At 69.6% G+C, this 115,343-nt stretch carries 101 protein-coding genes, 1 tRNA gene and 2 pseudogenes (1 of these 104 only partly in view); 47 read left to right on the forward strand and 57 right to left on the reverse strand.

Annotation, left to right across the window (positions count from 1 at the left end; all coding sequences use genetic code 11):
- The 7 genes and pseudogenes from U3653_RS19705 to mftA form a co-directional block, all read right to left on the reverse strand.
- A protein-coding gene (locus U3653_RS19705; RefSeq protein WP_323124138.1) for a non-ribosomal peptide synthase/polyketide synthase crosses the window boundary here: on the reverse strand, window positions 1-2,948 show its beginning. Its footprint begins 14,836 nt before the window's first position; the window shows 2,948 of its 17,784 coding nt (coding positions 1-2,948); it begins with the start codon at window positions 2,946-2,948; its stop codon lies beyond the left edge, outside the window.
- A 387-nt stretch (window positions 2,949-3,335) separates the two neighbouring features.
- Complete coding sequence (locus U3653_RS19710) at window positions 3,336-4,706, reverse strand: GAF domain-containing protein (RefSeq protein ID WP_195078284.1); 1,371 nt, start codon at window positions 4,704-4,706, stop codon at window positions 3,336-3,338.
- A gap of 126 nt (window positions 4,707-4,832) precedes the next feature.
- A complete protein-coding gene (gene mftG / locus U3653_RS19715; protein ID WP_195078283.1) occupies window positions 4,833-6,284 on the reverse strand; it encodes a mycofactocin dehydrogenase MftG in 1,452 nt (483 codons plus the stop codon).
- A 100-nt stretch (window positions 6,285-6,384) separates the two neighbouring features.
- The gene (gene mftF, locus U3653_RS19720; RefSeq protein ID WP_195078282.1) at window positions 6,385-7,785 is read right to left on the reverse strand and encodes a mycofactocin biosynthesis glycosyltransferase MftF; all 1,401 of its coding nucleotides are present in this window, start codon (window positions 7,783-7,785) and stop codon (window positions 6,385-6,387) included.
- Window positions 7,786-8,016: 231 nt separating this feature from the next.
- A complete protein-coding gene (mftC, locus tag U3653_RS19725) occupies window positions 8,017-9,327 on the reverse strand; it encodes a mycofactocin radical SAM maturase (protein ID WP_435406577.1) in 1,311 nt (436 codons plus the stop codon).
- 51 nt (window positions 9,328-9,378) lie between these two features.
- Window positions 9,379-9,573 (reverse strand): annotated as a pseudogene (gene mftB, locus U3653_RS33330) (mycofactocin biosynthesis chaperone MftB); the annotation flags it as partial.
- A gap of 16 nt (window positions 9,574-9,589) precedes the next feature.
- Window positions 9,590-9,685 carry a mycofactocin precursor MftA gene (mftA, locus tag U3653_RS19730; protein ID WP_157111451.1) on the reverse strand — a complete coding sequence of 32 codons (96 nt, stop codon included), beginning with the start codon at window positions 9,683-9,685 and terminating at the stop codon, window positions 9,590-9,592.
- A gap of 400 nt (window positions 9,686-10,085) precedes the next feature.
- On the opposite strand from mftA, the gene mftR2 reads away from it, so the two are divergent.
- The gene (gene mftR2 / locus U3653_RS19735) at window positions 10,086-10,724 is read left to right on the forward strand and encodes a mycofactocin system transcriptional regulator MftR2 (protein ID WP_195078280.1); all 639 of its coding nucleotides are present in this window, start codon (window positions 10,086-10,088) and stop codon (window positions 10,722-10,724) included.
- 61 nt (window positions 10,725-10,785) lie between these two features.
- Window positions 10,786-11,841 carry a 2Fe-2S iron-sulfur cluster-binding protein gene (locus tag U3653_RS19740; RefSeq protein ID WP_195078279.1) on the forward strand — a complete coding sequence of 352 codons (1,056 nt, stop codon included), beginning with the start codon at window positions 10,786-10,788 and terminating at the stop codon, window positions 11,839-11,841.
- A 71-nt stretch (window positions 11,842-11,912) separates the two neighbouring features.
- Here the strand turns inward: U3653_RS19740 and U3653_RS19745 are convergent, their stop codons facing one another.
- From U3653_RS19745 to U3653_RS19760, 4 genes are all read right to left on the reverse strand, one after another.
- Window positions 11,913-12,650 (reverse strand): DNA alkylation repair protein, encoded by a 738-nt coding sequence (locus U3653_RS19745; RefSeq protein WP_195078278.1) that lies wholly within the window; start codon window positions 12,648-12,650, stop codon window positions 11,913-11,915.
- Window positions 12,651-12,757: 107 nt separating this feature from the next.
- Window positions 12,758-13,519 carry a glutamate racemase gene (locus tag U3653_RS19750; RefSeq protein ID WP_195078277.1) on the reverse strand — a complete coding sequence of 254 codons (762 nt, stop codon included), beginning with the start codon at window positions 13,517-13,519 and terminating at the stop codon, window positions 12,758-12,760.
- A 303-nt stretch (window positions 13,520-13,822) separates the two neighbouring features.
- Window positions 13,823-15,376 carry an FAD-dependent monooxygenase gene (locus tag U3653_RS19755; RefSeq protein WP_195078276.1) on the reverse strand — a complete coding sequence of 518 codons (1,554 nt, stop codon included), beginning with the start codon at window positions 15,374-15,376 and terminating at the stop codon, window positions 13,823-13,825.
- A 251-nt stretch (window positions 15,377-15,627) separates the two neighbouring features.
- A complete protein-coding gene (locus tag U3653_RS19760) occupies window positions 15,628-16,203 on the reverse strand; it encodes a dihydrofolate reductase family protein (RefSeq protein ID WP_195078275.1) in 576 nt (191 codons plus the stop codon).
- A 71-nt stretch (window positions 16,204-16,274) separates the two neighbouring features.
- Here U3653_RS19760 and U3653_RS19765 point away from each other — a divergent pair, with 71 nt between their 5' ends.
- Window positions 16,275-16,853 carry a TetR/AcrR family transcriptional regulator gene (locus U3653_RS19765; RefSeq protein ID WP_357104056.1) on the forward strand — a complete coding sequence of 193 codons (579 nt, stop codon included), beginning with the start codon at window positions 16,275-16,277 and terminating at the stop codon, window positions 16,851-16,853.
- A gap of 86 nt (window positions 16,854-16,939) precedes the next feature.
- On the opposite strand, the gene U3653_RS19770 is transcribed toward U3653_RS19765, so the two are convergent.
- A complete protein-coding gene (locus tag U3653_RS19770; protein ID WP_195078274.1) occupies window positions 16,940-18,136 on the reverse strand; it encodes an NAD(P)/FAD-dependent oxidoreductase in 1,197 nt (398 codons plus the stop codon).
- Window positions 18,137-18,352: 216 nt separating this feature from the next.
- Between U3653_RS19770 and U3653_RS19775 the strand changes: the two genes are divergently transcribed.
- From U3653_RS19775 to U3653_RS19785, 3 genes are all read left to right on the forward strand, one after another.
- Entirely contained in the window at window positions 18,353-18,709 is a 357-nt protein-coding gene (locus U3653_RS19775; RefSeq protein WP_195044329.1) for an SPW repeat domain-containing protein, read from the forward strand.
- The gene (locus tag U3653_RS19780; protein WP_195078273.1) at window positions 18,709-19,338 is read left to right on the forward strand and encodes a TetR/AcrR family transcriptional regulator; all 630 of its coding nucleotides are present in this window, start codon (window positions 18,709-18,711) and stop codon (window positions 19,336-19,338) included. Before U3653_RS19775 ends, U3653_RS19780 begins: the two co-directional genes overlap by 1 nt.
- Window positions 19,339-19,427: 89 nt before the next feature.
- Window positions 19,428-20,384, forward strand: coding sequence for a type IV toxin-antitoxin system AbiEi family antitoxin domain-containing protein (locus tag U3653_RS19785; RefSeq protein ID WP_195078272.1), 957 nt, complete (start codon window positions 19,428-19,430; stop codon window positions 20,382-20,384).
- 77 nt (window positions 20,385-20,461) lie between these two features.
- On the opposite strand, the gene U3653_RS19790 is transcribed toward U3653_RS19785, so the two are convergent.
- Entirely contained in the window at window positions 20,462-21,283 is an 822-nt protein-coding gene (locus tag U3653_RS19790; protein ID WP_323124137.1) for an alpha/beta fold hydrolase, read from the reverse strand.
- A gap of 133 nt (window positions 21,284-21,416) precedes the next feature.
- Between U3653_RS19790 and U3653_RS19795 the strand changes: the two genes are divergently transcribed.
- The 3 genes from U3653_RS19795 to U3653_RS19805 all read left to right on the forward strand — a co-directional run bounded on the left by U3653_RS19795 (window position 21,417) and on the right by U3653_RS19805 (window position 24,582).
- Window positions 21,417-22,685: an epoxide hydrolase family protein gene (locus tag U3653_RS19795; protein WP_195078271.1), complete on the forward strand. Its 1,269-nt coding sequence runs from the start codon at window positions 21,417-21,419 to the stop codon at window positions 22,683-22,685.
- Window positions 22,686-22,756: 71 nt separating this feature from the next.
- Window positions 22,757-23,767 (forward strand): adenylate/guanylate cyclase domain-containing protein, encoded by a 1,011-nt coding sequence (locus U3653_RS19800; RefSeq protein WP_195078270.1) that lies wholly within the window; start codon window positions 22,757-22,759, stop codon window positions 23,765-23,767.
- 47 nt (window positions 23,768-23,814) lie between these two features.
- Window positions 23,815-24,582 (forward strand): RluA family pseudouridine synthase, encoded by a 768-nt coding sequence (locus tag U3653_RS19805; RefSeq protein WP_195078269.1) that lies wholly within the window; start codon window positions 23,815-23,817, stop codon window positions 24,580-24,582.
- A gap of 373 nt (window positions 24,583-24,955) precedes the next feature.
- On the opposite strand, the gene U3653_RS19810 is transcribed toward U3653_RS19805, so the two are convergent.
- Complete coding sequence (locus tag U3653_RS19810) at window positions 24,956-25,558, reverse strand: TIGR03086 family metal-binding protein (RefSeq protein ID WP_195078268.1); 603 nt, start codon at window positions 25,556-25,558, stop codon at window positions 24,956-24,958.
- Between the two features lie 52 nt (window positions 25,559-25,610).
- Here U3653_RS19810 and U3653_RS19815 point away from each other — a divergent pair, with 52 nt between their 5' ends.
- The 3 genes from U3653_RS19815 (at window position 25,611) to U3653_RS19825 (ending at window position 27,738) form a co-directional block, all read left to right on the forward strand.
- Window positions 25,611-26,045, forward strand: a complete 435-nt coding sequence (locus U3653_RS19815) for a MarR family winged helix-turn-helix transcriptional regulator (protein ID WP_195078267.1) — start codon at window positions 25,611-25,613, stop codon at window positions 26,043-26,045.
- A 163-nt stretch (window positions 26,046-26,208) separates the two neighbouring features.
- Complete coding sequence (locus U3653_RS19820; RefSeq protein ID WP_323124136.1) at window positions 26,209-26,994, forward strand: metallophosphoesterase; 786 nt, start codon at window positions 26,209-26,211, stop codon at window positions 26,992-26,994.
- Window positions 26,995-27,060: 66 nt separating this feature from the next.
- Entirely contained in the window at window positions 27,061-27,738 is a 678-nt protein-coding gene (locus tag U3653_RS19825) for a phosphodiesterase (RefSeq protein WP_195078266.1), read from the forward strand.
- Here U3653_RS19825 and U3653_RS19830 read toward each other — a convergent pair.
- Window positions 27,735-28,796 carry an AraC family transcriptional regulator gene (locus tag U3653_RS19830; protein ID WP_323124135.1) on the reverse strand — a complete coding sequence of 354 codons (1,062 nt, stop codon included), beginning with the start codon at window positions 28,794-28,796 and terminating at the stop codon, window positions 27,735-27,737. The genes U3653_RS19825 and U3653_RS19830 overlap by 4 nt on opposite strands.
- Before the next feature lie 85 nt (window positions 28,797-28,881).
- On the opposite strand from U3653_RS19830, the gene U3653_RS19835 reads away from it, so the two are divergent.
- From U3653_RS19835 to U3653_RS19850, 4 genes are all read left to right on the forward strand, one after another.
- Window positions 28,882-30,348, forward strand: coding sequence for a flavin-containing monooxygenase (locus U3653_RS19835; protein WP_195078265.1), 1,467 nt, complete (start codon window positions 28,882-28,884; stop codon window positions 30,346-30,348).
- 64 nt (window positions 30,349-30,412) lie between these two features.
- Complete coding sequence (locus U3653_RS19840; protein WP_323124134.1) at window positions 30,413-32,539, forward strand: ABC transporter ATP-binding protein; 2,127 nt, start codon at window positions 30,413-30,415, stop codon at window positions 32,537-32,539.
- Window positions 32,539-33,279 (forward strand): energy-coupling factor transporter transmembrane component T family protein, encoded by a 741-nt coding sequence (locus U3653_RS19845; protein WP_195078264.1) that lies wholly within the window; start codon window positions 32,539-32,541, stop codon window positions 33,277-33,279. The genes U3653_RS19840 and U3653_RS19845 overlap by 1 nt, the downstream gene beginning before the upstream one ends.
- A gap of 659 nt (window positions 33,280-33,938) precedes the next feature.
- Window positions 33,939-34,592 carry a DUF8020 domain-containing protein gene (locus U3653_RS19850; protein ID WP_195078263.1) on the forward strand — a complete coding sequence of 218 codons (654 nt, stop codon included), beginning with the start codon at window positions 33,939-33,941 and terminating at the stop codon, window positions 34,590-34,592.
- A 126-nt stretch (window positions 34,593-34,718) separates the two neighbouring features.
- Here U3653_RS19850 and U3653_RS19855 read toward each other — a convergent pair whose 3' ends face one another.
- The gene (locus U3653_RS19855) at window positions 34,719-35,987 is read right to left on the reverse strand and encodes a lipase family protein (protein ID WP_195078262.1); all 1,269 of its coding nucleotides are present in this window, start codon (window positions 35,985-35,987) and stop codon (window positions 34,719-34,721) included.
- Window positions 35,988-36,236: 249 nt separating this feature from the next.
- On the opposite strand from U3653_RS19855, the gene U3653_RS19860 reads away from it, so the two are divergent.
- A complete protein-coding gene (locus tag U3653_RS19860; RefSeq protein WP_195078261.1) occupies window positions 36,237-36,881 on the forward strand; it encodes a cysteine hydrolase family protein in 645 nt (214 codons plus the stop codon).
- A 43-nt stretch (window positions 36,882-36,924) separates the two neighbouring features.
- Here the strand turns inward: U3653_RS19860 and U3653_RS19865 are convergent, their stop codons facing one another.
- Genes U3653_RS19865 through U3653_RS19885 form a run of 5 tightly spaced genes read right to left on the reverse strand, consistent with a single transcriptional unit; the run spans window position 36,925 to window position 41,608 of the window.
- A complete protein-coding gene (locus tag U3653_RS19865) occupies window positions 36,925-37,101 on the reverse strand; it encodes an antitoxin (RefSeq protein ID WP_244891740.1) in 177 nt (58 codons plus the stop codon).
- A gap of 44 nt (window positions 37,102-37,145) precedes the next feature.
- The gene (locus tag U3653_RS19870; protein WP_195078260.1) at window positions 37,146-39,446 is read right to left on the reverse strand and encodes an ATP-dependent DNA ligase; all 2,301 of its coding nucleotides are present in this window, start codon (window positions 39,444-39,446) and stop codon (window positions 37,146-37,148) included.
- A 47-nt stretch (window positions 39,447-39,493) separates the two neighbouring features.
- A complete protein-coding gene (locus U3653_RS19875) occupies window positions 39,494-39,700 on the reverse strand; it encodes an antitoxin (RefSeq protein ID WP_067795782.1) in 207 nt (68 codons plus the stop codon).
- 37 nt (window positions 39,701-39,737) lie between these two features.
- A complete protein-coding gene (locus U3653_RS19880) occupies window positions 39,738-40,880 on the reverse strand; it encodes an MBL fold metallo-hydrolase (protein WP_195078259.1) in 1,143 nt (380 codons plus the stop codon).
- Window positions 40,880-41,608 carry an enoyl-CoA hydratase gene (locus U3653_RS19885; protein WP_195078258.1) on the reverse strand — a complete coding sequence of 243 codons (729 nt, stop codon included), beginning with the start codon at window positions 41,606-41,608 and terminating at the stop codon, window positions 40,880-40,882. Before U3653_RS19885 ends, U3653_RS19880 begins: the two co-directional genes overlap by 1 nt.
- An 89-nt stretch (window positions 41,609-41,697) precedes the next feature.
- Between U3653_RS19885 and U3653_RS19890 the strand changes: the two genes are divergently transcribed.
- On the forward strand, window positions 41,698-42,801 hold the full coding sequence (locus tag U3653_RS19890; RefSeq protein WP_195078257.1) for an NAD(P)-binding domain-containing protein: 1,104 nt from the start codon (window positions 41,698-41,700) through the stop codon (window positions 42,799-42,801).
- Between the two features lie 20 nt (window positions 42,802-42,821).
- On the opposite strand, the gene U3653_RS19895 is transcribed toward U3653_RS19890, so the two are convergent.
- The 6 genes from U3653_RS19895 to U3653_RS19920 form a co-directional block, all read right to left on the reverse strand.
- A complete protein-coding gene (locus U3653_RS19895; protein ID WP_195078256.1) occupies window positions 42,822-43,679 on the reverse strand; it encodes an aldo/keto reductase in 858 nt (285 codons plus the stop codon).
- A 115-nt stretch (window positions 43,680-43,794) separates the two neighbouring features.
- A complete protein-coding gene (locus tag U3653_RS19900; RefSeq protein ID WP_195078255.1) occupies window positions 43,795-45,387 on the reverse strand; it encodes a carboxyl transferase domain-containing protein in 1,593 nt (530 codons plus the stop codon).
- Window positions 45,388-45,438: 51 nt separating this feature from the next.
- The gene (locus U3653_RS19905; RefSeq protein WP_174186021.1) at window positions 45,439-46,041 is read right to left on the reverse strand and encodes a GTP-binding protein; all 603 of its coding nucleotides are present in this window, start codon (window positions 46,039-46,041) and stop codon (window positions 45,439-45,441) included.
- Complete coding sequence (locus U3653_RS19910; protein WP_039795171.1) at window positions 46,022-46,396, reverse strand: DUF742 domain-containing protein; 375 nt, start codon at window positions 46,394-46,396, stop codon at window positions 46,022-46,024. The genes U3653_RS19905 and U3653_RS19910 overlap by 20 nt, the downstream gene beginning before the upstream one ends.
- Before the next feature lie 7 nt (window positions 46,397-46,403).
- Window positions 46,404-46,817, reverse strand: a complete 414-nt coding sequence (locus U3653_RS19915; RefSeq protein WP_011207200.1) for a roadblock/LC7 domain-containing protein — start codon at window positions 46,815-46,817, stop codon at window positions 46,404-46,406.
- Window positions 46,814-50,695 (reverse strand): sensor histidine kinase, encoded by a 3,882-nt coding sequence (locus U3653_RS19920; RefSeq protein ID WP_195078254.1) that lies wholly within the window; start codon window positions 50,693-50,695, stop codon window positions 46,814-46,816. Before U3653_RS19920 ends, U3653_RS19915 begins: the two co-directional genes overlap by 4 nt.
- A 320-nt stretch (window positions 50,696-51,015) precedes the next feature.
- On the opposite strand from U3653_RS19920, the gene U3653_RS19925 reads away from it, so the two are divergent.
- The 5 genes from U3653_RS19925 to U3653_RS19945 all read left to right on the forward strand — a co-directional run bounded on the left by U3653_RS19925 (window position 51,016) and on the right by U3653_RS19945 (window position 57,015).
- Complete coding sequence (locus U3653_RS19925) at window positions 51,016-53,076, forward strand: AMP-binding protein (protein WP_195078253.1); 2,061 nt, start codon at window positions 51,016-51,018, stop codon at window positions 53,074-53,076.
- A 117-nt stretch (window positions 53,077-53,193) separates the two neighbouring features.
- A complete protein-coding gene (locus U3653_RS19930) occupies window positions 53,194-53,580 on the forward strand; it encodes a hemophore-related protein (protein ID WP_195078252.1) in 387 nt (128 codons plus the stop codon).
- Between the two features lie 121 nt (window positions 53,581-53,701).
- Window positions 53,702-54,415, forward strand: a complete 714-nt coding sequence (locus U3653_RS19935; RefSeq protein ID WP_195078251.1) for a response regulator transcription factor — start codon at window positions 53,702-53,704, stop codon at window positions 54,413-54,415.
- Window positions 54,412-55,788 carry a sensor histidine kinase gene (locus tag U3653_RS19940; protein WP_195078250.1) on the forward strand — a complete coding sequence of 459 codons (1,377 nt, stop codon included), beginning with the start codon at window positions 54,412-54,414 and terminating at the stop codon, window positions 55,786-55,788. Before U3653_RS19935 ends, U3653_RS19940 begins: the two co-directional genes overlap by 4 nt.
- 57 nt (window positions 55,789-55,845) lie before the next feature.
- Entirely contained in the window at window positions 55,846-57,015 is a 1,170-nt protein-coding gene (locus U3653_RS19945) for a YhgE/Pip domain-containing protein (RefSeq protein ID WP_195078249.1), read from the forward strand.
- A 322-nt stretch (window positions 57,016-57,337) separates the two neighbouring features.
- On the opposite strand, the gene U3653_RS19950 is transcribed toward U3653_RS19945, so the two are convergent.
- From U3653_RS19950 to pdxH, 4 genes are all read right to left on the reverse strand, one after another.
- Window positions 57,338-57,697 carry an FKBP-type peptidyl-prolyl cis-trans isomerase gene (locus tag U3653_RS19950; protein ID WP_039795159.1) on the reverse strand — a complete coding sequence of 120 codons (360 nt, stop codon included), beginning with the start codon at window positions 57,695-57,697 and terminating at the stop codon, window positions 57,338-57,340.
- Window positions 57,698-57,734: 37 nt separating this feature from the next.
- Entirely contained in the window at window positions 57,735-59,048 is a 1,314-nt protein-coding gene (locus tag U3653_RS19955) for a citrate synthase (protein WP_083880375.1), read from the reverse strand.
- Between the two features lie 191 nt (window positions 59,049-59,239).
- Complete coding sequence (locus U3653_RS19960; RefSeq protein WP_195078248.1) at window positions 59,240-60,520, reverse strand: MFS transporter; 1,281 nt, start codon at window positions 60,518-60,520, stop codon at window positions 59,240-59,242.
- A gap of 68 nt (window positions 60,521-60,588) precedes the next feature.
- A complete protein-coding gene (gene pdxH / locus U3653_RS19965; RefSeq protein WP_195078247.1) occupies window positions 60,589-61,281 on the reverse strand; it encodes a pyridoxamine 5'-phosphate oxidase in 693 nt (230 codons plus the stop codon).
- Window positions 61,282-61,401: 120 nt separating this feature from the next.
- Here pdxH and U3653_RS19970 point away from each other — a divergent pair, with 120 nt between their 5' ends.
- On the forward strand, window positions 61,402-62,550 hold the full coding sequence (locus U3653_RS19970) for a citrate synthase 2 (RefSeq protein WP_195078246.1): 1,149 nt from the start codon (window positions 61,402-61,404) through the stop codon (window positions 62,548-62,550).
- A gap of 108 nt (window positions 62,551-62,658) precedes the next feature.
- On the forward strand, window positions 62,659-63,531 hold the full coding sequence (locus tag U3653_RS19975) for a polysaccharide deacetylase family protein (RefSeq protein WP_323124133.1): 873 nt from the start codon (window positions 62,659-62,661) through the stop codon (window positions 63,529-63,531).
- Between the two features lie 25 nt (window positions 63,532-63,556).
- On the opposite strand, the gene U3653_RS19980 is transcribed toward U3653_RS19975, so the two are convergent.
- Window positions 63,557-64,195: a hypothetical protein gene (locus tag U3653_RS19980; protein ID WP_195078245.1), complete on the reverse strand. Its 639-nt coding sequence runs from the start codon at window positions 64,193-64,195 to the stop codon at window positions 63,557-63,559.
- Between the two features lie 64 nt (window positions 64,196-64,259).
- Between U3653_RS19980 and serC the strand changes: the two genes are divergently transcribed.
- From serC to U3653_RS19995, 3 genes are all read left to right on the forward strand, one after another.
- The gene (gene serC, locus U3653_RS19985; RefSeq protein WP_195078244.1) at window positions 64,260-65,384 is read left to right on the forward strand and encodes a phosphoserine transaminase; all 1,125 of its coding nucleotides are present in this window, start codon (window positions 64,260-64,262) and stop codon (window positions 65,382-65,384) included.
- Between the two features lie 210 nt (window positions 65,385-65,594).
- Complete coding sequence (sepH, locus tag U3653_RS19990) at window positions 65,595-66,641, forward strand: septation protein SepH (protein ID WP_195078243.1); 1,047 nt, start codon at window positions 65,595-65,597, stop codon at window positions 66,639-66,641.
- A gap of 274 nt (window positions 66,642-66,915) precedes the next feature.
- Window positions 66,916-67,659 carry a DUF6928 family protein gene (locus tag U3653_RS19995; protein WP_195078242.1) on the forward strand — a complete coding sequence of 248 codons (744 nt, stop codon included), beginning with the start codon at window positions 66,916-66,918 and terminating at the stop codon, window positions 67,657-67,659.
- Between the two features lie 168 nt (window positions 67,660-67,827).
- On the opposite strand, the gene U3653_RS20000 is transcribed toward U3653_RS19995, so the two are convergent.
- Entirely contained in the window at window positions 67,828-68,127 is a 300-nt protein-coding gene (locus U3653_RS20000) for a DUF2537 domain-containing protein (protein WP_195078241.1), read from the reverse strand.
- Window positions 68,124-68,927, reverse strand: a complete 804-nt coding sequence (locus tag U3653_RS20005) for a TrmH family RNA methyltransferase (RefSeq protein ID WP_195078240.1) — start codon at window positions 68,925-68,927, stop codon at window positions 68,124-68,126. Before U3653_RS20005 ends, U3653_RS20000 begins: the two co-directional genes overlap by 4 nt.
- Before the next feature lie 110 nt (window positions 68,928-69,037).
- Here U3653_RS20005 and U3653_RS20010 point away from each other — a divergent pair, with 110 nt between their 5' ends.
- The 3 genes from U3653_RS20010 to U3653_RS20020 all read left to right on the forward strand — a co-directional run bounded on the left by U3653_RS20010 (window position 69,038) and on the right by U3653_RS20020 (window position 71,109).
- Entirely contained in the window at window positions 69,038-70,240 is a 1,203-nt protein-coding gene (locus U3653_RS20010) for a GNAT family N-acetyltransferase (protein ID WP_195078239.1), read from the forward strand.
- 39 nt (window positions 70,241-70,279) lie between these two features.
- Complete coding sequence (locus U3653_RS20015; RefSeq protein WP_195078238.1) at window positions 70,280-70,681, forward strand: YccF domain-containing protein; 402 nt, start codon at window positions 70,280-70,282, stop codon at window positions 70,679-70,681.
- Between the two features lie 200 nt (window positions 70,682-70,881).
- Window positions 70,882-71,109 (forward strand): hypothetical protein, encoded by a 228-nt coding sequence (locus U3653_RS20020; RefSeq protein WP_195078237.1) that lies wholly within the window; start codon window positions 70,882-70,884, stop codon window positions 71,107-71,109.
- A 37-nt stretch (window positions 71,110-71,146) separates the two neighbouring features.
- Here U3653_RS20020 and U3653_RS20025 read toward each other — a convergent pair whose 3' ends face one another.
- Window positions 71,147-71,584, reverse strand: coding sequence for a MarR family winged helix-turn-helix transcriptional regulator (locus U3653_RS20025; protein WP_043686798.1), 438 nt, complete (start codon window positions 71,582-71,584; stop codon window positions 71,147-71,149).
- Window positions 71,585-71,700: 116 nt separating this feature from the next.
- Between U3653_RS20025 and U3653_RS20030 the strand changes: the two genes are divergently transcribed.
- Entirely contained in the window at window positions 71,701-71,940 is a 240-nt protein-coding gene (locus U3653_RS20030) for a DUF2530 domain-containing protein (protein ID WP_195078236.1), read from the forward strand.
- Window positions 71,941-71,946: 6 nt separating this feature from the next.
- Here U3653_RS20030 and U3653_RS20035 read toward each other — a convergent pair whose 3' ends face one another.
- Entirely contained in the window at window positions 71,947-74,001 is a 2,055-nt protein-coding gene (locus U3653_RS20035; protein ID WP_195078235.1) for a neutral/alkaline ceramidase, read from the reverse strand.
- Between the two features lie 126 nt (window positions 74,002-74,127).
- Here U3653_RS20035 and U3653_RS20040 point away from each other — a divergent pair, with 126 nt between their 5' ends.
- Window positions 74,128-74,745, forward strand: a complete 618-nt coding sequence (locus tag U3653_RS20040; protein WP_228827672.1) for a TetR/AcrR family transcriptional regulator — start codon at window positions 74,128-74,130, stop codon at window positions 74,743-74,745.
- Between the two features lie 8 nt (window positions 74,746-74,753).
- On the opposite strand, the gene U3653_RS20045 is transcribed toward U3653_RS20040, so the two are convergent.
- Both U3653_RS20045 and U3653_RS20050 read right to left on the reverse strand, forming a co-directional pair.
- Window positions 74,754-77,669: a sacsin N-terminal ATP-binding-like domain-containing protein gene (locus U3653_RS20045; protein WP_195078234.1), complete on the reverse strand. Its 2,916-nt coding sequence runs from the start codon at window positions 77,667-77,669 to the stop codon at window positions 74,754-74,756.
- Between the two features lie 950 nt (window positions 77,670-78,619).
- A pseudogene (locus U3653_RS20050) lies at window positions 78,620-79,354 on the reverse strand (DUF3027 domain-containing protein); the annotation flags it as partial.
- Window positions 79,355-79,371: 17 nt separating this feature from the next.
- Between U3653_RS20050 and U3653_RS20055 the strand changes: the two are divergent.
- The 3 genes from U3653_RS20055 (at window position 79,372) to U3653_RS20065 (ending at window position 82,620) form a co-directional block, all read left to right on the forward strand.
- Window positions 79,372-80,145, forward strand: a complete 774-nt coding sequence (locus U3653_RS20055) for a glutaminyl-peptide cyclotransferase (RefSeq protein ID WP_195078233.1) — start codon at window positions 79,372-79,374, stop codon at window positions 80,143-80,145.
- 91 nt (window positions 80,146-80,236) lie between these two features.
- Window positions 80,237-82,042 carry an MFS transporter gene (locus U3653_RS20060; protein ID WP_195078232.1) on the forward strand — a complete coding sequence of 602 codons (1,806 nt, stop codon included), beginning with the start codon at window positions 80,237-80,239 and terminating at the stop codon, window positions 82,040-82,042.
- Window positions 82,039-82,620 carry a DUF2771 domain-containing protein gene (locus U3653_RS20065; protein WP_195078231.1) on the forward strand — a complete coding sequence of 194 codons (582 nt, stop codon included), beginning with the start codon at window positions 82,039-82,041 and terminating at the stop codon, window positions 82,618-82,620. The genes U3653_RS20060 and U3653_RS20065 overlap by 4 nt, the downstream gene beginning before the upstream one ends.
- Before the next feature lie 165 nt (window positions 82,621-82,785).
- On the opposite strand, the gene U3653_RS20070 is transcribed toward U3653_RS20065, so the two are convergent.
- Window positions 82,786-83,205: a cold-shock protein gene (locus U3653_RS20070; protein ID WP_063023190.1), complete on the reverse strand. Its 420-nt coding sequence runs from the start codon at window positions 83,203-83,205 to the stop codon at window positions 82,786-82,788.
- 188 nt (window positions 83,206-83,393) lie between these two features.
- On the opposite strand from U3653_RS20070, the gene U3653_RS20075 reads away from it, so the two are divergent.
- Window positions 83,394-83,636: a hypothetical protein gene (locus U3653_RS20075; RefSeq protein ID WP_323124132.1), complete on the forward strand. Its 243-nt coding sequence runs from the start codon at window positions 83,394-83,396 to the stop codon at window positions 83,634-83,636.
- A gap of 410 nt (window positions 83,637-84,046) precedes the next feature.
- Window positions 84,047-84,673: a resuscitation-promoting factor Rpf1 domain-containing protein gene (locus U3653_RS20080; RefSeq protein ID WP_195078230.1), complete on the forward strand. Its 627-nt coding sequence runs from the start codon at window positions 84,047-84,049 to the stop codon at window positions 84,671-84,673.
- 83 nt (window positions 84,674-84,756) lie between these two features.
- On the opposite strand, the gene U3653_RS20085 is transcribed toward U3653_RS20080, so the two are convergent.
- On the reverse strand, window positions 84,757-84,945 hold the full coding sequence (locus U3653_RS20085; protein WP_039795086.1) for a hypothetical protein: 189 nt from the start codon (window positions 84,943-84,945) through the stop codon (window positions 84,757-84,759).
- Between the two features lie 95 nt (window positions 84,946-85,040).
- Here U3653_RS20085 and U3653_RS20090 point away from each other — a divergent pair, with 95 nt between their 5' ends.
- On the forward strand, window positions 85,041-87,335 hold the full coding sequence (locus U3653_RS20090) for a helicase-associated domain-containing protein (RefSeq protein ID WP_195078229.1): 2,295 nt from the start codon (window positions 85,041-85,043) through the stop codon (window positions 87,333-87,335).
- On the opposite strand, the gene U3653_RS20095 is transcribed toward U3653_RS20090, so the two are convergent.
- Window positions 87,336-87,866, reverse strand: a complete 531-nt coding sequence (locus tag U3653_RS20095; RefSeq protein WP_195078228.1) for an LppU/SCO3897 family protein — start codon at window positions 87,864-87,866, stop codon at window positions 87,336-87,338. It abuts the gene before it with no gap.
- 294 nt (window positions 87,867-88,160) lie between these two features.
- On the opposite strand from U3653_RS20095, the gene U3653_RS20100 reads away from it, so the two are divergent.
- Window positions 88,161-88,991, forward strand: a complete 831-nt coding sequence (locus tag U3653_RS20100; RefSeq protein WP_195078227.1) for a hypothetical protein — start codon at window positions 88,161-88,163, stop codon at window positions 88,989-88,991.
- A gap of 4 nt (window positions 88,992-88,995) precedes the next feature.
- Here U3653_RS20100 and U3653_RS20105 read toward each other — a convergent pair whose 3' ends face one another.
- From U3653_RS20105 to U3653_RS20125, 5 genes are all read right to left on the reverse strand, one after another.
- The gene (locus U3653_RS20105; RefSeq protein WP_323124131.1) at window positions 88,996-90,417 is read right to left on the reverse strand and encodes a M1 family metallopeptidase; all 1,422 of its coding nucleotides are present in this window, start codon (window positions 90,415-90,417) and stop codon (window positions 88,996-88,998) included.
- A gap of 60 nt (window positions 90,418-90,477) precedes the next feature.
- On the reverse strand, window positions 90,478-91,116 hold the full coding sequence (locus tag U3653_RS20110; RefSeq protein ID WP_195078226.1) for a LysE family translocator: 639 nt from the start codon (window positions 91,114-91,116) through the stop codon (window positions 90,478-90,480).
- 52 nt (window positions 91,117-91,168) lie between these two features.
- On the reverse strand, window positions 91,169-91,837 hold the full coding sequence (locus U3653_RS20115) for a DUF3239 domain-containing protein (protein WP_195078225.1): 669 nt from the start codon (window positions 91,835-91,837) through the stop codon (window positions 91,169-91,171).
- A 41-nt stretch (window positions 91,838-91,878) separates the two neighbouring features.
- A complete protein-coding gene (locus tag U3653_RS20120; protein WP_195078224.1) occupies window positions 91,879-93,537 on the reverse strand; it encodes a DNA repair helicase XPB in 1,659 nt (552 codons plus the stop codon).
- Window positions 93,538-93,688: 151 nt separating this feature from the next.
- On the reverse strand, window positions 93,689-95,758 hold the full coding sequence (locus U3653_RS20125) for an acyltransferase family protein (protein ID WP_323124164.1): 2,070 nt from the start codon (window positions 95,756-95,758) through the stop codon (window positions 93,689-93,691).
- A gap of 363 nt (window positions 95,759-96,121) precedes the next feature.
- Here U3653_RS20125 and U3653_RS20130 point away from each other — a divergent pair, with 363 nt between their 5' ends.
- The 4 genes from U3653_RS20130 (at window position 96,122) to U3653_RS20145 (ending at window position 98,906) form a co-directional block, all read left to right on the forward strand.
- Window positions 96,122-96,421 carry a hypothetical protein gene (locus U3653_RS20130; protein ID WP_195078222.1) on the forward strand — a complete coding sequence of 100 codons (300 nt, stop codon included), beginning with the start codon at window positions 96,122-96,124 and terminating at the stop codon, window positions 96,419-96,421.
- Between the two features lie 38 nt (window positions 96,422-96,459).
- Complete coding sequence (locus tag U3653_RS20135; RefSeq protein ID WP_195078221.1) at window positions 96,460-97,629, forward strand: DUF6973 domain-containing protein; 1,170 nt, start codon at window positions 96,460-96,462, stop codon at window positions 97,627-97,629.
- A gap of 45 nt (window positions 97,630-97,674) precedes the next feature.
- A complete protein-coding gene (locus U3653_RS20140) occupies window positions 97,675-98,169 on the forward strand; it encodes a hypothetical protein (RefSeq protein WP_195078220.1) in 495 nt (164 codons plus the stop codon).
- A gap of 92 nt (window positions 98,170-98,261) precedes the next feature.
- Complete coding sequence (locus U3653_RS20145) at window positions 98,262-98,906, forward strand: LysE family translocator (protein WP_195078219.1); 645 nt, start codon at window positions 98,262-98,264, stop codon at window positions 98,904-98,906.
- Window positions 98,907-98,918: 12 nt separating this feature from the next.
- Here the strand turns inward: U3653_RS20145 and U3653_RS20150 are convergent, their stop codons facing one another.
- The 6 genes from U3653_RS20150 to U3653_RS20175 all read right to left on the reverse strand — a co-directional run bounded on the left by U3653_RS20150 (window position 98,919) and on the right by U3653_RS20175 (window position 105,357).
- Entirely contained in the window at window positions 98,919-99,479 is a 561-nt protein-coding gene (locus tag U3653_RS20150; RefSeq protein WP_195078218.1) for a dihydrofolate reductase family protein, read from the reverse strand.
- A gap of 49 nt (window positions 99,480-99,528) precedes the next feature.
- Window positions 99,529-100,695 carry a pyridoxal phosphate-dependent aminotransferase gene (locus U3653_RS20155; RefSeq protein WP_195078217.1) on the reverse strand — a complete coding sequence of 389 codons (1,167 nt, stop codon included), beginning with the start codon at window positions 100,693-100,695 and terminating at the stop codon, window positions 99,529-99,531.
- Window positions 100,696-100,766: 71 nt separating this feature from the next.
- Window positions 100,767-101,678 (reverse strand): sigma-70 family RNA polymerase sigma factor, encoded by a 912-nt coding sequence (locus U3653_RS20160; protein ID WP_195078216.1) that lies wholly within the window; start codon window positions 101,676-101,678, stop codon window positions 100,767-100,769.
- 569 nt (window positions 101,679-102,247) lie between these two features.
- Complete coding sequence (locus tag U3653_RS20165; protein WP_195078215.1) at window positions 102,248-103,339, reverse strand: 3-deoxy-7-phosphoheptulonate synthase; 1,092 nt, start codon at window positions 103,337-103,339, stop codon at window positions 102,248-102,250.
- 553 nt (window positions 103,340-103,892) lie between these two features.
- Complete coding sequence (locus U3653_RS20170) at window positions 103,893-104,363, reverse strand: carboxymuconolactone decarboxylase family protein (protein ID WP_195078214.1); 471 nt, start codon at window positions 104,361-104,363, stop codon at window positions 103,893-103,895.
- Between the two features lie 115 nt (window positions 104,364-104,478).
- Window positions 104,479-105,357 carry an oxidoreductase gene (locus tag U3653_RS20175; protein WP_195078213.1) on the reverse strand — a complete coding sequence of 293 codons (879 nt, stop codon included), beginning with the start codon at window positions 105,355-105,357 and terminating at the stop codon, window positions 104,479-104,481.
- A gap of 121 nt (window positions 105,358-105,478) precedes the next feature.
- Here U3653_RS20175 and U3653_RS20180 point away from each other — a divergent pair, with 121 nt between their 5' ends.
- Window positions 105,479-107,095 (forward strand): (2,3-dihydroxybenzoyl)adenylate synthase, encoded by a 1,617-nt coding sequence (locus U3653_RS20180; protein ID WP_195078212.1) that lies wholly within the window; start codon window positions 105,479-105,481, stop codon window positions 107,093-107,095.
- A gap of 48 nt (window positions 107,096-107,143) precedes the next feature.
- Here U3653_RS20180 and nbtS read toward each other — a convergent pair whose 3' ends face one another.
- Entirely contained in the window at window positions 107,144-108,454 is a 1,311-nt protein-coding gene (nbtS, locus tag U3653_RS20185) for a nocobactin biosynthesis salicylate synthase NbtS (protein WP_195078211.1), read from the reverse strand.
- A 265-nt stretch (window positions 108,455-108,719) separates the two neighbouring features.
- Between nbtS and U3653_RS20190 the strand changes: the two genes are divergently transcribed.
- On the forward strand, window positions 108,720-111,188 hold the full coding sequence (locus tag U3653_RS20190; RefSeq protein ID WP_195078210.1) for a glycerol-3-phosphate 1-O-acyltransferase: 2,469 nt from the start codon (window positions 108,720-108,722) through the stop codon (window positions 111,186-111,188).
- Entirely contained in the window at window positions 111,185-112,597 is a 1,413-nt protein-coding gene (locus tag U3653_RS20195; RefSeq protein ID WP_195078209.1) for an HAD-IB family hydrolase, read from the forward strand. Before U3653_RS20190 ends, U3653_RS20195 begins: the two co-directional genes overlap by 4 nt.
- A gap of 64 nt (window positions 112,598-112,661) precedes the next feature.
- On the opposite strand, the gene U3653_RS20200 is transcribed toward U3653_RS20195, so the two are convergent.
- From U3653_RS20200 to U3653_RS20215, 4 genes are all read right to left on the reverse strand, one after another.
- Window positions 112,662-113,381, reverse strand: a complete 720-nt coding sequence (locus U3653_RS20200) for a polyprenol monophosphomannose synthase (RefSeq protein ID WP_323124130.1) — start codon at window positions 113,379-113,381, stop codon at window positions 112,662-112,664.
- 212 nt (window positions 113,382-113,593) lie between these two features.
- Window positions 113,594-113,776, reverse strand: a complete 183-nt coding sequence (locus U3653_RS20205) for a hypothetical protein (protein WP_195078208.1) — start codon at window positions 113,774-113,776, stop codon at window positions 113,594-113,596.
- 74 nt (window positions 113,777-113,850) lie between these two features.
- Window positions 113,851-114,531, reverse strand: a complete 681-nt coding sequence (locus U3653_RS20210) for a GAP family protein (RefSeq protein ID WP_195078207.1) — start codon at window positions 114,529-114,531, stop codon at window positions 113,851-113,853.
- A gap of 686 nt (window positions 114,532-115,217) precedes the next feature.
- Window positions 115,218-115,291: transfer RNA gene (locus U3653_RS20215), tRNA-Phe, on the reverse strand.
- Window positions 115,292-115,343: the final 52 nt, after the last annotated feature.

Here is a 115,343-nt window from a genome sequence, read left to right on the forward strand (position 1 = left end):
AGCTTCCCGGAAGCGTTCACCGGCAAGGTGTCCAGCAGCACGTAGGCGGCGGGCGCCATATATCCGGGCAGCGCTTCGGCCGCCGCCGCGCGCAGCCGTTCGGTCCGCACGGCTCCCGGCCGCGCCGCGACGACGTAGGCCACCAGTTGCGCGCCGACACCCGCGTCGTCGCGCGCCACGACCACCGCGCGATCGACCCCGTCCACCCTGGCGAGCACGGCCTCGATCTCGCCGGGCTCGACGCGCAGGCCGCGCAGCTTCACCTGGAAGTCCGTGCGTCCGAGGTATTCCAGCTCCCCCTGCGGGGTCCACCGCACCAGGTCACCGGTGCGATACATCCGGTCACCGGCCCGCGCGGGCCCGGCCGGGCCGCCGAACGGGTCGGCCACGAACCGCGCCGCGGTGAGCTCCGGCCGCGCCACGTAGCCCCGGGCGAGCTGTACCCCCGACAGATACAGCTCACCCGGCGCCCCGACCGGCACCGGCCGAAGCCGCGAGTCGAGCACATAGAGCCTGGTGTTGAACACCGGCGCACCGATCGGCACCGAGAGGGTATCGGTGTCGGTGACTTCGTGAAAGGTGACGTCGACCGCCGCTTCCGTCGGACCGTACAGATTGTGCAGGCGAACGCCGGTGAGTTCGCGCATCCGCTGGGCCAGCGCCGCGGGCAGGGCCTCCCCGGAGGCGAACACCGTGCGCAGCGGCGTGCGGAACGCGGCGGGCTGATCGGCGAGGAACGCCGCGAGCATGGAGGGTACGAAATGCGCTGTGGTGATGCCATATTCGTCGATGACGCGGCGCAGATAAGCGGGATCGCGGTGCCCGTCCGGCTGGGCGAGCACCAGCGTCGCGCCGATCTGCAACGGCCAGAAGAATTCCCACACCGAGACGTCGAACGTGGCCGGAGTCTTCTGCAGCACAACGTCTCGCGCCGATAGTCGGTAGGTCTGCTGCATCCACACCAACCGGTTGACGATCGCGCGGTGGGTGATGGCGACGCCCTTGGGCAGACCGGTCGATCCGGAGGTGAAGATCACATACGCCGGGTGCTCCGGCCGCAGGGCCGCGACTCGTTCCCGGTCCCATATCGGCCCCGTCCCGGCCGTCTCGTCGGCCTGGTCCACCCGCACCACCGGCAGGCCGGACAGCTCCGGCGGCAGGTCGTCCCCGGTGATCAGCGCGCACGCCGGACGGGCGGTCGCCAGGATGTGCGCCGTGCGCTCCGGCGGGTGGTCCGGGTCGAGCGGCAGGTAGGCGCCACCCGCGGCGAGCACCGCGTACATCGCGATCACCAGTTCCGGCGAGCGCGGCAGGTGCAGCGCAACCAGCGTTTCCGGCCCGACGCCCAGCGCGATCAGCCTGCGGGCGAGCCCGTTGGCGCGCGCGGCGAGCTCGCGGTAGGTGAGGTCGGGCGCACCGGCGGCCCGCAGCGCCACCGCGCTCGGCGTGCGGGCCGCCTGCGCCTCGAACATCGACACCAGCGTCGCCACGGGAGCGAAGCCGGGCCCGCGACCCGGCAGCCGCGCTTCCACGTCGAATCCCGTCTCGTTCCAGATCCGGGTGCTGACCTCGAGTTCCAGCTCGGTCGCGACCTCGACCGCGGCGAGCGCGGTGTCCGGCTCGGTGGCCACCAGGCGCTCCAGGTAGCGGAGGAACCTGGCGTGCTGCCGTGCGACGTCGTCGGCGGTGTACAGGTGCGGATTGGCCTCGAAGTCCACGTGCACGCGGTCCAGGTCGCCGTAGTAGACGTTGAGGCTCAGGTCCTCGACCGGGCCGGTGGACAGCACGTGGTATCGCCCGGCCGTGGCGCCGAGGGTCAGGTCGCTGCGGAACAGCATGATGTTGGCCAGCGGCCCGAAGAGCCCGCGCCGCGCCGGACTCGCGGCGCGCTCGGCATCCCGCTGGATGTCCTCGTGGCGGTAGCGCTGGTGGCGCAGCGCCCCGGCGACCTCGACGCGGGTGGCGCGCAGCAACGCGCCCCAGCTGCCGTCGACCGGCAACCGCAGCGGCACGATGTTCGACAGCATGCCCGCCGAGCGCCGCAGCGCCGCGGTGGTCCGCGCGGTCACCGGCAGGCTCAGCACCGCCTCGTCCCGGTCGGTGAGTCGTCCCAGATAGGCGGCGAACGCCGCGAGCAGCACCACCGCGAGCGTCGAATCCTGGCTCGCGGCAAGGGCGTTCATCCGCTCGACGAGCTCGGGCGCGAGCCCTCGCCCCGCGGTGAGGTTGGTCGCGCGGCGGTGCGCGCGGCGACCGGCGAGGCTGGTCGCTCCGTCCAGCCCGGCCACCCGCCCGGCCCAGTGCGCGCGATCGGCCTCGAACCGGGGGCTGCTGCGGTAGGCGAGTTCGGACTGGGTCAGGGAGGCGAGGGTGCCGGGCCGCACGGGTTCGGGTTCGATGCCGAGCACCCGCGCGGTGTACCGCTCGGCCACCCGCTTGGTGTTGGTGAGCGCGCCGTAACCGTCCAGCACGATGTGATGGGCCCGCAGATACCAGAAGTACCGCTGCTCGGCGACCCGCAGCACCGCGCCCGCGAACAGCCGGTCGGCGCGCAGGTCGACCGGCGCGCTCGCGTCCGCGCGCATCCAGGCGTGCGCCGCGGCCACCGGGTCGGTCTCCTCCCGCAAATCGATCAGCGGGATGTCGACCGAGAGGCCGAAGTCGACGCACTGGTGCGGCACCCCGCCGGATTCCCCGATCCGCACCAGCACCGACTGGTACTCGCGGGCCGCTTCGACCGAGACCTCTTGCAGCAGACCGGCATCCAGCTCACCGCGCACGTCCACGTACTGCGCGACGTTGACCGGCACGTCCGGCTCGAGCAGCTGCGCGTACCAGACACCGAGCTGCGCGGGCGCCAAGGCGAACGGCTCGGCGGCCCCGGACGGCTTCGGCCCGACGGAACGCGGCGGCAACGCGCTGGCCCCACCCAACTCCGTATCGTGCACCAGAGCCTCCTACTCGGCGGAAAAGCGGCTGTCCGAACGCTTTCGAGCAGCACGAACAAGCCGCTGCGCCCGGCTGCCCAGCCCGGACGCATGGCGTCGGCCACCACGTGGATTCGATGAGAGCGCGAGCGGTGCTCGGGCACGCTCGCGCGGAAAGCCGCCAATCCTCCAACGTCATCGCCGTGGAGCGAGCGCCACGGCTATGTCAGCTACGTCACACGGTCCTGATCCGTGCAGTGCGAACATTAGGCGCTTCGTTAATAAAAAGGAACAATTTGCACTAAAAACTTCTGGACGGTCGTCCAGCGCGGCTACCAGGGCCGGAAGTCCAGGCAAAGCGCGATGCGCGATCGCGGACGACCGCGGCGACACCGATGGCTGTGCAGATTATGAGCCGAAACGTTGCATTCGCGTTGCATCGGCGCCGAGACGGCGGTCCAGCACCCGGATCTTGGCCTCGATCTGCGCGTACAGCGGCGAGTCGCGATCGACCGTGGCGCGGTAGGCGGCCCATGCCGCGGCGTCGTCGCGACCCTCAGGGCACGCGGTCCACCGGCGCAGCACCGCGGCGTCGCCCGAAGCCAGTACCGCGGTGCGCAATCTGACCCGCAATTCGTCGCGAATGTCGATGATGCCCGGCGCGGTCGAGCGCGGCAGCACCGGCCCGGCATGGAGACGTAATGCGGAATCGACATCACCGGAGTCGAGCGCGGCGCGCAACGCCTCCACATCGGTTGCGACCGGAACACGCAAACGGTAAGGGCGCGAATCGAACACGGCCGGTCCGACCACCGCACGCAACCGGGACACGGCCGCGCGGATGGTGCCGTTGTCCAGATCGGTGTCGTCGAGCAGCAGCGCGAGATGATCGGCGCCGAGCCCCTCCGGATGTTCGGCCAGCAGCAGCAGGATCTCGGCATGCCGCTGCGACAGGGGCACCCGGTCCTCCGCGACGCTCAGTTGCGGCTGCCCGAGACCGAGCACGTCGAGCGCGAGCCGGCCGGCCGGGTGCGGCTGCGCCGGGTCGCGCCTGCCGCCACCGTCCGCGCGACGCTCGCCGGAGCGCATCGCGGTGAGCAGCAGGTCCATCTCCGCGGCCGTCGCGGTGGCTTTGACCAAGGCGAGGATCTCCGGTTTCGCCACGCGGACACCGCCTGCGATCATCAGCACCCCCACCAGCCTGCCGTCCGGATCGTGCACCGGCGCCGCGGCTCCGGTGATCTGATGCATCCGGTGCAGGAAGTGCTCCGGGCCGTGGATCCACGCGGCGCGCCCGGTGCGCACCACCAGGCCGACCGCGTTCGTCCCGATGCGGCGTTCGCTCAGGTCGTCACCGGCGCGCAGGCCGATCTCCGCGGCGGCCGCGACCTGCTCGGCGCCGCCGTGCACGGACAGCACCCGGCCGAACTGATCGGCCACCACGACGATCAGACCCGTTCTGGCCGTGTCTTGTACGAGCAGTTTGTCGATCAGCGGCATGAGCGCGGCCATCGGATGCGCCTGGAAATAGCGCTGCAGGTCGGCGCCGCGCAGACCGCGGCCGTCGACCGCGTCCATCGGGTCGATTCCACCGCGCAGGCTGCGCAGCCAGGACTCCAGCACGGCGGGACGCAGCAGACCGGCGAGGCGGGCAAGTTGATCGCCACCCGCGCCGAGATATCCGTGCGCCTTCGCGGCGTAGACTTCGAGCGCACCGAGTTGGGCGCCCGGCTCGACGCCCGGCCGTGGGGGTCGCCCACCTGCGATGTTGCTGACCATTTGCCTTTCTTTCCCGCCCCAAACTGTACCGGCGCATTCGAAGCGGCAACGACCGATGTTGGGCTTTGTCCGCCAGGTCACACCCGGTGCGCATCCCCGAACATTGTGACCGAACCGTCTTTCACTTCATGCCGACAGGTGTGCGGCCGCTTTTTCCGCGATCATCATGGTCGTAGCCTGCGGACCACGACCGAGTGGCACCGGGACCACGGACAGATCCACCACGGACAACCCGGTAACTCCGTGCACCCGGCACCGCTCGTCCACCACGGCCGCCGCATCGTTTTCCCGGCCCATTCGACAGGTGCCGGACAAATGTTGCGAGGTGGCGAGATTCGCGCGTAACCAGCCGTCCAGATCCGCCGGTCGCGGAATCGGATCGACCGGCCGCGCGTTCATTCGTCGCAGCAGCCCGCCGGCGGTCGCCACCGCGTCGCGTAATCGGGCGCGGTCCGCTTCGGCGCTCAAGTAGCGATAGTCGATCAGCGGGGCGGCGGCGGGGTCGGCCGACCGCAAGCGCAGCACCCCGGAGGATCGCGGACGCATCAGGGTGACGCCGAGCCGGTGCACCCCGGGCGTGAACGACACGGCGTACGGCCGGATTTCGACATCGTCGACTTCGAGCACCGTCTCCAGCGGGACGGTCGGCGGTTGGGCCACGTTCAGCAGGTAGGAGATGCCCACTTCCGGATGGTCGCTGAGCCAGGCGCCGACCGGAGCGGCGTGCACGACCGGGATGCCGAGGGAGCGCGACTGTTCCGGGTCGCCGATGCCGGAGCGCAGCAGCAGCGTGGCCGACTCGATCGCGCCCGCGCACAGCACGATGCGGTCGGCCCACTCGACGCCGCTCTCGCCGTCGCGGACGTACTCCACGCCGACCGCCCTGGTTCCGTCGAAGCGGACGCGCGTGACCAGCGTTCCCCCGGCGACGCTCAGGTTCGGGCGGGCCAGCGCGGGCAGCAGATAGCCGATCGAAGGACCGATCCGCCTCCCCTCATCGCAATTGCACGGCACCGCGCCTACTCCCTCACCGCTGCCGGGCGCATTGAGGTCGGGTATCTCGGCGAATCCGGCCGCGCGGCAGGCCTGCTCGAACGCCGCGCTCACCGGCGCTGGAGCCGAGCCGCGCACCACGGGGATCGGGCCGCGATCGCCGTGCCAGGGCTGCGCGCCGAAGTCGAGGTCGCGTTCGATCCGGCAATAGAACGGAAGCACGGCGTCGAACGACCAGGCGTCCGAGCCGCCGAGCGCCCGGCTCCATGCTTCGAAATCCGCCACCGTGGCGCGGACGAAGTACCCGCCGTTGACCGCCCCCGAGCCGCCGATCACCTTGCCGCGCACGATGGTTGCCGGCACCGGCGGGTCGTCGGCGAGGACCACCTCGTACCGCCACAGCCATTCCGCCTCCGGACCGATCGGCAGCGCCGCGGCGGCGAGCAGTTCGGCGGGCATCGCGTCGCGGCTGGTCCACAATCGCCCCGCCTCGAGCAGCCGCACCGTGTGCGCCGGATCGGCGCTCAACCGCTCCGCCAGGACACACCCGGCGGTACCGCCCCCGACGATGAGCGTGTCGGCCATTCGGACTCCCGTCTCAGTATCTCGTCGCGGTCCGCGTCGCCGGGAAGCGGCGCGGCGAGGGTGCGGGCAAGATCCAGGTCATCGCGGGCGATCGGGTCGATCAGTGGGATGGTGTGGTCGGTTTCAGCGCTTCCACGCTGCGCGCGCGGAACGCACCCAGCCACAGGCCGGTGCCGTAGGCGATGTCATCGAGGCGCTTGTAGACCGCGTAGCGCACCGGGTCCAGCCCGCCCGAGTCGCGGTGGGTGAACCAGTCGGCCAGGCCGTCGGCGACGGCCATGGTGATGGCGATGCGCCGCACGCGCCCGGAGAAGACCATCGCCAGCAGCGTGATCGGCCAGTAGTGCCTGCACATCGCCGAGGCCAGCCGCCACAGTCCGGCGAAGAAGCCCCGCGCCAGGTAGATCGCGGCGATCCGGGTCGGGTTGTCCAACCCGGCGAAGACGCGGCGCAACCGGGCCAGCGCGGTGATCAGCGTGACGATGCCGCCGACCAGGCCCCACTTGGTGAGCGTGGCGAACAGGAACGCGGCCAGCACCGTCCAGGACGGCACCGACAGCGGCGAGACCGTTCCCGCGTGCCGCTCGCCCAGCGGCGCCGCGCCGGTGCCGTAGAACAGCTTGCGGCCGAACCACGCGCGGAAGGACACCCGGTGGTCGTGGGCCACGTGCGCCGCGGGCTCGTAGCGCAGCCGCCAGCCCGCGCGCTCCAGCCGCCAGCACAGGTCGACGTCCTCGGCGACGTGCATCGACTCGTCGAAGCCGCCCTGCTCCAGCAGCGCCCTGCGCCGGGCCAGCAGCGCCGCGCTCGGCACGTAGGACACCAGCCCGCGCGAGTGCACCGCCGCCTCCCGCCTGCCCAGGTCCAGCGAGGAGCGGGTGTGCTCGTAACGCGCCAGCGCGTTGGACTCCGGGTCCAGCGCGACGATCCGCGGGGCGACCAGCGCCACCCCCGGGTCGCTGAAGTGGCCGAGCATCACTTCCAGCCACCCACTGCGCGGCACCACGTCGGAATCGAGGAACGCGACGAAGTCGGTGGTCGCCGCCCGTAAGCCGGCATTGCGCGCGGCCGCGGGGCCCTGTTTGCGGTCGTGCCGCAGCACGGTCACCCGGCAGCGGGTGCCGCGGTTACGCGGTATCCGGACCGGCTGGTCGGACCCGTCGTCGACCACGATGACGTTGTGCCCGCGCAACGCCGACAGCAGCCGTGCCAGCCCTTCGGCGTTGTTGTGCAGCGGCACGATGACGGTGACGTCCTCCGGCGAAGGCAGCAGCCGGGGGCGGGGGTTGGCCACTCCGGAGTCGAGCAGCCGTCTGGCTACGACGGCGGACTTGGGACCGGTCACCTCGAGGTACCCGTCGCCGATCATCTCGGCGGCCTCCGGGGCAAGTCGCAGCAACCTGGCCGGCGAACCGCCGATCAGAACCCGCCCGCCGGAGTATGCGCGTACCCGAGGATCGATCCGCACCCCGAATCCGTCGGGCAGGCGATCATGGCGCATTCCTGGCATGCTAGGCGGACTTTCGCGAGCAGACATCAACAGTCCGGAAAAAACGGCGGAATTTCGGGCGAAACCGGCCCGCCACCGGAACGGCCGCGCGCCGCACCCGATGCCGAGGGTTCGCCCGCGCCCACTTCCCAGCATCCGGCAACGTGACGGCTATCGCCCGGCCCACAACCGGACGATAGCCAATCCCCGTACTGGAGCATACTTTCAGCAAATTTCACGGCCTCAGGCCAGCGGGCTCTCGTCGCAGGCCCGGGCGGGGCGGCGTTCCGGCGTGAATCCGGCCGGGCGCGTCGCACTGAGCGTCAACGGGACCGGCCCGCTCCTGCGCCCACCCGCGCGCGGCGTGACCCGGCGGGAATGGTCGACCGACGAACGCGGGATCATCCGCGCCGTGTCGGCCAACGCCGCCTCGCCGTAGCCCTGGACGCACTCCGGATCCGGCCCGTCGGCGGGCAGCCCGGTGAAGAACTTCGCCGCCATGCAACCGCCCCGGCAGGCGTCGTAATGACTGCACGACGCGCACGCGCCGCCGCCGCTGGGCTCGCGCAGTTCCCCGAACAGTTCCGAGGATCGCCACACGGCCTCGAAACCGCCGTCGCTCACCACGTTTCCGGCGCGGAACCGGTCGTGAATGGCGAACGGGCACGCATAGACGTCACCCACCGGGTCGACCAGGCAGACCACCCGGCCCGCGCCGCACATGTTCAGGCCGGGCAGCGCCTGACCGAACGCCGACAGGTGGAAGAACGAGTCGCCGGTGAGCACGCCATCGCCATTGCGCAGCAACCAGTCGTAGAGGACGCGCTGCTGGTCGGGCGTCGGGTGCAGCTCGTCCCACACGTCCGCGCCCCGGCCCGACGGCCGCAACCTGGTCAGACGCAAGGTGGCGCCGTACCTTTCGGCGATGGCGCGGAACTGGTCGAGCTGAGCGATGTTGTGCCTGGTCGCCACCACCGACAGCTTCGCGTCCCTGAACCCCGCCGCGGCGAGGTTCTCCAGCGCGCGAATGGCCATGGCGTAGGAGCCGGGGCCGCGCACGGCGTCGTTGACCTCGGCGTCGGCGCCGTCCAGCGACACCTGCACGTCGACGTAGTCGCTGGCCGCGAGCCGGGCCGCGACCTCGGGAGTGATCCTGACCCCGTTGGTGGAGAACTTCACGCCCACGTGATGCGCGGTCGCGTAGTCGACCAGTTCCCAGAAGTCCGGGCGCACCGTGGGCTCGCCGCCGCCGATGTTCACGTAGAACACCTGCATGCGCTCGAACTCATCGATCAGCGCCTTGCACTGCTCGGTACTCAGCTCGCGCGGGTCACGGCGCCCCGAGGACGACAGGCAGTGCACGCAGGACAGGTTGCAGGCGTAGGTGAGTTCCCAGGTCAGGCAGATCGGCGCGGCGAGACCGGACTCGAAGCGGTCCACCAGGCGGACCGCCGCGTCCGACGGCGGGACCACCCCCGCCGTCGACGGCGGCGCCGTGGCCGCGCTCGCGACGGAGGATGCCGTCGGTGCGCCGGCCGGCGCACCGACGATCATGTCGGATTCGGCGAGCTGTGTCAGCGCTTTGGCGTAAGCCGCCGCGCTCGCGTCCGCCACGCCCGCCGCGCGCAGGGCCGCGCGGGCCGACGCGTGCTCCGGCAGCGACCGGACGATCTCGACGATCCGCGGACTCTTCAGGAAGGAGAGCTTGCGCGTGCCGAAGTGGTAGAGCAGCGCGCCGAACGGCTCCGGACGCAGTGCCACTCTCGGATGCAGCTGCCAGCGGGTATCGAGATCGAGCATCGTCGTCGACCGCCCGTCAGTAGACGCCGCACATGCCGTCGATGGACACCTCTTCGATGAGGCTCTCCTCGACCAGCGGGGCCTCTTCGGCCGATCGCGCGGCGGCCTCCATCGGTCCGGTGTTGTCGGTGTCTGCGTGTCCGGTGGACCCGTATTCCGGCATGGCTACCTCCGCGAGGACGATCCGTGTGCGAACTGCACGGCGCAGTCCGTGCTCACACAATAACGTCATGAACTGACAAAAGAACAGGTTTCAGTCATAGTTCCGGCGAGCGGGGAGGCACCGGCCGCCGCGCGCCGGGCGAGAGGCCGCCGCGTCCGGGAGCCGAGCGGAACAGGCGGCGACGAGGCCGGCGCACGGCGCTCTAGACTGCGGGTGGCAAGCAGCTGAACAGAACGTGACGGGCGGCACGCCCGCAGCGGTAGAGGTGGCATGGGAGTCGGACGAATGCAGGCGAACGGGGGCGGCGGCACACGGTCGTGCGCGCGACGGGCTCGGAGGCGGAAGCGCCTTGCGTAACCACGGAGGGCCCGCGAGCACCACGAACGGCACACTGTCGGAGTCCGAGATCGTCGAGGCCGCGCTGCGGGTGGTACGCGAGGACGGCGTGGAGAAACTATCGATGCGGCGACTGTCGCGCGAACTCGGCGTCTCCCCCATGGCGCCCTACTACTACGTCGCCGACAAGCGCGAGCTGCTCGACCTGGTCGCCAGCGCGGCACTCACCGGAGTGCGCACGCCACCAGCGGAATCCGGCTCCTGGCAGCACCGGTTGCGCGATCTGGTCGACCAGATCGACGAGAAGCTGCGCAAGTATCCCGGCCTCGGTGACATCCTGATCGAGCAGATGCTGGGCAAACAGCTGGACCTGATCGCCGCGATCATGGACATCCTCGACGAAGCGGGGTTCGGCGATCGCAACATCCTCGCCGCCTACGCCACCATCCACACCTACCTGTTCGGCCGCAGCCGGGTGAACCCCCGCGACCGCTCCGCACCGGCCGACGTCACGCTGCCACCGGTGGTCGAGCGGGCCACCCGGTACATCGGCGACCTGCGCGGACGCTACTCCTACGACTTCGGCATGGAGGTGCTGATCGCCGGTCTGGAGGCCCAGCTTGTCCGCCAGGCGGCCACCGACGTACGATGAAACTGAAACACGTTCTAGTTTTGGCGTCGCGGGATGCCCGTGCCAGGTTCGAGAGGACGACATGACCACTGTCGAGGTTCCCCACGGCTCGCGCTCGGTCGTGCTGCGGGTGTCCGCGGTCATCGCCGAGACGGCCGACACCCGCTCACTGGTCTTCGACGTTCCCGACGAGCTGGCCGAGAAGTTCCGCTACCAGCCGGGACAGTTCCTGACCCTGCGCATTCCCAGCGACCGGACCGGCTCGGTGGCGCGCTGCTACTCCCTGGCCAGCTCGCCCTACACCGACGACCGCCCGAAGGTGACCGTCAAGCGGACCGACGGCGGCTACGGGTCCAACTGGGTGTGCGACAACGTGAAAGAGGGCGACCGGATCGAGGTGCTGCCGCCCTCGGGCGTCTTCACCCCGGCCGACCTCGACGACGACCTGCTGTTGTTCGGCGCGGGCAGCGGCATCACGCCGGTCATGTCCATCCTCAAGTCGGCGCTGGCCCGCGGCACCGGCCGCATCGTGCTGGTCTACGCCAACCGCGACCACGAGTCCGTGATCTTCGCAGGCGAGCTGCGCGATCTGGCGGAAAAGCACCCGCAGCGGCTCACCGTGATCCACTGGCTCGAGTACCTGCAGGGCCTGCCGACGGCCGACGCGCTGGCCACCCTGGTCGCCCCGTACCGCGGCTACGACGCGTTCATGTGCGGGCCGAAGCCGTTCATGGACCGGGTGCACGACGCGCTCGCGCAACTGGGCGTGCCGCGCAGCCGCACGCACGCCGAGGTGTTCAACTCGCTGGCCGGCGACCCGTTCGCCGACCAGGCGCCGGTCGAGATCTCCGCGGAGGAGGCGGCCGACGCGGCGACCGTCGAGGTCGAACTCGACGGCGAAGTGCACGAATTGACCTGGCCCCGCAAGCAGACACTGGTGGACATCATGCTGGCCAAGGGACTGGACGTGCCCTATTCCTGCCAGGAAGGCGAATGCGGTTCGTGCGCGTGCACGGTACTCGAGGGCAAGGTCGAAATGGACAACGCCGAAATCCTCGACCCGGAGGATATCGAGAACGGCTATATCCTCGGCTGCCAGGCGCATCCGGTGACCGACCACCTGAAGATCCAGTTCTGAGCGCGCCGGTAGTTCGAACGCACTATCGCGTTCTGCCGCGATAGCGGGATTTGCCGATCCATTGCGGCGGCCTATCGCGCGCGGTATTCCGCGCGGAGTTCCTGCGGCAGATGCTCGGTCGCATAGCTCAACGCGGTGCGTCCCATGGCGGCGGCGTGCCGGTCGAGGAATCCGGTCAGCAGGTCGCGGTCGACGCGCTTGCCGACTTCGCGCAGCATCCAGCCCAGCGCCTTCTGGATCAGATCGTGCCGGTCGCCGAGCAGCAGTTCGCCCAGCGCGAAGGTGGTCGAGGCGTCACCGGCCTTGATGAAGGCGAAGGTGGACAGCAGTGCCACCCTCCGCTCCCACAGCGACTGTGATTCCGCCAGCTCGAACAGCAGATCACGCGGTTTGTCCAGCAGCCACGGGCCGACGATGTGCTCCGCCGACACGTCCACGAGATCCCAGTTGTTCACCCGGCCCCGGCGCACGGCCGCCAGATACAGCCGCACCATGGCGGCGCGCGCGGCGTCGTCGAAGGAGCGCGGCCTGGACGCCGCGGCGAATCGCGCGTTCAAGATGACCAGCGCGGCGAACCGATCCTCGTGCACGTCGCTGTCGAGCAGCCGATCGATCTCCTCGAGCGGAAGCGCAGCGAAACGCTTGGCGACCCGGCGGCTCGCCGGAACCCGGACCCCGAGGAACACCTCGCCCTCGCCGTACTCACCTGGCCCGGTCTTGAAGAATCGCCGCAGGTTCGCCGCGTCGGCCGGGTCGGCCAGTTCCCGCAGCGCCGCGCGCACGTCGGCCGCGGTCACCGAGTCGGTCATCGAGCCATGCTCCTGTTCCCTCCCTCCGCGCCGCGCCTTCGGCGAAGTCCGCACCGCACGCGGTGGCGCCGGTCGTCAGCACGGCGGACGCGGTGCCGAACAGTGGTTCACCCTTGCGCACCCAGCACGCGGCCGGACTCGAAAGCGGCCGCGCTGGCGGGCAGCGCACCGGGGCGTCCGCTGTTCAGCACCCGGATCTCGCCGTTGCCGGTGCTCGGGCGGCCCAGCGCATCGATGCGCCGGATGGTCTGCGCCGCAACGGCTTGGGCGCTGTCGAACAGCCGGACGCCGGTGGGCAGCGCGGCCACGATCGAGTCGGTCACCAGGGGATAGTGCGTGCAGCCGAGCACCACCCCTTCCACGCCGGGCGGAGTGCGCTGCGCCGCGCCCGCGATCGCCTCGTCGGCGGCGGCCAGATCGCCCCGGTCGATCGCATCGGCCAACCCGTGACACGCCACCCCCACCACGTCGGCGTCACCGCCGAATTTCGCGATCAGATCGGCTTGGTACCGGCTCGCCGTGGTGGCCGCGGTGGCCCACACCGCCACCGACCGGCACACGGCCGCCGCGGGCTTGATCGCGGGCACGGTGCCGATCACCGGCACGTCCGGTCCGACGTCCGCCCGCACATGCTCCAGCGCCGTCACGCTGGCGGTGTTGCACGGAAGGACGATCACCTCCGCGCCCGACCGGAGGGACGTCCGCGCGGCGTTCACCACCCGCTCGACCACCCATTCCTCCGGCTTCGGCCCCCATGGTGCGCCATCCGGGTCCAACTGCAGCAGCAGATCCACATCGGGCCGCAACTTGCGCAACCAAGCGGCAGTGGGCAGCAACCCCAGACCCGAGTCGATGAGCGCGACTATCACCGCACCACCGTATTACAGCCCTGCGACAGCCCCGCATGCCGAGCACGGCCCCGGCGACAGCCGCCTCGGCGCGGGGAAACCGGCCGAACCGCCGCACTCGTTCGATGAGGGAGTACGACAGCAGGGCCGCCGACTGACGCCGAACGGGGGGCGGCAGGAGCGTCAGCCGCCGGTCAGGATCGCCGCTGCCGCGGGTGTGCGGAACCAGGCCGCCTCTGGCGCGAGAAACCGGCCGAATCGCCGTACCCGCTCGGTAACGGAGTACGACAGCAGGGCCGCCGACTGACGCCGAACAGGAGGGCGTCAGCCGTCAGCCGGGATCGCGCCTGACGCAGGTGCGCCGAACCAGAACGACAGCGCCGCGCGCAGACCGCGCTCGGCGGTGTCGGCGGGCTCGTCGACGCTCGCGGCCCAGGCGATGTGGCCGTCCGGGCGGATCAGCAGGGCGTCGGCCGTGCGGTTCTCCACTTTCGCGGTGCGGATGTCCACGCGGTGCCGCCGGTCCCGGGCGGCATCGCGCAGGTCCGCGCGGTCGGCGAGATCGAGCAGGACGGGCCGTGCGGCATGCAGGAGTTCGGCGACACTGGTCGTGCCGTCGTCGGTGCGCAGGGTGAGGTCGGGCGCGAAGGCGCCGGTCAAGGGATGGTTGTCGGAGTTGGGCAGCGGGTAGCGGATATCGGCGCCCGCGATGAGGGCTCCCATCCGCCGCAGCGGCTGTTCGTCGGTGAGCAGTTCCTGGAAGACCTCCCGCAGCGCTTCGGCGGCCGGGTCGTGCCCACGCCGCAGCGCGACCTGCGCCTGGGTGTGCAGCATGGTGCGCGCTCCGGCGAAACGACGTTCCTCGTCATAGGTGTCCAGCAGGCCGCCGGGCGCCCAACCCTGGACCTCGGCGGCCAGCTTCCAGGCCAGGTTGACCGCGTCGAGCATTCCGGCGTTGAGTGCCACACCCGTGGCGGGGAACAGATGGGCCGCGTCACCGGCGAGCAGGATCCGGCCGGCGCGATAGCGGTCGGCCTGGCGGGCCTTGAAGGTGAAGCGCGACAGCCGGAGCGTGTCGGCCACCGGCAGATCCGCGCCGAGCACGCGACGGATGCTGTCCCGCAGCTCGGCCACGGTCATCGGCACGTCGTCGTCGTATTCGACGGCCTCGTCCTCGATCGTGTAGACCGACAGCACCTCCGACGCGGGCGATGCACCCATCCCGAACAGACCGCGGTCCGTCCGCGTGAAGCCCGCGCGGATGGCGCCGAATCCGGGAACCTCGAGGCCGCCGTCGTCGAGCCGCGTCACCAGATCCGGCACGGTGATCTGGGCCAGTCGGTTCACTTCCGGATAGACGGTGCCGGGAAACGGAATCCCGGCCAGGTCGCGAACCCGGCTGCGCGCGCCGTCGCAGCCGACCAGATAGCGGGCGGTGACCCGGTACGGCCCGTCCGGACCGCCGACCTCCGCGGTGACCGCGTCGGCGTCCTGCCGCAGGTCCAGCACCTGATGTCCGCGCCGGATGTCGACGCCGAGCTCGCGTGCGCGTTCGCCGAGCAGTCGCTCCAGCCGCTGTTGCGGCAGCGGCAAGGCGTGCAGCGGGGAGGCGGGAAGCTGGGTGAGGTCCACGTGCACACCGCCGAAGGGGAACCGCGGAGCGGGGATCGGATCGGTGCAGGCCGCCTCGAACCGATCCAGCAAGCCCCGGTAGCGCAACAGCTCCAGGATCTGCCCGCCGAGACCACCGGCCTTCGGGGTGTCGCGCGGCCGCGACTGCCGCTCCAGCACCAGCGGCCGCACTCCGGCCAGGCGCAGCTCGGCGGCCAGCATCAGGCCGGTCGGGCCTGCGCCCACAATGATCACGTCGGTATGCATGTCAACTCCCATTCCGGCCGAGCCGCGGCCAACGATCCTTCGGGCACCCAGGTCGTCACTCGGACTACCGCGCCCCGTACCTGCCGTGCCGGGGCCACCCGCTCTTGGCGTTGGTCACCGCTCGCGGATGCGCCGGGCGAGGCGCGAAGCGCTGCTGGTTGTTCTGGGCCGGGAAGGTGCTGCGTTGCTTTCGCATATGGGTGCCGCCTTTCGAAAAGCTGGTGAAGCAGATGCCGGACGATCCGGCGGGATCAGGCGCGGTCGAACCAGGTGACCTGCGCGCCGTTGCTGAACTCTCGGCGCTGGGTGACCGTGAATTGCGTCGGCTGGAAATCGCCGGTGAACGCCCGGACGCCGGCACCAGCGATCACCGGGTAGCTCTTGATGATCAGCCCATCGACCTCGCCGAGGAGCTGACCGGCCAGCTTGCCGCCGCCGCAGAGCCAGATGTCCAGGCCCGGTTCCTTCTTCAGTTGCCGGACCAGTTCGACCGGATCGGTGTCGACGATCTCCACCTGCGGGTTGTCCACCGGTGCGAGGGTGCTGGAGAAGACGTACTGCTTCAGATGGTTGTACGGGCTGGTGGCGCCGATCGCGAGGCCCGGTTCGTAGGTCCCGCGGCCCATGACCAGGGTGTCGAAGACCTTGTTCGGCGTGTCGATGGGCAAGCCGACGGATTCGCGGAGGGGCGTCGGCACCGTCTCCGGATACCGCTCGTTGATCCACGCCATCATGTCGTCGCACACCGGATAGAAGTCGAATTCGCCCTGCGGCCCCGCGATGTAGCCGTCGAGGGAGACGCCAACGTAGTAGACAAGCTTTCGCAACTTAACCGCCTAGCGTGTAGTACTCTGAACGAAGTGATTTGACCGTAGTACTACACATGGAGTGGTGTCAAGTGGTGCGCACGAATCCGGAACGCAGACAAGCTCTGCTGGATGCATCGATCGAGGTCCTGGCCCGCGAAGGGGCACGAGGACTGACCTTCCGCGCGGTTGATCAGGAGGCGGGCGTGCCCGCCGGAACCGCGTCCAATTACTTCCCCAACCGGGACGCGCTGCTCGTCCAGGTCGGCAACCGCTACTACGAGCGGCTGATCCCCAGCGACGAAACCATGGCGAGATCACGCGGACCGCAGACACGCGAGAGCATGATCGAACTCATGACCGAGGTCGTCGACCGGGTCTTCCACTTCCGGACCGGCTATCTCGCGATCCTCGAACTGCGGCTGGAGGCCACCCGGCGCCCCGAATTGCAGGCACTGCTCACCGAGCGGGTGCGCGCGGATCTGGACTTCAATATCGCCAACTATCAGGGGTCGCAACTGCCCGGCGACGAGGACGCCGTGGTACTGCTCTATCTCGCCCTGAACTGGCTCATCCTGGAAAGACTCACTCTACCGGGAATTTTCGACGAGCAGCGGGCCGCCGAACTGGTGCGCACGATCGTGGAGCGCGCGATACCGGCTACCCCTTAGATCGCAGGCCATCGACCCCGGTCAACAGCTCGGCGCGGTTCGACGCTCGCCGCCTCCGCCCGTCCGGTGTCCCCACCGGCGCGGGCTCAGCTGGGTGCGAGCAACTCGGTGACCGGAGCCCCGGCCGCGATCTTGGCGCGGGCCTTCATCACCTGGGCCGTCATTCCCGCGCCGACGACGCCGGTGAGTTTGCCGCCCCGGGAGTAGTAGGCGAGGAATTTGCGGCCGTCGTCGGAGGCGATGCGCACCTCGTCGGACGGGCCTGGGGTGCCGAGCGCCTGGATCTTGACGTCGTACTGGTCGCTCCAGAAGTACGGGACGCGCGCCGCCGTCGGCGGTTGCGCGCCCAGTAGCGCGCACGCGACCAATTTGGCCTGTTCACCGGCGTTGGTCCAGTGTTCGACGCGCTTGCGCGATCCGGTCTCGTGCAACCAGGCCGCCACGTCGCCGACCGCCCACACGCCGGCGGCGGAGGTCCGGCCCACCTCGTCGGCGAGCACACCGCCACCGGCCGACGGGTCGGCCAAGTCGATCCCGGAATCGCTCAGCCATTCGGTCACCGGCCGCGAGCCGACTCCGATCACGACGAGGTCGGCGGCGACCTCGGTACCGTCGGACAGCCGCGCGCCGCGCACCCGCCCCGCGTCGTCGCCGAGCAGGGTGTCCACGCCGATGCCGCAGCGCAGATCCACCCCTTCCGCGCGGTGCATCCGCGCCACCAGTTCACCCACCGCTTCGCCGAGTACCGAGGCAAGCGGCGTCGCCTGCGGTTCGACCAGCACGACATCCACTCCCGCAGCCCGGAAACTCGCGGCGAGTTCACAACCGATGAAACCCGCGCCGACGACGAGCGCCGTCCTGGCGCCGCTCAGATCGGCGCGCAGAGCGACGGCGTCGGAATGACCGCGCAGCACGTGCACGCCGCGCAAGTCGGGCAGCCCGGGCAGGCGGCGCGGGCGCAGACCGGTGGCGATGATCAGCTGGTCGTAGTCGAGCGTCGTGCCGTCGGCGAGGCGAACGCGGCGCGTCCCGGTGTCGACCCCGACCGCTTCGGTGTTCAGGCGCAGATCGATCTGCTTCTCGGTGTAGAACTCGCTCGGGCGCAGGGTGGTGTCGTCGGTCTCGCCGCGCACGAACTGCTTCGACAGCGGCGGCCGGTCGTATGGCAACCGCGACTCGTCACCGACCAGCACGAGTTCACCGGCATAACCCGCACGGCGCAATTCCTCCGCGGTGCGCAGGCCGGCGAGGCCTGCTCCGACGATCACGATCGGCGCGGTCATGCGGCCATCCCTTCGCTGGAACCCGGCCGCCGATTCCGCGGAATCGGCGGGGCGACGAAGCTCACCCTAACTGGTGCTTGGTTCATTCCCCTGTGAGGACCATCACGTCGAACGACCGGCCAACTGTCGCGCAACCGTGTCCGTTTCGATGTTGATCGGGCGGTCAATCAGGACTAGACCGAGGTCAGGACATACGCACAGCCTGAGGAGGTACACATGTTCACCGAGAGCCGCGCGCAGGATCTCTTGGCCGTCGTGCTCGGAGCCTTCGCCGCACTGTCCCCGCTGTGGGTGGACCACAACGACAACGCCATGTGGTCGCTGATCGTGCTCGGCGTGCTCATCGCCTTGACCGGTCTGGCCCAGATGTCCCGCCCCGAGATGGCGGCGGCGGACTACGTGATGGGCCTGTGCGGCGTACTGCTGTTCCTCTCGCCGTGGGTCATGGACTTCACCGAGTACCGCAGCGCATCCTGGACCGCATGGGTGGTCGGAGTCGTGACGGCGGTGGTCGCGGTGGCGGCGCTGCCGACGGTGTCGGGGCGGCTGCACGACATGGCGCCCCATCACTGATGCAGCGGCCGGGCGCCCGGCGCGCCGAGCGGCGCCGCAGCGCGAAAGCCGACGGCGACGCCCGGCAGCTGATCCTCGACGCCGCGGAGGAACTCTTCGCGGCACAGGGATACGACGCCACCGCGACGGCGGCCATCGCCGCCGCGGCGGGCGTCCCCAAAGGACTCGTCTTCTATTACTTTCCGACCAAGGACTCGATCCTGTCGGCCTTGATGTCCGAGCGGGTGCCCGCGCAGCCGATCGATGACATCGGCACCGTGGTGGCCCCGGGCGATCCGGCGACGAGCCTGGTCAATCTCGACGCCGCGCTGAACCTGCGCGATCACCGCTCGTCGGTGCTGCGGGTGATCCTGTGGCGGGAGGCCGACACCCATCCCGACGTGCGGCGGCAACTGCGGCGCCTGCGCGACCAGATGCTGGAGGTGACCGCCAAGGTGCTGCAGGCCAGCGCCCCCGGCCCGGTCCGGCCGGGAACCCTGCGCGCGTGCGCCGCGGCCTGGGTCTCGGCGATGTTCGCGATCGCCAGCACCGATCGGCTGCACGCGCTCGACGGCGTGCCGCTGCCCACCGCCGACGAAGTGCTGAACGTGGCTCGCGTGGTCGCGGCGGGCATGACCCAGCTGGGCTGACCCTCCGGAGTTGTCCACAGCACGAGTGTTGTGCACATCCGCCGCCGCGCCGGGCGGCGCGGGGTCGCCGGTCGATCACGATTGCCGGTATGGAAGCACCGCAACTGATCTCGCGTCAGCAGGCGCTGGCATCCGGTCTGTCCGACAAGACGCTGCACCGGCTGTGCAGCACCGGGAAATGGCAGCGGCTGCGCGCCGGGCACTACCTGAACTCGCCGGGCTCCGGTCTCGGCGCCACCGGCAGGCATCTGCTGATGACACTGGCCACCGCGGAGTCGACGTCGGACTCCGCCGTCACCAGCCACTGTTCGGCGGCGGTGCTGCACGGGATGACGACCTGGGGCATTCCGCTCGACCGGGTCCATCTGACCAGGAGCCGGATCAACGGCGGCAGGCTGAGCCGCCGGGTGGTGGTCCATTCGGCGCGGATGGAACCCGACGAGATCACCCTGGTCGACGACATCCGCGTGACCACCCCGGCGCGGACGGTCCTGGACATCGCCCGCTCGGAGGGGCTCGACCAATCGGTCGTCCTAGGGGATTCCGCACTGCGCCAGGGCCTGACCACCACGGCGGAACTGCGCGAACACCTGCGCAGGGCCCGGCGCAGGCCCGGATGCCGCCGCGCCGCCCTCGCCCTGGACTTCCTGGACGGCCGCAGCGGGAGCGTCGGGGCGTCGTTGAGCCGGATCCTGCTGCACCGGGAGGGTCTTCCTGCTCCCGAGGTGCGAGCTCGCGTCTTCTCCGATGAGGAGGTCTGCGTCGGCCGCGTCGATTTCCTGTTTGCCGATCTCGGCGTGATCGGCGAGTTCGACGGAAGCGATCACCGCACGGCCGCACCGCGCGGCCCGCTGCCCGCCGCTCGTGCGGTCACCGCGGAGCGGGTCCGTACGGATCGGCTGCGCGCCCTCGGCTGGGCGGTCGTGCGCTGGAGCTGGAGCGATCTGTCCGCCCCCGCCCAGTTGACCGATCGTCTCCACGCGGCGATCCGCACGGCGGCCGGCACTCGTCGTCGCGGCTACTGGACTCCCACACCGAAACCATGACCCGGCCGGACGCGATCCACCTCCCGCGCGCCGGCGCCTGCTCGGGTCTCGGTGGCCGCAGGCGCACCGATGGCGCGTCAGGCGGGGCGGTCGAGGAACTCGGTGACGTCGATGGCGAAGCGCGGGTGCCGGAGCGCGCTCACGTGGCCTGCGCCCGGGTAGATGACGAGGTGGGAATCGGGGATGCCGTCGGCGGTGCGGCGGAAGGTGTCGAGGCTGTAGGCGGCGTCTCGTCCGCCGCCGATGACGAGAGTGGGCGCGTGGATCTCGCCGAGACGGTCGGTGAGATCGAACCCGTCCTCGGCGCGGAGAAACGCGTACGTGTCGGCGGGGTCGCGCGGGCGGCCCAACGGGTCGAGCAACCACATGAGCGCCGCCGCGAAACGAGCGGCGACGGGCGAGGAGACGCTGCTCGACGCGAGATGGTGCGCGGCCCGGCGGCCGTGCCGGACCGCTTCGGCGTAGCGCATCTGCCCTTCTTTGGCGACCGGATCCAAGCGGCAGCCCGACGACGCGACGACCAGGCGGCGAACGACATCGGGATGGTCGGCGGCGAGTTGCAGCGCCACCGAGCCGCCCGAGGAGATGCCGAGCACGTCCACCGGCTCGCCGAACTCGCGGCGCAGTGCGTCCGCGTGCTCGGCCGCGATCCGCGCCATCGTGGTGCCCTCGGCCATGCCGGGCGCGCGGCTGACCGCGTAGACGCGGAAGTTCCGCGCCAACGGCCGCAGCACTTTCACTTCGGAGGCGAGCATCCGACCACGCGGATTCGCGTGGTCGGGACTGAACCACCGCAGGAAGACCAGCGGCGGGCCCGCGCCGAGGGCGAAGTAGGGCATGCCGTGCTCGAGCACGCCCTCGGCGATCTCGGGCCGCCCGGCCCGCCCGCTCTTGCCCACAACGCCCCTCCACTCAGCCGTCCATCCGCCCACCCGACGCTAGCGGAGCGTGCCGCCGGCGGCGATGACCTCTGTCGTCATGCCGTGGAAGCGCTCGACGGCCCGCGCGTAGCGCGCGGAGCATACTGGCCCGGTGAGCCAGCAGACCTCTTCGCGCGCAGCCGGACCACGGCCGTTCCCGCTCGATCCCACGCCCATCCATGTGTCCGACGACGTGCTCGAGGACCTGCGCAGACGCCTGGAGTTGACGCGTTGGCCGGTCGACGCGGGCAACGAGGACTGGTCCTACGGTGTGTCGCGCGGCTATCTGCAGGAGCTGGTCGAGTACTGGCGCACCGGTTACGACTGGCGCGCGGCCGAAGCCGCGCTCAACGCCTACGAGCACTACTTCGTCGACATCGATGGTGTGCCGGTGCATTTCCTGCGGAAGCCGGGTGCAGGCCCCGACCCGACGCCGCTGATCCTCACCCACGGCTGGCCTTGGACCTTCTGGCACTGGGCCAAGGTGATCGATCCGCTGGCCGACCCGGCGGCGTTCGGCGGCGACCCGGCCGACGCCTTCGACGTCATCGTCCCGTCTTTCCCCGGATTCGGTTTCTCCGCGCCACTGCCGAACAACCCGGACATGAACTACTGGAAGGTCGCCGACCTCTGGCACGTCCTGATGACCGAGACGCTCGGCCATGCGAAGTACGCCGCGGCGGGCTGCGACGTGGGCGCGCTGGTCACCGGGCAGCTCGGGCACAAGTACGCCGAGGAGCTGTACGGCATCCACATCGGCTCCGGTCAGAAGCTCACCCTTTTCAACGGCGACCGCGCGTGGGACATCACCGGCGGCATGCCCATCCCGGAGGGCCTGCCCGCCGCCGTGCGCGACCGGATCCTGGAACTGGAACGGCGTTTCGCCGTGCATTTGACCGCGCACATGCTCGAACCGAGCACCCTCGCCTACGGGTTGTCCGACTCACCGGCCGGGCTGCTGGCCTGGCTGCTGCAGCGCTGGGTGAAATGGAGCGACAACGGCGGCGACATCGAGTCGGTCTTCGGCAAGGACGACCTGCTCACTCACGCGATGATCTTCTGGGTCACCAATTCCATCGGCACGTCCATCCGCACCTACGCCAACAACAATCGCTATCCCTGGACGCCGTCGCACGACCGGCAGCCGCCCGTCGAGGCGCCGACCGGCATCACGTTCGTCGCCTACGAGAACCCGCCCGGCGTCGACACCGACCGCCGTGTACAGGCGTTCGTCGACAGCGACCGCGGCGCTTGGTACAACCACGTCAACCTCACCGTCCACGAACGCGGCGGTCACTTCATCCCGTGGGAGATCCCCGCCGCGTGGGTCGACGATCTGCGCCGCACCTTCCGCGGACGCACCCCGGCGACCGCCGGGTGAAAGTCCCGGCCCGTATGTGAACTCCCCCAATGGAAGCCGCCGCGCCGGATTCGGCCCGTAAGGTACCGATCATGGTGCCCACCGAGAGGTCCGAATTGGTGCGAGCGGCCGTCGAGTCCTATCTGCTCGACGGAGCGCGCCGGTACAACCGCACCGAGGTCGCCGAGCGGTCGGGGGCGACGACGGCGCTGACCCGGCGGTTGTGGATGGCGCTCGGTTTCCCGTCGAGCATCGGCGACGACGCGGTGGACTACGCCGACGCCGATGTGACGGCGGTGCGCAACTTCGAACAGCTGAACGTGCTGTCCTCGGCCGACGCCAAACAGCAGGCGGCGACCGCGCGCACGCTCGGCCAAGGAATGGCGCGCCTGGCGGAGTGGCAGGTCGATCTGGTGCTCGCGGAGATCGAAGAGCGCATCGCCCGCGCCGAGCCGGGGGCCGACCCCGCGGAGACCGCGCGCGTCGCCGCCGAGGGCGCCATCGCCACGCTGGAGCAGCTGAACACCTATGCGTGGCGGCGGCATCTGGCCGCGTCGCTGTCGCGGTCGCTCGACCCGGGGACGAGCGCGGGCGAGTCGGTGCGCGAACTGGCCGTCGGTTTCGCCGACATGGTCGGTTACACCAGGCTGACCAGGCATCTGCATCCCGACGAACTGTCCATGCTGCTGGAGGCGTTCGAGTCCACCACGACGGCCGCCATCACCGAGAACGGCGGATGGGTGATCAAGAACGTCGGTGACGAGGTCATGTTCGCGACGGAGAGCGCCGCCGAGGCCGCCCGGATCGCGCTGGCCATCCAGGAGTCCACCATGATGGTCGGAGGCACCCCGGAGCTGCGCGTCGCTCTCGCTTACGGCCCGGTGCTGCAACGATTCGGAGATCTGTACGGCTCGGTGGTGAACATCGCCTCCCGGCTCACCGGCGTCGCCCGGCCGGGCACCGTCCTGATCGATGATCACGCCGCCGCCGAACTCGACAGCGACCCGGCGTTCTCGATCAAGCACCTGCGCAGCGTCCGGGTGCGCGGCTTCAATCGCCTGCGTCCGCACCTGCTGCGCCGCAACGGCCGCAACGGCAGGTAGCCCGACCGCCTGCCACCGGCCGCCGCCGTCGGCCCTAGGCTCGTCCGGTGGACAAGGACTGGTCACAGCTACGCGCGCGTTGCCTCGTCGAGGAGGACGCGGCGATTCTGGCCCTGCACAAACCCGCCGGTATCTCGGTCATGGGCGAGCGCCACGACACCGATCTCGTCGAGCTGGCGGCGGCCACCGGAGAAACGCTCTATCCGGTGCACCGGATCGATAAGGTGACCTCCGGCTTGATCCTCTTCGCGAAGGAGCTGCGCGCGCACGGCGAACTGACCAGGCAGTTCAACAAGCAGACCGCCGACAAGGCGTATCTTGCCGTCGTCGCGGCCACCGGACTGCCCGACACCGGCGTGTTCGATCTGCCGCTCAGCGTGGGACGGAAGAACCGGGTGCGCATCGCGGCGCCGCGCGAAAGCATTCGCCAGGAGGCGAGCCGCTGGTTCGTCGACGACGCCGACCTGCTGCCCGCGAAGAACTACCCCTCGCTCACCCGGTTCGCGACGGTGCTGCGGGGCCCTTCGCACACCGTTCTCGCGCTGCGCCCGGTGACCGGCCGTCGCCACCAGATTCGCGTCCACTTGGCCTGGACCGGCCATCCGATAGTCGGCGATCCCCTGTTCGACCGCTCCGGCGCGCACCCGCGAACCTACTTGCACTCCTGGCGTCTCGGCCTCACCGCTTCTTGGCGCACCCCGCCGGAACTGGCTTTGGCCGCCGAACCCGACGCGGCCTTCTGGGAGCCGCTGCACGAGTCCGCCGACCCAGCGGCCCTCGACCGCGCGGCCGGCCTGTTGCGGACGCTCGACTAGCGGCACCGCGTTACCCGATCGGCTTGGCGGCGACCATCGCGAAGAACCGCCGAGACTTCGGCCGCACTCGAAGGGCCATGCCGTACGCACAGCAAGCGTCTGAGCAGCGCGATCGCCTAAAGCGGCAGTTGCCTCGAGGCCGCCGCCCAACTGGACGCCGCGCGAACCGGTCCGGGCCGAGCATCGTCCCCGGTACGAACTGGCTATCCACGGCTCTTGTCGCGCCGTGCGGCGTTCGCACCTGCGGAGCCGAGACGTCGGGTGAAGGAATCCCCGCTACGTCGCGCTCACTGACCCGAGGGACGCGGCTCCAGGTTCGTCCCCAGTCATCCCCAGGCGCCCATGTGCACGGAGCAGCAACGGTCCGAGCGGATCAGTTCGGCCAGTTCGGCGAACGGCCGAGCAGCAGAAGAATGCGGTCGAGGGTCGGCGCCTGCTCCGGAAGCGACAGTGCCGGGGCGAAGGCCGCGCCGGGTGCGGATCGTTCCGGACCGTTGGGGACGGCGAGGGCGATGGTCAGCGCGGCTTCGGCCACGTCGGGATCCGGGGTGACGGTCGCGCCGATCGATCGCGCGACGTCCCAGGCGTGCACGACGCTGTCGACGAGGTGGAAGCCGAGCACGCGCACGGCCGGGATGCCCTGGCCGGGCAGGACCTCCGGCAGCACGAGCGAGCGCTCGAACACCTCGTCGGCGGCGAAGGCGGAGAGCACGTCGTCGGCCGATACGCGATAGTCGGCGACCGGATCGGCGGACGCGCGCACGGTCCAGTCCTCGAGATCCTCGCTCCCCCGCGCGGCGGCGGCGAAGCCGTGGTTCTGCGCGATCATGTGTTCCAGCAGGTCACGAAGACGCCAACCCGCGCAGGGTGTTTCGGCGTCCAGCTGGTCGGGACGAACTCCGGCGACCGCGTCCACGCTCAACCACACCGAACGGGCGTGCTGGTCGCGCAATTCTTTCAAGTCATCAGTAAGCATAAGCGTATCGTATGCACAAGCTTACTATTTTGCCAAGCAGTATCGTCGACCCATGCCGAACGCCCGTCCCGATCTCGCCGCGATGATCGTGCCGCTCGGGCGGGCGCTCATGGCCCTCGAACTGCCCATCCTGGAGCGGCACGACCTGTCCATGTGGGGGTACTCCGTACTCCTCGGCCTCGGCGCGGAACCCGTCTACACCCAGGCGGCGCTGGCCAAAGCGATCGGCGCCGACAAGACCCGCATCATCGGCGTGCTCGACGAGCTACAGCGCCGCGGCCTGATCACGCGCGAAGCCGACCCCGCGGACCGGCGGGTCAACCTGCTGTCGCTCACTCCGGCGGGACGCACCCTGCGCGACCGAGTCCAGCGCGAGATCCAGGCCGGCGAGAACCGGCTGCTCGAGCGGCTTCCCGCGCCGGACCGCGACGCGTTCCTGCGCGCTCTGCGCAGCCTGTCCGACGCGGTGTCCGGACAGCAGAGATAGCAAGAACACAATGTGACTCCGCCCACAACCCGACGGGCAACCGCCGCACGGTGGCGAGCGTCATGACGACGCGTAATACGCAGGTCAATTAGCCTGATGACGTGCCGCGGACGCGACGCGCGCGCCCATCTGACGCAATGCAGCGAACCCCTAGCGAAAGCGAATGCCGATGATCCTGGTTGCTCAGGTCAGCGACACCCACTTCGATCTCGGCACCCGCAACGCCCAGCGTGTGCGGCGGGTGATGGCCTTCATCGCCGGGCTGCGCCGCAGGCCGGACGCCATCGTGGTGACCGGCGACATCACCGACTCCGGCAAACCCGAGCAGTTCGCGGAGGCCAAGGCCGCTTTCGACAGCGAGATCCCGATCTACGCGATTCCCGGCAACCACGACGACCGCGCCGGCTTCCGTACCGCCCTGCTCGGCGAGTCCGCCTCCGACGCCCCGATCAACCACGCGCATCGCGTCGGCGATCTCACGGTAGCCCTGCTGGATTCGAGCGTCCCGGGTCAGCCGGGCGGGCAGCTCGCGGACGAGACCTACGACTGGCTCGGTGGCGTGCTGGACGCGGCGCCCGCGGGCAAGCCGATCCTGCTCGCCCTGCACCACCCGCCCGCGCACCTGTTCAGCCCGATCGTCGACGTGATCTCGCTGGCCGATCCGCAACGGCTCGCCGATCTGGTGGCCGGTGACGACCGGATCGTCGGCGTGGTCACCGGCCACGCGCACTCCGCCGCGGCGACGACCTTCGGGGGACGCCCGCTGCTGGTAGCCCCGAGCACCGCGTCGGTGCTCAGCGGCGAGTGGGAACTCGACCTGCCCGACCACGTCATGGACTACGCGCCCGACCCGGCGGTGGCGCTGCACGTCATCGGTGACGATCACCGGCTCACCAGCCATTTCCGGACGGTTCCGATGGGCGGCCGAATCGGCGTGCAACCGGCCTGACGGCGTTTACCCGGCCCGAGCGGGGGCAATCGGGAGGCACACGACGCCTACCCGGGAGGATTCGCCATGGTCGATCTACCAGCCGCAGTGGTGAAGAACGCGTTCGCGGCCGGAGCCAGGATCCGGCATGCGCGGGTATTCCACCCGTCGGGCCTGCACCTGGCCGGTCGTCTGCACGCCGAGCCCGAATTCGAGCCGCTTTTCGGCAGCGGCGACCGCGCGGTCATCGCGCGGGTGTCCAAAGGCATCGGCCTGCCCAACGGCCTGCCCGATGTGCTGGGCTTGGCGTTCCGGGTGCTCGATCGCGACGAGCAGCCTTGGGATTTCGCGCTCGCCACCACCGGACGGGGACCGCTGGGGCGGTTCGTGATCACCCCTGCGCGCGGCTGGGCCAGCGCACGGTACGGCTGCCTGATGCCCTATCGGATCAGCAACTCCTCGCCCACCTGGTTCTTCGCCGAGCCGGACAGCGTGCAGCCCACGTCCGCGTCGCTCGAGGCGATGCAGGCGCACTTGGACGAGGACCTGGTCAGCTTCACACTCACCGCGGGCCGCCTCGGCGGGCCCACCTGGCGGGTCGCCGAACTCACGCTGCGTCCCGCCGAATCCGCCGAGTACCGCACGGATTACTTCGATCCGATGCTCAATCACCCCGCCGAGGTGGAGCTGTTTCCCGCGGCCATCGGCAAGATCCGCGAGCTGGCCTACACCGGCAGCAGGAGCGGTCGCGGCGAAGAGAGTTAACGCCGGACGGCGCGTTCGCGGCGATAGGCCGCCGGGGTATTACCGGTCCAGCGCTTGAAGGCGAAGATGAACGTCGAGGCCTCGGCGTAGCCGAGCCGGATGGCGACGTCACTCACCGACAGCGGTGTGGCGGTGAGCATCTCCTCCGCCAGCGCACGCCGTACTTCGTCCAGCAAGGCGCGGTAGCTGGTGCCGGCCGCGTCGAGGTGCCGCCGCAGCGTGCGGGTGCTCATGTTGAGATCGTTCGCCACGGCGTCGATGCCGGGCGGGGCGGCGAATCCATCCGCTCCCCCGCGCGGCACGAGGCGTTCGCGCACCTCGGCGGCGATGCCGGTACGCGCCCTTCGGCGGTGCACCAGTTCCCGGCACTGCGCCAGGCACATCGCCCAGGTCTGCTCGTTGGCCTGCGGCAACGGCTGTTCCAGCAGCATCGGCTCGATCGCGAACAGGTTGTGCGGCATGTCGAAACGCGGCGGCACGAGGGTCACCTCGGCGATCCGCTCCGCGTAGCCGGGGTCGGGGAACCGGAATTCCGCCCTGGTCAGCGGCAAGCGGGTGCCGAGCAGATCGCTCATCACCTGGTGCATCGCGGTGACGTCGCGTTCGACGAGGAATTGGCGCACGTCGATCGGCACCGACTCGTCGTGCACCACCGCGACGAATTCGCGCTCGCCCCACTCGGCCACCGGGATGCAGAAGGTGAAGCTGAGGTCCAGGTAGCGCAGCGCGAAGCTGATCGCCTCCCCGAGCGTCGGGCTGCTGACGCAGGCGAAGCCGAAGATGCCGAAGGTGGTGATCCGGTAGCGGCGGCCGACCTCCACGCCGAGCGCGGGCCGATCGGCGAGTTCGCGGACGAGGTTGCGAATGACCGCCAGCTCGGTGTGCGCATCGATCTGCACGTCCGGGTCGCGCAATTGCTGCTCGCCGAGCGCGGTGCCGTGCAGCATGCGTCCCGTGGGCACGCCGTGTTCGGCCGCGTAGCCGACCATCAACGCCACGCTGGCCACACCGCGTGGAAAGTTCCAATCGCGGATATCCGGATCCTGCACCCGCTCCACGCGGACATTATGGCCGAATTTCTCTATGCGACGACACGGCGGCTCTTACAGTGGAGTGAGCTACGGTCGCAGTGAGGAGTCTCACATGTCAGCGCGCAATCGGCCATCGATTCTCGTCATCGGCGCCGGCTTCGGCGGCATCGGCATGGCGATCGAGCTGCGTCGCAACGGCTTCGAGGACATCACCATCCTGGAGCGGGCGGCCGACATCGGCGGGGTCTGGCGGGAGAACACCTACCCCGGCGCGGCCTGCGACGTCCCCTCTCCGCTGTACTCGTTCTCGTTCGAACCCAAGCCGGACTGGCCGCAGCGGTACTCGGGGCGCACCGCCATCCATTCCTATCTGCGCGGCGTCGCCGAACGCCACGGCGTGCTGTCGGCGGTCCGCTTCGGCACCAGCGTCAGCGACGCCGAATTCGACGACGCCACCGGCCGGTGGACCGTCCGGGCCGCCGACGGGAGGAGCTGGGTCGTCGACGTGCTGATCTCGGCGGTGGGCCAGTTGTCGCGTCCGTCCCTGCCCGCCATCCCCGGCATCGACACCTTCACCGGCCCGTACTTCCATTCGGCCGAGTGGGACCACGACGTCGACCTGCGCGGCAAACGCGTCGCCTGCGTCGGCACCGGGGCCAGCGCCGTGCAGTACATCCCGGAGATCCAGCCCGAGGTCGCCCGGCTCACGCTGTTCCAGCGCACACCGGCCTGGGTGATCCCGAAGTTCGACACCGACTACTCGCCGATCCAGCACAACCTGTTCGCGCGGGTGCCGGGCGCGCTGCTGATCGAACGGTTCGGGTGGTGGTCGATCGCGGAGTTCGTCTCGCTGGGGTTGGTGGAGGTTCCCGCCATCGCCCGCTGGGTGGCCCGCATCGCCTCCCGGCACCTCGCCGAACAGGTCGAAGACCCGCAGCTGCGGGCCGAACTCACCCCGGACTATCCGATCGGGTGCAAACGCGCGCTGTTCTCCAACGACTACTACCCCGCGCTCACCCAGCCCAACGTGCGGGTGGAGACCACCGCGATCACCGAGATCACCCCGGCCGGCGTACGCACCGCCGACGGGACGACGCACGAAGTCGACGTGATCATCTACGGCACCGGTTTCAAAGGCACGGAGTTCCTCTGGCCGATGGAGATCTGGGGCCGCAGCGGACGCAGGCTGGCCGACGCATGGGCCGACGGCGCACACGCGTATTACGGGATCACGGTGCCGGACTTCCCGAATTTCTTCCTGGTCTACGGGCCGAACACCAATCTCGGCGTCGGCTCGATCATCTACATGATCGAGTCGCAGACCCGCTACATCCGCCAGGCCGTGCGGTGGCTCGCCGACCACCCCGGCCATTGCGTCGACGTCCGCGCCGACCTGGAAGAGGACTACAACACCGCCCTCCAGCGGCGTCTCGACCGCACCCCGTGGAACTTCTGCTCGAGCTGGTACCGCAACTCCGCCGGCCGCATCACCAACAACTGGCCGGGCTCGCAGACGAGCTACCGCCGCCGCACCCGTCGCTTCGACCCACGGCACTACACCCTCACGCCCGTCTCGTGACGAACGCGCCCCGCCCGGATTCACCTCGGCCCGCCACCGCCCGCCGGGCTGGCAGACTTGTGCTGTGAATGAACTGGCCCGTCCGGGCGGATCGGATGTGCGCGGTCCGCTGCGTCCGATCGAGTTGGCCACCGGCGCCGTGCTCGGCGGAGCCGCCGTCGGGCTGGTGACCATCGGATCGGTCATCCCGTTCGCCGCCGCGCTGCAACTGGTCGGCGCGGTCCCGATCGGGCTGATCGCGCACCGCTTCCGGCTGCGCGCCCTGGTCACCGCGACGATCGCGGCGACGCTGGTCACCTTCGTCGCCGCCGGCGTCGCGTCCGCGACGGCGCTGGTCGCGTCGGCCACCGTGGGCGGGATCATCGGCGTCGTCAAGCGGCGCGGCGGCGGGATCGTCACCGCGTTCGGCCTCTCGGTGCTCGCCGGACTGGCCTGGGCGGGGTTCGCCGTCGGATCGCTCGCGCTGATGTCCACCACCCGCGAGCTGCTGTTCGACAACATCCGCAACGCCTCGCGCGGCGTGCAGGATCTCGCGGCGCGCCTGGAGCAGTTGGCGCCGCTTGGCCGGCTCGCCGCGGACCTGACCGATTCGGTGCTGCACTGGTGGTGGGCGTGGATCGGCGGCAGCGTCGCGCTGGGCATGGTGGCCACCGGCGTCTTCTCCTGGTACGTCCTCGGTTCGGTGCTGGATCGGCTGGCTTGGCTGCCCGGCCGGGACCGGCTGGACGCACCGCTCGACGACCGGCCCGTCGCCCCGCTTCCGGTCACGCTTGACGACGCGGGCTTCCGCTATCCGGGAGCGGCGCGCGATGCGCTGCGCGGCATCGACCTGACCGTCGATGTCGGCGAGTTCGTCGCCGTGGTCGGGCACAACGGTTCGGGCAAGTCGACCCTGACCCGCTTGCTGGCAGGGCTGCCGCCCACCTCGGGATCGGTGCGGCGGCCCGGGTCGGCCGGGCTCGGCAAGCTCGGCGGGACGGCCCTGGTCCTGCAGCGGCCGGAGAGCCAGACCCTCGGGGTGCTCGTCGCCGACGACGTCGTGTGGGGGCTGCCCGCCGAACTCGCCGCCGAGGTGGATGTGGACGCACTTCTCGGCGAGGTGGGGCTCGCCGGAATGGGAGCGAAGGAGACCGCGACGCTCTCCGGCGGACAGCAACAGCGACTGGCGGTCGCCGCCGCGCTGGCCCGGCGTCCCGCGCTGCTGATCGCCGACGAGGCGACCTCGATGATCGATCCGGACGGGCGGCGGGAACTGGTGGACCTGCTGGCCGAGCTGCCGAAACGCCACGCGATGGCCGTGGTGCTGGTGACCCATCACGAGGCCGACGCCGCGGTCGCCGACCGGGTGGTGCACCTGGCCGGGGGAGGCACCGTCGCGCACCTGCCCGCGTGGCCGCGTCCGGCGCGGGATCAGCGACGCAGGCCGATGGGCGCGCCGATCCTCGAACTGCGCGACGTCCGCCACACCTACAACCGTGCGACGCCGTGGGAAGCGCCCGCCCTGCACGGCGTCGATCTGTCCGTGCGCCAAGGCGAGGCCCTGCTCATCGTCGGCGGGAACGGCTCGGGCAAATCCACCCTCGCCTGGATCATGGCGGGCCTGATCGAACCGAGTTCGGGCCGATGCGAGCTGCAAGGGAAGCCGATCGGCAAGCAGATCGGACGGGTTGGACTCGCCTTCCAGCATTCTCGCCTGCAATTACAGAAGCAGACCGTCGGCGAGGAGATCGCGGACTGGGGCGGTCGCGCGACCGGCTCCGGGGCCGTCGGCCGAGCGCTGGACGCGGTGGGGCTGGACCGCGCGCTGGCCGCGCGCTCGATCGAAGAACTCAGCGGCGGCCAAGCCAAGCGGGTGGTGCTCGCGGCGATCGTGGCCAGTCACCCCCAAGTGGTCGTGCTCGACGAGCCGCTGGCCGGTCTCGACCCGGAGGGCCGGGCCGACATCGTCGAGTTGCTCGCGCGGTTGCGGGATGCCGGCTTGACGCTGATCGTCATCTCCCACGACGTGGCCGACATGGCTGCGGTGTGCGACCGGACGGTGCAGCTGCGGTCGGGGCGCATTCTGGGTGCGGAGTCCGCGCGCCAGACGGCGCAGGCGCCGAGCGACTCCGCCGCGCGAGCCGATTCCGGTCCCCGGTCGGTGCGCGCGCACGGCGAAACCGCGTGGCGGTTCGAGCACGGAGGTCGATGATGAGCACCGTTCTGCTGCGCCAAGTCCCGGTCGACAGCCCGGTCCATCGGTTGTGGGCGGGCACGAAGATGATCGGGGTGTTCCTGATCAGCCTGCTGCTGATGTTCCTGCCGTCCTGGCCGGTGCTCGGTGTGATGGCGGCGTTCCTGGTGCTGGTCGGCGCGGTCGCCAGGTTGCCGCTGGGCACGGTGCCGCGGCTGCCGTGGTGGTTCTGGGCGCTGCTCGTCGCGGGAGCCGTGATCAACGTGCCGGTCGGGGGCACGGCCGTGCTGCGCTATGCCCAGGTGCTGGTCTTCGGCCTGATCCTGGTGGCGGCCTCCTTCCTCATCGCGTGGACCACGCCGATGGGCGACATCGCGCCCGCCCTGGCCAAGCTCGGCGCGCCGTTGCGCCGACTCAGGGTGCCGGTGGACGAATGGGCTGTCGTGGTCGCGCTGACCTTCCGCGGTCTGCCGCTGCTCATGGAGGAGATCCGGGTACTGCGCGCCGCTCGCAGGCTCCGGCCCAAGGACCGCATGATGATCGCCCGCGCGGCCGACAACCCGCTCATCGACATCCTCACCGCGGCCATGGCGGTGTCCACCCGCCGCGCCGGAGAACTGGGTGAGGCGATCACCGCGCGCGGCGGCACCGGGCAGCTCACCGCCCGTCCCAGCGCACCCGGCCTGCGTGACGCGGTGGCGCTCGCGCTGGTCGTCGGCGTCTGCCTCGGCTCCATCGCGCTGCACATCGCGCTGTGAGCGCGGGCGCGCAAATGCGGGGTCCGAACCGGGCCTCGGTCGGTAGCGGCCCCTAATGGTCACCGGGAAATTACGGCCAACCAATTCGCTGACCATTTGCAGACTGAGTGGTATCCATCGAAAACTCTCCGCGGGCAACCCCCAGACCCGCCTCGCGCACAGGGTTGACGTCTCCAACGCGCAGCGGGCCGACCCCATTGCGGCGAACCGGGACCGATCGGTACCACCACGCGAGTCTCCGGGTGCGCAGTCGAACACCAAAACCGCGCAATCCTCTCCGCCCCGCGCGTAGTGCCAGCGAAAGCCCTTGACTTACCGCGACTTACGTCTATGCGCGACGCGATATGAATGATTCGAGATTTATGCCCAACTACGAGGCATGCATCTACACGCCCCGACACGGAGGCCAACCGGCACCGCCTGAACCCCTCGAATCGGGGCCCTGAAATAGCAAATTGCTATATCGCCAGGCTCGGCAAAAGGAGGAGGATTACCCTCTGAATCCGTGTCCCAAACCCCCTGGGCCACAGTACAGTTATCACTCGGAAGTAACTGTATTTTGGATCACATCACGGATGTACACGTCGGCGGGGGAAGGAATTTCGGCGTGTGCCGCGTTCTCTAATGCTTGAAACCTGATGAAGATTGGAAACCGAGAAATGATTCTCCGGAGAGTCACCGCCGCCGCCGCTCCACTGGTCGCCGCGCTCGCGGTCGGGGCAGGCGTCGTGCACGCGGAACCGGCTGCGGCGCCGGTGCCCGATATCGGGTACGAAGCCCAGCTGGTCGGCGACAAGATCGTCACGACACTCACCGCGGGCACGTTCGACGTGCGCGGTGACGCCGTGGACATCAAGGACGCCGCCGGCAACGTCGCGGTCACGCTGCCGCTCGCCTTCCGACAGGACGGGCTCGAATATCCCATGGCGCACGTGGTGCGGGACGCGGGCCGCGTGCTGGAACTGACCGTGGTCAAGGACGCGGCGCAGGCCCGCCCGGTGGCGACGCCGGTCGCGTCGCCGTTCGAGAACCAGCGCGCGATGGACGCGTTCCTCTCGCAGTTCGGCATCGCCACCGCGGTCGGCGGGTTCATCGGCACCGTCATCGGCGCGCTCGTCGGATTGACCGGCCTGATCGGCGGTCCCATCGGAATCGGCACCGTGGTCGCCGGTGCGGGCATCGGCGGCATCATCGGCACGATCGTCGTCGGCGGGCCGGCGCTGATCATCGCCGGTATCGATCTGATCAGCACGCTGGCCGCCCCGCCCGGCACCACCAAATGGATGGACACCACCGGGCGTCCGCAGAACTGACCGGCGACCTCGGCACGACGCGCACCGAATCGGCAAGCGGTTCGGTGCGCTTTCGTTTGTGCGCGGTCAGCGGCAACGCCGCGCGAGATCACCCAACCGGTCCGGAGCCGTCGCGCGCCGGTCCCCTTATCGCTCGCGGCATCCAGGAGCCACCGGCAGACCGGCGAACCGGTCGGCGAGAAAGTTCATCGCGCCCGGCGCCTCACCGATCGCCGCCGGGTTGTGCGTGGGCAGCATCGAGTGCACCGAGGTGAGGGTCGCGCCCTGCGCGCAGTACCGGCCGACCAGGTCGGTGAAGCCGGCCACGGGAATCACGTCGTCGGTGCGGCTGTGATACAGGTACATCGGCGCCTCCGGCGCGCTGCCGCCGAGTTCCTGGGCATCGGTGGCGGCACGGAAATCCGGGTGCGCGAACACATCCGCCACGGCGGTGAAGTCGGCGATCCGCGCGCCGGCGTAGATCGGCACCAGATCGGACCCGCAGGCCGCGCCGTTCGCCGCCAGCGCCGCGCGCCCCTGCTCGTTGAGCAAGTCCAGCACGCCCGTCCCGGGATCGTTGCGGGCGAGCGCGAACAGGATGAGCAACGCCAGCCCGGCCTGCACCGTGCCGTCCGCGTCGCGCGCTATGGCAGGCCAATCCGCCGGAATCCCCCCGGAAGTGATGCCGGCGAACCGGATGTCCGGCGCGTACCACGGCTGCATCTGCGCGGCCCACAGCGTGGCGAACGCACCGCCGGAGTAGCCCCACGCGCCGATGGGTGTCGCGGGCCCGAGCCCGGCTTGCGGCAGATCACGTGCCGCCCGGATGCCGTCGAGCACGCCGCGGCCCGAGTTCACACCGTCCAGGAACCGCGACCGCGGCCCCTCGTAGTCACTGGCCACCACCGCCCACCCGCGCCGCAGCGCCTCGGCCATGAACGGGGTGTCGATCAGCGTGTTCACCGCACCGGTGTCCCAGCCGCCGCGCAGCGCGAACGACGGCGCGCATCGGGTGCCGAGACTGTCCTCCGGCACCTGATACGACAGCAGGGGCCGAGCGCCGGGACCGAACCACGGCAGCATCGGGACCAGCACGGTCGCCACGTCGGCGACGGGCTCGTCGCTCGAGTCGGTGCTCCGGTACTTCACCTGCCACGCCGAAATCGGCAGGGGCAACCCGAACAACGCGATCGGCCGGGAATCCAGCACGGCGCCGTCGGGGTACGCGGCGAGATCGGCGGGAGCGGCGTAGAACGGGTCCAGATCGGGCGGCGGTAGCTCGGCGTGTGCCGCGGGGGCGGCGGCCAGACAGGCTGCCAGCACGAGCAACACGGATAGCACGACCCGCGGGATCGTCGTTCGCACAAGATTGTCGGTCGCCTGCGCGATGACAGGCGCCGCGTGAACAACCTTCATCAGGGCCTCCCCAGTCCGGGCGAGGCGGCGAGTGTCCCGGCACTGGCGGCGCCGGCAGCTGGCCTACCTGCTTCAACGGTACTGCCGGGCCGACCGGCCCGGCAACGGTCGATCGCAGGTCACACCCACCGCCGCTGTTGTCCGCCCGCCTGGTTACAGTGTTGGCCAAAACGCCCCCGGCGCAAGCGAATAGCTGCCCGGCGCGACCGGCGCCCGCAGCGCGAGCGCGACGAAGAGGAGTAGCCGAGCATGCGGCATGGCAACGGACTGGACATCCCGGAAGGACTCGCCGACGTGTGCGCGCCGGACCGGATGGCGGTGATCGTCTACGACATGCAGGTCGGTGTGCTCAGTCAGTTGCCGGACGGCCAGGAGATCATCGAGCGGGTGGCGGGGGTGGTCGACGCGGCGCGCTCCGGCGGCTACCCGGTGGTCTTCCTCCGCCACTTCTTCTTGCCCGAACGGCTCAGCGGGACTTTCGCGCTGCGCATGGCCATGAACTGGCAGCAGGTGGATTCGGTGGACAAGGTGCGCTTCATCCTCCAGCGCGACACCCCGGCCTTCGAGCTGGTGCCCGAACTGCGGCCGCGCGCCGACGAGGTGGTGTTCGACAAAACGTCGATGTCGGCCTTCGAAGGCACTCCGCTGGCCTCGATGCTGCGCGACCTGCGTATCGGCGCGTACGCGATCGCGGGTGTCGCTCTGGAGATCGGCATCGCGCCCACGGTCACGCATTCCACCGATCTCGGATTCGTGCCCGTGGTGATCAGCGACGCGGTCGGCGGCCGGGACAAGGACGCCATGGCGCGCGCTTACGCGGATTTCGAGTTCCAAGGCCACGCGCTGGTGACCGACATCGCGACCATCACCCCGCTGCTCGCGGGCGCCGACTGACCCTGAGACCGGGACCAGGCCCGCGCCTGGTCCCGGTCGACGCTCACTGCTCCCGCAGGGCCTTCTTGGCCGCGTCCTGGGCGGCGTCCACCTGGCTGGAGTACTTGTTGCCCGTCTTCTCGTCGACCAGGTCGCCCGCCTTGTCGATGACCGCGTCCAGCTTGTCCGCGTTCTTCTGCGCCAGGTCCATCGCCTTGCCCGCCAGGTTCTTGAAGTCCACCGTGCACTCCTCGTTGTCGCGCTGAGAACAACCGCGCCACAACCCTACCCAGCGCCGGGGGCCGGGCCGAGCCATGCCGGGTGCCACAGCCGGCCCGCCTCGGTCCAATTCATGAAACGCACGGTGCCACCGAGTTTCGGCGTCACCCACACCGCTTCCTTGCGTTCCTCGGCGGTGAGTTCGTTGTCGAACGGCGAGGTCTTGCGTTCCAGCTTGCGCAGCCGCGCGGCCAGCTCGCGCATGTCCGGCTCGCTGAAGCCGGTGCCGACCCGCCCGACGTAGTACAGCAGGCCGTCGTGGGGTATGCCGATCAGCAGCGACTTGAACTCCCGAGCTCCGCTGCGCCGCCACCCGCCGATCAGCACCCGCTGGGTGCGCCAGTTGCGCTGCTTCACCCAGGCGTGCCCGCGCTTGCCCGGCAAGTACACCGAATCCTTTCGCTTCGCGACCACGCCCTCGAGCCCGCGCTGCTGACTGTAGCGCAGGGCGTCGGCGCCCGAGCCGTCCAGCCGCGGCGGCACCACCAGCGACGGCGCGTTCGCCGCGAGCGCCTCGAGCACCCTGCGGCGATCGGAATATCGTTTGCGCAGCAGCGACGTGCCGTCCAGATACAGCACGTCGAACGCGACGAACACCGCCCGCGCCGCGTCGGCCTGCAGCAGGCCGAGGTTCGCGACATCGTGATCGTCGAAAACAACGGCCTCGCCGTCCAGCACCACCTGATGCCCGGACAGCTCCCGCCGCAACGCCCCGATGCGGGGATAGCGGTCGGTCACCACGTTCCCCGCCCGGCTGCGCAACGTCAGCGCACCGTTGTCGATCTCGGCGATCAGCCGGAAGCCGTCCCACTTGGTTTCGAAGCACCACTCGTCGGCGCCGAGTTCGGTGACGTCGCCGAGCGTAGCGAGCATCGGAGACAGGCCGCGCGGAAACGTCGCGGGTCCGTTCGGTGGACGGATGATCCGGCTCGGCGGCTCGTCCGGCTCCTCTTGCGGTTCGGCTCCGTTGCGCGCGCGCATCAGATGCATCAACCACTGGTTGCCGTTGGTCTGGATCAGCGCGTACCGGCCGTTGAGCCGCTTGCCGTGGAACTGCACGATGACTTCGTCGTCGCGCCACTTCTCGGTCTCGTAGGTGCCGGAGTCCCAGATCGTCATCTCCCCGCCGCCGTACTCGCCCTTCGGGATGGCGCCGTGGAAGTCGAGGTACTCCATCGGATGGTCCTCGGTGTGCACGGCGAGGCGGTTCTGGTCGGGCGAGGTCGGCGGGCCTTTGGGCACCGCCCACGACACCAGCACCCCGTCGCGCTCCAGGCGCACGTCCCAGTGCAGGCGCCGCGCATGATGCTCCTGCACGACATAGCGGTTGTTCTCCCCCGGCGCCGGCGACTGAGCGGGAACGGGCTCGGGCGTGCGGGACGGATCGCGCATCGACCGATACTTCGTCAACGCGTCCGGCGCGGACGAGTCGTCCGGTGCCAGTGGTGGATCCAGTTCGGCGAGCAGGTCGCCGTCGGATCGGTACCTGGCCAGCACCTCGTCGAACCGCAGATGCCGCAGCTTCTTCCGGTTCTCGATCTCTTTCCAGGTGCGCGGGGCGGCGACGTTCGGCTCCGCCCTCCCCCGCATCGAGTAGGGCGCGATGGTGGTCTTGGCCGGATTGTTCTGACTCCAGTCGAGGAAGACCTTGCCGCCGCGCGCCGCCTTCGCCATCGTCGCCGTCACCAAGGCCGGGTGCAGCCGCTGCAGATTCGTCGCCACTTGTTTCGCCACCGTGGACGCGCCGTCGGAACTCAGCACGCGATCCAGCGGCACGTAGAGATGAATCCCCTTGCTACCGCTGGTCACCGGGTAGGCGTGCAGTCCGATGCCCTCGACCATCTCACGCACGGCGAGCGCCACCTCGGCGCATTCGGCCAGCCCTGCTCCCGGGCCGGGGTCGAGGTCGAACACCAGCCTGGTCGCCGGACCCATGCCGTCGCCGTCGAAACGCCATTGCGGCACATGCACTTCCAGCGCGGCCTGCTGTGCCAGCCACGCCAGCCCCGCTTCGGAATCGATCAGCGGATAGACGACTTTGCGGTCGGAATGACGCAGGGTGCGCCGCTCGATCCAGGATGGCGCGTGCGACGGAAGATTCTTCTCGAAGAAGGAGGGTTCGTCGACCCCGTTGGGCCAGCGTTTCCGGGTGACCGCCCGCCCGGCGATGTGCGGCAGCATGGCGGGCGCGATGGCCGAATAGTAGGCGATCACCGCGCCTTTGGTCGTTCCGGTGGCCGGGTACAGCACCTTTTCGAGGTTGCTCAGCTCAACCTCGATACCACCGAACTCGCGGCGGGCCGCCATATCCGAAGTGTAGCGGCGGAGGCCACGACGTGGCCTCCGCCGCGGGCTCAGGCGTGCGGCCCGGACTGATCCGGCGGGACCACCTTCTTGGCGGCCTCCTTGCCCTTGGCGATCTTGTCCGAGTACTTGCCGTGTGTCTTCTGGTCGATGAAGTCACCGGCCTTGTCGACCGCGTTGTTGATCTTGTCGGCGTTCTTGGCCGCCGCGTCCTTCCCCTTGTCGACCAGGCCCTTGACCGTATCCGCGAAGCTCATCGCCGTGATCCTTCCTGTCGCCGTTGTCCGGAGTCGTTCAGCCGATATTCTCCCACCAGGAATCCGCGGATGGGGCGCTCGACGGGTCGAGACGCTGCCCCGGCATCGGCACCGCGACAGCGGTGCCCGCCTCCCGCGCCGCGGCCACCATCCGCGTGACCGGCTCCGACCAGCCGTGGAAGGCCAGATTGAACGTCGCCCAGTGAATGGGCACCAGCAGTCCGTGGCCGGGATTCCCGCCGCACAGGTCGGCGTGTGCCCGCACCGCCTCCTCGGGATTCATGTGCACATCCGGCCAGCGCTCGTCGTAGGCCCCGATCGGAAGCAGCGTGAGGTCGAACGGCCCGAGCGCCGCGCCCGCCTCGGCGAATGCCTTGGTGAAGCCGGTGTCGCCGCCGAAATAGGCCCGCTTGGCGGGACCGACGATCGACCACGACGCCCACAGCGTGGTGTTGCGCAGCAGGCCGCGTCCGGAGAAATGCCGCGCCTCCGTGCAAGTGATCGTCAGATCCACGCCATCGCGGTCGCGGCCGAGCTCGGCGAGCGACACCGAACCGCCCCAGTCCAATTCGACGATGCGGTCTTCCGGCACACCCCAGTGCCGCAGGTGGGCGCCGATGCCGATCGGAACGAGGAACGGCGCGCTCTGGCGTGCAACCAGTTCCCGGACGGTCTCCTTGTCCAGGTGGTCGTAGTGGTCGTGAGAGATGAGCACCGCGTCGATCGGCGGCAGGTCGGCCAGCGGTTGCGGCACCGGATGCATCCGCGCCGGACCGACCAGCGGCGATGGCGAAACCCGCTCGCTCCACACCGGATCGGTGAGAATCCGGTATCCGTCGACCTCGATCAACGTCGTGGCGTGGCCGTACCAGGTGACGGCGAGAGCGCCCGCCGCGGCCGGTTGCTGCGGCATCCGTACCGGGATGCGGCCGCGCGGCCTGCCCACGTTGCGCTGGGTCAGCGCCGAGACCAAGAGCGAGGGAGCCGAACCGGCGACCACCTGGCTACTGGGCTCGGTGTTGTGGAACTGCCGATCGCGATAGGTCGTCGCCCCCATCGCGTACGGCTGGATCGCCGAAATCGACGCGCCCATGGCCGACGGGATGTCCCACACGGCCCGGACCAGCCAGCTGATGCCGAGCGCACCCGCCGCCGCGCCCGCGATACGTTTGATGTCCATCATCGCCCCACGAACTTCGCTGGGCGCTTTTCCTGCCTGGCCAAACGACCCTCCTTGGCATCCTCGCTCGTCCACGCGGCCTCCAGCGCCGCGCGTTGCTGCGCGGTTTCCGGCTCGCGCGTTCCGTCGTCGTTGAGCACCAGCTTCATGTGCCGCAGGGACAGCGGGGCCAGCGCCGCGATGTGCTTGGCCCAGGCCTGCGCGTCGGCCACGGTGCCGATCCGGTTGGCGAACCCGAAGGCGTAGGCATCGTCGGCCGAGATCTGCTCGGCTCCCAGCAACACCGTGCGCGCCGGACCGCCGCCGATCAAGGCGGCCAGCCTGCGCACCGTCCACCGATCGACGGTGATGCCCAGTTTCGCGGCCGGGACCGCGATATAGGCCTCCGGCGCGATCACCCGCAGGTCGGAAGCGAGCGCCAGCTGCACACCGGCTCCGATCGCCGCGCCGTTGATCGCCGAGATCACCGGGACCGGCGCCGATTCGATGGCGTGCAACATGTCCAGCAACCCGGACAGGAAATCGCCGGAGTACACCCCGGACAGATCGGCGCCCGCGCTGAACACCGGGCCCCGCCCGGTCAGTACGATGGCCCGTGCCTGGTCGGCGACAGCGTCGAGCACTGCTTCCCGCAGCAGTGTCACGAGTTCGTGATTGAGCGCGTTGCGGCGCTCCTCCCGCTGCAGTTCGATGGTGACCACGTCACCATCGCGGCTGACCCCGAGCATGCGACCTCCCCGACTGAACGGTCCGTCTGATCTCTTCACTCTGCCACAGGGGACTACCCGTTCCACGCCGGGCGATACGATCACCGGCTGTGCCGACCGACTTCGACATCCTGGTGATCGGCGCTGGTCAGGCGGGACTCTCGGCCGGATACCACCTCCAGCGCCTCGGACTGCGCCCGGAGCGGCACTATCTGATCGTCGACCGGTCCCCAGGGCCAGGCGGCGCGTGGCAGTTCCGCTGGCCCTCCCTCACCCTGGACACGGTCAACCGCGTGCACGATCTGCCCGGTATGTCGTTCGCCGAGACGTTGCCGCCCGGTTCGTCGTCCGCGCGGGCGGCATCCGCCGTGCCGCACTACTACGAGCTGTACGAGAAACGGTTCGACCTGCGGGTCCACCGGCAGGTATCGGTCACCGTGGTGTGCGATCGCACGGAGAAAGGCGCCCCCGCCGAGCGCGGTCCGGTGCTCGACGCTGAGACCGACACGGCCGGCCGGATCCGGGTGCGCGGCCTGATCAACTGCACCGGCACCTGGGAGCATCCGTTCGTTCCGCACTATCCCGGGGCGCAGACCTTCGCCGGCCGCCAGCTGCACACCCGCGACTACCGCACCGCCGCGGAATTCGCGGGCGAGCACGTCGTGGTGGTCGGCGGCGGCATCTCGGCGGTCCAGTTGCTCGACGAGATCTCCCGGGTCACCACGACGACCTGGGTGACGAGGACACCTCCGCGCTTTCGCGACGGCGACTTCACCGAAGCCGCCGGGCGCGCCGCCGTCGCGATGGTCGAAGACCGGGTGCGGCGCGGGCTGCCGCCGGGATCGGTGGTATCGGTCACCGGGCTGCCCCTCGACGACCGGCTGCGGGCGGCGCGGGCCCGCGGCGCGCTCACTCGCCTGCCGATGTTCGAGCGCATCGAGCCCGACGGGGTGCGGTGGGCCGACGGAACCTTCCAGCGAGCGGACGTGATCCTCTGGGCCACCGGGTTCCGCAGCGCGCTCGACCACCTCGCGCCGCTGCGCCTGCGCGGTCCCGGCGGCGGCATCACCATGACGGGACGGCTCGCCACGCAGGTGGCCGCCGATCCGCGCATCCACCTGATCGGGTACGGACCGTCGGCGAGCACCATCGGCGCCAACCGCGCCGGCCGCGCGGCGGCTCACGAACTCACCGGATACCTCGGGCTGCGCTGACCGGCCACCCGCCCGGATCGTCAGTCGATCAGGCCCATGGTGAACGTGTCGGGGTCCCCTCCGGTGCGCGCACCGGTGTTCAGCGCGGTGATCGCGTTCATCTGCTCCGGAGTCAGCTCGAAGCCGAAGACGTCGAAATTCTCCCGGATCCGCGAGGGTGTCACCGACTTCGGGATGACCACATTGCCCAGCTGCAGATGCCAGCGGATGATCACCTGCGCCGGAGTACGACCGACCTCGGCGGCGACCGCCGTGATGGTGTCCTGCGCCAGCAGCGTGCCCTGCCCGAGTGGGCTCCACGCCTCGGTGGCGATCGCGTTGGCGGCATGGAACTCGCGCAGTTCGGGCTGCGCCAGCCGGGGGTGCAGCTCGATCTGGTTCACCGCCGGAATCTCCCCGGTCTCGGCGATCAGCCGCTGCAGATGCGCCACCGTGAAGTTCGAGACGCCGATCGACCGCACCCGGCCCTGCGACTTCAGCGCTTGGAAGGCGCGGAAAGTGTCCACGAAGCGCCCGGCCGCTGCCACCGGCCAGTGGATGAGGTAGAGGTCGAGGTAATCCAGACCGAGCCGCTGCATACTGGCGTCGAACGCGCGCAGCGTCGAGTCGTAGCCCTGGTCGGAGTTCCACAACTTGGTCGTGACGTAGATCTCCTCGCGGGGCAGGCCGGATTCCCGGATCGCGCGGCCGGTGCCCTCTTCGTTCCCGTAGATCGCGGCGGTGTCGATGCTGCGGTAGCCCGCCTCCAGCGCGGTGGTGACGACCGAGAAGACATCCCCGGCGGGCACTTGGAACACGCCGAAGCCGAGCTGCGGGATCACGTTCCCGTCGTTCAGCACGATCGAGGGAACGGTGCTGGTCTCGCTTTTGAAGGTCACATTCCGACGGTAGAAGTGTGGCGGCGAACCGTCAATCACGCGGTCTGGTGTGTTGTCCCGCAATTTGCTGAGAAACCAGTGGCGCGCCGTGCGGAGGTGCCGCCTCCGCCGCCGGTCAGCTCGGCATACCGGGCAGGCCGAGGCGCCGGTAACGCGCGTGCCGAGCCGCGCGCACTTCCGGTTCCGGCAGGGCGCGCAAGTCCGCCAGTTCGCGCGCGATCGCCGCGACCATCCGGCGGGCGAAGTCGATCGGCTCGTCGGCCGCGTCGGGGTGCTCGGGAACGATCCGGTCGACCACACCGTCCTCCAGCAGGTCGGCGGCGCTGATCCGTTGCGCCGCAGCCAGTTCCGCCGCATGGTCGGTGTCGCGGAAGACGATGGCGCTCGCTCCTTCCGGCGGCAGCGGGGCCAGCCACCCGTGCGTCGCGGCCAGCACCCGGTCCGCGGGCAGCAGCGCCAGCGCGCCGCCGCCGGTGCCCTGGCCGAGCAGCACCGAAACGGTCGGGGTGTCCAGCGTCACCAGATCGGCGATGCAGCGGGCGATCTCGGGCGCCAGCCCGCGTTCCTCGGCCTCCTTCGACAGCGCCGCACCCACCGTATCGATGACCAGCACCAGAGGCAGCCGCAATTCCTGAGCAAGCGCCATACTGCGCCGAGCCTCCCGCAACGCGGCCGGACCCATGGTGTTCTCGCCCTGCTGACCGCGCCGGTCGTGGCCGAACACGACGCACGGCTGCCCGCGGAAACGGCCGAGGGCGAGCACGGCGGTGCGATCGGACTCGCCCTGCCCGGTGCCGCTGAGCGGAACCCGTTGCGTCACATGACGAAGCAGTTCACGAAGGCCGGGACGTTGTGAGCGGCGGGAGATGAGGACCGACTGCCACACCCGATCGTCCGCAGGACGATTCCGCTCGGCATCGGACCGAATATGCTGTGGCACAATAAATCTGGAAGACGCAGCAGGATCGTGAGTCGACCGCGGTTGCGATGCCGCGATCTGCTCGGAAAACCGGCGTCCCGTAGCGGGATCCGGTAACTCCGTGCCGCTCAGCACACTCAGCGCGCGATGCGCGATCCGACGGAAGACCGGAATCGTCAGCACGCCGTCGATGACGCCGTGCCGATACAGGTTCTCCGCGGTCTGCACGCCTTCCGGAAAAGGTCGGCCGTACAGAGCCTGGTAAACCCGAGGGCCGAGGAACCCGATGAGCGCACCGGGCTCGGCGAAGGTGATGTGACCCAACGAGCCCCACGACGCGAAAACGCCGCCCATCGTGGGATCGCGCAGGTAGACGACGTAGGGATACCCCGCCGACTTGTGTGCCGCCACGGCGCCTGCGATCTTCACCATCTGCACGAAGGCGACGGTGCCCTCCTGCATCCTGGTCCCGCCGGAGGTCGGCGACGCGACCAGCGGCAGACCGAGTTCGGTGGCGCGCTCCACCGCGGAGACGATCCGCTCGGCCGCGGCCACGCCGATCGAGCCGGCCAGGAACCTGAATTCGCAGGCGATCACGGCCACCCGTCGCCCACGCAGCAACCCTTCGCCGGTGAGCACCGATTCGTCGGTGCCCGCCGCGACGGCCGCCTTCCGCAAGGCATCGCGGTACTGCGGGGATGCGGCCACCGTCACCGGCGGCCGGTCCCAGCTGACGAACGAGTCCTTGTCGAGCAGTTGCTCGAGCAACTCTCGCGCCGAAGTACGCACCGGGCGAGCCTATCCGGCCCTACCCGGTGCTCCGGCGAGCCACGCGAGCACTCAGTAGCCCTGCATCACCTTGCGCAGCGCGTACTCGGTGAGCGCGACCAGCGCCTGCTTGGCCGGCTCACGACGACGAGCGTCGATGGACAGGATCGGCACATCGGCAGGCACGGCCAGCGCCTGCCGGATGTCCTCGATCGGGTACCGCGGCGCGTCGTCGAATTCGTTGAGCGCCACCAGGAACGGCAGGCCGCGCGCTTCGAAGTAGTCGACGGCCGCGAAGCTGTCCTCCAGCCTGCGGGTGTCGACCAGGACGACGGCGCCGATGGCGCCGCGGATCAGGTCGTCCCACATGAACCAGAAACGGTACTGGCCAGGCGTGCCGAACAGGTACAACACGAGATCGTCGGCGAGACTGATCCGGCCGAAGTCCATCGCCACGGTGGTGGTCGACTTCATCGGGATGCCGGTCAGATTGTCGATCCCGGCGCTGGCATTGGTCACCAATGCCTCGGTGCGCAGCGGAACGATCTCCGAGACAGCACCGACCAACGTGGTCTTCCCGACACCGAAGCCACCCGCGACCACGATCTTCGCCGATGTTGGCTTACTGGTACGAGTGTCGACCTGCGCCGTCGAATCAAATACGCCGGAGTCCACTGAGAACCCTTTCGATCAGCTCGCGACGTTCATCGTCGCTGGAATCGTCTTTCAATGTCGCCGAAACGCGCACGTGCCCGGCCTCGATCAAATCGGCCACGAGCACACGGGCCACCCCGATTGGGATACCCAATCGGGCTGCTACCTCGGCAACGGACGGCGATTCTCTGCACAACTCCACGATTGACGTCTCGATGTTGGTCAGTTCGAACTGCCGCTCCAGGGCGACCGGATGCGATGCGACGAGGGCCTCCAACGCCAACTCGACCGCGGGCCTGGTGCGGCCTGCGGTCAACGAGTATGGGCGTACGAGACTGGGCTCGACGCTCCCCACGCGGTGATCTTCTATGTCCATCCCACCATCAGGAACCCATCGTGACGCGTGGTGTGGCCTGAACAGTCTGGCCAACCCGCTCGACCAACAGAGCCATCTCGTAGCCGACCTGACCGATGTCACACGACGTGTTGGTCAGCACCGCGAGATAGGAACCATCGCCGACAGCCATGAGTAGCAGGTAACCGTGCTCCATCTCGACGACGGACTGCAGCACGGTGCCGCCCTCGAACAGGTTCGAGACGCCGACCGACAGGCTGGCCAGACCGGCCGTGACGGCCGAGAGCTGTTCGGCGCGGTCGACGGGCAGCTGGGCGCTCGCGGCCATGAGTAGGCCGTCGGCCGAGACCAGGACGGCATGGGCTACGCCAGGAACCTCGTTGGCAAAGTTCGAAACCAGCCAATCCAGCTGACGATTCGTACCACCTAGATCGGGGTTCATCGGTCTCCTTTATCTCCGGTTAGGTTCATTGCTCTCATTGCGCGGCCATCCCGGACGCCCTGCTGGTGACGACTCAAGCTGGACCTGATCGTTTCTGGGTCGCGGCGCGGCGCCCGATCCGCCGCACCGCTCACGCCGCCGGGGACAAGCCTTCCGCCCGGATTGCGTTGGGGCAAGCCCGCCGCCGTTTTCGCCTCCGGCTGCGCCTCGCTGGCACGGCGAGCCGCTTGCCATCCCTCGTCACCCGGCGATTCGAAGGAAGCAGCCACCTGGGACCTATCCGTGTTGGGATCCGACAGCCATGCCGACATCATCTCGGCGAAGATCGGCGTACCGCCCATCACCGAATCCGATTCCTCCGCGGGCTGCAGCCTGGTCTGGAAGAACGAAGCCGTCTTGGCCGGGTTGGACCGGAAGCTGTGCTTGCCCGGATCGCGCCCCGCCGACGCCGCGGGCTGTTCGCCGCTCGCGGCGTGCTGGCCACCGCGATCCCGCTGCGGCAGTGCGACACCCGGCGGCACGGGCTGGCGCTGCGGCGCCTGGGCGCCCGGCTGCCGCTGCGGCAGACCGGTCAGGCCGCCCTCGCGCTGCGGCAGACCGGTCAGGCCGCCCTCGCGCTGCGGCAGACTCGACGGCGCGGGCGGACGCTGCGGCAGACCATTGAGCGCACCGGCATCCCGCTGCGGCAGGCCGCTGCCGGCCGAATCCCGTTGCGGCAGGCCATTGCCGACCGCGGGCAGCGCGCCGGAGCCCGGCTCACGCTGCGGCAGGCCACCGGTGGACTCGCGCTGCGGAAGACGATGCGCGCCCGCCTCCCGCTGCGGCAGACCGTTGCCCGGTTCACGCTGCGGAAGACCATTGGCCGCCGCGTCGCGCTGTGGCAGACCCGGCGCGGGCTGCCGCGACGGCAGACCCGTGGCACCGGGCTCACGCGAGGGCAGACCGCTCACACCGGGCTCACGCGACGGCAAGCCGGTGATACCGGACTCACGCGACGGAATACCGCTCGCACCCGGCTCACGCGACGGCAAGCCCGTGGCACCGGACTCACGCGACGGAATACCGCTCGCACCCGGCTCACGCGACGGCAGACCCGTGGCACCCGGCTCACGCGACGGAAGGCCCGTGGCACCCGGCTCACGGGACGGCAGACCCGTGACACCCGATTCACGCTGCGGCAGACCTCCCGCCGCCGACTCACGCTGCGGCACACCGTTCGATCCCGGCTGCCGCTGCGGTAGGCCGGTGGCGCCCAGCTCACGCTGCGGCAGGCCCGTGGCCCCAGGCTCACGCGACGGCAGACCACCCGCCGCCGAATCACGCTGCGGCAAGCCGCCGGAAGCGGACTCACGCTGCGGCAGACCACTCGAACCGGGCTCCCGCTGCGGCAGACCGCCGGAGGCGGACTCGCGCTGCGGCAGACCGTTCGACGCGTCTCGCGCCGGCGCGCCATTGGCGCCCGGCTGACGCTGGGGCAGACCGGTGCTCGGCTGCGGCACGCCGTTGGCGCCCGGCTGACGCACCGGCAGTTCACCCGAGTTCGGCTCACGCGGCGGCAGGCCGGAACCGGGCCGCTCCGTGGGGGCACCGGGCTGGCGCGGCGGCGGACCGCCGGGGTTGAGGTTGCGTTTGGGCAGGTTGGCCGCGGCCAGCTTGCCGCGCTGCGGACCACTCGGCGCGGACTGCCCCGACGCGGGCCGCAGACTCGTGGCCGACTGCTGGGCCTCCGAGCGCATGCCGGACGACGACATCGCCGAACCCGGCTGCCGCTGCGGCAGTCCGCCGGGGCCGGTGGGGACCGGTCCGCTGGGCGGAGCGGCCGGCTTGGCGCTGACGGCCGGAATCGGGCCGCTCACCCCGGGATCGACGGTCACCACGACATTGCCCCCAGGAGTCCGCTGGACGGCCCGCATCTGCATGGACGACGGCGCCGACGGACGCTGAGGAGCTGCGGCCTGCGGCGAAGGCTGCGGGGTGACGGGCTGCCCCGCGCTCGGTTTGCCCGCGACGATGAGTCCGACGGGCACGTGCACGGTCACCGTCACGCCGGGATCGCGCGCGGTGTCGAAGGTCGGCCGCAGCCGCACGGTGAGACCGTGCCGCTCGGCGAGCCTGCCGACCACGAACAGACCCATGTGCCTGGCCGTGTCCGGCCCTGGCTCGGCGGTCTGCTCCAGACGGCGGTTGATCTCGGCCATCTCGGCGGGCGGCATACCGATGCCGCGGTCGGCCACCTCGATGAGCAGGCCCTGATCGTGCGCCTGCGCGAAGGTGAACTTGACGTCGGTCTCCGGCGGCGAGGCGCGAAGCGCGTTGTCCAGCAGCTCGGCGAACAGGTGCGCGAGGTCGGAGGCGGCGGGTTCCTTCAGCGAACCGCGGGGAGTGGCGCCGAGCTTCACGCGCTCGTAGTCCTCCACCTCGGAGATCGCGGCGCGCAGCACGTCGGCGATCTCGACCGGGGCGGACTTGGCGCGGCGCTGCCTGGTGCCGGCGAGAATCAGCAGGTTGTCGCCGTTGCGGCGCATGCGGGCGGCGAGATGGTCCAGCCGGAACAGGTTCTCCAGCAGGCGCGGGTCCTTCTCGTCGTACTCCATCGCCTCGATGAGCGTGAGCTGGTGGTCGACGAGCGACTTCGACCGCCGCGCCAAGGTCTCGAACATGTCGTTGACCTGCGAACGCATCTTCGCCTGGTCGCTGGCCAGACGCAGCGCCTGGCCGTGGATGTCGTCCACCGCGCGGGCCAGCTGACCGATCTCCTCGGTGCTGCGCACCGGCATCGGCTCCAGCGGCACCTCTTCCGGCGAGGCGCCGTTGCGGAGCTGGGCGACCTCGTGCGGCAGGTCGCTCTCGGCCACGCGCAGGGCGGCCAACCGCAGCCGATGCAGCGGGACGATCATCGAGCGGGCCACGAAGACCGCGAGCAACAGCGCGGCGAGGATGGTGGCGATAACGACCGCGGTGTAGGTCCACGCGTCGCGCTGGGCGTTGGTCACCAGCGAGTTCATCGCGGAGTCGATGTCTTTGGTCGCCTTGCCGACGACGTGCTCGTAGACCGCGAGGCTGTCGGTCAGCGACTTCTTCAGATCACCGACGGGAAGCTGGCCCGCCTGCGACTGCGGGCTGGTCAGCAGCGCGATCCTGGTGTCGATGCCGGCGCGCAGGTCGGCGATCGAGGTGTCGCCGTCGGAGAAGCGGTGCGCGAGCACGTTGAGCAGCGCGCGCTCGGTGTTGGAGGCGATGAGGAAGTTCTGGACGCCGGACTGCTGGGAGCGCAGCACCTCGGGGAAGGCGGCGAGCTCGCTGACCAGGGTGGCGCGGGTGTTGAGCGAGTCGACCAAGCGCAGTTTGGCCGCGTCCACCGCGGTGTCGCTGACCTGGCCGACCGTCGTCTCCACGATCCGGACGCTGTCGCTGCGGACGCGGTCGATCAGCGCGAGGGTATCCGACGGCGGACCGGTGGAGACCGATTTGCCCTGGGCGCGCACGCCCTTGGCCTGGGTGAGCATGCTGTCGATGGCCGCGCGCGCACCGGGCACTCCGTCGAGCTTGGAAACCGCCTTCTCGGCGTTGGCGATCGCCTTGTCCAGGTCCGCGAGGTTCTGGTCGGTCACCACGGACTGGTTGGTGCCCAGCGAGATCATCTGCGAGCCCGCGGTGGTGGCGGTCTGCGCGCTGAGCGCGGTGACCGATGGGATGGCGGCGACGTTCTCCGAGATGTCGGCGAGCCGGTTCGACTCCGCGAACTCCGACGAGATCCTGGAGACGCCGAGCCCGACCGCGACCGCGAGCGGCACGGCGAGCACCGCCGTCACCTTCCAGCGCAGGTCCCAGTTGCCCAGCGCCCAGCGGCTACTGCCGGAACTAGCGGCGTCACGCATCTCCCACTCACTTTCCAAACTGGCCTCTACCACGCGCCATCAACCGAACCTCCACAATCGCGTGCTTGGCTCGACAGGTGGAGCTGGCCGAGAGCTGCGGCTGGCCGAGAAATTGCGTCTACGACGGCCCAAATAAGTGACATCAGATTCTAACGGATCAATAACTTCTTGGGTGACGGGGCGTGATGTCGCGATCATTGACCTGCCGGTTCCAGGCAAAACCAAAGGTCGCGGCACCCACCCGGGCGTCGCGTGAAGTCTGCCACAATCAACCAGATCTATCGAGGCGGGCATCGAGGCGAGGCTAGGGAGTCACGGGGTTGAACGTGCGGCAGGAGTATCGACCGGCCTATCAGACCAGCTTGGTGGATCCCGCCGAGTTCTGGGCCGGCGCGGCCGAAGCGATCGACTGGGACGTGCCGCCAGCGCAGATCCTCGACTCCGGTGCCCGCCCGGTGGCCAGGTGGTTCTCCGGCGCTCGGCTCAACACCTCCTTCAACGCTCTCGACCGCCACGTCCACCCCACCGCCCCCGGCGTTCCCAGCCGCGCCGACCAGCCCGCCCTGATCTACGACTCGGCTATGACCGATGTCACCGTCGTCTACACCTACGCCGAACTGCTCGACGAGGTGGCGCGGTTCGCGGGCGCGATGGTGCGGCTGGGCGTCACCGCCGGCGATCGCGTGGTGATCTACCTGCCGATGATTCCCGAAGCGGTGATCGCGATGCTGGCCTGCGCCCGCATCGGCGCGGTGCACTCCGTGGTGTTCGGCGGATTCGCGGCCCCGGAGCTGGCCGCCCGCATCGATGACGCGGAGCCGGTGTTGATCATCACAGCGTCCGGCGGCCTGGAACCGGGCAAGCGGATCGAATACCCGCCCATCGTGCTGCGGGCGCTGGACCTGGCCCAGACGACCGCGCCGCGCACCGTGATCGTCAAGCAGCGGCCGCAGTTCGACACGATCCCGTTCCCCGCTCCGCAGCCGGCCACCGAGTACCTGCCGAGTTCGGCGGAGACGGTGGCCGCGCAGTGGCTCGACTGGGACGACGCCGTCCGCGACGCGCCGAGGGCCGACCCGGTGTCGGTCGCCGCGACCGATCCGCTCTACATCCTCTACACCTCCGGCACCACCGGGAAGCCGAAGGGCGTTGTCCGCGACAACGGCGGGCACGCGGTCGCCCTGGCCTGGTCGATGCGCAACATCTACGACGTCGACGCGGGTCAGGTGATGTGGGCCGCCTCCGACGTGGGCTGGGTGGTCGGGCACTCCTACATCGTCTACGCGCCGCTGCTGGTCGGAGCCACCACGCTGCTGTACGAAGGCAAGCCGGTCGGCACTCCGGACGCGGGGGCGTACTGGCGGGTGGTCGACAAGCACAAGGTCGACGTGCTGTTCACCGCGCCGACCGCGCTGCGCGCCATCCGCAAGGCCGACCCCGATGCCGAGCTGGCCCACCGGCACGATCTGTCCTCCCTGCGCGCGCTGTTCTGCGCGGGCGAACGCCTCGACCCGGCCACCTACGCCTGGGCCGAGCAGACCCTGCTCGCGGGTCGCTCGGACTGCCCGGTCGTGGATCACTGGTGGCAGACCGAGACCGGATGGCCGGTCTGCGCCAACCCGCTCGGCCTGCAGCAGCTGCCGATCAAACCGGGCTCGGCCTCGGTGCCGGTGCCCGGCTATCGACTGCGCGTGCTGGACTCCTCCGGCAACGCGGTGGCGCCGAACACCGAGGGCAACATCGTCATCGGGCTGCCGCTGCCGCCCGGCACGCTGACCGGCCTATGGCGTGACGCGGCGCGGTACGAGCGCTCCTATCTCTCCGCCTACCCCGGCCACTACCTCACCGGCGACTCCGGCTACTTCGACGAGGACGGCTACCTGTACGTCCTCGGCCGCAGCGACGACGTGATCAACATGGCCGGGCATCGGCTTTCGGCCGGCAGCATCGAGGCGGCCATCGCGGGGCACGACGCGGTCGCCGAATGCGCCGTCATCGGACTGCCCGACGAGCTCAAGGGGCACCGGCCGCTGGCGTACGTGGTGCTCAAGTCCGGCGTCGAACTCGATCCCGACCGGTTGCGCGACGAGCTGATCGAGCGGGTGCGCACCCAGGTCGGCGCGATCGCCACGCTGCACGACGCCATCATCGTGACCGCGCTGCCCAAGACCAGATCGGGCAAGATCCTGCGCAAGACCCTCCGGCAGATCACCTCCGGCGAGACGTTCGAGGTGCCGTCCACCATCGAGGACCCGGCGGTCCTGGCGGCGCTCGAGCAGCAGATCCGCGTCGCGCGCCCCGAGTGGCTGGATCCGGCGCACGGCGCCGACCACACCGGCGACGTGGTCGAGCCCGACGTGGATCCGGTTGCCCCGTCCTGACTTCCGTCCGCCGTCGACGTCCTCAGAGTTTCCTCAGAGGATGTTCATATCGGTGCCAGCAGTTCGAAATAGCCTCGAGACCGCCCCGAAACCCCTCGATGATCTGGAGGCAGATTCATGAAACGTTCCGTAGGCCGCCCCGCCATCGCCGCCGCGGCAGCAGGTGGAATCGCCACGGTCACGTTGCTACTGAGCCCCGCCGTCGCCGCGGCGGGCCCGATGGAATACGCCGAGCCGCTGCTGACATCGGACTGCTCGTTCGCCCAGGTCGACGCGGCGCTGCACGACAAGGCGCCGCAGCTGGCCGCGGTGCTCGACGCGAACCCGAGCCAGAAGGCCGAGCTGCAGCGCAGGTTCGACCAGCCGGTCGAGCAGCGCAGGGCCGAGTTGCGGCGGGCCATCGACGAGAACCCGGACGCGGTGCGCCAGGCGGAGAACGACCCGAGGACCGCGCAGTTGCGCGACACCATCCGCGTCGTGGCGGAGACCTGCCACAACTACTGATTCGCGGTGACCTGGGTGACCCGCCGGAATCCGCGTGTTCCGGCGGGTCGTCCGCGGGTTCCGAACGCGAGTCCACGCGCCCGGCTCGCACGACCGAAGATCTACGGAGGCGGGGAGCAGAATGGACGACGTGACCTCGACCTCGAACCCGACGGTTCTCGTGGTGGACGACGACGAGGACGTGCTCGCCTCGGTCGAGCGCGGGCTGCGTCTGTCCGGCTTCCGAGTCCTGGTGGCCAGGGACGGCGCCCAGGCGCTGCGCAGTGTGAACGAGCACGCGCCCGACGCCATCGTGCTGGATATGAACATGCCGGTGCTCGACGGCGCCGGCGTGGTGACCGCCTTGCGCGCGATGGGCAACGAGGTGCCGATCTGCGTGCTCAGCGCCCGCGCGTCGGTGGACGACCGCATCGCCGGACTGGAATCCGGCGCCGACGACTACTTGGTCAAGCCATTCGTGCTGAAGGAACTGGTGGTCCGGATCAGAGCGCTGCTGCGCAGGCGGTCGGACGTACCCGCACCCGCGACACCGGGCGCGGTCACCGTCGGCCCGCTCGAGGTGGACGTCGCGGGCTACCGCGCGCTGCTGCACGGCCGGGAGATCGAACTCACCAAGCGGGAATTCGAACTGCTGTCGACGCTGGCCAGAAACGTCGGGGTGGTGCTGAGCCGGGAACGTCTGCTGGAACTGGTGTGGGGCTACGACTTCGCCGCCGACACGAATGTGGTGGACGTCTTCGTCGGCTATCTGCGCCGCAAACTCGAGGTGGACGGCACTGCGCGCCTGCTGCACACGATCCGCGGCGTCGGGTTCGTGCTGCGAGCGCCGAAATGACGGCGCCCGCCGCCGCACCGCCGGGAACTCGCAGGCGCCGGTCGTTTTCGCTGCGCACCCGCGTCGCGGGCGCTGCCGCCGCGGGCGCGATCATCATCGTCACGCTGATCAGCCTGATCAGCATCCGCGCCATCGAGCGCAACAACGTCCGGCAATCCGATCAGCAACTCGACGTCGCCGCGCGCATCGTCCTGATCGAGCCGCAGATCGCGGTCCGGGTCATCAGCCTGACCGGCCTGAACAACAACATGGCTGTGACCGTCCGTGACAACGGGGAGGTCGTCGCGAGCACGCCCCCGGAACTGCCCGAGCTGCCGGTCGGTTCCCGCACCGTCCCGGTGAACGGCATCCCGTACCGGATTCTGACCACCACCGAGAAGCAACCCTCGGGCCGGGTGGTCGCCCTCGGCATACCCGCAGCGGACGCGGCCGAGGCCACCGCCGAGCAGCAACGGTGGGTGCTCGGCGGCGCCCTGCTCGCCATCGCCGCGGCCGCTGGACTCGGCTGGTTGCTCGCGGGCGCGGCGGTGCGCCCGATCGTCCGGCTCACCCGGCAGGTGGGCGCACGCAGCGCGTTCCCGGATCCGAGCAATCCGCAGGCGCCGGTGGAGGGCGCGGGCGTGCACGAGGCGGAACAACTGGCCGACGCGGTGAACACCATGCTGCAGCGAGTGGATCAGGCGCAGGCGCAGACCGCCGCCGCGCTGGAGACCGCACGCGACTTCGCCGCCGTGTCCGCCCACGAGCTGCGCACCCCGCTGACCGCGATGCGCACCGATCTCGAGGTGCTGCGCACGCTCGATCTGGACGAGGCGCAGCGGGCCGAGATCCTCAACGACCTGCAGCGCAGCCAGGGCCGGGTGGAGAGCACGCTCGCCGCGCTGGAGCGGCTGGCCACCGGTGACCTGACCAACGAGCGCGACCACGTCGCCACCGACGTCGGCGACCTGTGCGACCAGGCCGCGCACGACGCCATGCGGCACTTCCCCGGCTTGGTCGTGCGCATCGATTCCGATGCCGAGCTGGTCACCCGCGGCCTGCCCGCCGGGCTGCGGCTCGCGGTGGACAACGCGCTGGCCAACTCGGTGAAACACGGCGGAGCGACCGAGGCCCTGGTCTCGGCGCATCGCGCGCCGGGCGGCCACATCGTGATCTCGGTCGACGACAACGGCCGCGGCATCCCGCCGCAGGAGCGCGAGGCCGTCTTCGACCGCTTCTTCCGCGGCAGCCAGGCGAGCAAGGGCGGCTCCGGCCTCGGCTTGGCGCTGGTCGCCCAGCAGGCCCAACTGCACGGCGGCCGGGCGTATTTCGACGCGGGCGCCCTCGGTGGCATCCGCTTGGTCCTCGACCTGCCCGAGCGGTCGGCAACTTAGACAACTCTCAGAGAAACGCCAAGGGGCGCGCCATATCTCGGGCTTAGGGTCGGCGGCGTGATCGGAAAACGCGCCCGCTGGGGCCTTCTCGTCGTTGCCCTCGTCTCAGCCGGAGCGCTCGGCGCCGGGATCACCGTATGGAGGGGGACGGATCGGGCGCCGACGGGAATCGCGCTGGTCGATGCCGATGCCGGTCCGACGGGCGCGCGCGTGGTCAAGGCGTTGCAGGACGCGGGCGGCTACGAATGGACCGTCGTGGCGCCGGGCGAGGCGAGCGCCGACGACTACGCCGCCGTCATCACGCTGCCCGCCGATCTCACCGCCTCGATGGGCACGCTGGCCGGGCCGGAACCGAAGCGGGCCAAAGTCACCGTGGACACCAACGAACATGCCGACGCCGACCTGGTGCACGGCGCGGTGACCGCGGTGACGCACCGGATCGGCGCGGCCGGCGTCGACGCCGCGCTCACCGCCGTCGCGCAGGCCAGGTCGCAGATGTCGCAGGTGCAGTTCACCGCCCAGTTGCTCAACGCCGGGGTCGAGGCGGCCGCCGCGGGAGCCGACCAGTTCAGCTCCGGCGCCGACCAGTTGCTCGGCTTCCTCGAATTCGCGAAATCGGGGTCTTCGCAACTCACTTCGGCCATCGCGTTGCTGAACTCCACCGTCGACGGCGCCGCCGCGCAGGCCGGTCGGCTCGCCGCGGCTCTCGATTCCACCGGCATCACCATCGCGCAGGTGGAACGGACGGCGAACACGGTGAGCGGCGGACTCGACCAGGTGCTGCCGCTGCTGCGCGCGCTGCCGTTCGCGAACGACCCGGCGCTCGCCGACATCATCGGGAAGCTGGAGGCGCTGCGCGGCGTGTCCGCGCAGGCGGGTTACCAGCTGACCGGCCTCGGCTCGCTCGTCGGCGGCGCGGTCGACCCCGACACCGACCTCGGCACCCTGCTCCGCACCGTCGTCGACCGCATGACCAGCGCGAGCGCGCAACTGTCCGAGGGCGCGAAGCTCGCGGAGGGCCTGCCTCAGCTCGCCGAACAGGGCGGAGCCCAACTGGTCGACGCCATCGGCCAGCTCACCGGCGGCGTGAGCCAGCTACAGAACATCGTGCACAACCTGAGCACCCAGACCGACAAGGCCGTGGCCGCCTTGCCCCAGCGCAGCAGCACCCAGCAAGCGGCGTTGGCAGCCGCCCTGACCGACCCGGTGGAGATCGTCAGAAAGTAGATACGACGATGGCCCGTCTTCCTTCACGGATGACGGGCCATAACATCTTCAGGCTCACGACGCGCGGGCCAACGGTGAGTCTCACGGTTACCGATCGCGCGACCGTTTGGAACCGCGTGCGCTTTTATCCGCAACCGTCTTGCCGACGTGCCCAGCTCACCTCGACCACGTCTTTCGAGCGAAGCGAGACCGAGCATGCGCCGTTCACGGCCCGGCTCGCGTCCGAGCGGCCGCTGCGCAAGCGACGAAGTCGCAAGCAGTGGTCGCTCGGACGCGAGCCATGAAGGGGCCGTGAACACGCGGCGCCGAAGGCGCCGCCGAACTAATTGGCGTTCAGCAGGTCGATCACGAAGACCAGCGTCTTGCCGGAAAGCGGGTGACCGCCGCCCGCCCCGCCATAGGCCAGCTCCGGCGGGATGGTCAGCTGACGACGGCCGCCGACCTTCATCCCGGGGATGCCGTCCTGCCAGCCCTGGATCAGGCCGCGCAGCGGGAAGGTGATGGACTCGCCGCGGTTCCACGACGAGTCGAACTCTTCGCCGGATTCGAATTCGACGCCCACGTAGTGCACTTCCACGGTGCCGCCGGGCACGGCTTCCTTGCCCGAGCCTTCGATGATGTCCTTGATCACCAGCTCGGTGGGCGCGGGCCCAGCCTGGAACTCGATCTCCGGTTTGGTCATTCGGCTATCCCCTTCGATAGATGGTGGATGGATATCGTCAACGGTTGTTGATCTCGCGGTAATCGCGAGCGCCGTAACCGGTGTAGATCTGCCGGGGACGGCCGATCTTCAGCGGCTCGCTGTGCATTTCGCGCCAGTGCGCGATCCAGCCGGGCAGCCGGCCCATCGCGAACAGCACGGTGAACATGCGGGTCGGGAAGCCCATCGCCTTGTAGATGACGCCGGTGTAGAAGTCGACGTTCGGGTACAGGCGGCGCTCGATGAAGTAGTCGTCGGTGAGCGCGGCCTCTTCCAGGGCCTGGGCGATGTCGAACAGCTCGTCGTGGCCGCCGAGCTTGCTCAGGATGGCGTCGGCGTGCTTCTTGGCGATCGAGGCGCGCGGGTCGTAGTTGCGGTAGACGCGGTGCCCGAAGCCCATGAGCTTCACCCCGTCTTCCTTGTTCTTGACCTTGCGGATGAACTCCTTGACGTCGCTGCCACTGGCCTTGATGCCGTCGAGCATCTCCAGCACGGCCTGGTTCGCGCCACCGTGCAGCGGGCCCCAGAGCGCGTTGATGCCGCCGGACACCGAGGTGAACAGGTTGGCGTCGGACGAGCCGACCAGGCGCACGGTGGAGGTGGAGCAGTTCTGCTCGTGGTCGGCGTGCAGGATCAGCAGCATGTCCAGTGCCGCGGCGACCTCGGGGTCCACCTCGTAGGGCTCGGCGGGGAAGCCGAAGGTCATCCGCAGGAAGTTCTCCACCAGGCTCAGCGAGTTGTCCGGGTAGAGGAACGGCTGGCCGACCGACTTCTTGTACGAGTAGGCCGCGATGGTGGGCAGCTTGGCCAGCAGCCGGATGGTGGACAGCTCGACCTGCTCGGGGTCGCGCGGATCCAGCGAGTCCTGGTAGTAGGCCGACAGGGCGTTCACCGCCGAGGACAGCACCGGCATCGGGTGCGCGTTGCGCGGGAAGCCGTCGAAGAACCGCTTCAGGTCCTCGTGCAGCAGCGTGTGCCTGCGGATGCGGTCGGTGAAGTCCTCGAGCTGGGCCTGGGTGGGCAGCTCGCCGTAGATCAGCAGGTAGCTGACCTCGATGAAGGTCGAGGCCGCCGCGAGCTGGTCGATCGGGTAGCCGCGGTAGCGCAGGATGCCCGCCTCACCGTCGATGTAGGTGATCGCCGACTTGGTCGGGGCGGTGTTCATGAAGCCCGGGTCGTACGTCACGTACCCGGTGCTGGCCAGCAGCTTTCCCAGCTCGATCCCGTCGTTGCCCTCGGCGGCCCTGGTGACCGTCATCGGGAACTCGCCGCCGGGGTAGGAAAGCACCGGCTTGGCGTCGTCGTCGACGTTGATGATGTTCTCAGCGGGCACGGAAGGATCCCTCTCAGGCTAGAACCACAGGCACCGGCGCGGTGGCGCACGATGCGCTTGCCTCAACGCTAGCCGTTGGCCGACGCGGACAATACCGGAGGGTAGTCCTGCGGCGGCTCACAAACACGTCCCGGCGCGGTGAGGTTCGCCTGCCCCGGCCGAACGCGGTCGCCAGGTGGCCGCGGTGCACGTCACACGGCGATTTCGGCATGAGCGCGAGCGACACGGTAACGCGTGAAGGCGGGAAACGCGACCGCCGCGATCAGCACGCCCGCCACCACCAGCGCGCCTCCGCCCGCCGCGGCTACAGCGGTACCCAGGCTCGCTGCCGCGAAACCGTGGGCAACATCACCGATCCTCGGGCCGCCCGCGACCACCACGGTGAACACCCCTTGCAGCCGCCCGCGCAGATCGTCGGTCGCCACCGTTTGCAGCATCGTGACCCGCAGCGCGGCCGAGACCATGTCCACCGCGCCGCCGAAGGCCGAGCAGGCCAGCGCGATCCACAGCCCGGCGCCGAGACCGAGACCGTGGCGGGTGAGCCCGACGGCGACGCCGAAGCCGACCATGGCCAGACCCCACAGCGCGATGCAGACCAGCACCGCGAACCCTTGCCTGCGGATGCGCGGGATCCACCCCGAGAAGACCCCGCCGAGCACCGCGCCCGCCGACATCGAGGCGAACAGCAGGCCGAGCGCGACGCCGCCGGTGGCCGGGTCGCCGAAGGTCTCGTGCGCGATCTGCGGGAACAGCGCGCGCGGCATGCCGAACACCATGGCGATCACGTCCACCGCGAACGACGCCAGCAGCACCCGCTGGGTGGCGAGGTAGCCGAAACCGGCGAGCACCGTGCGGAATCCGGCGCTGCGCACCGTCCCGGTCGGCGGCAACTCGGGCAGCCGCCACACCGCCCACAAGGTGGCCAGCAGCGCGACCGCGTCGATCAGGTAGAGCGTGGCCAGCCCGACGACGGGGATGAGCACCCCCGCCAGCACCGGGCCCGCGATCGCTCCGAACTGCATCACCGTCATGTTCAGCGAATTCGCCGCGGCCAGTTGGTCTTCCGGCAGCAGCCGGGGGATGGTCGCGCTGCGGGTCGGCTGATTCACCGCGAAGAACGCCTGCTGCACGGCGAACAGACCCAGCACCAGCCACACGTTGTCCGCCCCGGCCGCCGCTTGCAGCCAGAAGGCCAGCGCCGTGAGCCCGGTTCCGGAATTGGTGATCAGCAGGAGTCGGCGCCGGTCGAGCACGTCGGCGAGCGCGCCGCCCCACAGGCCGAACACGATCAGCGGCACCAGGCCGAACAGACCGGCCAGGCCGACGTAACCGGAGCTGCCGGTGATCTGGAAGATCTGCTGCGGAACGGCGACCACGGACAATTGCGCGCCGATCATGGTGACGATGCCCGAGCTCCAGAGGCGTCGGAAGTCGGGATTGCGCAGTGGAGTGGTGTCGGCGAGCAGTTTCACCGCCGCAGCGTAATCAGTCCTCCGTTCCGGATCGACGCGAGAATTCTCACCCGCACGCTGGGAATACGTCAGGGCTGCAGGCGCTCGACGGTGGTCGTCGCCTCGTCGATCCGCATCCGGATGCGGTTGTGCAGCCTGCCGCGCCGCCCCTGCCAGAACTCCACCTCGTCGGGACGGACCAGGAAACCGCCCCAGTGCGGCGGCACCGGGATCTCGTCGGTGTCGGCGAACCGCGCGGTCGTCTCGGCCAGCGTGCGGTCCAGTTCGGCGCGGGAGGCGATCGGCTGGGACTGGCGCGAGGCCCACGCGCCGAGCTGCGAGTCCCTGGGCCGGGAACGCCAGTAGGCCGCCGTCGTCTCGGCGGGAACCCGCTCGACCGAGCCGCGCAGATGCACCTGCCTGCCCAGCGCGGGCCAGACGAAGGTGACCGCGGCATACGGCAGTGCGGTCAGCTGGGCGCCCTTGGCCGAGTCGTAGTTGGTGTAGAAGATCACACCGTCGGGCGAGAGCCCTTTGCACAGCACGGTCCGCGCGACCGGCCGCGGCGTGCCGTCGGCCAGGGACACCGTGGCCAGCACCATCGCGTTGGGTTCGGCGATGCCCACCGCGGTGGCCTGTTCGATCCAGTGCCGCAGCAGCGGCTCCCAGCCGCCCGCCAGCCAGGCCTCGTCCAAGTCGACGTCGTCGTTGCCGCCGTGCGGCAGGCCGCCGTAGTCGACCCGCATGGCGGCGAGATCCGATGAATTGTCCAGGTCACGCATGGGCCAGACGTTACTCTTCGGTAGCGGGGAGCTAAGGTCTTGATGATCGGCATGTGCTCGTCAAATCCGACAATTCCCATCGGCGAGAACATGCGACCCAAGTGCAAGGAGAGTCGCGACATGACTACCAGCCCCGCGGTTTCCGGTGGGCAGGCCACCGTACCCAGCGATTTCGTCAGTGGCCTCGAGGGCGTGGTGGCTTTCACCACCGACATCGCCGAACCGGACAAGGACGGCGGCGCGCTGCGCTACCGCGGAGTCGACATCGAGAACCTGGTCGGGAACCGGGTCACCTTCGGTGACGTGTGGGCGCTGCTGGTCGACGGATCGTTCGGGCGCGGCCTGCCGCCCGCCGAGCCGTTCCCGCTCCCGGTGCATACCGGTGACGTGCGCGTCGACGTGCAGGCCGGGCTGGCCATGCTCGCCCCGATCTGGGGCTACCAGCCGCTGCTGGACATCGACGACGAGACCGCCAGGGAGAACCTGGCCCGCGCCTCGGTGATGGCGCTGTCCTACGTCGCGCAGTCGGCGCGCGGCATCTACCAGCCCGCGGTCCCGCAGAAGAAGATCGACGAGTGCACCACGGTCACCGAGCGCTTCATGACCCGGTGGAAGGGTGACCCCGACCCGCGCCACACCGAGGCCATCGACGCCTACTGGGTCTCCGCCGCCGAGCACGGCATGAACGCCTCCACCTTCACCGCCAGAGTGATCGCCTCGACCGGCGCCGACGTCGCGGCCGCGCTGTCCGGAGCGATCGGCGCCATGTCCGGCCCGCTGCACGGCGGCGCGCCCGCGCGCGTGCTGCCGATGATCGAGGAGGTCGAGCGAACCGGTGACGCGCGGGCGCTGGTCAAGGGCATCCTGGACCGCAAGGAGAAGCTGATGGGCTTCGGCCACCGGGTCTACCGGGCCGAGGACCCGCGCGCCCGCGTGCTGCGGGCGACCGCCGAGCGCCTCGGCGCGCCGCGCTACGAGGTCGCCGCCGCGCTGGAGCAGGCCGCCCTCGCGGAGCTGCGCGAACGCCGTCCGGACCGGGCCATCGAGACCAACGTGGAGTTCTGGGCCGCCGTGATCCTCGACTTCGCCGAGGTGCCCGCGCACATGATGCCCGCAATGTTCACCTGCGGCCGCACCGCGGGCTGGTGCGCCCACATCCTGGAGCAGAAGCAACTGGGCAAGCTGGTCCGCCCCGCGGCCATCTACACCGGCCCCGGCCCCCGCAAGCCCGAGGATGTCGAGGGCTGGGCCACGATCGCGCACACGTAGCGCGCACGGCGTCACGACCGCGAGCCGGACCTGAGGGCGGAAGATGTTGTCCCGCTGTCAGGTCCGGCTCGCGTAGCATCCGGGAGGGGAAGCTAGAGGACTAGAGGGATGCTGGACAAAGGAATATCGAGGCGGCGGATGCTCGGCGTCGGCGCCGCTCTGGCCGCAGGATTCGCCGCCACCGGGTGCGGCACCACGCAGAACACGTCTTTGGCGCAGGCGCGCGCGTCGATCGCGCCCGGCGCGACCACGGGGATGCGGGCCGCGCCGGTCTCGACGGGCCTGGACGCCGGCACACCCGTCGCCGTCGCCGCCAGGCACGCCGGCAGCCTGCCGCGGCAGTGGGGCGTCGAGATGCCTGGCATCACAAGTACTTTCAGCGCCGCAGGCAAACAGATGGCGCTCACTTTCGATGCCTGCGGCGGAACCGGCAACAACGACATCGACGAGTCGCTGGTGAATTTCCTGACCAGCGAGCGGATTCCGGCGACGTTGTTCCTCAACAAACGCTGGATCGAAGCCAACCGCGCGCGCACCGCGCAGCTGGCGGCGAATCCTCTCTTCGAACTGGCCAATCACGGTGTGGCGCACAAACCGCTGTCGGTGAACGGCCGCGAAGCCTATGGCATCGCCGGAACCGCTTCGGCGCGGGAGGCGGCCGACGAAGTCTGGGCCAACCACGAGTTGCTCACGACGATCACCGGCAAACCGCCGCGATTCTTCCGCGCAGGCACCGCGCATTACGACGACGTCGCGGTGTCCATCGTCAACGAATTGGGTGAAACGCCGGTCGGTTTCAGTATCAACGCCGATTTCGGCGCGACGGCGTCGGCCACCCAGGTGCAGTCGGCGATGAATGCCGCCGCGTCCGGCGCCATTTCCCTGGCCCATATGCATCGGCCGCGCTCCGGAACCGCGGCCGGGATGATCGCGGCGTTGCCGAAGATTCGCGCCATGGGTTTCACCTTCGTGCACCTGTAGCCGCCCGGCCGCATTCGCCGGCGATTCACTCCTCGAGCGACGCGACCCAGTCGACGGCGACCGTATCGCCACGGTCCACCTCGAAGAAGGCGACCTCGAGATGCCTGCCCAGGTCGACCAGCCGCAGGGCGTGCAGCGGCACCGGCTGCACCAGCCGCACCCGCCACGGCTTGGGTTCGTCCCAGGCGCGCAGTTCGAGGTCCAGCCGCAGCACCGGATCGTCACGACCGGAGTAGTCGGCCGCGACCGGAGCGGCGGCGAGCACGGTGGCGTCGGCGCGGCGGCCGTCGGCGAGGATCTTCGCGATGCTCGCCCGGCCCGCGTCTTCGAGGTCGGGGACGTACAGCACCAGGCGATCGCGGTGGCGCGGATCCACCCGGCAGCACACCGCGTCGCCCGGCCGCATCCATTCCAGGTCCGCGTCCGGCACCCGCTGCCGCACCCGGGTCTCGTAGGGGAACTCGCCGGCCAGCTGCACGCGGACCCAGAACACATGGCCCGGTTCGGTGCGGCGCGGACGCACGCCGAGGATCGTGGCGGTACCCGCCTCCCCGCGGATCAGCAACTCCCGCCGCATCGCGTCCGAGACCGTCGCGCCGCGCAGGCGGAAATTCCGCGCCCGCTGGCGCAGTCGCCACCCCGAGTTTGCTGACGGCATGCTCATGGGCGCTTACGTTAGCCGGAGTGTGGGCGTCGCCACAGCGACACCACCGACTACCCTGTTGGCCATGACCTCTGCGTTTCCGACCATTCCCGACGACATCAAGCCCGCCGACGGACGGTTCGGCTGCGGCCCCTCCAAGGTGCGCCCGGAGCAGCTGCAGTCGCTGGTGAACGTCGGCGCCTCGGTGTTCGGAACCTCGCATCGGCAGAAACCGGTCAAGGACGTGGTGGCGCGCGTGCGCTCCGGCCTGCGCGAGCTGTTCGGCCTGCCGGACGGCTACGAGGTGGTGCTCGGCAACGGCGGCACCACCGCGTTCTGGGACGCGGCGGCCTTCGGCCTGGTCCGGGAGCGTTCGCTGCACCTGACCAACGGTGAGTTCAGCTCGAAGTTCGCCGCCGTGACCAAGGGCAACCCGTTCATCGGCGACCCGATCGTGGTCTCGGCGGAGCCGGGCAGCGCGCCGGAGCCGGTGTCGGACCCGTCGGCGGACCTGATCGGCTGGGCGCACAACGAGACCTCCACCGGCGTGTCCATCCCGGTGCGGCGTCCCGCGGGCTCGGAGCACGCGCTCATCGCCATCGACGCCACCTCCGGCGCGGGCGGCCTGCCGGTGACCATCACCGACGCCGACGTCTACTACTTCGCTCCGCAGAAGTGCTTCGCCTCCGACGGCGGCCTGTGGGTGGCGCTGATGAGCCCGGCCGCGCTGGAGCGGGTCGATGAGATCAAGGCTTCGGGCCGCTGGACGCCCGATTTCCTGTCGCTGCCGATCGCGATCGACAACAGCACCAAGGATCAGACCTACAACACCCCGGCGCTGGGCACCCTGCTGCTGTTCGCCGACCAGATCGAGTGGCTCAACCACAACGGCGGCCTGGACTGGGCGGTCAAGCGCACGCTGGACTCCTCCTCGCGGCTGTACTCCTGGGCGGAGTCGAGCGAGTACGCCACCCCGTACGTCACGGACCCGGCGCACCGCTCGCAGGTGGTCGGCACCATCGATTTCGCCGACTCGGTCGACGCGGCCGCGGTCGCGAAGATCCTGCGCGCCAACGGCATCGTGGACACCGAGCCCTACCGCAAGCTCGGCCGCAACCAGCTGCGTATCGGCATGTTCCCCGCGATCGATCCGGACGACGTCAGCCAGCTGACCCGCTCCATCGATTGGGTCGTGCAGAATCTCGGCTGAGCGCCGCATTTCTCGGTCCGGAGCGCGCAACACGCCCGGGATCGACACGCCGCTGAATTAGCCAAAGCGGATCGAACAGAGCAGATTAGCGGGGCACGGACATCTCCGAGGAGATTTCCGTGCCGCGTGTCCTGCCCCATGAATCTCAGATGTGCACTACTGTTTCGGAAAGTGGGCGGTGTCGCGAGTCGACGCGATAAGGAGGTAACGGTGCGTGAACTTCGAGTGATCGGGGTGACGCCCGACTCCACGCACATCGTGTGCATCGACACCGAGTCCGGTCAGAAGTTCCGGCTGCCCGCCGACGACAAACTGCGAGCCGCCGCGCGCGGAGACCTTGCCCGATTCGGCCAGATCGAGATCGAAATGGAAGCAACTATGCGTCCCCGCGATATCCAGGCCCGTATTCGTGCAGGGGCCTCCGTCGAACAGGTCACCGAAGAATCCGGAATGCCGGCCAGTCGCGTCGAGCGATTCGCCTATCCGGTGCTGCTGGAGCGAGCGCGCGCCGCCGAGCTCGCCCAGAAGGCCCACCCGGTCCGCCCCGACGGTCCCGCCGTCGACACCCTCATCGATGTGGTCACCGCCGCGTTCACCGCGCGCGGGCACAACATCGAGGGCGCCGAATGGGACGCGTGGAAGGACGAGAAGGGTTACTGGGTCGCCCAGTTGCAGTGGCAGAACGGGCGATCGGAGATCGCGGCGCACTGGCGCTACCAGCCGGACGCACACGGCGGCTCGGTCTCTCCGCTCGACGACCCGGCCTCCGACCTGATCGATCCGGACTTCGGACGCGCGCTGCGCGGGCTGGCCACGATCGTGCCGCCGGAACCCGAGCCCGCGCCGCAGCCGGAGCCGGTGGCCGAACCGCGTCCAGCCCCGGCCGCGCCGCCCGCGCGCACCGCGAGCCGTCAGAGCCAGCCGACGTTGGACGAGTACTACGAACAGCGGGCCGTCGCGGCCGGTGGCAGCGCCGCCGCGATCCCGGCGGGCAACGCGCCGTCGCCGTCGCCGGCGCCGGCGCCGGCGACGGCCGCTGCCACGCCTCCCGCCGCCGGTAACGCGGCGCCCGCCAACGGGGCCGCCGCGACTGCGGCCACCCCCGCCGACACCGCCGCGCCTGCGCCCGCCGCGACCGAGGAGCCCGCGAAGCCCGCGGCCAAGGCTCCGGCGAAGCCGACGCGCAGCAAGCGCGGCAAGGCCCCGATGCCGTCCTGGGAGGACGTGCTGCTCGGGGTGCGCAGCTCGGGTCACTGAGCGCCCCCGCCACCGCGGGTCTTCTTCGCGCCGATCGGGGGCGCGGTAGCGCGCTTCCCGGGTTCGCCCGGCTTTGATGAGCGCGTGAAATCAGCGGTCACGAACCGGTGTTCACGGTGCGAAGCCGCACCGAGGCCGGAGCGAGGCGAGTAGATTTTCGGTGGGTCGACGAGCGTCGGCGCCGACGGTGGCCGCAGCGGTGCCGCGGTCTACGCCGTCGTGCGTTGCTCGAAGTTCGCGGAGTTGATTCGTGTGACTATCGGGAGGTGCCGGAATGCTATCCAAGGCTTGGTCGCTCTGGTACGTCGACGCACCGGACCCGCTGGCAGTACTGCGCGCGAGCCGTAATCCCGATCCCCAGGCGGCACTGGCACTGGCCAAGCAACTGCACGAAGACCGCGACGTGCAGCCGATCCTGGCAGGCACGCTGGCGGGTTGCGCGGGCCCGGCGAGCGACGAGGTCTGCATCGGTTGCTTTCCCGGCGTGACGGTGCTGTGCTCGGCGCAGGCCGCGCGCATCCGCCCGACCGAGATCCCGGCATTGCTGGTGCGCCCGCTGGCCTCGGAACACACCTATCTGGTGTCGTTCGACATCGAGCACGGCTGGGGTGCGTTCGCGCACTGGGAGCGCGGCGAGTTCCGCAGGTCGTTCAGCTCGACGCGGGTACACATCCTGGAGGACGAAGGACTTCCGCTGGTGTGGGAGCGGTCCTACTGGGCAGGAGAACATCCGGTGCGCTGGCGCGCCGGCGAGCTGCCCGACCCGCAGTCGCTGCCGTTCGATCCGCCCGACTTCGCCGACGCGGCCAACAACGAATGGCTCGGCTTCCACTACCGCGGTCCCGCCGCGCCCGGCACGCTCGGGCCAGGGGACATCCCCATCTGCAAGTTCGCGCTGCACCCGAAGGGCAAGCTGCCCGCCTCGCCGGTGCGCGGCTCAGGCGATGGCGGGGCACACACGACTTCGCGCAAGCGCGGCCTGTTCGGCTGGCTGAGCGGACACGACCCCGTCGGCTAGCCGCTTCGCCGTGCCCCGGGCGGCGCTGTCTCAGTGCAGCCGGACACCGTCCGCCGACAAACCGCGCACGCCGGAGCGAAGACCGGAGGTACGCACAACGCGCGCCGCCGGAGCGAACACCGGAGGTACGCACAACGCGCACGGCCGGAGCGAAGGCGGAGGTACGCCTCAGCCGAACAATCCCTCCAGCACCAGCACGACCCATCCGAGCAGCACGCCCGCCACACCGCCGCCGATCACCCACCGCGTCACGGGGGTGAATCGCCAGCGCCAAGCGGTGGGCGCGGCGCCGCCGGCCGCGACCAGATTCACCGCCACCGCGAGCAACGGATGCACTTCGGCCAGCGCGGCCCCGAAGGAATACACCGCGACCGCAGAAAGCAGCGCCACCATGAACGCCACGGTGAGGCCAGCGCCCCACGGCGTCGGGTCCTGATAGGACCGATAGGGCCGGTACGGTTCGGTCACGCCGTCCTCACCCGCTCGTAGAACGCCATCGCGGCCGCGGTCGCGACATTGAGCGAATCGGTGCCTGGCGTCATGGGGATGCGCGCGCGGACGTCGGTGGCCCGCATGGCCTCCTCGGTCAGTCCCGGCCCCTCGGCTCCGAGCAACAACGCCACCCGCTCCCCCGTCATCGCAGCGGCCAGATTCGCCGCCGCCGGATCGGGCGTGAGGGCGATGATCTGGAATCCCTTGCGCCGCAGTATATCCAGGCCACCCGGCCAATCCGGTACGGACGCGAACGGCACCCGGAGCACATGTCCCATCGACACCCGGACGGCGCGGCGGTAGAGCGGATCGGCGCAGCGGTCACCGAACAGGATCGCGTCGGCTCCCAGCCCGGCGGCGTTGCGGAACATGGCGCCGAGATTCTCGTGGTCGTTGACGCCTTCCAGCACCGCGACGGTGCGCGCCTTCTCGAGCACCTCGTTCATGCCGAGTTCGGCGGGGCGACGGGCGACGGCCAGCACGCCGCGGTTGAGGTGGAACCCGACCACCTCGGCCATCACCTCGGCCGTGGCGCGGTAGTACGGCACGTCGACGGTCACCAGGTCGTCGGCGAGTTCGGCGCGCCTGCGCTCCACGCCGAGCAGCGCGGTCGGCTGGAAACGCGAATCGAGCATGCGCTGGACCACCACGACGCCCTCGGCGATCACCAGGCCTTTGCGGCCGGGCAGATCTGGCCTGCGATCGGCCGACTTGAGATCGCGGAAATCGTCGACCCGTGGGTCGGCGGGGTCATCGATGTCGATCACTTCGGCCACCGCTCCATCCTGCCGGGCGGCCGCGGCCGGGTCCGAATCGGTGTTCGCCCTGCGGTCGCGGACCGCGAAAATGCGGTGCGGGCAGGTATGCGAGGTGGGATGGTCGAGGCATGACCCCGCCGGGAATCACCATTCGGTCGGCCACCGCGCACGACGCGCCCGCGATCACGACCCTGTTGGAGACCTCGTTCGGCACCCGCTCCGACCCGGCCGAAGCCGAACGATATCCGCTGCTGTTCCCGCCGGAGAGCGCGATCGTGGCGGTCGACGGCGGAGAGGTCGTCGGGCACGCCCAGTCCACCACCATGACGGTGACCGTGCCCGGCGAGCGAACGGTGCGGGTGTGCGGCATCGCGGGCGTCGGCGTCGCGCCCACGCACCGGCGACGCGGCATCCTGCGCGCCATGTACGCCGAACAACACCGGCGCGTCGAGGCCGCCGGCCTGCCGTTGACCATGTTCACCGCGAGCGAGGGCGGCATCTACGGCCGGTTCGGCTACGGCACCGCCACACGGGAGAACGCGGTCGGCATCGACCGGCGCTTCGCCGGATTCCTCCCGTCGACGCCCGATCCAGGCGGTGTGGCGCTGCGCTCGCCGAGCGAGCTGCGCGCGGCGGCGGAAGCGATCTACGACCGCTGGCGCAGGCTGGTGCCGGGCGCACAGGTACGTCCGGCGGCGGCCTGGGACATCGTTTTCGACGATCCACAGCGTTATCGCGAGGGCGGAACCACCCTGTTCGGGCTCCTGCACGCCGACGGCTACGCGCTGTATCGGTACCACGCGGACGGCAGGGCGCGGACGGTGGAAGTCGTCGAACTGCGGACGGTCACGACCGAAGCGCACGCGGCCCTGTGGCGGGCCCTGCTGGGGCTCGATCTGGTCCGACGGGTGGATGCCGTGCTCACCGACCACGACCCGCTGCCCTATCTGCTGACCGATCCCCGGCTGGTGCGCACCACCGCACGCTATGACGGACTGTGGCTGCGCCTGATGGACGTCCCCGCCGCGTTGACGGCGCGCGCTTACGCCGGCGACCTGGATGTGACGCTCGCGGTGACCGATCCGTTCCGGAACGCGGGCGGCACGTTCGCACTGCGCGTGCGGAACGGACAGGCCGAATGCGAGCCGACCGACCGTGCGCCCGATATCGAACTCGGCATCGATGTGCTCGCGAGCATGTATCTCGGTGCGTATCCCGCCCGGGTCTTCGCGGCGGCGAACCGGTTGCGCGCGAAGGACGCCGCACGGCTGCGTGCCTTCGACGACGCCTTCCGCGCGGAGCGGGACGCGATGCTGGGCTGGTTCTTCTGAGGGCGCGCACCGCGCCGCGCCGCCTGGCATGCTGGTCTCATGAAGCCGATCCAGTTGGTTCTCAACATCCTGTGGCTCGTCCTCGCCGGATTCTGGCTGGCGCTCGGCTACATCGCGGCGGGAATCATCTGCTTCATCCTGATCATCACGATCCCCTTCGGCATCGCGTCGTTCCGGATCGCCGCCTACGTGCTGTGGCCGTTCGGCCGGACCACCGTGGAGAAGCCGGGCGCGGGCGCGGGTTCGCTGATCGGCAACATCATCTGGTTCGTCGTCGCGGGCTGGTGGCTGGCGCTCGGGCACCTGCTCACCAGCATTCCGCTGTTCGTCTCGATCATCGGCATCCCGTTCGGGTGGGCCAACCTGAAATTCATACCGATTTCGCTGTTCCCACTGGGACGGGAGATCGTGGACAGCGACCGGCCGTTCGGCGCGCAATAGCGGCAGCTCAACCGGGGTTTACGCCCTGGGCGGCGGGGACGGCGAGCCACGCCGCATCGCGACAGTACTGTGATCTGAATCACAGACTGTTAACGAAGTCACACCCCCGTGCGATGGTTAGCTAGAAGGTAACTGATTTATTTCCAGTGCCCACAGCGTCCCGAGCGGGCGCCGAGCCGACCGCGCAGGAGGGCTCCACCATGACCGACCGAACCGCCCGCAGGGCCGACTCGGACACCGCGCCACTCGCGCCGATCGCGGTGATCGTGGGGGTGCTGCTGCTCATCGGCGCGGCCACCCAGCTCCCGCACCTGCCTCGATGGGCCGACGATTACGGAGTTCTGGTCTATCCGGTCTTCGTGCTGTGGCTGACCGTCGCGGGTGGGCTGCTGTGGTGGGGCGCCGGGATCATCCGGACCAAGCGCTGATCCACGCCGCGCGCGGCGAATCCTGTTGCTGCGGTGGCTACTCGGATTCCGCCACGATCTGCTTCATGATCGCCACGGCACGGGTCAGCACGACGAGCTGCTCCTCGGTGAGCGTCGACAGCTGCTCGGTCATCCACGCCTCGCGGGCGCTGGCTTCGTCGGCGATGAGCGCGCGGCCCGCGGGGGACAGCGAGACGATGATCTGACGGCCATCGGTCGGATGCGGATTGCGCTCGACCAGATCGAGGTCGGTGAGCGAGGCGATGACACGGGTCATCGAGGGGGGCTGCACGCGTTCCTTCGCCGCGAGCGCACCGGGGGTCATCGCGCCCTCGCGCGCGAGCGTGGCGAGCGCGGAGAGTTGGGTCAGCGAGATCTGCGAGTCGGCCCGACGGCCGCGCAGGTGTCGCGTCAGTCGAACGACCGCCAGCGAGAGCTCACCAGCAAGGGCTCTGACATCCGATGGCGTTGTCACAGTGCCAAACGATACGGGACCGATGGCGGCCGGTCGCGGCTTCCCGCCATGGTCCGACCACCTCGGCTCCGCGCGGTCGGCGGACTCCGCCCGGCAGGCCCGATTAGGCTGAACCCGTGACACCGAAAGTCCCGCAGCTTCCGCCGCGCCTGACCGACCCGCGCCCCGTGCTCGCGGTCGGCAGCGCACTGTGGCTGATCGCCACCGTGGTGGTGTGGGCCGGCGGCGACCGGTGGGCGTCGGCGCGTCCGGTCTGCCTGATGGGGTTGGTGGTCGGACTGATCGGGCTGGTCATCTACCTGGTGCAGCGCCGCGGCGCCCGGCGCGGGGACAAGGGCGCGCAGACGGGCTTGTAGGGCGGATTACGCCCGGACCAACTCGAATTCGTCGGTGGTGCCGGTGAGCGGGTAGAGCCCGCCGCCGGGATCCAGACGGGTCGCATAGTGCTGGAAGCGATAGCGTCCCGGCTCGGCGTCCGAAGGGATGTCCCAGGTGAACCGAGCCACCGACTCCGCGAGCCCGCGTTTGCTCCAGTGGTATTTCACCGCCCACTCCCCCTCGTTGGCCACCCGCACCCACTCGCCCGACGCGTTCCTGCGCTGCACTTCCAAGAAGGTCCCGTTGCGCCGGTTGTCGTGTTTCGGATGCGCCGAGACGAATTCCGCCAGCACTTGATCTCCGGGGCCGTAGGACGGGTGCGGTTGCACCAGCACGTCACCGAAGTCGCGGCCCGGCACGGCCGCGTCCGGCCCCGCGCCCGGCTGGAAGTTCGGCTGCAGCTGGGACACATCGCGCGGGGCGGGGCCGCGCGGCACCGGCCTGCGGGCGGCGAATGCCGTGGCCAGACGGGTGAACTCCTGCTGATAGGCGCACAGGGTGTAGCGGCCGAACAGCGTCGAAGCACCCTCGTATTGCTGGGAATCGTATTCCTCTGGCGTGGTGACGTATTCGTGGTAGGCGTTCGCGTATCCCTGCATCAGCACCTGCTCCAGCGGAACGTCCAGCGCCGCGGCCACGGCCCGGCGAATGCGCAGGCCCGACGTGATGGTGAACTCGCCACCCGCCGCCGCCAGATAGAGTTCGCCGATGCGAACGAGCTGAATCGGCAGCACATTCGGCACCCAGGGCACCGGAGGCAGCAAGCCGAGGGGCACCGCGATCGCTTTCGGCGCCTGCGCGTCCGCCAGCCAGCCCGGAGCGGGCTGGGCGGGATCGCCGAGCGCGTCCAGGAACGGGTTGCGCACGCCCTCCGGAATCGGACCGCCTGGCAGGCCGGGACCATCCTCGACGCTGCCCGCGATCAGCGACACACCCGCCGCGGCCGGTGCGGTGCGCCGCGGTAGTCCGTCCGGCGTGAAACGGCCGTCCACGGCGATGTCGGCGAGATCTATGTAGCACAGCATCCCGTCGACCGGGCCGGAGATCGAACGGGCCCGGGCCGCCGCCTCCTCGGACGCCGCGTATTGCCGTTCGCCGAGGATTCGGGTGTTCTCGAACTCGTCCTCGGTGGGACCCGAGCCTTGGCGCAGGTTCAGGTTCGGGGACATGTCACCGGCGTTGGTCTGCGCGAAGGCCGCGACGAACGCGGGCTTGCCGTCCAGGTAGCGCACGCCGTGCTCGATGTGCTCGCAGCGGAACGACGCGTAGCCCTTGTTGTCCGAGCTGATCAACCGGTTCGCGTTGGTCATGGAGGTGTTGTGGGTGGCGAACCAGGTGATGGTCCCGGCCACCCGGTCGCCCTTGCGCAGGACGAGCGTGGTCACCGCCGGGTCGATGGCGTCCGGGAAATGTTGTTTGTCCGCAGGTGGATTCAGTTCCCACGCCACGCGCGACCGGTTCACGCTCGCGTTGCGCAACTCGGCGCGGCCGACGGCCAGCGAACCCGGCCCGAGATCGGCGTGCGCGGCGGCGATCGCCTCGACGATCCCGTTCACCTCGGCGTCGTACACCTGCTGCTGGAAACCGAGGATGGACAGGTTGTAGGCGTAGTCGTTGCTGGAGCCGCCGCAGGTCGCGTGCGAATGGGTCGAGGTCAACAGCACGTTCTGCTCGGTGTACCGATCGCCGAAACGGCGGGCCAGTTCGGTCAGCACGCCGCGGTGCACGGACTGGAAGATCATCCCGTTCTCGGCGACCACGAAGACGATCCGCCGCCCGGCGCTGCCGATGATGAACGCCCGCGCCCGCGGACGCAGATGGATGCCCGCGGTCTGCTGCTCGAGCTGGGAGTAGCCCATCATCCCGCATTCGGCGGCCGGGCCGGTGATGTCGGAGAGTCCGACGCCGATCTCGTAACCGCCGGCATCCGGTGCGGCGGCCGCCGGAACGCCGAGTGCGTCGCTCGTGCCCGTCACGGCCGCGAGCGCGGCGGACCCGATCGCGGCGCGGGTCAGAACAGTTCGGCGTGACACCGGCATACCCGTCTCCCTTCTGTCCGGATGCAGCGAACCACACAACTGGTCAGTCGTCCAGTCCAGATTTTTCCCGCCCATGAATTGACTGCGGGGGCCGTGGGCGCTTAACTCCCTTGGGTGTCCTCCCGATTGAGCGTCGAAGAACGACGGGCCCACCTTATCGAGGCCGCGATCGGCCTTGCCGAGAAAAAGGGTGTTGCGGGCGTGACCACGCGCGATGTCGCTCAGGCGGCCGGCGTCTCGCTCGGTGTGGTGCATTACTGTTTCGAAAACAAGGACGCGCTGATGACCGAGCTGGTCAAAGCGTTGTCGATGGAATTACGCGATTCCGTCGATGCGAACGAAACGGTATGGCAGGACGTCGGAAGTGGAAAAGAAGCCCTTCAAAAATTGATCCGGTCGGGTCTGGAACTGATGTGGCTGAACATCGAAGCCACTCCGGAACGACAGCTGCTCACTTACGAAACGACCACTTACGCGTTGCGCGAGGGCGAACAAACCCCGGCGAAACTCGCGATCGCCCGCGAGCAGTACAACTTCAACGACTCCACGGTCGCCGACATCCTGGAGCACGCGCGCGACGCCACCGGCAACACCTGGTCGGTCCCGGTGCAGACGCTGAGCCGGTTCACCCTGAACGTCATCGACGGTGTGGTGCTGCGCTGGCTGGTGGACAACGACAGCGAGAGCGTGCGCGGGCAGTTGGATCTGCTGAGCGAGATGCTGACCGGGTACGCGGCGCAGTAACCCGCGGCTCAGTCCCGCCGCGGCGCTCGGACGTGCACCTCGGAGCCGGTCTGCCACCAGGGCACCGCGACCGTGGTCTCGATCGCACCGCTCAGCCGCACCGTCAGGTTCTGGTGCACCACCAGCTCACCCGTTTGCGGAGGCAGCGTGAACAGCTGCCGCAGCACGACGCCCAGCGGCTCCGCCGCCCAGGTCGTGCGACGGCCGGTGCTGGTCACCTCGGCGGTGACGACCTCCGACACCAGCGGCAGATCGAGCAGAGCCGCCAGGGACGATGCCGTTTCGGTGTCGCCTGCCACCAAGCGATCCGGCGGCACGGCGAGGCCGAACCACGGTAGATCGAGGACGAACGCGTCCTCCGGATCGACCACGGCGCCGGTGAGCGCGCGCACGCGATCGGGCGGTTGCAGGTCGGCGAGATCGAGCAGGCCGGCGGCGACAGCGGCGGCCAAGCGGGCATGGGTGCGCGAAACCACGTCCGGCGATGGTGTTCGCACGGGGTCGGCCAGCGCCTCCAGCAAAGCGGCGGCCAACTCGTCGGTGATCGTCCCTGGGTCGGCGAGAACCGCGCGACAAGCGTCCGGGTCGACACCGGCGATGGTGAACGTCGGGAGCAGTCCGTCGAAATCGGTGTCGGCGGGATGGCGCAGCAACCCCAGCGCAGTGCCGTCGACCCGCGCGTACCGGCGCAGCCACCACGCGGTGTAGCCGTCGGCGTCGGCGAGCAGGCGACGGGTGCGCGGCGATGCGGCCAACTGCCGCAACGCTTCCGGCCAGGCGGCGTCATCGATCAGATCGAGGTCACGGACGGCCACCAGCTCGGGTGGGTCCTCCTTGAGCGTCGACCACCAGTGTTCCTCGTCGTCCAGGTCGTGGTCGGGGCCGGTCGGATCGGCTTCGACGAGCACACCGAAATCCCAGCCGACGCCGACGGCGCGCAACGCCTCCGTGCCGTAGCGCTCGACGAGTTCGGCGGCTGCCGTGCCGAACGGCGCGTCGGGAACGAGCAGCTCACGCAGCGGCGCTCCGGGCAACAGCAGTTCGTCGGCGGGTCGCGACTCCCCTTGCGCGTCGGGTAATTCGAGCAAACCGAGCCAGGAAGGAAGGGCCTCCCGATCGGCATGCGCGGCGAGACGCAAGATCGCATCCGCGGTGTCGGGGTCGCCCGGGTGGTCCTCCAGATCGGCGCGCAAGCCGGGATCGGTCAGAAGATCCTCGGCGGTGGCCGACCGCGCGCCGAGCCGAGCCAGCAACGGATGCGCGGCCTCAGGATGCGCCAGCCGCGCCCAGTGCAGCGGGATCGCGACCTCGAGCTGATCGTCCAGCACCACGGTGCGAGGCCCGGTGACGAGCCTGCCGTCGGCCAGCGGTACCGCCAGCGCGCCCAACTCCTCCGCCGCGAGCGGATCCGCCACGAACGGTTCGAGGGCGGCGTAGAAGGACCGCCACCAACTCGGCGGCCGCTCCAAGCCCACGGACAACTCCGCCAGCCGCGCCAGCCCGAGCCGGTGCACGTCCAGGACGCCCATGGCTTCGGCGTGCGCGCTCCCGGACAGGTCCGGGAGCACGAGAGGACCGACCACTTCGTCGAGCAGGTCGGCCAGTTCGGCGGTCAGACCGGCGAAGATGTAGGCGCGGGTGGGGACGGCGATGTTCTGGTGGTGCGTCGGTCCGGCGGTCGACGGTGCCGCGGCGACAGCGAACGCATCCGGTTCGCCAGGAGGCGATGTGACGTCGGCTGATTCGGTGCCGGACCATGCGCTCAGCACATCGAGAGCCTCGGTCCCCGAGGCCGAGCCCCGCAGGCCCAGCGCTTCGATATCGGCGGGGAGCCGCTCGATTGCGGCTTCCGAGTGAACGCGCCGGTGCGGGGCGACCACGGGCAGCCAAGGACGGGTCCGCAATTCGCGTAGCAACGCTTCACGCAGCAGGCCATCGGCCTCGCTGCGGGCGAACCCGGGCGTCGGCACCAGCACGAGCCGGTCGCGTGGCGGAAGAGCACGAGCGAAATCCGCGTAGCCGTCGGCCAGTTCGCCGAGCCGCGCGCCGGGCAGCAACCTGCGCCGATCCGGCTGCATCGGGATATCGGCGATGAGCAAGGCGGGCAGTGACAGTTCCTCGTCCGACCTGGTCGGCGCCCGCAGCACGTCGGGGGCGGCGGCCACCGGCCTGCCGTCGCGCACCGGCAGCAGCCAGCGGGCGCGCCGCGTGCGGTACTGCCACCAGGTGCGCTGTTCGCTGCCTGGGCCGTCGACGTAGACCTCGTGCAGGCCGTCGCCCATATCCTCGGCACTGCTGACGAATTTGGCCGTGCCGATCCGGATGCGCCCCAAGGCTGGCAACTCCAGCAGCAGATCGACGGCTTCGGCGTGCATCGCGGCCAGCAGCGCTTCGGCGTCAACGTCGGCGCGCAGCCGCAGCACCACCTCGGTGTCGAGACCGTCCGCCGGGCGGACCTCGATCGGCCAGGCCAACCGCAGCACCGGAGGGGCGAATTCACCCGCGTCAGCGGCGGGTAAAGGAATCACGTTGTCGCGCAGAGCCTCCCGGGTTTCGGTACGGGAAAACCGCAGCGATCCGGAGGCCGACCGCAGCTCGATGTCGTCGCTCACCGCGAGCACCGCCGTGAAACCGACGCCGAATCGGCCGACGGTCCCGCCGTCGGATTTCCCCGACGCGCGCAAGGCGGTGAGCGCCTGCACACCCGAGACGTCCAGCGGCGCACCCGTATTGCCGATGTGCAGGTCGCGACCGTCGAGCCAGACCGCGACGGCCCCTGCCACGCCCGCCTTGCGCGCGGCATCGGCGGCATTCTGCGCCAACTCGGTCAGCAATCGGTCGCGGTAACCCGCGCGAACCAAGTCGTTCTCGGTGGCGGCGTCCTCCCGCAACCGGGTCGGCGAGTCACGCCATGCGGCGAGCACCGCCGCGCGCAACGCCGACGTGCCGAACGGGTCGGCTGTCCCGCTCAGCTCCGCGGCGATGACTGGAACTCCGGCCGTGCCTCGTCCTCGGCGACACCCGCCCCGGATGGCGCATCGACGTCTTCGGTACCGGCCGACGTAGCGGTGGGTTCCGGTCCCGGAGTGGGGGACGACGAAGCGGACTCGTGCGCCTCCGCCACGGCGTCGGACGCCGGGGCCGACTCCGCCGCGACGGCTTCAGCCGGGGCCGACTCGACCGCGCCGGCCGGCACGGCGTCCGAGCCGGCCGCTGCGACCGACTCTCTCGATGCGGTATCCGATTCCGGCGCGCTCGTGCCGACGGCATTCGACTCGCCGACGTGCGTCGGTGCACCGCTGCTCAGCGCCGCGGATGAGGTCGATCCCGCCGCGTCCGCTTCCGTCGGTTCGGACGTCGCGGGACCGGCACTCTCATCGCTCACCGAAGCAGCCGTGCCCTCTGCCTGGCCCACGGTCGTACCGGTCACGCTCGACGCGGCTGCGGGCTCGGCGGGCGAGGAACTCACATGCGCTTCCGACTCCGTCGCAGTGGCCCCTGGATCAGGCTCTGCCGCCGTGTTCGGGACGGTGTCGGCGATAGCGGCACCGCCCTGAGCGAAGACCGAGTCCGGGGCAACGGCCGCGTGTTCAGCCACCGCGTTCTCGCCGGACGCAGCGACCGCTTTCTCAGCGACCGCAGAGTTCTCCCCGACCGGAGGCTTCTCGGCTGGCCCGGAATTCTGGTCTGTCGCGATGTCCTCGGCGACCACCGCCTCGCGGGCCCGCGCAGTGGCGTCCGCGTCCGGGCGGAGTTCACCGGTCTGGGCCACGTCCTCCGCGTGCTCGGCCGCGCCATGCCGATCCACGTCCTCGGACGGAGCTGCCTCGACCTGTTCGCGCTTACCGTCGCGCGGCTCGTCCCTGTGGAGTGTGATCACCTCGATGGCCGAGTCGTCGTACGCCTCGTACAGCGGCGACCCGTTGCCGGTGGGGACCTTGGTGTCCGAGTGCGCGCCACAGCCGTAGGCGACGTGGACGACGTGACCGTCGGCGCCCATGGCGTTGCCGCAGACGCCGAACGCGGCGCGCAGCGACCCGGCGAGCGGCAGATAGAAGCCGCAGCTTCCACAGGTGGCGGGCGCGGCCTTGGCCATCTCCGAATCGGGCCCGTACTGGCTGTACCAGCGCTCGGCGGCCTCCTCGCGGCCTTCCCTGCTCATCACCTTGGTGCGGCCGAGGCCGACCTCGTAGGCCACTTCGTCCACCACCGGGTCGCCGGTCGCGACGTAGCCGGGCACCAGGCGAGGATCGTCGGCGGGCGGGGCGAGCAGATCGCCCGGCGCGAGGTCCCCGGGGCGGACCCGCTGCTCCCAGGGCACGAACTCGGGCGCGACCAGAGCATCCGGCCCCGGCAGCAAGGCGGACTCGCTGACCGTCGCGCGGTCGGCACCGGGCGGTGCGGCCACCACGACCGCCCACTGCCACCCGCGGTAACCGGGCAGCGTGGCCTCGAAACGATGGGTCGCCGCGCTCTCGTCCTCGGCGATCACGCCGAGGTGCGCGCCGACGGCCGACGGTTCCAACTCCAGGAGCGCACGGCGGGCCAGGTCGACGGCATCAGCCAGAATCGGCCGCACGCCGGACTCCGAAACAGAAACTGCGCTCACGGCCTACATTTTGCCGTATGGAGCGCAATCGGCGTGCGTTGGCCATCAGTGTGCTGGTCGGTCTGCTCATCCTGGGCGGATGCGGCGGCGCGGCGGACCCGGCGCCCGAGATGAACATCGAGGTACTCGGCACCCGTCCGCACGATACGAAGGCGTTCACCCAGGGTCTGGAAATCGACGGCGATGTTCTGTTCGAGAGCACCGGTCTGGCCGGTGCGTCCGGCGTGCGCGCGTCCCGGCTGACGACCGGGGAGGAATTGGCCAGAACCGAACTGCCCGCCCCGTACTTCGGCGAGGGCATCACCCTCGCAGGCGCCACACTCTGGCAGCTGACCTGGCACGACGGCGTTGCCATCGCCCGTGACCCGGCGACGCTGGCCGAACGCGGCCGGGTGAGCTATGACGGCGAAGGCTGGGGTCTGTGCGCCAGGAACGGACGACTGGTCATGAGCGACGGCACCGACCGCCTCACCTTCCGCGATCCGGTCACCTTCGCCCCCACCGGCTCGATCGAACTGACCAGCCACAACGGCGCGCGTCTCAACGAACTCGAGTGCGCAGCGGACGGGTCGGTCTACGCCAACGACTGGCCGACCGACACCATCCTGCGCATCGACCCGGACTCCGGCGCGGTGCTCGCGACCGCCGACGCCGCCGGTCTGCTCCCCGCGACCGCGCGGGCCGGAGCCGACGCGCTCAACGGCATCGCGCAACTGCCCGGCACCGACCGGTTCCTGATCACGGGCAAGAACTGGCCCACCATGTTCGAGGTCCGTTTCACCCCCGCCTGAGCACGATCGCGGTCGCGACAACGATCACTTTCCGCCGCCACCACGGAGCGCGCGTGAACGCCCGGCCCGGGAGTGCGCCAGAATTGGAGTCGTGACTACTCCCCGCGAACCTTCCGGTCCCGGCCGTGATCGGTGGGAAGGCGAGGAGGTCCCGCCGTTCGATCGGCATCCCGGTTTCGATCGGTACCCGCCACCCAACGCGCCGCGGCGCCGCAGGCCGCTGCCACCGCTCGGCCCGGGAGCCGGACGCGCCGCCGAGCGTTACGACCAGCCGGGACCGCCGCCGAGCCCGCGACGCGACGCGCCACCGCCCGCGCAACCCCCGCCGACCAAGCCGTTCCCCGTCGGCCCCGACGCCGAGCAGCCGGCGAATTCCGAGCCCCCCGGCGAACGGCGGATGCCGCGCAAACTCACGGTCACCCGCGTGGCCGCGATGCGCGGCAGGGAACTCACCGAAAAGGGCATCGCGACCTTCCAGCGCGCGGCCAAGGCCGACGGCGCGGACAAGTCCGGCCTCACGGCGCTCACCTACGCCACCATGGCGAACTTCGCCCTGGACGCCGCCATCGCGGTGGCGCTGGCCAACACCTTGTTCTTCGCCAGCGCGACCGCGGAGAGCAAGACGAAAGTGGCGCTGTACCTGCTGATCACGATCGCGCCGTTCGCGGTGATCGCCCCGCTGATCGGGCCGCTGCTCGATCGGCTGCAGCGCGGTCGCCGCTTGGCGCTTGCGACGTCGTTCGCGGTGCGCGCGGTGGTCGCGGTGGTGCTGATCTTCCAATTCGACACCTGGGCGCTGTATCCGCTCGCGCTGTGCATGATGATCGGCAGCAAATCGTTCTCCGTGCTGAAGAGCGCGGTCACGCCACGGGTGCTGCCGCCGGACATCGATCTGGTCCGCACCAACTCCCGCCTCACGGTGTTCGGGCTGGTCGGCGGCACCATGGGCGCCGGAGCGCTGGCCGGGCTGGCCGCGGCGATCGCGGACTCCAACGGCGCGCTGGTCTTCGCGGCGCTGATCGCCTGCGCGGGGGCGTATCTGAGCCTGCGCATCCCTTCCTGGGTGGAGGTGACCGAGGGCGAGGTCCCCGCGACGCTGAGCTATCACGGCGCCGACGCGCGCACCGAGGTGCTCTCCTCCGGCGCGGAGTCGTCGGTCCCGCCGCGCAAACGCAGGCAACCGCTCGGCCGCGCCGTGGTGACCGGCCTGTGGGGCAACAGCGCCATCCGGGTGCTGACCGGGTTCCTCACCTTCTACGTCGCGTTCGTCGCCAAGGCGACCGAGCACCGGCCGGTGCAGCAGGCCCTCATGCTCGGCGCGGTCGGCGCGGCCGCGGCCGTCGGCAATTTCGCGGGCAACGCGACGGGCGCCCGGCTGAAGCTGGGCAGGCCATCGCTGATCGTGCTCGGCTGCACGGCGGCGTGCGCGCTGGTGTCACTGTTCGCGACGTTCGCGGACAACCTGCTCGGCGCGGCAGCCGCCGCCCTGGTCGCGGCGGGGACGAGCGCGCTGGCCAAGGTGTCGCTGGACGCCTCGATCCAGGACGACCTGCCGCCGGAGTCGATCGCCTCCGGCTTCGGGCGGTCGGAGACCGTGCTCCAGCTGAGCTGGGTCGTCGGCGGGGCGGCCGGTGTGCTGCTGCCGACCGACTATTGGAAGGGCTTCGCGGTGGTCACCGTGATCCTCGTGCTCGGCTTGGTGCAGACTTTCCTCAGCTTCCGAGGTCATTCGCTGCTGCCGGGCCTCGGCGGCAACCGTCCCCAGCACGCGGAGCAAGAAGTGCCGACGACGCGGCCGCACGGATATCCGGCGAACGCGCCACGGGCAGAGGATCCGGCGCCGCGCGGCGGCGACACCACACGCTTTCGACGAGGGCAAGGAGACCCGATCTGGTGAGCAAGCTCAACGCACGCACGATCGCCGCGCTGGTCGCGGCCGCACTGCTCGTGCTCACCGCCGCCTTCGCTGGCGCGCTCGCGGTGCTGGTCCGCGACGCCGAGAAGCCCGACGTCACGCTCACCGCGTACGCGCACGGGAAGACGGTCACCGTGCGACCGTTCAGCTACTGCTCGGTGACCATGCAGGATTGCAGCATCCTGCCCGAAGACAACGTCCCCGGCACGGTATTCGCGACGCTGAACTGCGGCCAGGACACACCGGACTGCCACCGTGGCCGCACCGTCGAACTGGAAGTCCCCGCCGGTTACCCACTGCAGCTGTCGCTTCCGAAGAAGGTCGCCGACGCGCCGTGGCTCGCACAACTGGTCTACCTTTTGCCGAACGGCGAAAAAGTCGACCAGGTGATCAGCCGTAACGACTACCCGGACCGGGCTTTCGCCCTCACCATCGATTCGAAACCGGAACCGGACCTGCGCCTCATCGGCGTCGAGTTCCAGCTGCCGATCCTGGCCCGCGACGAAACGGGCCGTGAGTTCTACGTGCCGCACGCCACCTGGTCGATCAGCACGGCTTGACAAGTCCGAGCGCACCGCTTTTCGTGGACCTCGCGGGTGCCGGCGCGCCTGGTGACACGCGGCGCAGGCACGGGGCCACGCTCAGCTCAGTCGAGGCGAACAGACCTCGAACCGGTTCCACCGGCAGCTCGACGGCCGCCTCGAAGGAAGCGGCACCGAGCGGAATCAGCGGTCCAGTTCGCGAGCCACCGCGCGGACGACCTCCGAGATGCGTTGCGCCGTCTTGCGATCCGGATACTTGCCCTTACGCAGATCCGGCTGCACCTTCGCCTCGAGCAAGGTGATCATGTCCTCGACCATGCCGTGCAGTTCGTCGGGCGTGTGCCTACGCGCGGCAGGTTCCTTGCGCGCGTTGCGTTCCTGGCCCTGCCGCACCGACGGCGGCGCCTCGAGCAGCTTGAGGCTCAGCGCCTGTGGCCCGCGACGGCCTGCGGCCATACCGAATTCCACGCGCTGGCCGGGCTTGAGGCCCTCGACGCCCTGGGGCAGCGCGGACGAGCGGACGTAGACGTCCTCACCCTCGTCCTGGGAAAGGAAGCCGAAGCCCTTTTCGACGTCGTACCACTTCACCCTGCCGGTCGGCACTGCGCTCACCCGTTCATCATCGAAAACTCGGACCCCTACGGCCCGAGCACATCCGTCTGCCGAGCCGGTCGCGCGACCGGCTCTTTTCCTGTGCGAAAAGAACGCGCCCAGCAGGATTGCAGGACGCGATTGCCATCGAGTCTACCCCGGTGCGAATAACGCAAGCACATCAGTTTTACCGTCGATCCGTGACGAACCCTTCCACTCCCACCCCGCCCGGCGACGCTGAGCGGCGGCGCGGCGACTGGTTGCTGCGGCTCGCGCTCTCGGCGTTCGCGCTGGGATTGCTGGCAATCATCGCCATCTTCACGATCCCTTTGCTGACCGACGCGGAGCCGGGACTGTGGCTCTACTTCGGGGCGATGCTCGCACCGCTCGGCTTCGTGCTCGCGCTCGTGTTCGCCCTGCGCTCCGGCCGGCGGTCGCGCTGAACCGGAGAGCCGACCTCCGATCCGACCACGAACCGGTTACCCCGCGCGATCGTTACCCACGCCTGTGTGTGATCCTCGTCACATTACGAGTAGGTCACGGAGTGGTGACGGCCGGCGGCGAACCCGACCGCAGCGTCTCTAGCTGCGCGAAGCCCCATTTTTCGCACCGATACCGCGCCGAGACCCATTGGTACACGCCGGTTACCAAATAGTGATTTTTCCCGCGGTTCGTCGTACCGTCTTATCCAGCCGGGGCACACCCGGCGACCACCGGCCCGCCGCACCGAGCCTCGCCCCGCGGGTACCGGACCCCCGACGGAAACGTAGGGGCGAGGGCGGAACGGACGACCTCTCAGTCCGAACCAGAACCGAAGACGTCGCAGGTGCGTCGAGAGGAAGACGAACCCGATATGAGTGGACGCCATCGCAAGCCAAGCTCGACCGGACGCACGGTAGCCAAGGTTGCCGTCACCGGGGCCATCATCGGCACCGCCGGTGTGGCCTTCGCAGGCAACGCCAGCGCGGCACCCGACTCCGACTGGGATCGACTCGCTCAGTGCGAGGCCGGCGGCAACTGGGGCATCAACACGGGCAACGGTTTCCAGGGCGGGCTGCAGTTCTCGCCCAGCACCTGGCGCGCCCACGGCGGCCAGGAATACGCCGCCAGCGCCAACCAGGCCACCCGCGAACAGCAGATCGCGGTCGCCGAGAAGGTGCTCGCCTCGCAGGGTTGGGGCGCTTGGCCCTCCTGCTCCTCGAAGCTGGGCCTGAGCAGCGCGCCCACCCCGCGCTCCGCGCCCGCCACCGCCGAGACCCCGCGCTGGAACCCCGCGCCGCAGCCCGCCCAGGCCGCGCCGGCGGACACGCAGCAGATCTTCTCGGCCGTCGACCGCGCCCTCGAGGTCGTGCAGAGCCAGGGCGTCCAGGTGCCCAAGGAAGCGCTCGATTTCTTCAACGCCGCCAAGTCCAGCGGAGTCACCCTCGACCCCGCGATCGTGAACTTCTACGAGGCGAACAAGGGCCTGTTGCCCTCCTGACCCGGAACGCTTCGCAAGAAGGGCCCCGCATCAACGTGGATGCGGGGCCCTTCTTCGTAGCCGAGAACGTTCCGGTCGCGCGCTCAGCGGTTGATCACCGTGTTCGGGTGCATGTAGGGCAACTGCTCAGCCGGAACCGGGAACTCGGTGTCCTCGCCGTAAGGCGAGAGGCCACCGGAGCGGGCCGAAGAGAGTTCGGTGACCGCGTGGTCACCGTCGGCGACCTTCGGCCAGCCGTTGTCGACATAGGATTTCTTCGATTTGTTCACCACGGCCCCATGCTAGCCCGGCCGCTGCGCTCGGATGCGCCGCAGCCCGTACCTCCGGACGTCGGCGGGCGATCGCCCAGCATCGTAGGCTGGATCGGATGACCGCGACCGACTCCCTTGCCGGATGGCTCGGCGCCCGCAGTGATGCCCAGCTCGTGACGCTGCTGCAGCTTCGGCCAGACCTGGCCGTGCCGCTGCCGTCCACCATGGCCGTGCTCGCCGCCCGCGTCGAGCAGCGCGCGTCCGTGCTGCGCGCCACGGAGGACTTGAACACCCTCGAATTCGCCCTCGTGGAAACCCTTGCCAGGCACGGGGTGACGCGGCCCGACGGCGGCCCGCTGCGCCCCGCGGATTTGCATGTGCAATTGAGCGAACGGGTGCGGGCCGCCGCGATCGACGAGGCACTGGAACGGCTGACCGCTCGCGCGCTGGTCTGGATCGACGCCGAGCAGGGACTGCACCTGATTCCGGCGGCCGCCGAGGCATTGCCGTGGCCGATCGGCGCCGCGACCGAGATCCCCGACGCGCTCACCGAACCCGAAGTGGTCGCGGCGCTGCCCGAGCTCTCGTCGGCCGAACGATCCCTGCTTGACAAACTGGCCGCGACCGGGCCGCGTGGCCGCACCAAGGACGCCGCACCGGGCACTCCGGCCGACCGGCCGATCCAGCGCCTGCTGGCGCGCAGGCTGTTGCACTGGATCGATGACGAGACCGTCGAGCTTCCGGTCACCGTCGGCCAGGTGCTGCGGCGGGAACCGGTCACCCACCCGCACGCTCTGACGCCGCCGCGACCCGAGACCACGAAACAAACGCCCGCCGAGGTGAACGCGGTGGCGGCGGGCGAGGTGGGCGAGCTGCTGCGGCACTGCGCGGCCGTGCTCGAGGTACTGGGCCAGGCCCCGGCTCCCGCCTTGCGCGCGGGCGGCCTGGGCGTGCGCGAGCTGCGCCGCGTCGCCAAGCAGGCCGGTGTCGACGAGCAGCGCGCGGGTTTGCTGGTCGAGCTGCTGGCGGGCGCGAAATTGATCGAGAAGGGTTTGCCGGACCCGCCGCCCGACTTCGAGACGACCGACGACTTCTGGGCGCCGACACCACTGGTGGACGCCTGGCTGGAAGCGCCGCCCGCCCGGCGCTGGGCCACCCTCGGACTCACCTGGCTGGATCTGGACCGGATGCCGTGGATGATCGGCATGCGCGATGCCAACGACAAGCCGCTGGCCGCTCTGTCCCTGGAACTGCGCACCCCGACCGCGCCGCGCGACCGGCGCGCGATCCTCGCCCTCCTCGCGGAATACCCGTCCGGCACGGCGCTGGCCGCGGCGGATATCGGCCGCCTACTGGCCTGGCGGCAGCCGCGCAGGCGCAGGAACTTCCGGCCGGAGGTGGTGGAACAGACGTTGGCGGAGGCGGCGGCGCTCGGGCTGATCGGCCGCGGCGCGCTCGGCTCGGCGGCGCGGGCGCTGCTGCACGCGGCGCCGACCAGCGTGGCCGACGCCGAGGCCGAAATGGAGGCGGCGCTGCCGGAGCCGGTGGACCACGTGCTGGTGCAGGCGGACCTCACGGTGATCGCGCCAGGCCCGTTGACCACCGACCTCCAGCGTCGCGTGGCCCTCGTCGCCGACGTCGAATCCGCGGGCGCGGCAACGGTGTACCGGATCGGGGAGTCCTCGGTGCGGCGCGCCCTCGACGCCGGGCTGACGGCGGCCGAACTGCACGCGCTGTTCGCCGCGCATTCCCGCACGCCGATCCCGCAGGCGCTGACCTATCTGATCGACGACGTGGCCCGGCGCCACGGCCAGTTGCGCGCGGGCATGGCGCAGTCGTTCATCCGCAGTGACGACCCGGCGCTGCTGGCCCAAGTGCTGTCCGCGCCGGTGGCGAGCGCGCTGGCGCTGCGATCCATCGCGCCGACCGTCGCCATCGCCCAAGCTCCGCTGGGTGAACTGCTCGAGCAGCTGCGCGCGGCCGGTTTCGCGCCCGCGGGTGAGGACTCGACCGGCGCGATCGTCGATCTGCGACCGCGGGGAGCGCGGATCTCGGTGCGGCCCGCCGCGCGGCAGCCGTATCGGCCGACACCGCCGAGCACCGAACAGCTCGAAATGCTCGTCACCGAACTGCGGGCGGGCGAACGCGCCGCCAGCGCCCGATCCGGTCAGGCGGTGCGCCCGGACGGCACCAGGACCAATACCGCCGCCACCCTCGCCCTGCTGCAGCTCGCGGCGCGGGTGCGGCGGTCGGTGAACATCGGCTACGTCGACGCTCGCGGCGTCGCCACCCAGCGGGTGGTCGAGCCGTTGAAGGTGGGCAACGGGCAGCTCGACGCGCTCGACCCGGTCACCGGCGCGGTCCGGCACTTCACGCTGCACCGGATCGCGTCGGTCGCCCTGCTGGAATGATCAGCCCTTCGGCTTGGCCGTGCAGAAGGTGACTTTGGGGTCCGATTCGATGAGGCGGAAGCCGTCGGCGTCCTGATCGCACAGCAATTCGTCGGCCTTGCCATCGATCCGCTTCAGCACCTTGAAGGTGGCTTCCGGGGAAGAGCAGTCGACGTGCTTGTATCCGGTGGTGCTGCTCTCGTTGTAGCAGCTGCCTTCCTTGAAGTTCGGCGCCAGGCACAGGAAGGCGGTGGTGCCGCCGGCCAGCGTCTCCTCGTAGGAGGTGTAGTCGGCGGCGCAGTCGGTCTTCTTGTCGTAGGACTGCGCGACCTTGTACACGGCCTTGTCCGACGAGCAGTCGACCGGCTCGGTCTTGGAATCGACCGCGGAGCCCTCGATGACGTTGATGCAGTCACCGACCCCGGCCTTGGCGGTGTCCGACTTGCCCGCGTCCTCGATCATCGAACAGCCGGCCACCGCGACCACCACCGCGGCCACCGCGACGAGGGCGAGCACCAGCCGTGCCAGCAGCCTCGTTCCTGGAAACTTCACCTGAAAACCTCTCTCACCGAACACGTTCACGGGCTCGTGAACGCGGTGAGGATACCCGCACGACCTGAGCGGCCGCATCAGCCCGCCGGGCGACCTCGCAGGGCGCGCTAGTAGCTGTGCGTGCCGTACAGCCCCATGAGCGCGTAACCGAGGATGCTGGGGAGCAGACGGCCGAGCAAGAAGAACGCAGAGTAATTCACTAGCAACGCCTTTCGCGTATTCCGTGCAACTGGACTCTTGTCCGGTATGCGGAGTGTGTCGTCGCCCGAGACCGGGTCGTTACGCTAGGGCAGTATGGCGGTCGATGACGTCGCGCGCGACTTGTACGGGCTGATGCCCGCGGAGTTCGTCGCGGCCCGCGCCGACCGGGCGGCCGCCGCGAAGCAGGCGGGCGACAAGCAGCTCGCGGCCGCCATCGGCAAGCTGCGCAAACCCACCATGACCGCATGGGCGGCGAACCTGCTGTCCAGGGCGGCGCCCGACGACGTGGACGCCTTGCTCCGGCTCGCCGCGGCACTGGCCGCGGCGCAGCGGAAGCTTTCCGCCGAACAGTTGCGCGACCTGACCGCGCAGCGCCAGCAACTGGTCAACGCCCTCGCCAAGAAGGCAGGCGCGCTCGCCGCCGAACACGGGCATCCGGTCGGCGAGAACGTCGTGCGGGAGATCGGCCAGACCTTGACGGCGGCACTCGCCGACCCGGAGGTCGCCGATCGGCTGCGCGCCGGAACGCTCGCCACGGCCGCCAGCTACGAGGGCTTCGGACCGAGCGGACCGGATCTGCTCGCGGTGCCGGAACCGGCCGCGCCGCGCGGACGAGCGGCCGCGCGCGAGCAGCAGGACGACAGCGCGCGCCGCGAACTGGCCGACGCCGAGGAAGCACTCGAAACCGCTCGCTCCGAAGCGGATTCGGCACAAGCCGCGCTCGCGGAAGCCACCGGAGAATTGTCCGCGGCCGAGGAACGCGTCGCCACGTTGCGCGAGGAACTCGACCACGCCGAACAGCAGCGGCAGTTCCGCAAGTCGGCCGAGCGATCGGCCAAGGACGAACTGCAGGCCGCGCGCCGTCAGGTGGAGCGAGCCGAGCGCAGGCTGACGAAGGCACGGCAGCGCGCCGGAAACGGCTGACGGGTCAGCTGCGCAGAGCGCCGGGGAACAGGTACTCCTCCGGCGGCGGCGCGGTGGTGTTCAGCCACGCGTGGAAGAAGCCGGTCAGGTCCATAGGCGATCTGGACTGCACGAAAGCGCGGAACTCCGGCATCGAGGCGTTGCCGTAGGCGTGCGCGGCGAGGAAGTCGCGCACCGCCGTGAAGAACACTTCGTCGCCGATCTGCCTGCGCAGCGCGTGCAGGAACAGTGGGCCGCGGTAGTAGACGGAGGTGAACTCCTTGCCAACGCCGGGGTTCTCCAGCGGGATGTTCCAGTACTTCTCGCTGTCGCGGTACTTGCGGATGGTCTCGCGGTACTGGTCGTCTACGTTCTTGCCCTCCATCCGCTCCGGCCACAGGTAGTCGGCGGTATAGCTGGCGAAGCACTCGTTGAGGCAGATGTCCGACCACTGGCGAATCGACACCCAGTCGCCCCACCACTGGTGCGCGAGCTCGTGCACGACGACCTGCAGATCTATCTCCGGCGCGTAGAGCGGGCGGGTCTGGGTCTCCAGCGAGAACGTGATGCCCGCGTCCAGGTGGATGCCGCCCGCGGCCTCGAAGGGGTAAGGGCCGTAGAGCTTTTCGGCGAAGTCGAGGATCTCCGGCACGCGCTGCTCCAGCTCGCGCTGGCGCGGCTGCACATTCGGCGCGAACGCGCTGAGCAGCGGAACGCCGTTGGCCCTGCGCTGCTCGAGGTAGTCGAACTTGTCGATCGCGACCGTGGTCAGGTAGCCGACCACGGGCCTGGCGTTGGCCCAGCGGACCGTCCGCTTGTCGCCGCGGACCACGTCCTCGATGCGCACGCCGTTGGAGACCACCTCCCACTCCGCGGGAACGGTGGCGGTCAGACCGAAGGTGGCTTTGTCCAGCGGTGTGTCGTTGAGCGGGTACCACGTGGTCGCCGAGTGCGGTTCACCGGCGACGAACGCGCCGCCGCTGGGCGCGAAGGTCCACCCTTCGCCCTCGGTGTCCAGCGCGGTGCCCGCGTAGTCGACGGTGACAGTGAACGGCAGGCCGGGCAGCAGCGGCAGCGACGGCGTCACGGTCAGTTCGTGCTCGCCGTTGCGGTCGAAACCGGCGGGCAGTCCGTTCACCGACACCTCGCGCACTTCCGGCCCCGCGAAATCGAGATTGAACGCGCGCAGGGCCTGGGTGGCGTGTGCGGTGATGGTGGTGGTTCCGGCCAGTTTCCGGCTGGGCGGGTCGTAGTCGATGCCGACGTCGTAGTGCTGGACGTCGTAGCCGCCGTTGCCGTCGAGCGGATAGTACGGATCGCCCAGACCCGGCGCGCCGACCAGCGGGTCCGGGGGCGGATCCGCGTGCGCGGGCGCCCAGGACACCGCGGCGAAGACACACGCGATCGCGGCGCACACCCGGCCGGACAACCACATACGAACAACCACCCCTTTCCACCCCGCCTGTTGCCGGTACCGGCGCACCGGCTTCGCTGGATGGTAGCGGCTTCAGTCGCCGCTTCCGGTCAGCGCCACCGACGCGCCGACACCGAAGATCATCACCCCGCCCGCGCCGCCGACCGCCTCCAGCCTGCGCGGCGACTTGGCGAACCAGGACCTCGCCGAGGCGGCCAGCAGTGCCCACGCACTGTCGGAGACCAGCGCGATGGCCAGGAAGATCGTGCCGAGCAGCAGGAACTGCCACGACAGCGACCCGGAGGCCGGGTCGGCGAAGTGCGGCAGGACCGCGGAGAAGAAGACGATCGCCTTGGGATTGGTGAGCCCGACGACGGCGCTCTGGCGCAACACGCGCGTGCTGGGCGCCGGTTCGACCGCGGCGCCGAGCGCCTCGCGCAATGCCGAACGCTGACGGATCGCTTGGATCCCGAGGTACATCAGATACAGCGCGCCTGCGAACTTGACCACCGTGAGCGCCAGCGCCGATGCGGTGAGCAAGGCGCCGAGACCGACCGCGACCAGCACCAGGGCGGCGTAGACGCCCATGGCGTGCCCGAGCACCGAGAGCAGGGCCGCGCGCCGGCCCAGCGTGAGGGCGCGACCGACGGTGAACAACACGCCGGGACCGGGCACGACGATGATGACGACCGCGGCGGCGACGAATGCCAGCAGGTTGGACGCTGGAACCATCCTTCGAGTCTAGGCGACGACGCAACCGATAATCCCGTGTACGCAGCCGGTTTCAGGAGCCGAGTTCACCCGGCAGCTGGTGCGGATCGAGCAGCAGACGTTTCGCGGTGGTGCGCCGCACCTTCTCGGCGAGCGCGAGATTGTCGGTGAGCAGCCGCCATTCGGCTTCGCTGATCGCGGCGCGGGCGCGGGCGATGACGGAATCGTCGGTGGTGCCCCAAGCGATCGGCATGGCGCTCACCGATTGCCAGCGCTGCCCCACCTGGCGCGGCGCGCGGTCGGTGCGCACCGCGACCGAAGGCACCCGCTCCCCGAGCCTGGCCTCGTGACCGGGGAGGTCGCGGACCTTCCTGGTCACCAAGGCGTAGCGCGGATCGCGCATGTCCGGCGCGGACACGTCGACCAAGGCGAGCAGCACGACACCCGACGGGCGGGCCTCGGAGACCACCGCGGGCACCAGCTCGCCGTCCGCGTAGAGCTTGTCGATGCTGGAATGCCACGGCGTCCACAGGGCCACCCACAGCGCCGTCACCGCGCCGAGCGCGAAGGCGACCGCGAGCAGGTAGGCCCACGGATGGTTAAGCCAGATCAGCAGCGCCGTGCCGGCCGCCGCGACCACCGCGGCGGCGATCGCCAGCAGGCGCAGGCGGCGAAGGTCGGCGAAGACTTCGTTCACCGCGTGGGCGTGCTTGCGGTCCACCGCGAATTCGAAGCGTCGCACGCCCTCATTCCTAGCACAGTTTGTGGAGGCTATGCCTCCGGTTATCCGATGGCGGGGCCGAGCAAGTCGTCGGCATCCGTGATGCGGTAGGCATACCCCTGTTCGGCGAGAAAACGCTGACGGTGCGCGGCGTATTCGGCGTCCAACGTGTCGCGCGCGACGACCGAGTAGAAGTGTGCCTGCCCGCCGTCGTGTTTCGGACGCAGAAGCCGCCCGAGACGCTGCGCCTCCTCCTGTCGGGAGCCGAAGGTACCCGAAACCTGGACGGCGACGGACGCTTCCGGCAAATCGATGGAGAAGTTCGCCACCTTGCTCACCACGAGCACCGGAATCTCGCCGCGCCGGAACGCGTCGAACAGTTCCTCCCGCTCCTTGGTCTTCGTCGACCCCTGGATCACGGGCGCGTCGAGCGCGGCGCCGAGTTCGTCCAGCTGCTCCAGGTACGCGCCGATGACCAGGCTCGGCGCCTCCTTGTGCTGGGCCAGGATCGATTCGACCACGGCGATCTTGGTGTGCGCGGTGGAGCACAGCTTGTAGCGCTCCTCCGGCTCCGCGGTCGCGTAGGCCATCCGCTCGGCGTCGGTCAGCGTGACCCTGACCTCGATGCAGTCGGCGGGGGCGATCCACCCCTGGGCCTCGATGTCCTTCCACGGCGCGTCGTAGCGCTTCGGGCCGATCAGCGAGAACACGTCGCCCTCGCGGCCGTCCTCGCGCACCAGCGTGGCGGTCAGCCCCAGCCTGCGGCGGGACTGCAGATCGGCGGTCATCCGGAAGACCGGGGCGGGCAGCAGGTGTACCTCGTCGTAGATGACCAGCCCCCAGTCGCGGCTGTCGAACAGTTCCAGGTGCTTGTACTCGCCTTTGGTGCGCCGGGTGATCACCTGGTAGGTGGCGATGGTGACCGGGCGGATCTCCTTGCGCTCACCGGAGTACTCGCCGATCTCCTCCTCGGTGAGCGAGGTGCGCGCGAGCAGTTCGCGCCGCCACTGCCTGCCCGCCACCGTGTTGGTGACCAGGATCAGCGTGGTGGCCTTCGCCCTGGCCATCGCCGCCGCGCCGACCATCGTCTTGCCCGCGCCGCAGGGCAGCACCACCACCCCGGAGCCGCCCGCCCAGAACGAGTCGGCGGCCATCTGCTGGTAGTCGCGCAGATGCCAGCCGTCGGTGGCGTAGTCGAGCTCGATCGGGTGCGCCTCGCCGTCGACGTAACCGGCCAGGTCCTCGGCGGGCCAGCCGATCTTCAGCAGCATCTGCTTGATCCGGCCGCGCTCGGACGGGTGCACCACCACCGTGTCGTCGTCGATGCGCGCGCCGAGCATGGGCGCGATCTTCTTGTGCCGCAGCACCTCCTCCAGCACCGCGCGATCCAGGCTGACCAGCGTCAACCCGTGCGCGGGATGCTTCACCAGCTGCAACCTGCCGTAGCGGGCCATGGTGTCCACCACATCGACCAGCAGCGGCTGCGGCACCGCGTAGCGGGAGAAGCTGACCAGCGCGTCCACCACCTGCTCGGCATCGTGCCCAGCGGCGCGCGCGTTCCACAGCGCCAGCGGCGTCACCCGATAGGTGTGCACGTGCTCGGGCGCCCGCTCCAGTTCGGCGAACGGCGCGATCGCCTGCCGAGCGGCATCGGCCGACTCGTGGTCGACCTCCAGCAGCAGCGTTTTGTCGCTCTGCACGATCAGCGGACCGTCGTTCACAGTCCCTCCTCAGTTGGATTCCCCGCCATTCTCCCCGACCCCACCGACAACCCCGCAGGTTACCGGCCCTTCCCGCGAGACGCGGTTGCGGCAGCGACCGCATGTAACGCCGGAAGGGCGCGATGTGTTCCCCCAGGCCGCGCGGGACGGCTCAGCCGCGTACGAGTGCGCGCTCGGCGAACGCGCCGACGACCGGCGCGAGCGTCGTGGCGTAGCCGCTGGTGATGTGGTTGTCGTCGCGGTAGACGAGGGTGTTCCCGACGATGACCGGACAGCGGGCGGTGGTGCAGAACAGCGAGGTCAGATCGGCGTACTGCGCGCCGCCCTCGATGGCGGCCGCGCGTTCGGCGGCGATGCCCGCGTCGTCGACCGCGACCGCACGGGTGGGCGCGCACGCGGCGGCGTCATCGATGTGTTCGGCCACACACGCGGGCACGGTGGCATGGGGATCGGGGACGCCGCCCAGGACGAGGACCGCCGAGCCCAGCTCGCGCAGCTGGGCGGCCAGGCGACGCACGCTGTCGATCCACGCCGGGTCGTAGGTGGTGAAGCCGAAGTCGCCGCCGTAGCGACGCGACATGCCCACCACGACCAGCCGGGGCCGCTCGTGCCGCAGCCTGGCCATGATCTGCCCGCGCCACTGCTCGCACTCGGTGTACCTCCGACCCAGATAGGGACTGGTGATGGGCAGATCGAGCAACGGACAGGTGACCTTCGCCATGGTCTCCAGCCGCCAATGCCGCGCTACGGCGATGTCCTCGAACGCCGGTTGCCACATCGCCGCGTGGGAGTCGCCGACCAAAGCCACCGTGGTGGCGGAGGCTGGATCACCGGAGGCGCACTCCCCCTGGCCCACATCGGTCCAAGAACGGAAGCAACCGTTGTCGAACACCTCCGCTCGGTCGCCGCGCGCGTTCGAAAGCGCCGGCGTGAGATTCGACGGGACGTCGCGGACCTCCGCCGAGGCGGCGACCGCCGCTCGGGTCTGCGTGGTCAGCTGCTCGATCGCGGCGTCGTAGGGGTCGGCGGCGGGAGTGGCCGGCGCGGCCGGTGTCGTCAGCGTGAGGCTCTGCGCCGCCGTGCCGCGCCCGACCGGAGGGGGCACCAGCACGAGCAGCGCGGCCGCCACACCGATGGCCAGCGCGGTGCTCACACCACCGCAGGCGAGGCTGAGCCCGCCCGATGCGCGCAGGCGGGCGGCGAAGCGGACCGGATTCTCGATCAACCGCTGGGTGAGCGCGGCGAGCCCACCGGCCATCGCGACCGCGCCGAGCGCACCGACCAGCCCGAGGGGGCGGCCGAGCGCGTGCGGGGCCAGCACCAGCACCGGCCAGTGCCACAGATACCAGGAGTAGGACAGCCTGCCGACGGCCTGCATCTCGGACACCGCCAGCACGCGACCGACACCGAACCGCGTTGCCACACAGCCGCTTCCGATGACCATGACCGCGCCGAGCACAGGCAGCAACGCCGCGATCCCCGGATACGGCGTCCGCTCGTCGAGCCGAACGCAGGCCACGACGATCAATCCGGCTCCCGCCCACCCCGCGCAGGCGGACACCGACTTCGGCAATCGGGACCAGAGAACGGCCGACAGCGCCACCATGCCGCCAGCCGCCAGCTCCCAGGCGCGCGCGGGCAGCGCGAAGAACGCCCACGGTGGCATGGTGCGGGTCCAGGTCAGCGCGACCGCGAAAGACAGCACGGCGACGACGCCGAGAACGATCAGGTACGGCAGCGCGGTGACCGAACCGCTGTGGCGCCGTCGCACGAGCCAAGCCGTCGTGATCACGAGCGCGGGCCAGATCAGGTAGAACTGCTCCTCCACCCCGAGCGACCAGAAGTGCTGAAACGGCGAGGGCGGCGCGTCCGCGGCGAGATAGTCGGTGCCCTGCAGAGCGAATCGGTAATTCCCGGCGTACAGCGCGCTCGCGATCCCGTCGCCGAGCGCTTGGCGCGCCTGCAGCGGCGGCAACAGCACGGCCGCGCCGATCGCCGTGGCGACCAGCACGACACCCGCGGCAGGCAGCAGCCTGCGCGTCCGCGCGCCGTAGAACCGGACGAGCCCGACAGTGCCACCGGCCGCCGCTTCCCGATACAGCATTCCCGTGATCAGAAAACCGGAAATCACGAAAAATACGTCCACGCCGACAAATCCACCACCGATCCCCGGCACACCGGCATGGAAAAGCACCACGGCCAGCACCGCCACCGCCCGCATTCCCTCGATGTCCCCCCGAAATGCCGCCCCCCGCGACACCCGGTCGATCAGCTCCGCCCGCCGATTTCCCAACCCGCTGACCGTGGCCGCCATGCGCAGCATTGTCATCGGTCCGGCGGGGCAAGTCCCGCCGACTCGCCGCCCCGACCACCTCGGTCGCGGCGTCCGCGCCCGCGCCTATTCCCTCGAACTCATTGCACGCCACACCGGCACAATCCCGAGCTCGCGATAAGACAACGCTTTTCGAACCGATTGTCCGATCTGTCGACGCCTCCATGCGAGACGACACCAGGTCTCCGGCGCGGCCACGATGCCCTCCTACGGCCGGTACGCTTGTCCGGAATACGACCTCGAGGGGGCACGGTGAGCGAGCTCGAACTTGATCCGGTCCAGACGCGCGAGATGGCGGAGGCAGTACGTGGGCACGCCGACGCGATACGGCAGTCGGTCCCCCTGTCCAGAGATGTCGTCGCCGTCGAGACCATGCGAGACTCCCAGGTCGCGGACGCTGTGGATCAGATCGCGACGGCGCTCGACCGCGTGGTGGCCTACCACGCACAGCAATTGATCGGATTCGCGGACGTCACGGACACTGCGGTCGTCGAATTCCTCAGCCGCGATCAGGCCTGGGCTACCGCACTTCGGGAGGCAGGCCAGCGATGAGCGGTGGAAGCTACACGACGCCTCTTACCGTGTCGACGGTGCTGTCCTGGGATCCACGTGCCACGGTCACCGTTGCGAACGCGTTCAAAGACGCCGCGCTGCGGATCGAGGAACAGACGCATCAGGCGGCATCCCGCATCGATATGTCCTACACCTACTTCAAGGGATCGGTCGCTGATTCCGCCCGCGACAGAGCGGCTCAGGACCGGGACCATGCCCGGCGAACGAAGCAGGTTCTCATCGATATCCAGCAGCAAATCTACCTTCAGATCGATGCGATCGTCGGCTACACCGACGTAATCAAAGACAAGAAGGCCGAAGCCGAGTCCGCCAAGTTCGACTTCTTCGTCAGAGACGACGGTGGCGTGGACTCCAGGATGTCCAATGCCGAGGTCCTGATGAAATTCGGTGCATCGGGCCTCGTCGAGAAGGAAGGGCTCGAATTCTTCCTGACCACACAGATCCGTGCGGCGCTGACGGCAATCCAGCAAACCGATCTGGAGGGCGCGGAGAAAATCAAGCGACTCCTAGAGGATCTCGCACCAGAGACCCAGCGCGGAGTTACCGCTATGCCTCAGGACCCACGCTTGGTAGAGGTCCTCACCAAGTTCCAGACCGCCCCGTCGAGTGCGCCTGCCACGCTGTGGCCCTCCGGTTTGGTTCTCGATCGCATCCGTGCCGTCCGCCCGGACTTCCAACCCATCCTGATGACGCCCGAAGAGATAGCGCTCCTCGCATCACGGGTCGCCCGGCCGGGAACCACTGGAATAGGTGAGATCACCGATTTCTTCGAAATAAAAGCAGAGGCCGAGGACGCCGCCAAGAAGGCGTACGCCAATCCGGACCAGAACGCGCTCAACGACGGCCACGGCGATGCGTTCCGGCACATGTATTGGAATGCACTCATGACACAGCGTTACGGCGCGGAGTGGACCGAAAACTATGGTGCCGCGCATGAAGGACTCGGCGCGAACCCCCCCACGCGAGAGGCGATGGATCTACACAACAACGCGATCGGGCGGCAGATCGCCATCGACAATCCGAATGCCTCACCGGAGGAACTACAGCGATTGGTTTATCAGCGAATCAAGGAGGGTGGCGCGATCGTGCTCGACCCGAATGGTCAGATCGCATGGAGCAACCGGGTCGAAGTGGACAAGAACGGGCACCCGGCGCGTGCTGACATCCCGCTTCCGGCAGGTCGGTGATTCATGCGTGCCCTTCTCCGTAGCACGGCTGCAATTCTGTGCCTGGTGGCCGGTGCGGCATGCTCGACGCCGGATGACCGTGGTGAGACCGCTTCGCAATGCTCGGCGAACTTCGACCTGGAGTCGCGCGCCGAGCCGCTCGGCTCCGCGACGGAATTGCGGCGCATCATCAGAGAGCGGGCTGCGCAGCCGGGAACCTATTCGCTGCGGACGCTGACCGAAGCCGCCGGGTGGGGTGGCCAGTGGGATCGCGTCGTCATAGCGTCGTCCGGTCTTCCAGCGGAGAAGCTGAACTCGGCAGCGAATCTTCCCGGATACTGCTGGTCCAACCTTCCGGACTCCGGGTTCGACCGGCCCATCGACAATTTCTACGTCTTCATCGCGGGCTCCACTCCGACACAAGTGATTCGCTCCGCACAGGGCTCCGAGCTGTTTCGAGGCGTGCATAGCGGTGACGTGCTCGGACCGGAGTCTCGCTTCCAGTCGGTTCAGCCGCCGGCCCAGCTGCAGAAGCCGTATCTGGAATTGACCCAGGGTTGATCGGAGGCTCGGTAGCCGAGCGCATGCCTTCACGTCCAGCGGCTGTCGAGTGGACCGCGACAAGGGCCGGTGGGGCGGGTGAGGATCGGGGCATGATCGAGATGGCGGCGGTGGTGGGGGTTGCGGTGGCGGCGTTGGGGATGGTGCTCACGCCGGGGCCGAACATGATGTATCTGGTGTCGCGGACGGTGTCGCAGGGGCGGCGGGCCGGGTTGGTGTCGTTGGCGGGGGTGGCGGCGGGGTTCGGGGTGTATCTTGCGGCGGCGACGGCAGGGATAACGGCCGTGTTCGCGGTGGTGCCGGGCCTGTATCTGGCGGTGAAGCTGGCGGGGGCCGCGTATCTGGGGTGGCTGGCGTGGCAGGCGCTGCGGCCGGGCGGGGTCTCCGTTTTCGCGCCCACGGCGCTGTCCCCGGACCCCACCCGGCGTTTGTTCGCGATGGGTCTGGTCACCAATCTGCTGAATCCGAAGATCGCGATCATGTACATGGCTCTGATCCCGCAGTTCGTCGCGCCGGAGCACGGGAAGGTGTGGTTGCAGAGCCTGTGCCTGGGCGCGGTGCAGATCGCGGTGGCGCTCACCGTGAACGGCCTGATCGTCCTCGGGGCGGGCGGTCTGGCGACGTTCCTCGCCGCCCGCCCCCTGTGGCTGCGCACCCAGCGATACGTCACCGGCACGATGCTGGGCGCCATCGCCGCCCTGCTCGCCACCGACCGCGCCCGGCCCGTGCCGGCCTGAGCCGAACGCGCATCAGTCCCGTCGGGCCGGCTGCGTCAACCGGTAGTGCAGTTCCGCGAATTGGCCGGCCTGTTCGACAGCGATGAGCCGCATCCGGTCCGACAGGATGCGCCGCGGCAGCAGCGGGGCGCCCGCCCCCAGCGTCACCGGAGCGACGCTCACCATGACGTCGTCGAGGAGTCCGGCATCGGCGAACTGCCCGGCGAGGTCGCCGCCGCCGACGATCCAGATGTCTCGCGCACCGGCCGCCTCGGCCATCGCCCGATGCACCGCCTCGACCGGGCCCGAGACGAACCGGAGATTCGCGCCAGGTATCGGGGGAAGATCCCGGTGGGTGAAGACCCAGCACGGGAGCTCCCCGTAGTACTGACGCCAGTTGTCCGGTGGTTCGTTGGCCACGACCCATTCGTAGGTGGTCGCGCCCATGCACATGGCGCCGACCCGCGCGAGGAAGCCCGCGATGCCCGCTTGCGCCTCGTCCGCGCCCTCCACCTCGAAGAGCCAGGTGAGCGAGTTGTCCGAGTCGGCGAGATATCCGTCGAGAGAAGTTGCCGTGTAGTACCTGGTTGCCATGCCGTGCACCCTGCCAGCAAAACCTGACAGTTCACGGCAAGGTTCGGAATCAACCGAGCCGCAACCGGCGGACCCCTTCGTCCAGCGTCTCGTCACGCTTGCAGAAGGTGAACCGCACCAGATGACTCCAGGTGGCGGTGTCGTCGGCGAACGCGGTGACCGGCACCGCCGCCACACCGAGCCGCTTCGGCAGCTCACGGCAGAACGTCAGGCCGTCGGCGGCGCCGAGCGGGGTGATATCGGCGACGACGAAGTAGCCGCCCGCGCTCGGATACACCCGCATTCCGGTGTCGGCGAGCGCGGCGGAGAGGCGAAGACGCTTCTGCGACAATGCCTCCCGCAGCCTGCCCACCCACTCCAGCTCGTGGTTGATCGCGTGTGCCACGGCGGGCTGGAACGGCCCGCCCGCCACGAAGGTCAGGAATTGCTTGGCCGCGAGCACCCCCTCGATCAGGTCGGCGGGTCCGCAGGCCCACCCCGTCTTCCACCCGGTGACGCTGAAGGTCTTGGCCGCGCTGGACACCACGATGGTGCGCTCGGCCATTCCCGGCAGAGTGGCCAGGCTGATGTGCTCGACGCCGTCGTAGACCAAGTGCTCGTAGACCTCGTCGGTGAGCACCAGAATGTCGTGCTCACAAGCGATCTCGGCGATCGCGAGCAAGTCGGCGCGCCCCAGCACGGTGCCGGTGGGGTTGTGCGGCGAGTTGACGATGAGCATCCGGGTCGCCGGGGTGATGGCCGCACGCAGACTGTCCAAGTCCAGCACGAAACGATCCCCGTCGGCCACCAGACGCGCCGTGCGCCGCCGTGCGCCCGCCAGCGCCACGGCCGCGGCGTAGGAGTCGTAGTACGGCTCGATCACCACGACCTCTTCGCCCGGCTCCACCAAGCCGAGCACCGCGGCACTGATCGCCTCTGTCGCGCCCACCGTCACCAAGACCTGCGAGTCGGGGTCGTAGTCGGTCCCGTAGCGCCGGGCCCGGTCGTCGGCCACGGCTCGGCGCAGCACCGGCATGCCGCGGCCCGGCGGGTACTGGTTGAGCCCGTCGGCGATGGCGCGGCGCGCCACTTCCAGCATGCTCGCGGGACCGTCGGTGTCCGGGAACCCCTGCCCCAGGTTGACCGCGTCGTGCCGAACGGCGAGTTCGGTCATCTCGGCGAAAATGGTGGACGCGAAGGGGCGCAGACGGGCGACGATCGGATCTCGCGAGGGCATAACCGGAGACTAGTCCAGCTACCCGGCACCGCATCCAGACAGCTGGCAGCTACGCTCGGACCCGGCGGGGCTCAGCTCAGCCGGATGCCGGTCAGCTTGGCCGGATTCGCCACATCGTAAGTGCCCCAGACCAATCCGTCCCGAACGGTGAAGCCGACGACCCGCCTGGGATAGCCGACCCGGCCTTCCCCCGCCGGACGCGCCGCGACCTCGAGACCCAGTTGCCCGTTCACCGAGACGAACGAATACACCTGTTCGGCGTCCTCCAGCCCGTACTTGCGCACCAGGCCCAAGTAGAAACGGGCGATGCGATCCGCGCCGTGCAGGACGTTGATCGCGGTGGCTGTGGTGCCGTTGGCATCGCCGATCATCACCGCGTCCGGATGCAGCGCCGCGGTGACGGCGGCCACGTCACCGGTGCTCAGCGCGACGAGGAAGCGCTGCACGGCGGCCTCGTGTTCGGTGTCCGGCACCGGCGGCGGCGTCTGGGCCACCGCCTTCCGTGCCCGCACGGCCAGCTGTCGCGCCGCGTCGGCGGAGACACCGAGGATGCCCGCGATCTCGTCGAACGGCACCGACAACCCGTCGTGCAGCACGAAGGCCACCCGCTGCGGCGGCGTCAAGGTGTCCAGCACGATCAGCGCCGCGAACCGGTACTCTTGCTTGCGCACCACGGCTTCCAGCGGGTCGGGAGCGCTCGACGGCGTGCGGCCGGTGACCACCGGTTCCGGCAGCCACTGGCCTACGTAACTCTCCCGCCGCGCCGCCGCGCTGCGCAAACGGTCCAGGCAGATCCGGGTCACCACCGTGGTCAGCCAAGCGCGCAGATCATCGATCTCGGACTGGTGCGCGCCCGCCAAGCGCAACCAGCTCTCCTGCACCGCGTCCTCGGCATCGCCGACGCTGCCCGTCAGTCGATAGGCGACCGAGAGCAGATGCGCCCGATGTGACTCGAACAGGTCGGAAAGCAGCGCGGCAACCATCGAGGGGAAGTCTACGGTCCGGTTTCCCGGCCTCCCCCGCGGCACGGCGGCATGCGCCGGACGAACCGGATGATCCACCGGCCCATCCCGTGGCAGCATGGCTCGATGGACCACCACGTGCTGTCGAACTGAACCATCTGGCTGTCGCCTCCGACGGCCGACGATGTCGACACCATCACCGAGTGCTGCCAGGACCCGGCCATCGCGGAATGGGTGACCATCCCGGTGCCTTACGTCCGGGACAGCGCCGTGACCTTCCTCGAGAGATGGTCGTTCCGGGATGGGCGGCGCAGCCCGACCTGGGCGGTGCGGTCGCACGCCCGGACGCCGCCGCGACCACTGGCTCGCCGCCCGCCTGCGCACCGACCCGCCCGGTCCGTCGAACGAGTGGCCCGCCGCATTGCTCAGCGGACACACACCGAGCATTCGGGCATCCGGCATGTCCTGAACCAGACCTGCCGTGCACCGACCTCACCACGGCGAACTCTGCGTGACCCCGGTGCGGCGGCGGCTCGTGTCCGGGCGGACGAAACCCGCGCTTCGTCCACTCGGGCACGAGCCGCACCGGTTCAGCGCTCGCGGCGCTGCCGCACCGCGTCGGCGAGGCGGTCCAGCTGCGCGGCGGTGGTTTCCCAATCCAGGCAGGCGTCGGTGATCGACTGGCCGTAGGTGAGTTCGTCGGCGTGGCCGAGGGTGAGGTCCTGGCGTCCCGCCACCAGGAAGCTTTCCAGCATGACGCCGACGACACTCGACTCGCCCGCGGCCAGCCGCCGCGCGATGTCGGTGACCACGTCGACCTGCTTGTTGTGGTCCTTGTTGCTGTTGCCGTGGCTGGCGTCCACCACGATCCGCTGCGGCAGCGACGCCTTCTCCAGCCGCAGGCAGGCCTCCGCGACCGAAGCCGCGTCGTAGTTCGGCCCCGCGCTGCCGCCGCGCAGGATCACGTGGCAGTCCGGGTTGCCGGTGGTGCGGATGAGCGCGGAGCGACCGTCCAGATCGGTGCCGGGGAACACGTGGCTGGCCGCCGCGGCGCGCACGCCGTCCACCGCCACCTGGACGTCCCCGTCGGTGCCGTTCTTGATCCCCACCGGCATCGACAGCGCGCTGCTGAGCTGCCGGTGCACCTGGCTGGCCGCGGTGCGCGCGCCGATCGCCCCGTAGGACACCAGATCCGCGATGTACTGCGGCGTAATCGGATCGAGGAACTCACAGGCCACCGGAAGACCGAGGGCGGTGATGTCGGCCAGCAGCTTGCGCCCGAAGCCCAATCCGGTGTTGACGTCGAACGATCCGTCCAGGTGCGGGTCGTTGATCAGGCCCTTCCAACCCAGGCTGGTGCGCGGCTTCTCGAAGTAGACCCGCATCACCACGTGCAGCCGGTCATCGAGTTCCGCCGCCTTCGCCGCCAGGCGGCGCGCGTAGTCCAGCGCGGCGGCGGGGTCGTGCACCGAGCACGGGCCGACGATCACCATCAGGCGATCATCGGCGCCGTCGAGCACGTCGACGGTGGCTTTGCGTCCCGCACGGACGGTGTCGGCGAGGGCATCGGTGATCGGATGCACCCGGCGCACCTCCGCGGGCGAGCGCAGCGGGCTCACGTTGAGGGTGCGTTGATCGTCCAGATCGGAATGCCGTGCGTCGACGTCGGCAGCGGTTGTCATGTCGTGGGTTCCTTTTCTCGGGGCCGACCCACGGATGCGAATCCCGTCGAGCCGGTCCATCGTCCGGCTCGGGGTGGAAGTTCGTCAGCGCACGCGGTTGCCGCAGACCAGCCCACCCAGGGCCGGCTTGCTAAACCAGAAATACACGCGCTGCACGTCAGGCACAGTACCAGTCCGCAACCGATCGGTGAACTGTGTTCTGTGTCATTGGCCGCGACTTCGTCGCGGCGTGTTCGCGGCCCTCTTGTGGCTCGCGTTCGAGCGACCGCCGCTTGCTCCTTCGTCGCGTACGCGGCGGCCACTCGAACGCGAGCCGGGCCGCGAACGGAACAGGCTCGGTCTCGCTTCGCTCGAAACCGGGAGCTGAGCCGGCGGTGGTTGCGTCTGGAAGTACTGCGGCGCAACGGTCCCGGCGTTCGAGGGATCGCCTGCTCGGGCACCACTGTTGGTCTTTCGCTCAGTCGAACGCCGACTGGTCGACGGCTCGGCTCATCCCCACGGTCTGAGCAAGTATCACCCCGCCGGAGTGCGGGCGATGCCATGTGGTCCGGATTCACCCCCACTGGCCGGGGACGTAGCTGCCCGCGGGGGTGCGGGCGATGACGTTCATCCGGTTCCAGGCGTTGATCATCGCGATGGCGGCGATGAGGGCGGCGATCTGGTCGTCGTTGTAATGCTTGCGCACCTCCTGCCAGACCGCGTCGCTGACCGCGCGTCCGTCGCCGATCCGGGTCGCCTCCTCGGTGAGCGCCAGTGCGGCGCGCTCGGCTTCGGTGAAGACGGTGGCCTCATGCCAGGCGGCGATCAGGTTGAGCCGCACCGAGGTTTCGCCCGCGTGCGCGGCGTCCTTGGTGTGCATGTCGGTGCAGTAACCGCAGCCGTTGATCTGGCTGGCGCGAATCTTCACCAACTCGTAGGTCGCCGCGTCCAGGGTGGAATCGTTGATCACCTTGGAGGCCGTGATGAGCCGCTTGATGAAGCTGGCGCCGACCGGGTTGCCGAAGAGTTCGAAGCGCTGTTCCATGATGTCCCGTCCTTGTCGTTCCCTGTGGGTTCATCAAGAGGACGACGTGGAGACACGGAGTGTGACAACGCCTTATGAGACGTGAGTCACATCAACGCTTGCGGGTGGACGGCGTTCATTTCGCGAAGTCGTAAGTGACCCCGGTCAGCTTCTCCGACAGCTCCCACAAATCGGCCGCGACCTTCTCGTCCCTGGACGCCTTCGACGATCCGGACGGGCCGGGATATCCCCGCATGCCACCGAGTCCGGTCGGGCCGTAGTAGCCGCCCGGCTGGACGTCGGTGGTCGCGGCGTACAGCGTCGGCAGCGCGCCCATCGCGGCGTTCTGCGCCAACACCCGGTTGCCCACCCACATCACCCGGTCGAGGAAGGTCTCGGTGTGCGACTGCAATTCGGTGGACGCGTAGCCGGGATGCGCGGCGACCGAGAGTTTCGCCGAGCCCGCCGCGGTCAGTCTGCGCTGCAGTTCGCGAGCGAACATCAGGTTGGCCAGTTTGGCCTGCCCGTAGGCGGCCCATCGCTGATACTTGCGCCGCTCCCAGTTGAGATCGTCCAGGTCGATCTTGCCGACTTGATGCGCACCGCTGGAGACGGTGACGATCCGGTCGGAGATCTTGTCCAGCAGCAGCCCGGTGAGCGCGAAGTGACCGAGATGATTTGTGCCGATCTGCTTTTCGAATCCGTCCGCGGTGCGTCCTTCGGGTACCGCCATCACACCAGCGTTGTTGATCAGCACGTCGGCCCCGTCGACGTTCTGGGCGAACGCGCGGACCGAGGCGAGATCGGCCAGGTCGAGTTCGCGCACCTGCGCCAGCTCGCCCAGTTCGGCGGCCACCCGCTCGCCTTTGGCGACGTTCCGGCAGGCGAGAACGACCTGGCCGCCCGCTGCGGCCAGCGCGCGCGCCGTCTCGGCTCCCAGGCCACTGTTGGCCCCCGTCACGATGAATCTACGACCGCTCTGGTCGGGGATGTTCGAGGTGTCCCACCTGGTCATGCGGAAAGTCTAGTGCGCGGAGGCACCCAGCGGCAGGTTCGAACACGCCCGGCACACACCACGTGAAGTAGGGTTGCCTAACCTACTTAGGGAACCCTTTGCTTGATTTGTGAGGCAGATCGTGACTTCCACACCCACCGAGTCCGCGCATCGCGACGGCTACGTACCTTTTCCCGCCGCAGTGGCCGCGGAGTACCGGGCCGCAGGGTACTGGGCCGGGCGCCCGCTCGGAGATCTTCTGCGCGCGAGCGCGCTCCGGCAGCCCCACCGTCCCGCGCTGCTCGACGCGGAGGGCGCGCGCAGTTACGCCGAGGTCGACGCCGCCGCGGACCGGATGGCCCACGGGCTGCTCGCGCTCGGTATCGCTCCCGGCGACCGCGTGGTGGTGCAGTTGCCCAATGTGCCCGAGTTCCTGACCGTGTTGTTCGGCCTGCTCCGCGCCGGGATCATTCCCGTGTTGAGCCTGCCCGCGCATCGCCGCGCCGAAATCGAGCATCTGGCGCGGCTTTCCGACGCGGTCGGCTATATCGTCGCCGACCGGATGGCCGACTTCGACTATCGCGAGCTGGCTTCGACCGTGCGGGACGCGGTGCCGTCGTTGCGCCACGTCCTCGTGCTCGGCGATCCAGGGCCGTTCACCACCCTTGCCTCGGTGCCGCGCGACGGCGGCGAGCTGCCCGAGATCGATCCGGGCGACATCGCCCTGATGCTGGTGTCCGGCGGCACCACCGGCCTGCCGAAGCTCATCGCGCGCACGCACGACGACTACGTCTACAACGCCACCGCCAGCGCCGAAGTGTGCGCGCTGACCGAACAGGACGTCTATCTCGCGACGCTGCCCGCCGCCCACAACTTCCCGCTGGCCTGCCCCGGCATCTTCGGCGCCATCGGGGTGGGCGGCGCGGTCGCCTTCGTCGCCGACCCGAGCCCGGAGAGCGCGTTCGCGGCGATCGAGCGGCACCGGGTCACGGTCACCGCCGTCGTGCCGCCGCTGGCCCAACTCTGGTGCGCGGCCACCGAATGGGAAGAGGCCGACCTGAGTTCGTTGCGACTGCTCCAAGTGGGCGGCGCACGACTGGCGGAGGTCAACGCGAAAGAGGTGACCCCGGCGCTTGGCGCGACCCTGCAGCAGGTGTTCGGCATGGCGGAGGGCCTGATCAACCACACCCGGCTGGACGATCCGGCCGAGCTGCTGCACACCACCCAGGGCCGACCGCTCTCGCCCGCCGACGAGATCCGCGTGGTGGACGGTGACGGCAACGACGTGGCCCCCGGCGCGGAGGGCGAGTTGCTGACCAGGGGGCCGTACACCATCCGCGGCTACTACCGCGCACCCGAACACAATGCGCGCGCCTTCACCCCGGACGGCTTCTACCGCAGCGGCGATCTGGTCCGCCGCCTGCCCAGCGGGCATCTCGTGGTGTCCGGCCGGATCAAAGACGTGATCAACCGCGGCGGCGAGAACGTCTCCTGCGACGAACTCGAGGAACACCTGCTCGCCCATCCCGCGGTCCGGCATGCCGCCGCGGTCGGGCTGCCCGACGCGGCGCTGGGCGAGAAGGTTTGCGCCGTCCTGGTCGTGGACGGTGAGATGCCGACCCTGGCCGAGCTCAAGTCCTTCCTCGCCGCGCGTGGCCTGGCCACCTACAAGTTGCCCGACGTGCTGCGCCGCAGCGACAAGCTGCCGATCACCGCGGTCGGCAAGATCGACAAGAAGGCGCTGCGCGCAGAACTGTAGCGCCGGTGGGAAACGGGCAGCGCACCGTCGGTGCGCTGCCCGTGCGACTCAGGCTTTGACGACGTAGGGCGCAATGCTGCCCAGCTTCTCGCAGGTCTCTTCGAACTCCCGCTCCGGGCGGGACTGGCCGACGATACCCGCGCCCGCGCGCAGCCAGGCGCCCTCGGCGTTCTGATAGACCGCGCGCAGCACCAGGGTCGCCTCCAGCGCGCCGGTGGGCGAAACGGTCACGACCGCACCGGAATACAACCCGCGGGGGTCGTGATCGAGCCGGAACACCGAGTCGACGCCTTCCCGCTTGGGAATTCCCGAAGCGGTCACCGAGGGGAACAGCACCTCCAACGCGTCCCAGCTGGACCGGTCGGCGGCCAGCCTGCCGCGCACCGTCGACGCCAGGTGCTGCACGCTGCCCCGCTCACGCACGGCCATGAAATCCGACACCGCCGGTGTGCCGGGATCGGCGACAGCCGCTATCTCCGAGAAAGAGGTCTGCACCGAGATCGCGTGTTCCACGATCTCTTTCGGGTCGGTGATCAAGTCGGCCCTGGCGGCGAGATCGGCCGCGGCGCCGCGACCGAACGCGCGGGTGCCGGCCAAGGGCTCGGTGGTCACCACCCGGTCGTCGTCCACGGAGGCGACCAGCTCCGGACTGAAGCCCGCCGCCTCCAGGCCGCCGAGCCGCAGCAGGAACGACCGCGCCGGAGTGTTGTGCGCCCGCCCGAGCCGATAGGTGGCCGGAATGTCGACGGCGAATGGCAGCTCCACTTTCCTGGACAGGATGACCTTCTGATAGCGCCCGGCCCGGATCTCGCCGACCGCCTCGGCCACCCGGTCGCGGTAGCCGGTGGGATCGATGCGGATGTCGGCCGGATGCGCCTGCGGCAGTTCGGTGTTCTGCGACTGCGCGATCAGATCGTGGATGTCGCCGGTCTCCGACGGCGTCGCACCCGATACCCGGATGCCGAACGCGCCCACCCTGACCTCGATACGCGGAACCATCAGGTGCGCCAGAGTCGTGCGCGGGTCGAGATGCCGGGTGGCGTCCAGCGCCCACGCGCAGAACTCGAATCCGATCCAGCCGTAGGCGTTGCGTCCGTCCAGGGGCAGCGCGCCGAGCGCGCGGTCGATCACTCCCGCCGGATTGCCTTCCCATCGGCTGGTCGTGGTCTCGCCTTCCCAAGCGACGCGCAGCTCCCGCACGTCCAGTTCGACACTGCCGATCGGATCGGCGGCGAACACCCACTCCCCCGGACGCTCGTACATCACGTACTCGCCGAACCGATCCGCCCCCGCCAGCCGGGACATCGCTGCCGCCGGATCGGTCACATACTCAACCCGCAGGCGTTCCGTGGTCGACAACGATCCTCCAAAGGTTACCCTGGCCTAACTCAGTGGAGGTAAGGTTAGCATTACCTCTTTCGCAGTGCGGGTGTGCTCGCGGCCACAAATCCGACGTCCGGGAATCGCTCGGCACGGAATGGCCCGCGCCCCGCAAGCACTTTCGCCCACGCGGGCGCCGCTGGTCAGGCTCAGCCCCGCGAACTCGCCGCGCCGTCTGCCTGCGCGGAATAGACCCGCCGGGATTGAATAGTGGAGAGCGTCACCTGCGGAGGGAAGAACATCGATGATCGATCACCGCGGCGATTCACCCGCGACAACCCGGCCCGGGACCGCACCGCGATCGGTGGTGGCCCTGATCGACGCCGCGTCGGGGGTGGAACGTGAACTCGTCGGCAAGTGGCTCGCCGACGGCGGGATCAGCGCCGAGTTCGGTACCGACGCGCCGGTCACCCAGCTCGATCTGGACGCGGGCGCCGTCGCCGCACAGCTGGTCGGCAGGCGCGACGATCCGCTGGTGGTGCCGATCCGCGTGCTGTGGCTGCCGCCGGAACGCGACGGCGTACGCCGCGTCACCTTCGCCGATCTCGCCCTGCTGACCAACCCGCGCAAACCCCATCGGCTCGCACAGCGCAGGCTGGTCTCCAAGTCACCGGACCGGCACGTCGTGCTCACCGGCGCACCGGCCCGGTTGAGCGAGCTGCGCGTGAACAACCCGGAGGCGTCGACGCTCTACGACAAGGGCACCGCCGAACCGTTCGCCCGCGCCATCGTGCGCGCGGCGGTGGTGGCGCTGGAACGCGCCGAGCGCACCATCATCGGCGACCGGTACAAAGTGCCGAAGCTGGTCACGGAGGAGATCCTCGACGCGCCCGACTTCCTGCGCAGGCTGGAGTTGATCGCCGATCAGATCGGCGCCAGCCCGCACGAGGTGTACCGGCGCGCGGAGAAAGCGCTCAACGAACTGGTCGCGGCCCAGAGCCGACTGATCTCCGATCTGTTCACCCAGGCCATGCGCCCGGTGCACGCCTCGACCTGGAACGTGGACTCCGACGATTCCGGTCTGGCCGGGTTGCGCGACCTCAATCGCCGCTTCCCGCTGGTGTTCCTGCCTTCGCACCGCTCGTACGTCGACGCGTTCGTGCTGGGAGACGTGCTGGCGCGCAACGACTTTCCCCCGAACCACGTGATCGGCGGCGCGAACCTCGGCTTCTGGCCGATGGGCCCGATCGCCCGGCGCACCGGAACGGTGTTCATCCGGCGCAGCTTCGGCGACGACGAGGTCTACAAGGCCGTCGTCGAGGAGTACTTCGCCTACCTGCTGGCCAAGCGCTTCAACCTGGAGTGGTACTTCGAGGGCGGCCGCACCCGCACCGGCAAGTTGCGGCCACCGCGCTACGGCTTGCTGAACTACCTCGCCGCGGCGGTCCGATCCAACCGCATCGACGACGTCATGCTGGTTCCGGTCTCGATCACCTACGAACGGCTCAACGAACTCGGCGCCATCGCCACCGAGCAGGAGGGCGGCAAGAAGAAACCGGAGGGCCTGACCTGGCTGGCGCGTTATATCCGCAGCCAGCAGCACTCCGCCGGGCACGTGTACGTCCGCTTCGGTGAACCGCTCTCGGCGCGCGATCGGCTCGCCGCGCACGGCGACCCGCTCACCACTCCGCCGCTGACCATCCCGCTGCATCACACCGAGCCGATTCCGGCGCCGCGCACGGAGGCGGGAGTGGTCGACAGCGAACCGCCGGAAATCGCCGAACTGGAACGAAGGGCCGTGCAGCGGCTGGCGTTCGAAGTGGCGGTCGGCATCAACGCGGTCACCCCGATCACGGTCAACGCGCTGGTCACCCTCGCGCTGCTCGGCGTGGACGGACGCGCCCTCACCCTCGGCGAAGTGCGCACGGTGCTCAATCCGGTGCTCGGCTACATCGACAAACGCGAGCTGCCGGGTGGCGAACTCGAGGCGCTGCGCGACGAACAGGGCTTGGCCGTGGTGCTGGAACAGCTTTCGCTCGCCCGGGTGGTCACGGTGTATCGCGGCGGGGTCGAGCCGGTGTACTCGATCGAGTCGGGTGCGCATCTGGAGGCCGCCTTCTATCGCAACAGCGCGGTGCACTGGTTCGTCAACCGGGCGATCCTCGAGCTGGCGATTCTGGCCGCGGTCGACAGCGGCGACGCCGACGCCCTGAAAACCGGCTGGGACGAGGCGTTCCGGTTGCGCGACCTGCTGAAGTTCGAGTTCTTCTTCCCCGAGCGCGGCGAATTCGCCGATCAGATGGTCGCGGAGGTGCTGCTGGTCGATCCGGACTGGTACAGCCACACCCGCCGCGACACCTACGGCTCGGACATCCTGGCGAAGCTCACCGCCTCCGGCTTCACCATGGCCCACCGCGTGCTGCGGTCGTTCGTGGACGCGCAGCTGGTGGTGGCCGAACGGCTGGCCGCCCAGGACGCGGGCGAGGAGATCGACCGCAAGGAGTTCATCACCGAGTGCGTAGCGGTCGGTAAGCAGATGCTGCTGCAGAAGCGGCTGCACAGCCCGGAGTCGGTTTCCACCGAGCTGTTCACCAGCGCGCTCAAGCTCGCCGACAACTACGGCTTGCTGGAGACGGTGTCCGACGATGAGCCCGACCAGCGCCGCGCCGAGCTGAGCGAGCGGAGGAACGAGTTCGCCGAGCGTCTGCGCGTCATCGGCGCCCGCATCGCGCAGGCCGCCGCGCTCGACCCGTCCAACCGGGAGGCGCGGTGACCGGCGCGCGCGCTGACCTCGACGCCGCGCTCGCCGCCATCCGCTCCGGTCCGCAAGGCCGCGCGGTCGCCGCGATCTTCGACTTCGGCGGCACGGTCATCGACGCCCCGAGACCGCGGCGCAGGTTGCGCCGCAAGCCCGCCGACGTGCTGCTCGACGGTATCCGCGACCACATGACCGACGGCGAATACAGCCGGTTCCTGCGCGAGTTGTCCGAGGCGCTGGCCGGACGTTCCGAACAGGAGCTGGACGAGCTGGGCAGGCGCCTGTTCCAGCGCTCCGTGTACGGGTACCTGCACCCCGAAGCGTGGGAGTTGATCCGGACGCACCAGGCGGCAGGGCACACCATCGTGCTGGTCAGCTCGCTGACCCGATTCCAGGTCGCACCCGCCGCGGCGCAGCTGGGTATCGAGCACGTGCTGTACACGCCCATGGCCACCAGCGGCGGCGTGCTCACCGGGCATCCCGATGGGAAGACGCTGTGGCGCAACGGCAAAGCCGAGGCGGTCACCGGGTTCGCCGCCGCGCACCAGCTGGATCTCGAGCGCAGCTACGCCTACGCCGACGCGATCGCCGACCTGCCCGTGCTGTCGCTGGTGGGGCGTCCGGTGGCGGTGAACGCCGACGAGGCGCTGACCGACGTCGCCGACCGGCAGCACTGGACCCGGCTGACCTTCCGTCCGCGCCGCCCGCCGCGCGCGAGCGATTACGTGCGCACCGCAGCCGGATTCGCCGGGCTGCTCGGGGGCGCGCTGTTCGGCGTCGCGTCGAAATCGCCGACGCGGGACCGCCAGCGGATGGCCGACGCGCTGATGGCCCACGCGGCGCGCAACACGCTGCGCATCGCCGGCGTGCACGTGCGGGTGACCGGCGCCGAGCACGCGCGATCACCGCGACCCGCGGTCTTCCTGTTCAACCACCAGAGTCAGTTCGACATCATCATCGTGCCCCAAGTGCTCGGCGGCGGCGTGACCGCGATCGGCAAGAAGGAGCTGACCAAGAATCCGGTCTTCGGACCGCTCATGCGCTTCGTCGGCGTGACGTTCATCGACCGTGCGAACACCGCGCAGGCCAGGGCGGCGCTGCGCCCGGTGGTGGAGACGCTGCGCGGCGGCCTGTCGGTCGCGGTGGCTCCGGAGGGCACTCGCTCCTACACGCCCGAGGTCGGACCGTTCAAGAAGGGCGCGTTCCACATCGCGATGCAGGCGGGGGTGCCGGTGATCCCGGTCGTCATCCGGAACGCGGGCGAGATCTGCTGGCGCAACGCGATGGTCGCCCGGCCGGGGACGGTCGACGTGGCGATACTCGACCCGATCGACGTCAGCGCATGGGACCCGCGCGATCTGGACGACAAAGTCGCGCAGGTCCGCCAGTTGTTCGTCGACACGCTCCTGGATTGGCCGCGCTGAACGGTTCGGGAGAGCCGTTGATCGGAGGCCCCGCTCCGCCCGGAGCGGGGCCGAGGGCCGTTACTCAGACCGCGCGGCCGAACAGCAGCTTCCACGGCATCAGCGCCGACTCGAGCTGCACCTTGAGGCTCATCTTCGACGCGCCGAGCGTCCGCTCCTCGAAACGGATCGGCACCTCGGCGATCGCGATCCCCTTCTTGATGGTCCGGTAGTTCATCTCGACCTGGAAGGAATACCCGTTGCTGCGGATGGAGGCCACGTCGATGGCCCGCAGGGTGTCGGCCTTCCACGCCTTGAAGCCCGCGGTGGCGTCCTTGACGCCCAGGCGCAGGATCAGGTTCACGTAGAAGTTGGCCCAAGCCGAGAGCGCCTTGCGGTACCACTTCCATTCGGCGGCGGTGGAGCCGCCGGGAACGTACCGCGAACCGAGCACGACGCCCGCGTCGGTGCTCGACAGCTTCTCCAGCATCGCCGGGATGACTTCGGCGGGGTGCGACAGGTCGGCGTCCATCTGGATCACGACGTCCGCGCCCTCGTCCAAGGCGCGCGTGATGCCGGCGACGTACGCCCGGCCGAGCCCGTCCTTCTCGGTGCGGTGCAGCACACCGACCACGTTCGGCAGTTCGGCGGCGAGTTTGTCGGCCACCTCGCCGGTGCCGTCCGGCGAGCTGTCGTCCACCACGAGTACGTGCAGGTCGGGCACCGGCAGCGCGGTCAGCCGCTCCACCGCAACCGGCAGATTCTCCCGCTCGTTGTAGGTCGGCACAACAACGGTAACCCTCAAGGGTCGCCCTCCCTGCTGATCCTGGTTTCCGCTCGCAGCCCACGCCAGGACCTCCGAGCATTCGTCGAGTTCTGGAGAACCGTACTCGATCCACCTGATCGCGACCTGAGCGGCCGCACCGGGCGCGACGACGCCCGAGCCCCCGACCTGCGGCTCAAGATCAACTTCACCGTCCCCGGGAAGGCGTTATTCCAGCCGTGCCGCCGGGGCCTTCAGTCCCCGTCCCGCCATGCCCGGTCCCGGGCGTCTTCCCGCGTGTTGCGCGCGTGCGCGATCTCGAGCGCGCGCTCGGCCGTCGCCTTGTCCGGGTACGGCCCCATCCGGTCGCGGAACCAGCACTGCCGCCCTTGCTCGGCCCGATTGTGCTTCAAGCAGTAATACCAGCGCTCAGCCATACCTCCAGCATCCCACCGAACCGCACGGCTCAATCGCTTTTCTCGTTCGCCCACCATTGCCCGGACGCCGCGATTCAGGGCCAAAGGCTTCGGTAATGCACGAGAGCGTCACACAGGAGAACCACACCGAAGATCGCGAACAGCACGCGCACCGAAGCAGGCCCGTACGAGCTGATAATGCGAACAATTTTTCGATACATCCGCCGCGCTCGGGTCGTGCGCCGCATCGCGAGGCCGAGTATCACCAGCGGCGGCAGCAATGCGAGCGCGCAATAAGCGACGACGATCAACGGCCACAACGCCGGTAGCGGATGCCGCGCGGAGATCATCGCGAGGCCGGCCAGATAGGGAACCGCCGTCGGCGCCTGCGCGATGCCGATCGCCACGCCGAGACCCGCGAGCACCCATGGCTGTCGTCGCAGTGCGGTCGCCCGCTCCGGGGCCGCCGGACCGCCCATTCGAATACTCGCGAGGGCGATCAGCACCACACCGGCGACGAGTTCTCCCCAATACCGCACCGCGGGGGTGACCCGGAAGTCGAACAGGTCGGTCAAGAAGCCGATCCCCAGGATTGTGCAGATGCCGAAAGCGGTGGTGACGGCGAAGACGCCCGCCAGCAAGCTCAAACCGCTCACCAGCGGCGAGCGACGGCTCACCCTGCTGTCGTAGACCACCGCCGTGGTGACGCCGATCAGCAGCAGGTCGAGCGAGTCGAGGAAGGCGAACCCCGCGAGCGCGAGGAGAAGGGTCCACATGGCCGCGCCAGCCTACCCGCGCCACCCGAGCGCCCACTCGAATCCGAACACCCCTGCACCACTGTGTGATTCGCCACATCGGCACGAAGCAGCACCCACAGCGACCGACACCACACAGATCAACAACCGTCGCCAAGACGGCCCCGACGAGGGAAACCGTCGAACGCGAGCCCAGTCGGGCCACGCGAAGCGCTTGCGGCAACCACCCATCAGACCCCGCCAAAGCGAGACAAAACAGGACCACACCCACCGAGGTAAGGCAACGCCCCGAACAACCCCACAGGCCGGAACCAAACCAGACGACACCCCACTTAAGGCAGGAACAGCGCCGACGACGCCCGCCGAAGGCAGGAACCATGCGGACGACACCGCCTGAGGCACGACGAGCTCGAACCGCACCGCCCAAGACGCGACAGGCCCGAACGACACCACCCAAGACGCGACAGGCCCGAACGACACCACCCAAGACGCGACAGGCCCGAACGACACCACCCAAATCGCGACAAGCCCGAACCACACACCCAAGCCAGGACAAATCCGAACGACACCCCGAAAACGCAACCAGAGACAACGGGGGTCCGGGGGCGAAGCCCGCCGGGCGGGGTGTGGGGATTGCACCCCCACAAGAAATGACGAAACGAGCCCCACCCACGCTTTCCGTGGACAAGGCTCGCCTACGAGTGAAGTGGCCAGGGCCGGGATCGAACCGGCGACCTTCCGCTTTTCAGGCGGACGCTCGTACCAACTGAGCTACCTGGCCGCAGGCACCCGAAGTGAATGCCATACGCGAAACGCCGGATATCTCCGGCGCC

It is taken from the genome of Nocardia implantans (assembly GCF_035544775.1).
Lineage (GTDB): Bacteria > Actinomycetota > Actinomycetes > Mycobacteriales > Mycobacteriaceae > Nocardia > Nocardia implantans.

Bases quoted from the DNA above. Each gene is read 5' to 3' on its own strand.
- U3653_RS19710 (WP_195078284.1), bottom strand. From the start codon at position 4,706: ATGGTCAGCAACATCGCAGGTGGGCGACCCCCACGGCCGGGCGTCGAG.
- mftG (WP_195078283.1), bottom strand. From the start codon at position 6,284: ATGGCCGACACGCTCATCGTCGGGGGCGGTACCGCCGGGTGTGTCCTG.
- mftF (WP_195078282.1), bottom strand. From the start codon at position 7,785: ATGCGCCATGATCGCCTGCCCGACGGATTCGGGGTGCGGATCGATCCT.
- mftC (WP_435406577.1), bottom strand. From the start codon at position 9,327: ATGATCGTCGGTGCGCCGGCCGGCGCACCGACGGCATCCTCCGTCGCG.
- mftA (WP_157111451.1), bottom strand. From the start codon at position 9,685: ATGGAGGCCGCCGCGCGATCGGCCGAAGAGGCCCCGCTGGTCGAGGAG.
- U3653_RS19740 (WP_195078279.1), top strand. From the start codon at position 10,786: ATGACCACTGTCGAGGTTCCCCACGGCTCGCGCTCGGTCGTGCTGCGG.
- U3653_RS19745 (WP_195078278.1), bottom strand. From the start codon at position 12,650: ATGACCGACTCGGTGACCGCGGCCGACGTGCGCGCGGCGCTGCGGGAA.
- U3653_RS19755 (WP_195078276.1), bottom strand. From the start codon at position 15,376: ATGCATACCGACGTGATCATTGTGGGCGCAGGCCCGACCGGCCTGATG.
- U3653_RS19770 (WP_195078274.1), bottom strand. From the start codon at position 18,136: ATGACCGCGCCGATCGTGATCGTCGGAGCAGGCCTCGCCGGCCTGCGC.
- U3653_RS19775 (WP_195044329.1), top strand. From the start codon at position 18,353: ATGTTCACCGAGAGCCGCGCGCAGGATCTCTTGGCCGTCGTGCTCGGA.
- U3653_RS19780 (WP_195078273.1), top strand. From the start codon at position 18,709: ATGCAGCGGCCGGGCGCCCGGCGCGCCGAGCGGCGCCGCAGCGCGAAA.
- U3653_RS19785 (WP_195078272.1), top strand. From the start codon at position 19,428: ATGGAAGCACCGCAACTGATCTCGCGTCAGCAGGCGCTGGCATCCGGT.
- U3653_RS19800 (WP_195078270.1), top strand. From the start codon at position 22,757: ATGGTGCCCACCGAGAGGTCCGAATTGGTGCGAGCGGCCGTCGAGTCC.
- U3653_RS19810 (WP_195078268.1), bottom strand. From the start codon at position 25,558: ATGCTTACTGATGACTTGAAAGAATTGCGCGACCAGCACGCCCGTTCG.
- U3653_RS19815 (WP_195078267.1), top strand. From the start codon at position 25,611: ATGCCGAACGCCCGTCCCGATCTCGCCGCGATGATCGTGCCGCTCGGG.
- U3653_RS19820 (WP_323124136.1), top strand. From the start codon at position 26,209: ATGCCGATGATCCTGGTTGCTCAGGTCAGCGACACCCACTTCGATCTC.
- U3653_RS19825 (WP_195078266.1), top strand. From the start codon at position 27,061: ATGGTCGATCTACCAGCCGCAGTGGTGAAGAACGCGTTCGCGGCCGGA.
- U3653_RS19835 (WP_195078265.1), top strand. From the start codon at position 28,882: ATGTCAGCGCGCAATCGGCCATCGATTCTCGTCATCGGCGCCGGCTTC.
- U3653_RS19845 (WP_195078264.1), top strand. From the start codon at position 32,539: ATGAGCACCGTTCTGCTGCGCCAAGTCCCGGTCGACAGCCCGGTCCAT.
- U3653_RS19850 (WP_195078263.1), top strand. From the start codon at position 33,939: ATGATTCTCCGGAGAGTCACCGCCGCCGCCGCTCCACTGGTCGCCGCG.
- U3653_RS19855 (WP_195078262.1), bottom strand. From the start codon at position 35,987: ATGAAGGTTGTTCACGCGGCGCCTGTCATCGCGCAGGCGACCGACAAT.
- U3653_RS19860 (WP_195078261.1), top strand. From the start codon at position 36,237: ATGCGGCATGGCAACGGACTGGACATCCCGGAAGGACTCGCCGACGTG.
- U3653_RS19870 (WP_195078260.1), bottom strand. From the start codon at position 39,446: ATGGCGGCCCGCCGCGAGTTCGGTGGTATCGAGGTTGAGCTGAGCAAC.
- U3653_RS19875 (WP_067795782.1), bottom strand. From the start codon at position 39,700: ATGAGCTTCGCGGATACGGTCAAGGGCCTGGTCGACAAGGGGAAGGAC.
- U3653_RS19880 (WP_195078259.1), bottom strand. From the start codon at position 40,880: ATGGACATCAAACGTATCGCGGGCGCGGCGGCGGGTGCGCTCGGCATC.
- U3653_RS19885 (WP_195078258.1), bottom strand. From the start codon at position 41,608: ATGCTCGGGGTCAGCCGCGATGGTGACGTGGTCACCATCGAACTGCAG.
- U3653_RS19910 (WP_039795171.1), bottom strand. From the start codon at position 46,396: ATGGACATAGAAGATCACCGCGTGGGGAGCGTCGAGCCCAGTCTCGTA.
- U3653_RS19915 (WP_011207200.1), bottom strand. From the start codon at position 46,817: ATGAACCCCGATCTAGGTGGTACGAATCGTCAGCTGGATTGGCTGGTT.
- U3653_RS19920 (WP_195078254.1), bottom strand. From the start codon at position 50,695: ATGCGTGACGCCGCTAGTTCCGGCAGTAGCCGCTGGGCGCTGGGCAAC.
- U3653_RS19930 (WP_195078252.1), top strand. From the start codon at position 53,194: ATGAAACGTTCCGTAGGCCGCCCCGCCATCGCCGCCGCGGCAGCAGGT.
- U3653_RS19935 (WP_195078251.1), top strand. From the start codon at position 53,702: ATGGACGACGTGACCTCGACCTCGAACCCGACGGTTCTCGTGGTGGAC.
- U3653_RS19940 (WP_195078250.1), top strand. From the start codon at position 54,412: ATGACGGCGCCCGCCGCCGCACCGCCGGGAACTCGCAGGCGCCGGTCG.
- U3653_RS19950 (WP_039795159.1), bottom strand. From the start codon at position 57,697: ATGACCAAACCGGAGATCGAGTTCCAGGCTGGGCCCGCGCCCACCGAG.
- pdxH (WP_195078247.1), bottom strand. From the start codon at position 61,281: ATGCGTGACCTGGACAATTCATCGGATCTCGCCGCCATGCGGGTCGAC.
- U3653_RS19970 (WP_195078246.1), top strand. From the start codon at position 61,402: ATGACTACCAGCCCCGCGGTTTCCGGTGGGCAGGCCACCGTACCCAGC.
- U3653_RS19975 (WP_323124133.1), top strand. From the start codon at position 62,659: ATGCTGGACAAAGGAATATCGAGGCGGCGGATGCTCGGCGTCGGCGCC.
- U3653_RS19980 (WP_195078245.1), bottom strand. From the start codon at position 64,195: ATGAGCATGCCGTCAGCAAACTCGGGGTGGCGACTGCGCCAGCGGGCG.
- serC (WP_195078244.1), top strand. From the start codon at position 64,260: ATGACCTCTGCGTTTCCGACCATTCCCGACGACATCAAGCCCGCCGAC.
- U3653_RS19995 (WP_195078242.1), top strand. From the start codon at position 66,916: ATGCTATCCAAGGCTTGGTCGCTCTGGTACGTCGACGCACCGGACCCG.
- U3653_RS20010 (WP_195078239.1), top strand. From the start codon at position 69,038: ATGACCCCGCCGGGAATCACCATTCGGTCGGCCACCGCGCACGACGCG.
- U3653_RS20015 (WP_195078238.1), top strand. From the start codon at position 70,280: ATGAAGCCGATCCAGTTGGTTCTCAACATCCTGTGGCTCGTCCTCGCC.
- U3653_RS20020 (WP_195078237.1), top strand. From the start codon at position 70,882: ATGACCGACCGAACCGCCCGCAGGGCCGACTCGGACACCGCGCCACTC.
- U3653_RS20035 (WP_195078235.1), bottom strand. From the start codon at position 74,001: ATGCCGGTGTCACGCCGAACTGTTCTGACCCGCGCCGCGATCGGGTCC.
- U3653_RS20055 (WP_195078233.1), top strand. From the start codon at position 79,372: ATGGAGCGCAATCGGCGTGCGTTGGCCATCAGTGTGCTGGTCGGTCTG.
- U3653_RS20080 (WP_195078230.1), top strand. From the start codon at position 84,047: ATGAGTGGACGCCATCGCAAGCCAAGCTCGACCGGACGCACGGTAGCC.
- U3653_RS20090 (WP_195078229.1), top strand. From the start codon at position 85,041: ATGACCGCGACCGACTCCCTTGCCGGATGGCTCGGCGCCCGCAGTGAT.
- U3653_RS20100 (WP_195078227.1), top strand. From the start codon at position 88,161: ATGGCGGTCGATGACGTCGCGCGCGACTTGTACGGGCTGATGCCCGCG.
- U3653_RS20110 (WP_195078226.1), bottom strand. From the start codon at position 91,116: ATGGTTCCAGCGTCCAACCTGCTGGCATTCGTCGCCGCCGCGGTCGTC.
- U3653_RS20125 (WP_323124164.1), bottom strand. From the start codon at position 95,758: ATGCGGGCGGTGGCGGTGCTGGCCGTGGTGCTTTTCCATGCCGGTGTG.
- U3653_RS20145 (WP_195078219.1), top strand. From the start codon at position 98,262: ATGATCGAGATGGCGGCGGTGGTGGGGGTTGCGGTGGCGGCGTTGGGG.
- U3653_RS20150 (WP_195078218.1), bottom strand. From the start codon at position 99,479: ATGGCAACCAGGTACTACACGGCAACTTCTCTCGACGGATATCTCGCC.
- U3653_RS20155 (WP_195078217.1), bottom strand. From the start codon at position 100,695: ATGCCCTCGCGAGATCCGATCGTCGCCCGTCTGCGCCCCTTCGCGTCC.
- U3653_RS20160 (WP_195078216.1), bottom strand. From the start codon at position 101,678: ATGGTTGCCGCGCTGCTTTCCGACCTGTTCGAGTCACATCGGGCGCAT.
- U3653_RS20165 (WP_195078215.1), bottom strand. From the start codon at position 103,339: ATGACAACCGCTGCCGACGTCGACGCACGGCATTCCGATCTGGACGAT.
- U3653_RS20170 (WP_195078214.1), bottom strand. From the start codon at position 104,363: ATGGAACAGCGCTTCGAACTCTTCGGCAACCCGGTCGGCGCCAGCTTC.
- U3653_RS20175 (WP_195078213.1), bottom strand. From the start codon at position 105,357: ATGACCAGGTGGGACACCTCGAACATCCCCGACCAGAGCGGTCGTAGA.
- U3653_RS20190 (WP_195078210.1), top strand. From the start codon at position 108,720: ATGATCGATCACCGCGGCGATTCACCCGCGACAACCCGGCCCGGGACC.
- U3653_RS20205 (WP_195078208.1), bottom strand. From the start codon at position 113,776: ATGGCTGAGCGCTGGTATTACTGCTTGAAGCACAATCGGGCCGAGCAA.
- U3653_RS20210 (WP_195078207.1), bottom strand. From the start codon at position 114,531: ATGTGGACCCTTCTCCTCGCGCTCGCGGGGTTCGCCTTCCTCGACTCG.